Genomic DNA, 115,343 nt, shown 5'->3' on the forward strand with positions numbered 1-115,343 from the left:
GTACATACGGAAGTAGTTTTGGAGCGTGACAGTAGCATAAGTCTGTGTGGCATCTTCTACCTTGACATTTTCTTTGGCTTCGAGTGCTTGGTGAAGACCATCAGAGTACCTTCTGCCCTCCATCACACGACCTGTCTGTTCGTCTACGATCTTGATTTTACCATCTACGATGATATATTCCGTATCTCTCTCAAACATGCAATAGGCCTTTAGTAGCTGATTGACAGAGTGGATACGTTGTGCTTTGGTACCGTATTCTTTGATGATGTTATTTTTCTTCTCTAGCTTCTCCGCATCGCTTAGGTTTGGATCATTTTCATGCTTGACTAGCTCTACAGAGATGTCTGGTAAAATGAAAAAGTTAGGATCTTCTCCTGCTCCAGTGATCAGGTCGATCCCTTTTTCTGTCAAGTCTACCGCGTTTGATTTTTCATCTATGACAAAAAGCAAAGGCTCATCTGCCTCTGGCATTTTCTTTTTGTTGTCTTGCAAAAAGTAGTTTTCAGCCTTTTGAAGGATCGCTTTCATACCAGTTTCAGATAAGAATTTGATCAATGGCTTATACTTCGGCATCCCTCTGAAGACTCTGAATAAGGCCACTCCACCTTCTTCTATATTACCTTCTTTGATGAGCCTTTTGGCATCATTGAGATATTGTTGTACGATTTTCTTTTGTTCCTCTACGAGCTTAGAGATGCGAGGCTTTAGGTCATAAAACTCATGCTCATCTCCTCTAGGCACAGGGCCAGATATGATCAAAGGCGTACGCGCATCATCGATCAATACTGAATCTACCTCATCGACCATAGCGAAGTGGTGTCTGCGCTGTACAAGGTCATGTGAGTCACGAGCCATATTGTCTCTGAGGTAGTCAAAGCCAAACTCATTGTTGGTACCGTAAGTGATATCACAGTTATAAGCAGCTCTACGCTCTTCTGAGTTTGGCTGATACTTATCTATACAGTCGATAGTCAATCCGTGAAATTCAAAGATCGGTGCCATCCACTCAGAGTCTCTACGAGCGAGGTAGTCATTGACAGTGACGATATGCACACCTCTACCTGCTAGGGCATTGAGAAATGCTGGAAGCGTAGCTACGAGTGTTTTACCTTCACCAGTGGCCATCTCTGCGATCTTTCCTTGATGGAGGACGATACCACCGATGAGCTGTACATCATAGTGAAGCATATCCCAAGTGATTTCATTACCAGCAGCCATCCACTTGTTATGCCAGATGGCTTGATCATCATTGATCTCTACGTTTGATTTTCTAGAGGCAATGGCTTTGTCCAAAATCGTAGCAGAAACTTTCAGTTGATGATTTTCTTTGAATCTGCGCGCAGTTTCTTTAACCACAGCAAAACCAAGCGGAAGGACTTTCATAAGAGAGTCTTCCAATGTCTTGTTACGATCAGCTTCTATTTTATCTATTTGATTGAAAAGCGCATCTTTTTCATGAATTTGCTCAGCACTCATGGACTCTATTTGCTCATGCAGAGAGGCTATTTGGTCGTCATAAGTTTTTAAGTCTTGCGCTAATATATCTTTGATCTCTTGTGTCTTAGCTCTTAGGGCGTCATCAGAGATGTCTGATAGTTTGGCATATTCCTCATTGATGAGCGTCACATAGGGCATTACTTCTTTGATATCTCTACCGGATTTTGTGCCAAATACTTTGGCTAGTCCTTTTGCAATAAATTCAAGCATATTGATAATTCTTTAATTCAGGGTTTTAAAATTAATTCCTTTTTGTGTAAATAATAAATAATCAAGGCACTTTGGGAAGCAATATCTTACTAGTATCTACCCCTCCCTCAAAAACCAGCTGAGCAGGCCCTTCTAGATAGATATCATGGTAGCTACCATCCACTTTTTTAGTAAATTTTACTTGAAGACTTCCCCCAAGCGTCTTGATCTTGACAGGACTAGGACTGCCAAGTACACCCATGACTAAGGCACAAGCGGTGACACCTGTACCACAAGAAAGCGTTTCGTTTTCTACACCGCGTTCATAAGTTCTAACGAAGATTTCCTGTGGATTGATTTTTTCTATAAAATTAACGTTCGTACCATGAGGTTTATAAGCATCACTGTATCTGACTACTTTGCCCGATTCATAGACTGGGTAGTGAGTGATATCATTGACTAATCTGATATGATGTGGCGAACCTGTATTGACAAAGTAATCTTCATCGGTCTTTGAAACTTGGCTGACATCCCCCATCTTCAGAGATACCCAACCATCAGCATCGATGCTCGCAGTATGTGGCCCATCTATCGCTAGAAAGTGCGTTTTTTCTTGAATGATCTGTAGCTGCTTAGCAAAACTGACCGCGCAGCGTGCACCATTACCGCACATGCTCTGCGAGCCATCGGCATTGTAGTAGATCATCTCAAAATCATAGTCTGCATGATTTCTGATGAGAATCAGTCCGTCTGCTCCTACGCCAAACTTGCGGTCGCAGAGCTTTTGGACAAGATCTATTGCTTTTATATCAAAGCGCTCCTCTCTGTCATCTATCATGACAAAGTCATTGCCTGTACCTTGATATTTATGAAAATCTAAAAACATTCGTATCTCTAGTGTATTTATAATAAAAGTGCAATGGCAATTTAGTATCAAAAACCAAGCTATTCACCATATCTGTCACTAAAAAAGCAGAGATACTGACAATAGGTCAGGCCTTTTATGGAAATAGATTTTTGATCTCATGATCTTATCCCTAACTTTAATCAAAACAATCAATGACTATGAATACTTCTCGAAGAAAATTTTTAAGCCATAGCGCCAAAGGAGCCGTAGCACTCAGCGTGGGAAGCTCGCTAGTCAGTTCTGGTTTCTTGACAGCATGTGGCCAAAGTACCGAACAAGCAGCAGTACTAATGACGGGCTTTGAGCAGATGCCATTAGGCTATGAGTTTGCGGCACTCGAGCCACACATCGATGCTATGACGATGGAGATACACTATACCAAGCATGCTGCAGGTTATGCAAGTAATCTGAAAGCAGCCATATCAGAGGAAAGTGCATCTGCTGCTAAATCTGTGGAAGAGATACTAGCCAATGTGTCTAAGTATTCTACGAAGATGCGAAACAATGCGGGTGGTCACTATAATCACGAACTATTTTGGAGTATCATGTCACCAAATGGTGGGGGACAACCAAGTGGCGATTTAGCAGAGGCGATTACTAGAGATTTTGGTAGCTATGAGGCTTTTGTAGAGCAATTTGAACAGGCAGCTACTACACGCTTTGGCTCAGGCTGGGCTTGGTTAGTAGCAGGGGCAGATGGCAAGCTTCAGGTGGGTTCTACACCTAATCAGGACAATCCGCTCATGGATATCTCTGAGCTCAAAGGCACACCGATCATCGGTATAGATGTATGGGAACATGCCTACTATCTAGAGTATATGAATGAAAGAGCACGTTATGTATCAGCTTGGTGGAATGTACTCGACTGGAATAAGGCTGCGGCAAGATTTGCGACTATTTAAGCAGTAAGTATATTGCGAAAAGCCTCTTGATGTTATATTCAAGAGGCTTTTTTATGGAGTTAGTTCTGTGAGTTGGAGTTTGCCATCTATTCGCCAAGGAATATATAAGTTGAAAATAGAGTCATTCAGTGCATCAAACCCGCTCTTTTTGACCTCAAGCTTTGCCCAGTCGCCTACCACTTTAGAGATATATACCTCTTTAATCATGTGAGGTAAAATGGTAATGGACTTCTCTCCTTCCCAAGCGGTGTAGTACTTATTCCCGTGAGGCCTTGTACGTACCCCAATCAAAAAAGTAGACCAATCATAGATAAAGGCCTCTTGCGGTATTTTGATTCATCTTCTGATATCGTTTTGCTCATGAAAAACTACTTCCGCCACATCAGCATCTTGTGTAGCGACCATAAAAGCAAGGAAATTTTTCTTGACTGAGAAGCTTAGTGGCATAAATTCTTTTGGGAATATCCTTTGGCTTTTATCCTTACTCATGACCAGTGTATCTGCGGGCACACTGAGTGATGGATCTTCATAAAAGATGATTTCGACTGTTCGTTCGGGCTCTAGGAAAAGAACATGCTCTCCGACTATGGGGGTGCTATTTATTTCTTGTGCAATAGGTTCACATGAGATAAAGCTAGCTAGCATGAGGAGAAAAACTATAAAACGTATTTTCATTAAGTATTTGACTTTCTGATTAATAATCTTTTGAAATATGAAATAAATTCTCTTTTTAATCAAGAGATATCAGGCTTTATAGCTGTAACTTTCTGTCGATCTTACGTCTTCGTTTTTAAAATTAGGATCAAGATGAAGATACTTCAGCACCGCTTTTTTAGATTTTGTCATGTAGCTACGGGCATATTTTTGGGCTTTACTTTCTGGAGCTCTGGTATGGCCAAGCTGTACTTTGAACATTTATTCATTGGTTGGATAGGGCCGCCTTGGCTGATCGAGCGATTGGCTGAGTTTGAACTTGGACTTTATGGACAGTTTATCGCTTTGTCACAAGTTATCATTGGCTTCATGCTCATGACGCAACGCTTTAGGAGTTTAGGGGCGGTGATGCTTCTGCCTATGATTTTGAATATTTTGATGGTCACTATTTCTCAACACTGGGTAGGGACGCCCTATGTTTTAGCGGTACTACTCTCGATGAATATTTTTCTATTGCTAATGGAGTTTCCAAAGTTTTTGCCTTTGATCCTCGAAGGAAGGTCATTTCATTCAACTGCTAAGCCACAGACATGGAAAGGACATGCTGTTTGGTTGACAGGGCTTACAGTTAGTCTTTTGGCTGTAGGATTGAGCTATTATGCTTTGACATGGAGTTATTTTTTGGTGGGTTTGGGCGTTTTGATTGCTGCGATCAGTCATCGTGCGGATGGGACTTAGTGTGATTTAGATCACGGAGCTTTCTTGATGCTTCGATTAATTTTGGTACATTAATTTGAAGATCATGAAAAAGTCCGCAGATGACATCTCTTTACTGGTTAATGGCATACTAGGCTTGGTACTTGGTGTGCTGCTACTCGTTGGTTTGATTGGTGTATTGCTTTATGGTCAAGCTCACTGGTTTTCACCCGCTGATAAATCAATAGCCAAGGTGGCAGAATCTCCCATTCTCAAAACCATTTATAGAGGATTGATACCTAAAGAAGGTGTGTGGCAAGCGCCTGATTGGGAGACTGTTGATCAGCATCCTGATGCCGAAGCGATCAAGTACGGTCGAGAGTTGATCGCCAATACGGCTGCTTTCTTAGGGCCAAACGGTTCGGTAGCTCAAATGTCTAACGGCATGAACTGCCAAAACTGTCACCTTGATGCGGGGACTGCGCCATTAGGAAATAACTTCAGCGCGGTAGCAGCAAACTATCCAAAAAATCGAGCCAGATCAGGTGATATAGAGGATATTCCCCACCGTATCAATGACTGCTTTGAGCGTAGTCTCAACGGTAATCCCCTACCAGTAGGTAGTCCAGAAATGAAAGCGATGGTGGCTTATATCCAATGGGTAGGTAAGGATGTCCCGAAGGGTACCTCTCCTCACGGTTCGGGGCTTTACGAAGTACCTTATATGACTCGTGCTGCAGACCCTGTTTTAGGCAAGCAAGTCTATGATGCTCAGTGCCAAAGCTGTCACATGCAAGATGGACAGGGGATGATGAAGCCTGATAAGACGGGCTATATCTACCCTCCTGCTTGGGGCGAAAATAGCTACAACGATGCTGCAGGACTTTATAGACTTTCTCGATTTGCAGGATTTGTCAAGGCTAATATGCCACTGGGAGCAACGTACGAGCGACCTATACTGACGGATGAGGAAGCTTGGGATGTAGCCGCATATGTCAATTCTCTAGAAAGGCCACAAAAGCTATTTACTCGAGATTGGCCGGATATTACTAAGAAACCTATAGATCATCCTTTTGGTCCTTTTGCGGATGGCTTTTCTGAACAGCAGCACAAGTATGGTCCATTTCTTCCGATTCTTCAAAGTAAGGGAGGTCAGCCATGAGATATCTCCTGTTGACAATTTCGCTGATACTTTTACAGATCAGTGCACAAACTCAATCAGTCAAAGAGGACACTACTAATTCATGGATGAGGAGTTATACCATGTCTACTAGGTCTTACTTTATGACTACTCAATACTACAATGACTTCAAGCCAGATCATGCATGGGGTCAAATGCTCAGCGTACAAGTAAAGCAACAATTAGGTAATAAATTATCTGTCGCTGCAAGCTATGCAGGATTTGTTAGGATACTAAGTTCGGATCTACAGGCTTTGGATGCACGAGTGCCTATCCTCAATCGCTATGAGGTGGGGCTTTTTGATGTGACAGATCTAGATCAGCGTGTATTTGGTAGAGTTGAAAAACTTCATTTAAGCTACACTGGTAAGAACTTTCAAGCAAAGCTCGGAAGAATGGGGATCAACACGCCATTTTTGAATCCACAGGATGGGCGACTAAGTCCTACTTTTGTAGAAGGGTGGCGACTCGACTGGAAGCTAGATCAAAGGGTCAGTTTGTCAAGTGATTTGATTTGGAGGATTTCACCGAGATCTACAGGAGAATGGTTTGGTGTGGGAGAAAGTATCGGGCTATATCCTGTAGGTAGAGATGTGAATGGAGGGCCTTCTGCTTATGCAGGTCAGACGACTTCAGCATACGTTCATGTGACGGATCTTTCTTACAAGCCTTCTAAAAATACTTCTTGGAAAGTCAATCACACTTTGATAGACAATATTACAAGTACCTATTTGCTTCAATACGAAGGGAATAAAAAAATTGAAAGTATTACTTGGCTGTGGGGACTTCAGACTACAGTACAGCATGGAATAGGTAATGGAGGAAATGATGATCCAGCTCTCAGGTATAAATCTCCAGATGATTTTAATACGGTCTTGAGTGGCAGAATAGGGTTTAAAACGAGCCGAGCTGTTTTTAACATCAATTATAGTAAAATGGTAGGAGGAGAGAGATTTTTGAGTCCTAGGGAGTGGGGGCGAGATCCTTTTTATACTTTTATCCCGCGTGAAAGAAATGAAGGACTCACAGCGGTGGATGCTTTTACGCTATATTATCAGCAAACACTAGACGAGCAGTCTACTTGGCAAGCGTATGGGTATGGAGGGATTTATTTATTGCCAGAAGCCACTGATTTTGAGTTGAACAAGTATGCTTTTCCTAGTTATACACAGTTTAATCTAGGGCTTAAGCACCAACCTACTTCTTGGGGAGCAGGTTTGGATTTTCATTTGATCTTGATGACCAAACTTGCATTAGAGGATGAGATTGCTCCAGCTTGGGAGTACAATAAAGTCAATCTCTTCCACCTCAATGCGATCGTGAATTATTCTTTAAACTGGTAAATGAAAAGGATGCCGATGATCAGTCAACTGACTTATCGGCACCCTTTTCTTCTTGTTCCTCAGCAGATTCCTCTTCATGGATAGTAGGTTCAGCTACTGCTGCTTGTACAGTTTCTATTTTTGGTGGGTCAAAGAATCTCTTTTGGTACAAAATGATGAAAGCTACTCCGGTGAAGATAGCTGCATCTGCTATGTTGAAAATCGGCCATAGAGCGGTGTAGCTACCACCCCAAAAAGGAATCCACTCAGGGACGATCCCTTCCCAGATATCAAGGTAAAACATGTCTACCACCTGTCCATGAAACCAAGGCGTACTGGCATCATAAGGGGCATTGCCTAGCCATACACCATAAAACAAGCTATCGATCAAGTTACCGATGGCACCACCGAGGATCATTCCCACACAGATGAGCAAGCCGGCTTTTGCGCCATTTTTAGACAAATAGTAGAGATAATAGCCTATTCCAAACATGGCGACAAGACGAAAAGACGTCAAAGCTAATTTGCCATATTCAGTGCCCAGCTGAAGACCAAATGCCATCCCAGGATTGGTGGTATAATGTAGCTTAAACCAATCTCCGAAGATTTTGATCTGACCGATGGTGCCCATTTCCATATTGTAGTGGACGAGCATTTTGACTACTTGGTCTATGGCGATCACCAGCAGGGCTACACCGAAATATTTGAGATGCTTCATATTCGTTTTATTTGCTGATCACTCAGCCTACTTTTTCTATTTGGATGGAAAGCTCGAAGTCGTCCATTTCTACTACTTGACTAGCATTTACTTGATTTACCAAGACTAGATCAGTCGCCTGAGTCTCTACGCAGATATAAGACTTAAAGTTGGTCAGCGCATCATCTGCTGCTTCGTGGTGCTGTACTTGAATCTTGATTTTGTCTTGTACATCTAAGCCCATGTCTTTGCGAAGATTTTGGATGCGGTTGACCAGATCTCTCGCGATACCTTCTTGCTTGAGTTCGTCAGTGAGCGTAACGTCTAGCGCCACGGTCACACCATAATCAGAGGCTACAGACCAGCCAGGAATATCCTGAGAGCTGATGATCACATCTTCTTTTGTCAATGTTGCTTTTTCACCCTCTAGTTCTATGATCAGCTGACCTGTACGCTCGATCTCGCTGATTTCGGTGGCGGTCCATTGGTTGATTTGAGCCGCTACAAGTTTCATTTTTGGGCCAAATTCTTTTCCTAACTTAGCAAAGTTTGGTTTGACACTTTTCACCAAAATCCCAGAAGTATCATCGATATAGTCGATCGCTTTGATATTGACTTCAGCTTTGATGAGTTCCTCCACATGCTGAATTTGAGTTTTAGTTTGCTCACTCAGAACAGGGATAAGGATCTTTTGAAGTGGTTGACGCACCTTCAGCTTTTCTTTCTTACGAAGTGAATGCACGAGTGAAGAAATGTCTTGCGCTAGCTGCATGCTGTGCTCCAAGCTGTCATTGATCAAAGCAGTATCAGCTGCAAACCAATCTGTCAAGTGGACAGAGGCTGGTTGGTCTTTTCTCTCTTTGGTGAGGTTTTGGAAAAGCCAATCTGCATAAAATGGAGCGAAAGAAGACATCAGCTGTGATAGTGTCATCAAGCACTCATAGAGCGTCTCATAGGCAGCTTGCTTGTCAGCATTCATCTCACCTCTCCAGAACCGTTTTCTAGCCAGACGCACGTACCAATTGGACAACTGATCCACGGTGAAGTTCATGATGGCTCTGGTAGCTCTGGTGGCGTCATACTGATCCATAGCAGTCTCGACTTCTATGATCAGCGATTGTAGTTTAGAGATGATCCAGCGATCTAGTTCAGGCCTTTGTGCTACAGCGATTTTTTGATTTGGGCTGTAGGCAAAGTCGTCTAGATTCGCATAAAGGGCAAAGAAGTTATAAGTGTTTTGAAGCGTTCCAAAGAAACGTCTCTGTACCTCTTGCACACCCTCTATGTTAAATTTAAGGTTATCCCATGGATTGGCATTGGAGAGCATGTACCAGCGAAGCGCGTCCGGTCCATGTTCTTTTAGTGTGACAAATGGATCTACAGCATTGCCTAGACGTTTAGACATTTTGTTACCATTTTTATCTAGCACTAGGCCATTTGCAATGACATTTTTGAAGGCTACTTGGTCAAAGAGCATCACCGCGATCGCATGAAGTGTAAAGAACCAACCTCTAGTCTGATCGACACCTTCAGCGATATAGTCAGCCGGATAATTTGCTTTGAAGATATCCTGATTTTCAAATGGATAGTGCCACTGTGCATAAGGCATGGCTCCTGAGTCAAACCACACGTCTATGAGGTCTGGCTCGCGAAACATTTTCTCACCAGTAGAAGATACCAAGATGACATCATCTACATAAGGTCTGTGGAGGTCGATTTCTTTACCCTGATAAGGAGAGGCTTTCATAAAACCTTTAGCTACTCCTTTGGCTATCTCTGCTTCTAGTTCTGCTACAGAACCTATACACTTGGTCTCAGAGCCATCCTCTGTCCTCCAGATAGGAAGTGGTGTTCCCCAAAATCTAGAGCGGCTGAGGTTCCAGTCCACGAGATTTTCTAGCCAGTTGCCAAATCGCCCCGTTCCTGTGGACTCTGGCTTCCAATTGATGGTCTTATTGAGTGCTACCAGCTTGTCTTTATAAGCAGTGGTTTTGATAAACCAGCTCTCGAGTGGATAGTATAGGATAGGTTTGTCCGTCCTCCAGCAGTGTGGATAGCTGTGTTCGTATTTCTCTACACGGAAAGCCTTGTTTTCATTTTTCAAGATGATAGAGATGATCACGTCTGTACTCTTGTACTCTGGATCATTTTCGTTTTCATCTAGGTAGTTTTTGACATAAAAATCATCTGGTCCAAAGTCCTTATGCGCAGTGATTTGATGTGCCTTCATTTGCTCAGCTAGATAGCTTCCTACTACTGGAAGGAATTTACCTTGCTTGTCCACTACTGGGACATCTTGTCCATTTTCATCTTTGACAAATACGCCTGGGATGTTGTTTTGTACCAATGTCCTAAAGTCATCCGCACCGAAAGCTTTGGCTAAGTGGACGATACCAGTACCATCTTCAGTAGTGACATAATCGCCTGAAATCACCGTAAAAGCCGGAGCAGGCAGTGCCAAATCTGCGATAGGGAAAAGCTGCTCATATTGCATACCGAGTAGGTCTTTGCCTTTATACTCCGCTACAATCTCATAAGGGATGAGCTTGTCTCCAGCTTTGTAGTCAGCTAGAGCCAGATCTGCTGCTTTTGGATTAAAATAGCTATTTACACGAGCCTTTGCCATGATGATCTGCATCGGTTCGTATGTGTATTGGTTGAAAGTCTTGACCTTCACATAGTCTAAGTTTTCACCTACTGCTAGAGCAGAGTTAGAAGGGAGGGTCCAAGGAGTAGTCGTCCAGGCAGCGAAATACTCATTATCAGTGCCTTTGATCTTAAACTGTGCTGTGATGGAAGTATCTTTGACATCACGATAGCAGCCAGGCTGATTGAGTTCGTGTGAGCTCAGACCTGTACCTGCTGCTGGAGAGTAGGGCTGTATCGTGTAGCCTTTGTAAAGGAGATCTTTATCAAAAAGCTGCTTCAGCAAGTGCCACAAGCTCTCGATATACTTCGCATCAAAAGTGATGTAAGGATCCTCTAAATCTACCCAATAGCCGATCTTCTCCGTGAGTTCATCCCACTGATCTTTGAAGCGCATGACGGTCTCTCGGCACTTACGATTGTACTCTTCTACGCTTATTTTCTTGCCGATATCTTCTTTGGTGATACCGAGTTCTTTTTCAACTTGCAGTTCTACAGGAAGTCCATGTGTGTCCCAGCCTCCTTTACGCTTCACTTGGAAGCCTTTGAGCGTCTTATATCTACAAAAGATATCCTTAAGGGTACGCGCCATCACGTGGTGGATACCAGGTGTACCATTAGCAGAAGGAGGACCTTCGAAAAAAGTAAACGTTTCTTGGCCTGCTCTATTTTCTATTGATTTTTTGAAAATATCATGCTGCTTCCAATAGCTCAATATGGACTCACCTATGCCTGGGTAATCTACTTGCTTATATTCTTGATATCTTTTCACGGATCTCTACTTATCAATTTTTAATTTCTAACAACTCTAAGTCAATCTCTTCATCATCTTCTGCTCTATAGAACTCAAAATGTTCGATGAGTCCTTTCACTTCATTTTTATTGATGCCCTTATCAAATCTCAATAGTAATGCAGGCAGTACAGATAGATTGGTGATCATAGCAAAAAACAAAGTGGTGGAGGTCAAAATTCCGAGAGCTACTGTACCGCCAAAATTTGACCCCGAAAATATAACAAATCCAGCAAATAGCACAATCGAAGTGTAAATCATGCTTGCGCCAGTTTCTTTGATGCTTTTGCTGATTGCTAGTGGCACAGAAAAGCCATTGCTTCTGAGCTCCTGTCGGTATTTGGCTAAAAAGTGTATAGAGTCATCTACTGATATCCCAAAGGCAATAGAAAAGATGAGCGCAGTGCTTGGCTTCAAAGGAATGCCAAAGAAACCCATGATGCCAGCGGTCAATATCAGTGGTATCAGATTGGGAACTAAGGATATCAGTATCATCCTAAAATTAGCAAAGAGCATGGCCATAATCACCGCAATGATCCCAAAAGCTAATAAAAGGGACTGCACTAAGTTGGCGATTAGGAAGTCATTTCCTTTGATAAAGAGTAAGGTTGTCCCTGTGAAGTCAGCTGTAAGTTTTGACCCTTCTAAGACTTTATTGACAGCTGGTTTGATCTCTCCATTGATGAGTGAGTCCATTTTGAGAGAACCGATATCTCTGACTCGTGCGGTGAGTCTGATTTTTTGACCATCAGCATCGACAAAACCAGCCATTGCAGTGCTCATATCGCTATTTTTTCCCAGATAAGAAAGCAAGAAAGCTCTGTCTCGGCTATTAGGCAAGTCATAGTAGCGTGGATTTCCATTATAGTAAGCTTGTCTCGCTGACTTCACAAAAGATACAACTGACAGCGGTTTTGTCACATCCTCATGTTGTGCGAGTACTTGCTCTACTTCATCAATGAGTTGGAGGTTTTGCAAGATGGTTACGCCTTTTTTATTTCCCGTATCGATGAGTATTTCAAGCGGCATGACACCACGGAAGTTGGCTTCAAAGAAGCGAAGATCCTGCTTGACAAAGTTGTCCTCAGGGATATCATCTACCATGTAAGATACTGCTTGCAGCTTGGAGGCTCCCCACATACCGATAAGTGAGAAGGCCAAAGCGCCATACATCAACCTATAGCGATGTCTGTGTACCAGCAAGTCCAGTCCATGTAGGACACGTTTGAGTGATTTGAACTCTAGGTGTTTGAGTTCTCGGCCTTTTGGTGCTGGCAGCCAAGTAAATACTATCGGAATCAGGATAATCGATACTACAAATGTGGCTAGGATATTTACTCCTGCTACTACGCCAAATTCTTTGAGGATAGAGATATCAGAGCTCATCAATACCATAAAGCCGATGGCTGTGGTCACATTGGTGATGAGCGTCACTAAGCCTGTTCTTTTGATCACACGTACCATAGCACGCATCTTGTTACCATGCTGCGCGATTTCTTGATGGTATTTATTGAGTAGGTAGATACAGTTAGGGATACCTATGATTATCATGATCGTAGGCAAAAGCCCTGTGAGCAAAGTGATCTTATATTCTAAAATAGCTAGCGTGCCCATCACCCAGATCACCATCACACCTATGAGAGCAAGAGGGAATATGACCGCTTTTTTGGATCTAAAGAAAAGTAATAAAAACAGAGCTGTGATGATAGCAGAGGCAATGAGGAAAAGTTTGAGCTCTGATTTCACGATATTGCTCAGCATGACCCTAAAGAAAGGAAGTCCAGAGTAATGCACCTTGATATTTGTGTTTTCTTCAAAGAGCTTCCCACTCTCATAGACATCATTGATGAGGGTTTCCTTATAATTAGAATTGAGTTGAGCAGGGTCGAGTGTTATTAGAATTAGCGTAGCGCCATTTTCAGGATTGAAAAGCGTACCTTGGTAAAACTGCTGTGAGGCAGCGACTGCCAATAAGCTATCTAGTGTCGTCTGGTCATCAGGAAAGGTTGAAAAGATCGTTTCTGGTACAAAAGCGCGAGCAGATGTATCTTTTGCCAATCTGACTAAAGTGGGCAAGGAAATAACCTCACTGACTCCCTTAATTAACTTGATGTTTTCACTGAGGTAAGCAAATCTACGAAAGTTCTCTGGGGTGTAAAGCGCACTATCCTGCACTCCTAGTACCATCACATTGCCGTCTTCGCCAAAGGTCGCTTTGAAGCGCTCAAAGGTTAGCATCTCAGGATCGTCAGGAGGGACCACTTTCGCGAAATCATTGGAAAACTCAACTTCTTGGGCTTTATAAGCCATAAAAAGCGTGATGCCTAGTAAGATGACTAGGAGAAAAGTCCTGTATTTTAGGATGATATGGGCTAGTTTATTCAGCATTACAGCCCACAAAGGTAAGCAATTTGTTTTTTTAGCGGGGGCTAAACGGTAAAATTAAGCCAAGTTTTGAGAACGATTTTCTTTGTGTTGAAATTGATCAAAATGTCGCGCTAATCGCTCATTGAATTTGGCTCCATTGCTGAAGCGCATCAGGCTCGTCTCTGACTGAAACTCCACCCAAAGCTGAAACCCCACAAATGGGAATTTTAGCAAGAGTTTATTTAAGTCTTTTTGATTGGGAAGGGCTCGCAAAATCAGTAAATCTTCTACAGAACTTTTGGCCTCAGAAAGGGCTATATTGTATTCATGGATTTTCATTTTGATCGGGACTTTCACTCCGAATATTTGAAAAATGAATACAGGTAGGAACAAAAAGACTATCAGCGAGATAGCTAAGTGTGCAAAGCTGATGTCTGTCCAATCATAGAAAGATAAATAGGTAATCAAGGCCAATATACTGTATAGTAGGATCCTATTTTGAATCCTAAACCTGTCTTGTGCAAAGCTATAAATGCCTTGTAGTTTTTCTCTGATCTGCTGTGTCTCCTCCATGATGGCTATCGGCTTATTTAGCTTTTACAAATTTGCTAATTGTAGCAACCTAGCTCAATACCCATCATTTGGTATTTTGCTAGAAACCAATGCCTTTGACTGTTCGAAAGAGAGAAAGCGCGTGTTTGTCCGTCATGCCTGAGATGAAGTCAAGTACGATGCGGATTTGTTCATAGAGTGACCTATCTGTGAAGCCATTGGGCGGGCTCATCAGCTTGAGTACATTTCGGTCTCGGGTATTGAGTCTATCTGATTGCTGGTGCTGATGTAAGATAGCTTGGACAAATGTTTGGAGTAGTCCCTCGATGACTTCAAATCCTGCGGCTTCTTTTTCTAGTACCGACTTAGATTGATAGATCTTCTCGATGGATATTTGCTGGATCTGCTTCATAGCGACAGCTGAAGGAATTAGTGCAGTCAGAGCACGATCAAAATCTCCGGTCAATATATCTTCTTCATGAGATAAAAACACAGTCGTACACTCTTCTATGAGTTGGTTGATAGTCATGGCCCTTAAAATCGCTAATTTCTCTTGGTTGGTGGCGTAGCTATGGAGCTTTTGTATATCTAGCTTATCGCCTAAGATTGGACTTAGCAGAGAAAGCGTCTCATCGAAGCTGACCAGATTGAGCGCACAGCCATCCTCTAAATCTATGATATGGTAGCAGATATCATCTGCCGCCTCTACCAGAAAGGTAAGCGGATGTCTACACCAAGTCTCATCAGAAAGTGGAATCAAGCCAAGCCGACTAGCGATGTGAGCAAAGTAGGGAGCGTCTGATGCATAGAAGCCATATTTCTTTTGGCTTTTTCGACCAGCAATGAGCTGTTGACAAAGTGCAGGTCTTGGATATTTGGTAAATGTAGCGAGAGAAGTCAAAGTGAGTTTGGTGCCATTGGCAGGCTTGAGCAGTACGCGAAACCCTTGGGCGTTGCCTTCAAAGTTGATGAGATCTGCCCACTCGCTGGCATTGACCAGTGGTTTGATGGTTTGCCCAATATCGCTATGCTTAAAGAAGTCGGAGATGGCACTTTCTCCTGAATGTCCAAAAGGTGGATTGCCTATGTCATGTGTAAGAGAGGCAGCGGCTACTACAGCCCCAAAGTCAAAGTGAGAGATACCCGCTTGGCTCAGTTCAGGATACTTTTTTATAAGTACTTCACCTACTTTTTTTCCTAATGACCTACCTACACTCGATACTTCTAAGCTATGGGTGAGTCTATTGTGCACAAATCCCTCCTCAGGCAGAGGAAAGACTTGCGTCTTATCCTGTAAAAAACGAAAAGCTGGAGAAAAAATAATGCGGTCATAATCCTGTTCGAAAGCACTTCGGACGTTGGAAATTACTGATGGTTCGGCAGAGAGATTAGCTGGATCGATGCGTTCTGGACTGAGTAGCTGAAGCCAATTCATTTTTTTCATGAGCAGGGGGATTTGCGGGCAAGATATAGAAAATAGCCATAGACCTCAAAAAAGCCTCGTTTTAACGACCTTTAACTAAGTTTTTAAATAATTTTTGAAGCTATATTTTTCAATATAAAACCTTTGCATTATTATAGTAGTTGGATTATCTCTTTTGAATTTTGGAAAATACACTTAGCCCCTTCAGGATTGTCATTTTTTTCATTGCATTGAGCATCATAGGGATTGCCTTGATCCCGAGGCTTTCGGTAGACTTGACTCCTCCGATCAAAGAAAACTCCATATCGATGACATTCTCTGTGAGTAATGCTTCACCAGAGATCGTAGAAAAACTAGCTACATCCCCTCTTGAGAATGCACTCTCCCAGCTTCCTGATGTCAAAGAGATCAAGTCCAACTCTAGCTACAACAGAGGAAATATCACACTCAACTTTGATAAGAAAGTTGATATGGAGATCAAGAAGTTTGAGGTTGCAGCGCTCATCAGGCAGATTTATCCCAAACTGGATCAGCAAGTGGGCTACCCATCGATGACTTTTTCTAGTGATCCAAATCTCAACAGAAGTCCTATTTTGATTTATTCGATCAATGCGCCCTTTGCGGCATTTGAGATCAAAAAAGTCTCAGAAGACATCATCAAGCAAGGTCTGACTAGGCTGCAAGAGATAGAAGAAATCAATGTCTACGGGGCAGAGGAACTTCAGATCACGATCAATTATGATATCCAGCGACTCTATGCCTATGGGATCAATCGCAATGATATCGTTAGCCAAATCAATGAGAGCTTTGGCTTGTCCTATCCAGGTACTGTCAGTAACTCCTCTGGTCAGACACTTTTTCTCAGATATGACAGACAGCTCAATGATATCTCGCAGTTAGAAGACCTGATCATAGCCCGTAAAAATAATAAAGACATACGCTTGCGAGAGATCGCTACTGTAGCTGTAGAGGAAGCCGAAGCTAGATCATACTATCGTATCAATGGTAAAAACAGTGTCACACTTAGTGTCATGGCTCGTGAAGGAGTCAATAAGGCGGTACTAGGGACACAGATCAAAAATATGGTGGAGGATTTGGGAAAAATCATGCCTCCAGGCTACGATATCAGACTCGAGCAAGATAATACTGAATATCTGGCCAAAGAACTCGATAAAATATATAAGCGCTCAGGTCTATCTATACTCATTTTGATCTTTTTCATCTTTCTGATGAATCGCAACTGGCGCTACTTGCTGACACTTTTCTCTGGGATAGTGGTGAATTTAGCCATTACGAGCATTTTTGTTTACATACTTGGGATAGATATACACCTATATTCTTTAGCAGGACTTACGATATCCTTTGGTCTGATCGTGGACAATGCCATCATCATGATCGATCACCTGCATAAGTATAAAAACAGAAAGGTGTTTGTGGCCTTACTAGCAGCGTCACTGACGACTGTAGCGGCACTTTTGATGGTCTTTTTTCTACCAGAAAAGGATCAACAAAACCTGCTTGACTTTTCTAAAGTAGTAGCCATTACTTTATCAGTTTCATTATTGGTAGCGCTACTTTTCACTCCTGCGATGTATTCGTTGCTTTTTGGCGATCGAGTCAAAGCTAAGCGTCAACTCAGCTTCAAAAATCTTCGACTCCGCGCCAAAGGATTTAGAGCGTATGAACGGAGCTTATCATTTATCGGACGCAAGCGAGGATGGCTAGTTGTTTTGATGATCTTTGGCTTTGGGATTCCAGTATTCATGTTACCAGCTAAGTGGGAAGGTCAGGAGTGGTACAATAAGACGATAGGGAGTACCGTCTATCAAGAGACGATAAGACCTATTTCTGATAAGGTGCTAGGTGGCTCGTTGAGGATGTTTGTGCGTGGAGTATATGAAAAGTATGGCTACAGAGAGCCGGAGAAAACCCAACTTTTTGTTACGGCAAGGTTGCCCTATGGTAATACGCTTGAGCAGATGAACATCATCATGAAGGAGTTTGAGGATTATCTATCCACTATAGACGGTATAGATAAATATGTGACCCGAGTAAGCTCAGGTCAGTCAGCTCAGATCACGATCACCTTTGATGAAGAAAATGAAAAAGGAGCGCTGCCCTATCAGCTAAAGGCTAGACTTCAAAATAAATCCGTAGACTGGTCTGGTGTGAGATGGGGTATCTATGGAGTAGGGCAGGGATTTAGTATCGGAGGGAGTAATGAATCCATACCATCATATCGTGTGACGATGATGGGATACAACTTTGATGAGCTAGAGCGGCAAGCGGAAGTTATGGCTGAGAAGCTATTGGCTCATAAGCGTATCCAAGAGGTGAATACAAATGAGTTTATGTACGGCTCCTCTTCCAAGACTGAGGAATTTGTCCTCTCGCTAGATCCAACCAATATCGTGATGAATAATACCTCTCGCGGGGAGATCGTCAATACACTTTTGGATCTATCTAAACCTTCTGGACCTTCTACCTATCTGGCACTTGGGGACAAAGTTTTTCCAGTAGTCATCAAAGAGGATGAGTCTGATAGCTTCTCTAACTATCAGCTCATGGAGGAAAGTCTAACAGCTGAGACAGGGAGAATATTTAAAATTAAAAATATCGGTGAGCTGAAGTTTCAAACGACTGTCAATACGATCTCTAAGGAAAACAGACAATACATCCGAATCGTCTCCTTTGAATACTATGGTTCTAATAAGTTTGGTCAGGAGTATCTAGATGAGGTGATAGAAGAGATGGAGAATCAAATGCCTGTTGGCTACACCATTGAGAAATCTAGATACCCTGGTTTTGGTCAAGGCGCTAAGAGACAGTACTCACTGCTTGTATTACTCATCATTGTGATTTTCTTTCTCTGCGGGATTTTGTTCGAAAACCTCAAGCAACCATTCTACATCATATTGATTATTCCGATTTCATTTATTGGCTTATTTTTGATCTTCTCAGTATTTGATTTTGCTTTTGATCAAGGAGGTTATGCAGCTTTTGTCATGTTGGGTGGATTGGCTGTGAATGCAGCGATTTTTGTGGTGAATGACCTCAATAACAGATCAGAAGGCGTGTACAATAGACGCATCATCAAGGCCATAGCGGGTAAAGCTCAACCAATTATGCTGACTATCTTATCAACCTGCTTTGGCTTGATACCTTTTATCATGCAAGGCCAAAACGAAGTCTTCTGGTTCTCTCTAGCGATAGGGACTATCGGAGGCTTGATCTTCTCCTTAGTTGGGATTTTCATTTGCTTACCAGCTTTCTTATGGCAAAAAGTGAAGCGATAGCCTATTGCAGAATAATTGTCCTTCATTTAAATTAGATCTTGTTTTCACTATTTGACCAATGAGAAAAGTTGCTTTTGTATTGCTTTGTGCACTACCATTTTGGGCTTGTACTTCCTCAGAAGAGACAGCTGAGTTGATTCCTCAGACTTTGGTGAAGTCCGATAGTGTGATACTTCCTCTTCCTGACAAGGCGATTCCTTGGACGACTAATTTAGTGTATTTAGATGGGGAGAGCTCTTGGCTGTTTTTGATGGATCAGGCCAACAACGACATCCTTCTCTATGACCTTAAAAAGGAGAAACTTCAACACACTATTGATTTGCAATTGGAAGGAGTCAATGGCGTAGGATTTATTTATGGTTTTCAAGTAGAGAGTCTTTCTAGTATCTATCTACTACCGCAGGGAGATCCTTTCATTTACCAAATCGATACTTCAGCTACTCTACTGAAAAAGTATGTATATGAAGAGCCGCCATTGTATTCTGAAGCTTCTCATACTTCCTCTCATTATAGTGCGCCACCTCTATTCAGTAAAGGACAGGTACTAGTTAAGACTAAATTTGGTGGGAGCTTTAGAGAGATGACATCCCAAATGATACAAAATGGGGCAATGAGCTATACGATTGATCTCGAGGATAGGGCAGTGAAGCTGAGCAAGCATTTGTATCCTAAAGATTATCTGGATGAAGGACTTCGTAGCTGGGACTTGAGTATGGCTGCTTCGGCTGATCAGATTGTCTACAGCCTTTTTGCAGATCACCATGTATATTTTGCGGAGGATACCGATGAGGTGCTTCAAAAGAGATTAGCTAAAAGTAAGTATATAGAGACTTTTGATACGATTCCCTTGAAAAAGGGAGGTTTGAAAATAGCCGAATACCTCCTAGCCTCTCCTCACTATGAAAACTTGCTCTATGATCCTTATAGAGAGGTTTATTATCGTTTTGTGATTCACCGAACGACTATTAAAAACAGTGGACACTTGATACAATTGAGACAGTTTGCAGATAAGTTTTCAATCATGGTTCTTGATCGCTCACTTCGTGTACTAGGAGAGACACTCTTCGAAGAGGAGTTTTATGTGCCAAACAATGCCTTTGTGGGCAAAGAAGGACTTTATATCTCTAGAAACCATCCCGAACTACCAACACTCGATCCATCTAAAATGCAGTTTGATGTTTTCGTTCCTCAGCCCAAGAAGTGAAAAATTCAATGGAGCTTCATGCAAAATCATCTTCCGAACGTTTTCATGGCATTTTCGCTTTATATTTAAGGTCGGATTTGGGCAAGGATTTTGTTCTTATCCATTACATTTTTAATACTAAATACTAATAAGATGACAGAGAAAGAGAAAAAAGAGCTAATGGAAGCAGAAGAAGTGAAGATCAGGAAGGCTTTTAAGGAAAGGGATTGGAATGAAATCAAGAGTTCTGACTCTTGGGCTATTTTTAAGATCATGGCGGAATTTGTGCAGGGCTTTGAAAAGCTCGCTAAAATTGGGCCTTGCGTATCGATATTTGGTTCAGCACGTACTCCTGCAGATCATCCTCACTACATCATGGCAGAAGAGATCGCAGCTAAGCTAGTGCGTCATGGATATGGTGTGATCACTGGTGGTGGACCTGGTATCATGGAGGCTGGTAACAAAGGTGCAAGAAGTGAAAATGGTAAATCAGTTGGGATCAATATCGAGCTGCCATTTGAGCAGTCGCACAATATCTATATCGATCCAGATAAGGTGATCACTTTTGACTACTTCTTTGTGCGTAAGGTCATGTTTACCAAATACGCCCAAGGCTTTATCGTATTACCTGGTGGATTTGGTACGATGGATGAGCTTTTTGAGGCGCTTACACTCATACAGACTAAGAAGATCGGCAGATTTCCGCTTGTGCTAGTGGGTAAGGAATACTGGGGAGGGCTTTTTGACTGGATCAGAAATACCATGCTCAAAGACAATAAGTACATCAATGCAGAAGACTTGGATTTGGTCAATCTCGTAGATAACCCTACAGATGCCGTCAAAGTCATTGATGACTTCTACTCTAAGTACCTTTTATCTCCAAACTACTAATGTCGAGAGTTCATATATATGTCATCTATACACTGATAGGCTTGCTAGGGCTATGGGTTCTGGCAAGCAAGTCTCAGTCTGCGCAGCCAAGCATGATCTTGACACAGAGTGGTGATACGACTTTCATCAATTTTCCTGATAATTATAAAGTCTACACCTTTGATGTGCCTAAGGACTTGAAATTTGCAGGTGAGCGTGTGCCGCTAGAGCAGCCTGACGTATTGGAGCGTTTTGAGCGTGAGATATATGTGAACACTTACTGGAACTCTAATACCATCCTGACGATCAAGCGAGCTGGCATTTGGCTTCCTCAGATGGAAAAGATATTGGAGAAAAATGGTGTACCCACAGACTTCAAATACTTGGCAGTGATAGAAAGTGGTTTGCTCAATGTCGTCTCTCCAGCCAGAGCTACTGGGTTTTGGCAGATATTGCCTAAGACTGGTGAAGAGCTAGGACTTGAAATCAATGATGAGATAGATCAGCGCTATGATCCGATCGCTTCTACAGAGGCTGCTTGTAAATATCTCCTGTCTGCTTATGAGCGATTTGGTTCGTGGACAGACGTGGCAGCTTCCTACAACATGGGTCGCACGGGACTGCTGCGTAGGATGGACGAGCAAAAGGTCGACAGCTACTATGACTTATTACTCAATGAGGAGACCTCACGCTATGTTTTTCGCATCTTGGCGATGAAGGAGATTTTTGAAAAACCTAAGACATATGGCTATGAGATCAATGGCATCTATCAGCCAATCGAATTGAGAGAAGTGGAGGTCACACAAAGTATCAAAGATTTAGCGGTATTTGCCCAAGAGCAAGGGATCAACTACAAGATACTTAAGCTCTACAACCCATGGCTAAGGAAGCCACAGCTCACAGTAAGAAAAGGGAAATCTTACACCATACACATTCCCGTGAGCTATGGAGGGAAAAGTCCTGCACTATAAATCCATAGATCGGATAAACTCAATCCCTTTTATCTGGTTACCCTAAGTATGAGGCTAAAGTGATTTTAGCTAATTTGCAATTCTATGAACAGCACTGATTTGAAAGCAGGTAAGGCAGTGGTCTCTAAACAGACGGCAGAAGAGAAAATTGAGATTTTTGGTGCTAGAGAGCACAATCTAAAGAATATCGATGCGAGCATCCCCAGAAATAAACTAGTAGTCATCACTGGAATCAGTGGTAGTGGTAAGTCTTCACTAGCTTTTGATACGATCTATGCAGAGGGACAGCGAAGGTATATGGAGAGTTTCTCTGCCTATGCAAGGTCATTTTTAGGAGGGATGGAAAGGCCCGATGTGGACAAGATCCAAGGTTTGAGTCCCGTCATATCGATCGAGCAAAAGACTACTTCTAGAAACCCACGCTCTACGGTGGGTACAGTCACAGAGATCTATGATTTCATGCGCTTACTCTATGCGAGAGCGGGTGAGGCATATTCTTATTTGACTGGTGAAAAGATGATCCGCCAGAGTGAAGATCAAATCCTAGATCAGATCATTAAGAATTTTGAAGGTCAAAAACTCATCATCTTGGCGCCTATCGTGAAGGGTAGAAAAGGTCACTACAGAGAGCTATTTGAGCAAGTCCGCAAGATGGGCTTTAGCAAAGTACGGGTAGATGGAGTCGTGATGGAGATGGTACCCAAGATGCAGCTCGATAGGTATAAAACACACGATATAGAGATCGTCATAGATCGCATCGTAGTGGAGCAAGAGGATCGTTTTAGGATCAGTCAGTCAGTGAAGACAGCCATGCAGCATGGCAAAGGGATCATCATGCTTAGAGATGAACAAAATGAGATTCATCACTTTTCTAAATACTTGATGGATCCAAAGACAGGTCTTTCGTACGATGAGCCCGCACCAAATACTTTTTCTTTTAACTCACCATATGGTGCTTGTCAGACTTGTAATGGACTAGGAGAGATAGAAGAAATCACTGAAGATAGTATCATCCCAGACCGTAGTTTGAGTATTAGTAGAGGTGGTATCGCCCCGCTGGGAGAGTTTAGAGATATTTGGATTTTCAAAAAGCTGGAAGCTATCCTCAAGCGACACAAACTTAGTTTGAGTACTCCGATCGAGAAAATCCCAAATGAAGTACTCCATATGATACTTCATGGCGATAGCGTGCCAGTCGCTGTAGAATCGGTCAAATATCCTGGGACGCAGTGGAACACTACCTTTGAGGGAATCTTTAATTTTCTCCAAAAACAACAAGAAACAGGGACTGATAAGACCAGAGAGTGGTTGAGTGACTATCTCACAGTGAAGACTTGTCCAGAATGTGAAGGAACTAGACTGAAAAAGGAAGCGCTTCACTTCATGATCGGAGGAAAAAATGTCGCTGAACTAGCCATGATGGATCTTAGTCAGTTAGGCGAATGGTTTGCTGATGTAGAGACACGTATGACTGAGCGACAAAATCTCATCGGTGCAGAAGTGCTCAAGGAAATCAGAAAGCGCATTGGCTTCATGTTGGATATAGGGCTAAATTATCTCACACTCAATCGCCCACTCAGAACGCTCTCAGGTGGAGAAGCTCAGCGGATCAGATTGGCTACTCAGATAGGTACGCAACTCGTGGGTGTATTGTATATCCTAGATGAGCCAAGTATCGGACTGCATCAGCGAGACAATGTCAAACTCATCAAAGCACTACAAGACCTGAGAGACCTAGGGAATACAGTGATTGTTGTAGAGCATGATAAAGACATGATGCTTGACTCAGACTATGTGCTAGATATCGGTCCTGGGGCAGGCAGGCACGGAGGGACGGTAGTCGCAGCGGGTACGCCAGCTGATTTTCTGAAGCAAGGGAGTACAACTGCTAAATACCTCAATGGAGAACTTTCTATAGCCGTACCAGTAGAAAGAAGAAAAGGTAAGGGGAAGTCTATTTTGCTCAAAGGAGCAACAGGTCACAATCTCAAAAATGTAGACTTGGAGATACCCCTAGGCAAGATGGTCTGTGTCACAGGAGTGTCCGGTAGTGGTAAATCTTCGCTTATACATGAGACCCTATATCCGATATTAAATCAACACATATATCACTCGAAAAAAGACCCGCTTCCTTATACCTCTATAGATGGACTTAAGCATATCGACAAAGTCATAGAGGTGGATCAGTCACCCATAGGTCGTACGCCTAGGTCTAATCCCGCCACTTATACTGGAGTCTTCAGTGATATTAGAAGTCTTTTCACAGAGTTGCCAGAGTCTAAGATCAGAGGTTATAAAGTCGGTCGTTTCTCTTTCAATGTCAAAGGAGGCAGATGTGAAGACTGTGAAGGTGCGGGTATGAAGCTCGTAGAGATGGACTTTTTGCCAGATGTGCATATCCCATGTGAAACCTGTAAAGGCAAGCGATATAATAGAGAAACACTAGAAGTCAGGTTTAAAGGAAAGTCTATAGCAGATGTGCTAGACATGACAGTGGAGCAAGCGGTAGAATTCTTTGAAAATCAGCCAAAGATTTTAAGAAAAATACAGACACTCAATGAAGTGGGTCTTGACTATATCACACTGGGTCAGCATGCTACTACACTCTCTGGAGGTGAAGCTCAGCGTGTCAAGCTAGCTACTGAACTGTCCAAAAAGGATACTGGTAAGACCATGTATATCCTTGATGAGCCTACTACAGGACTGCACTTTCAAGACATCCAACACTTGCTAGATGTGCTCAATAAGCTAGCTGACAAAGGCAATACTGTGCTGATCATCGAACACAATCTAGATGTGATCAAAGTAGCTGACCATATCATAGATGTAGGGCTAGAAGGTGGAGAAAAAGGAGGTCAGATCATCGCTGAGGGAACTCCAGAGGAGGTCGCAAGGCATCCTCAAAGTCACACAGCGAAGTTTCTCCGCATAGAACTTGGAATGAAAGAAGTAGTATAAAAAAAATACCCCGAGCCAAGAAGCTTCGGGGTATTTACTTTTCAACCAAACTTTATTAACCTATTAAACTAAACTATGAAAAACTTTATTCTATTTACGAACTGTGATAGAAGAAGGTTTGACTAGTTTGATGATTTCTCACTTTTTAAGTAAAAGTATGTTTGATTTTTTACCATCACTAGTTTGCTTGAGTTGATCATTTGCTTGATCTCTTTACGATCAGCCTCACTCATGCCTTCTTCTAATACTACTTTTCTTTGTATATCTGCCTTTTCATCTATAAAGAAAAGGGTAAGGGAGTTTTCTAAAAGTTGATCTTCCGTTTCACTCAATTCTTGATTTAGGAAGCTGATTACTTTTTGATCTTTTGCAGGTCCCTCATTTGCCCAAGTAGGCTGCAAAGATAAGAAAGCAAGAGAAATTGAAAACAAAATAATTGATAATTTTTTAGTCTTCATTTTTGTATAAATTTTTTATTTGAGTTTACATACATCATTACGCGGAATAATATTCTAAGTTTCAATATTAATGAGAAAATCTTAAGTATTTTTCAGGTAGCTATTTTTGCCCATATATTTGATGCTTATATTCAGCGACTGACGAATATAAATGAAGATTTGGTAGGTGGTTAGACTTTAAAATGACACTATATTCCTTTTGTGTAAGGTATCTGCTAGTTGTCAAATTAAGCGAGTACAAACTCAGTATTCTGCTATATTTGAAAATTGGTCAAAGGATGAACAGCATTGAGAATGAATAGACAAAAGCTTTATTGGATATTACAAGTGTCAGGCTGGGGTATCTATGCACTGACCAATATCCTCTTGTCTATCGCTTTGCCGAATAATCGAGTGGATATCACCTCGATCATAGCATTGGCTGCCTTCTACCTTTTTAGTACCAATCTCTTCCGCTTAGTCATCAAGCGATATGGTTTTTTGAGCTTCTCTCTCAATAGACTCGTACTCGTAGTATTTACGGGAATCATCATTTTGAGTTTCTTCAATATCCTCTTTCAGATAGGTTTAGGGAAAGTTTTTGATACATTGAACAGTAGAGATTTGAGAGTAAGTGTGCTTTCAGTAAATTTCTTGTTTGCCTTTCTTTATTATTCGCTCTGGTCGATGATTTACTTCGTCTACTTCTTTTTCAATAATTATAATAACTCACTCAAATACGAAGCAGCTATCAATGAGATCAAGCTCAATCACTTACGTGCACAACTCAACCCGCACTTTATATTCAATGCACTAAATAGCGTTCGGGCATTAGTAGATGAGGATCCGATCAAAGCCAAGATGGCGATCACTCAGCTATCTAATATTTTAAGGAATTCTTTGATCATGGATAAGAAGCGATTGATCAACTTTGAAGATGAGTTGAATACAGTAAAAGATTATTTGGCTCTAGAGACGATTCGCTTTGAAGAGCGCCTACAAGTTGACATTCAGATAGATCCAGAAGCGTATGACTTCAATGTGCCTCCGATGATGGTACAGACCCTAGTCGAAAATGGTATCAAGCATGGTATCTCTAATCTAATCGCTGGCGGCAAAATCGAACTCAAGGCTCGTGTAAAAGAGAATGGGAATTTATATATTAGCATCGTTAACAGTGGGAAACTGAGCTCTGTGGTATCCAAGCGAAAGCATGGCGGACATGGAATCAACAATACAAAGCAGCGACTCAAGCTGATATACGGGGATAAGGCTTATTTTAAAATATACAATAAAGATGAAAGCCATGTAGCGGTAGACATAGAAATACCGACTAAGGACTAAAACTTACCAATATGCGCGCACTGATCATAGATGATGAAAGACTGGCTAGAAAAGAGCTGAGCAATTTACTGGCAGAATATAAAAATGTAGAGATAGTAGGTGAGGCAGTCAATGTGGATGATGCTATCCAAAAGATAGCAGAACTGCAGCCAGATCTGATATTCCTAGACATACAGATGCCTGGCAAGACGGGCTTCGAACTGCTAGAAGAATTAGAAGTGGCTCCTCATGTGATCTTCACAACTGCTTATGATGAATATGCACTCAAGGCTTTTGAATATAATGCTTTAGACTACCTGCTCAAACCAGTGCAGCCGGAGCGACTCAAAGAAAGTATCCAAAAGATAGAGACCAAGATCTCTCGTGATCAGCAAATCCAAGAACATCAGCAAGGCCAAAAGCTTACCATCAACGATCAAGTATTTGTCAAAGATGGAGACAGGTGTTGGTTTGTAAAGCTTGAAAATGTCAGACTCTTTGAGAGTGATGGGAACTACATCAAGATCTACTTTGAGAACTTCAAGCCGATGATTCATAAGTCACTCAATGCCCTAGATGAAAGATTAGATGAGCGTTCGTTTTTTAGAGCAAGTAGAAAACATATCATCAACCTAAGCTGGGTAGAAGGCATCGAGCCTTGGTTCAATGGTGGGCTAGTGGTGACGCTTAGAGGAGGAGAAAAGGTGGAGGTCAGTCGTAGACAAGCCGCAAGATTTAAAGATATGATGAGTTTATAATCAAAGCCGAGCTAGTCTCGGCTTTTTTATTGTCTTTTAGTTAGTTTTTATACATACACAAAAAAGCAAGTCTATTGAATCAAAAAGCTGTTTATCAAAATCAATGCGATTTAGTTGCATTTTTTGTCAAAAAAGAGTTGTAAATTATTTCGAAATGCTAATTTTAATCTCTGTAAAATTTTATAAGTCATGAGAGACGAGAAAATATTAATTGTAGAGGATGAAGTTTTCATCTCCGAAAACCTGCAAGAGATACTAGAGCTGATAGGCTTTACCAATATAGAAATAGCCAACTCGGCTAATCAAACAGTGAAGGCCATCAAGAAAACTCGGCCTGATGTAGTCTTTATGGATATCAAGCTCAAAGGAGATAAAGATGGGATCGAACTTGGGGAAATCGTCAAGAAAATGGTTGATGTCCCGATCATCTACGTGACTTCTTACTCTGATCCAGAGATCCTGGAGCGTGCCAAGCGTATCAATCCAGCAGGATTTATCGTGAAGCCATTCAATAGCAACGACATCCATGCGATGGTAGAGATCGTCCTCTTCAATGCAAAGAACAGACCTTCGTCTGTCGATGCTCCGATGCCAGGCGCTACAGATCCTGCCTTCTTAGTTAACGAGGCAGTATTTATCAAAAATGATACAAACTTCGAAAAGGTAAGACATAAGGATATACTCTACATAGAGGCTAATGGGAACATGGTGACTGTTAAGTCTAGAAATAAGGATTTTGTACTGAGAAAGTCTATGAAAGAGATGGAAGATAAGCTTCCAAGTCAGCAGTTTCTACGGATACAAAAATCATATATCGTACAATTAGATGCGATAGAACTACTCAATACCAAGGAAGTTACACTAGACAATGGTATGAAAGTGCCTGTAGGAAGACAATATTATAATGCACTCTTGGCTAAGCTAAATACCATCACTGAAAGTTGATTTGATATAATGGTCAAGGCATAAAAAAACCGACTAATGAGTCGGTTTTTTTCGTTTCAGGAAGCGTTTAAGCATCTTTCTTGTAGAATACAGACCTACGATCTGTCATCAGATGTGCACTTGAAGCGATATCCTGATTGATAGATTCATCTTGGATATTTTCGATATCTTCTACTTGATAGGTTCTGATGATTTCATTTTTTTCATCAAGTATGAAGATGGTAGTCATGCTTAGCTTTTTATCAAATAAGTCAGTTACTAATATATCATCTTCAACAGTGTCGTTAGTTACAGATACTTGATCAGCATCAGCATATTCCTTAGCTGTAGGAGAACAGCTAGAGGCAGAAAGCACTACTAAAAGTGCAAGGGCAAGTGCTACTAAAGCACACATGTTTTTTTGAGAGAATACTAGCGTTTTCATGGTAGAAAAAATTTTTGATAAAATCGTATGTCTCACAATTGCCAAATCCTATGCCAAACAGCCAATACGGCTTATTTTCGATGATTTAAGAGATTAACAGAAATTAACTGTCTCAAAAACGGACAATATAAAATTTGCTTTCGAACAGTAGATGGTTGCATGAACCAAATAATTATTCTGTTAATTTTTCTTAAAGCATCTCATTAGCAAGGTTAGCCAACTCAGAGCGTTCCCCTTTTTCCAGTTTGACGTGGGCATAAAGCGGGTGCTCCTTGACCCGATCTATGAGGTATGAGAGTCCATTACTTTGACTATCTAGGTAAGGGGTATCTATCTGATAGATGTCTCCTGTGAAGATAATCTTGGTATTTTCTCCTGCCCTGGTGATGATGGTCTTGACCTCGTGAGGCGTTAAGTTTTGAGCTTCATCTACGATAAAGAAGATATTGCTCAAGCTACGCCCCCTGATATACGCAAGCGGTTGTATCACCAGTTTTTCTAGATTCACCATTTCTGTGATTCGGGTGAATTCTTTGTCATTTTCATTGTATTGGTTCTGGATGAATTTCAAATTGTCCCAGAGTGGTTCCATGTAAGGGTTGAGCTTGGACTTGATATCTCCAGGGAGATAGCCGATGTCTTTATTGCTCAGCGGCACTATAGGACGCGCTAGGAAGATCTGCTTATACTCTCTGCGTTGCTCTAGGGCTCCTGCAAGTGCCAAGAGTGTTTTACCAGTACCTGCGACTCCTTGGATGGTCACTAGTTTGACATTTGGATTCATGATCGCATGCATAGCAAAGGTTTGCTCAGCATTCTTTGGCTTGATACCGTAGATGGTCTGCTTATCCACCTTGGTCATCAACTGCTGATCATGATCATAATAAGTCAAGGCAGAATTTTTATCGCTTTTTAGGATATAAAATCCGTTGATCATCGGTTTTTTACGCCCTAAGACATCTTTGACAGGCACTCTCTCCTGATCATAAAATTTATTGATCACAGCAGGGTCTATGTCTTCAATGATGGTTTTGCCTGTATGGAGTTCTGTTACGTTTTTGATTTTTCCAGTCTCGTAGTCCTCCGCAGGAAGTCCCAGAGATTTCGCTTTGAGTCTAAGATTGATATCCTTACTGACTAGGATGACTTTTCGACCTTTTTCTTCTTGCACGAGTTTCAGTGCAGCATTTAAGATTCGGTGGTCGTTTTTTTCTTCATTAAAAATCACTTGCGCATCCAGCGTACTGTCAGAATGCATCATGATTTTGAAGTTGCCTTTAGACTTGCCATTGAGCGGTGTCCAATCATGGATCATGTTGTCTTTGGAGAGTTTGTCCAGCAGGCGTATAAACTCTCTAGCTTCGAAGTTTTTAGTGTCGTTCCCCTTTTTAAACTGATCCAACTCCTCCAATACGGTGATAGGAATGGCTACATCATGTTCTGCAAAGTTCATGATAGAGATATGCTCATAGAGGATCACTGAGGTGTCGAGCACAAAAATCTTCTTTTGGGATTTTTCTTTTGGCATAATCTACAGCTGGTTAATTGGTTAGTTGTCTTTAATTTAGAGATAATATCTCGGAATAACTTCTCTAAATCTTAAAAGAAATGCAGGTAATGATGAAAAAAATATAACCTGCTGTAAATCAATTTATTTCTAAAAACTGATGGGCTAATCATAACAGTACCTTAATGTCAGGTCACTGATAGCTAGTGTTTAAGTCAAGGAAAACTAACTTTTCAAAAAGTACTTATCCTCTAACTCACGAGGTTCTATGCGGATCACACTGGCGAGTGTCAGCCTGACCAGTGTTTGTGAAGCTATAAATTTTGGGATTTGGGCTATCTCAGCAAAGGTCTTTAGTGTGATGAAGTCATGTTCTCCGAGATACTTCATTAGTGCATTTTCTTTTTCTCCGTAGATAAATGAGATATCCTTTTCTTTTTTACCACGCTTGATGACTTGCCAGACCTCTTTGCTAGCTTGTATGCTGCGATCCGCTACTCTTACATACGCTTTGCCTCTTTTATCAGCTGGACTAGTGATCACGTAGTGAGGCCTTTTGGTACTATGAGGGATTTTAAAGATTGCTACTCCTTTTTTCTCAGATAGTTTGATTACTTTGATTTCATAAGGGATTTCTGGTCTACAGTAGGTTTTAAAAGCCTTTTCTAAAGTATAAACTTCTTCTTCGATATATCTTTGCCCACTGAGTGTGCCATCGTCATCTACACCGAGTAGTAAATATCCTCCAGCGGTATTGGCAAAGGCTACTGCTTCCCTGACTACTTTGTCAGGATGATTTACTTTCTTTTTAAATTCAAGGTGTAGACCCTCTCCACCTTCTACCAGCTTTTTGAGTTCTTGTAGCGTCATCATGTATGTTTTGCTGGGATAAAAAAAGGAGGCTACTCACCTCCTCTGCAAATATATCAAATTAGCTGTTTAGCTAAAATCCTCATCTTCATCACCCAGATCTCCTGTCATGTCAAACATGCTGCTGAAGAGATCCTTGAATTGAAGGCCTGTTTCCAAAGTCTTTTTACTAATCTGACTAAACTCTGCTAGACCATGAAGTGCAAATTCCATGTAGAACTCTTTTTCTATGTCAGCAAGTTTAGGCACATAGTGTTTGACTAGATCCTCTAATCCAGGTACCTGACTCAGAGTTTCCTTGTAAGTCTTATCACTAGATTGCGTCAATATGTCGAGGGTATTTCCCGAACCAAACCATTCCATGATCGGTGCATAGTGGTTTTCTTTCTCCTTTTTACTTTTCTCAGGATCTGGGAAAAAGGATAGGAATAAAGATCTGATGGATTTGCCGATCAGTGACTGTGCTACAATACCCGCGCCTTCTTGCTCACCTTCATAGACAAGCTCTATTTTGCCCGTGATGGCTGGGATGATGCCGATAAAGTCAACCACTCGAAGCACAGTGTTTTCTTCTTTATTGATCAGTACTCTACGCTCTGCAGCACTCATGAGATTTTCATAAGCTGATATAGTCAATCGAGCAGATACGCCACTCTTTTCATCTACGTACTCGCTAGAGCGTGCTTCTACTGCTACTTGCTCTATGAGATCTTTGGCCAGTTCAGGGATGTGGATATTTCCAGCACTTCTCTTTTGAAGTCTTGCCTCTTGGGCTGTGATGCGCTTACCGATTTCGATAGACTTAGGATAGTGGGTGATGATCTGGCTTTCGATACGATCCTTGAGCGGTGTCACGATACTTCCTCTGTTAGTGTAGTCCTCAGGATTGGCAGTAAAGACAAACTGGATATCTAAAGGCAGTCTCAGCTTAAATCCTCTGATTTGAATGTCACCCTCTTGTAATATATTGAAAAGGGAAACTTGAATCCTTGCCTGAAGGTCTGGGAGTTCGTTGATCACAAAAATAGATCTATGGGCTCTTGGGATCATTCCATAGTGTAATACTCGCTCATCAGAGTAGCTGAGTTTTAGAGTAGCAGCCTTGATGGGGTCGATATCACCTATCAAATCTGCCACAGACACATCTGGTGTGGCTAGCTTCTCAGCATATCGATCGTCTCTATGCCACCATTCTATCGGTGTCTGATCTCCATGTGCTTTGATCAAATCCTGCGCAGCATGTGAGATAGGAACCATAGGATCGTCATTGAGTTCGCTACCTTTGACTACTGGGATGTATTCATCTAGCAACTTGGTCATCATACGGGCTAGCCTAGTTTTAGCTTGTCCACGAAGTCCTAGTAGGTTGATATTGTGCATAGAGAGGATAGCTCTCTCTAGGTCTGGGATGACCGTATCTTCATATCCATAGATTCCTTCGAAGACTTGCTCTCCTTTTTGGAGTTTGGAGATTAAGTTTGCCCTCAACTCCTCTTTGATAGACTTTGGTGTATAGCCGGTAGCTTTAAGCTCACCTAAGGTTTTGATTTTAAGGAGGTCTTTAGCGGAGATTTTTTCGTATTGCATGTATTAAAATCTTTTAGTTCTATTTCTTTTAAAATCTTCAAAAATCAAATGGCCTAAGCCTTCTAAGCTACTGTAGTAGGCATTACCATTATTGACTTTGGTGAACTCCTTCACGAACTCTTTTAGATAAGGATCTGAGGCAATCATAAAAGTCGTCACAGGTATACTGAGTTTTCGACATTGAGCAGCAAGCTTGAGTGTTTCATTGAGGATTTTGCTGTCGATACCAAAGCTATTTTTATAGTATTTGATGCCCACTTTAAGACAAGTAGGCTTGCCATCAGTGATCATGAAGATCTGTTTATTGGCATTTTTTCTTTTCCTCAAAAGGTCCATCGCTAGTTCTAAGCCAGCTACTGTATTGGTATGATAGGGCCCTACTTGCAAAAAGGGTAAGTCTTTCAACTGAATCTGCCAAGCATCATTACCGAAGACGATGATGTCAAGGGTGTCTTTAGGGTACTTGGTTTTTATCAATTCAGCAAGTGCCATGGCCACCTTTTTAGCAGGAGTGATCCTGTCCTCCCCATATAGTATCATCGAGTGGGAGATGTCGATCATAAGTACAGTAGAGGTCTGTGATTTATACTCTCTTTCTACTACTTCTAGATCATCTTCTGTAAGTTTAAAGTCTCCAAGGCCATGATTGACGTGGGCGTTACGGATAGATTCCGTGAGCGCGATTTGGTCTAAATTATCCCCAAACTCATAAGCTCTGCGATCAGTGCCTTGCTCATCCCCTAGACCTGTGAATTTGGTTGAGTGGTTTCCTTTGTTACCCTTTTTTAGCTTGCCAAATATTTCATCAAGGGCGCTCTTTCTGATCGCCTGCTCACCTTTTGGTGTGACCTTAAATGATCCTTTGGCATTTTCTTCTGTGAGATATCCCTTGTCCTTAAGGTCTTGTATGAAATCTCCTATTCCATAATTGGAGCTGGTGAGATTGTATCTCTTATCTAAGTTACTCAACCAGCTGAGGGCTTCAGCGGCATCTCCACCAGTCATACTGACTAGTTGTAGAAAGATATTGAGCAGGTTTTCGAATCTAGATTTTTCTGGATCTTGCTCTGGGATGAATTTAGTGAATCTATATCCTCGCATATGTAGCAAACACGAATTGAGTGTCTGGAGTTTATTTAATTAGTCGAAATGTCAGCGCAATCCGATATGTATTGATAAGTGGCTAGTCTTTGTAGGATAAAAATGCTGATAATCAGTCTGTGTGCTGATTAATTTTTGTTTCAATAGTTTTATAAATCAAAGACTAATTCTATCTTTGCAGTCCGAAAAAGATGGACGGGATCCATCGCATGACTAAAACAACAATAAAATGTCAGTAAAAATCAGATTAGCCCGTAGAGGTAAAAAAAGAAAGCCATTCTATGATGTAGTAGTGGCTGATGCTCGTGCGCCACGTGATGGTAAGTTCATCGAGAAAATTGGTTCATACAATCCAAACACTAACCCAGCTACTATCGAGATCAATGACGATAAAGCATTAACATGGGTGCTGAATGGAGCGCAGCCAACTGATACTGTGAAGGCGATGCTTTCATACAGAGGGGTGTTATTGAAAAAACATCTTCAAATTGGTGTATTGAAAGGTGCCATCACTCAAGAGCAAGCAGATGCTAAGTTTGAAGAGTGGAAAGCGTCTAAAGACAGCAAAATCTCTGGTAAGGTAGAAGGACTAGCTAAAGCTAAGCAAGATGCTAAGAAAGCTGCTCTAGATGCTGAGGCTAAGAAGAATGCTGCTAGACTTGAGGCTATCGCTGCTAAGCAGAAGGAAGCTGAAGCAGCCGCTGCAGAGACAGCTGAAGAGCCGACTGCAGAAAGCGCAGAAGGAGAAGCTCCTGCGGCAGAAGATAACACTGAAGAGCAAAACTAAACACTCTGTCCCATGAATAAGGAAGCTTGCTTCCAGTTGGGATATGTGGCTAAAATTCACGGTATTCACGGTGAAGTCAGCATCGTACTAGATGTAGACAATCCAGAGTACTACCAAAATTTGGAATCAGTCTTTGTAGAGTTTAACTCTCGACTGGTTCCTTTTTTTATTGAGTATATGGTGTTGCAGGAAAGGCGCGCACTTGTAAAGTTTGAAGACTTTGACTCTGTGGATCAAGCCGAACAACTGGAGGGTTGTGTATTGTACTTACCAGTGCAAATGCTCCCTGAATTAGGTCCTGATAAGTATTATTATCATGAGCTATCAGGATATGCTATACAAGATGCACACTTGGGTGGATTAGGCACTGTAGCCAATATCTATGAGATGCCAAGCCAAGTGTTGATTGGGATGGAATATTTTGGAAAAGAAGTCTTGATTCCTATCAATGATGCCATCGTGACTAAAGTAGATAAGTCGCTAAAGGTGATTCATACCAATCTACCAGAAGGGCTGTTGGATGTATATCTAGAAGACTAAAATATGAGGATCGATATCATTACTTGTTTGCCGTCACTTCTTGAGAGTCCTTTTAGTGCGTCTATTTTGAAGCGTGCAATTGATAAAGGATTGGTCACTGTAGAGATCCATGATTTGAGAGCTTACAGTACAGACAAGCACAAAAGTATAGATGATTATCCATTTGGTGGAGGCGCAGGGATGGTCATGTCGATCGAACCGATAGATGGATGTATATCGGCACTGAAGTCACAGCGAGACTACGATGAAATCATCTACATGACGCCAGATGGTGAGAGGTTCAGTCAACGTATCGCCAATGAGTTATCCTTGAAGGGAAACATCATTATCCTTTGTGGGCACTATAAGGGAATCGATGAGCGAGCCAGACAAATGTTTGTCACGAGAGAAATCAGTATAGGTGACTATGTGCTTTCTGGTGGAGAACTTGCGGCAGCAGTCGTCTCAGATGCGATCATCAGATTGCTTCCAGGAGTCCTTTCAGATGAAACATCGGCATTGACGGACTCCTTTCAAGATAATCTACTAGCTCCTCCTGTGTATACAAGACCAGCTGAGTATAAAGGGCTCAAAGTACCCGAAGTACTACTCTCTGGGCATGAGCAGAAGATATCTGAGTGGAGATTTGAGCAAGCGATAAAGCGAACTAAAGAGAGAAGACCAGACCTATTAGCAGATTGAGTTAAGTAGCTAATATTTCAGGTTTTAACTAAATATTTTTCTAAGGAAAATATCATACAGAAAAAAAATTCATATATTTGCAATCCATTTCGGATTAGAACTAGACATACTAAAGATATGAGCGACTTAATTAAACTTATTGAAGAGGAATACAAAGACGTAAGAGCTAATTTTCCTACTTTCAATGCTGGAGATACGATCAACGTTCACGTGAAAATCAAAGAAGGTAACAAAGAGAGAATCCAGCAGTTCCAAGGAACAGTAATCCAGAGAAAAAATGCTAACTCTAACGGTGAAACTTTCACAGTAAGAAAAGTTTCTAACGGTGTTGGTGTTGAGAGAATTTTCCCTATCCTTTCTCCAAGCATCGAAAAAATCGAGCTATTGAGACAAGGTAAAGTAAGAAGAGCTAGATTGTTCTACCTAAGAGGTCGTCAAGGTAAGGCAGCTAGAATCAAAGAGAAAATTGGTTAATGGTTATAATAATAGATTAAAAAAGGGCTTTCGGTTTCGAAAGCCCTTTTCTTTTGTCTTATAGTTTGATGTTGTAAACTGTGGGTGATTATTTAGTTACTATTTTTTCTGCATTTTAGCAATGTAGAAGCCATCAAAGCCACTCTGATGAGCCAGGACACGCTCTTCATGGATGAGAGTGAAATCTTTACCAGCTTCTGAGGCTAGAAACTTTTCTACTTGAAGGTTATTTTCCTCTGGCAGTATACTACATGTCGCATAGACCATGATACCCCCAGATTTGAGCATCTTAGAGTAGTTATGCAGGATGTCTTCTTGTAATGTTTTGACATGCTCAATGCTGTCTGGACTGAGCTTCCATTTCGTGTCTGGATTTCTCCTAAGTACGCCTAGTCCTGAGCAAGGCACATCTAGGAGGAGCCTGTCTGCACTTTCGTGTAGACGCTTGATCGTCTTATTGTTTTCTATCAGTCTACTTTCTATGATCTGTACACCAGCTCTTCTCGCTCTAATCTTGAGGTTGAAAAGTTTCCACTCTTCAACATCCATAGAGATGATTCTGCCCTTGTTTTGCATCATGGCTGCGATATGAAGGGATTTACCACCGGCACCTGCACAGGCATCGATCACACGCATGCCTGGTGCTACATCCAGTGCTGCTGCTACGCGCTGAGAACTGCCATCCTGCACTTCGAAGAGACCTTGTTTAAAGGCTGGATTAAGAAATATATTTTGTCTTTTCTCTAAGACCAAGGCATCTGGATAGTCTGGTACTAAGTAAGCTTGGACATCCGTAGATGCCAAAGTGCTTGCCAGCTCTTTAGGAGTTGTCTTTAGTCTATTGACTCTGAGAACTACCTCTGCTTGATCATTGAGCGCAGCGATTTCTTCTGGCCATAAATCGCCAAGTTGCATGCTTGCTTTTTGATCTAGCCAGTCAGGGATAGATTCTAAAATAGCCCTGTTGTCTAACGCTTCATATTGCTTTTTAATCTTGTCAGGTCTGAGCGTAGTAAACTCTTCCCAGTCTGGAAGATCATGTCCTTGAAGGATTGCCCAAGTGCCAAAGGCTCTATAGTAGTGAACTTTTTTAGATTGGTCTATTGGGGTTAAGGTGGTGATTAGTCTCCACCATCTGACTATTTCGTAGATATTTTCAGCGATGAATGCACGGTCTCTTGCACCCCATCTTTTATTGGTTTTGAGTAGCTTCTCTACTACTTTATCAGCATAAAGGTTGTCATGAAAGATTTGATAGAGTCCTTCGGCTACTGCCTCTGTAGTATTTTTGTGAAGTCTTATTGGCATGTTTTAAAATTAAGTCACAAAGGTAAGCATTATTTAGCGTAATGCGCTTCTGACAGGATATTAGTCCTTTAGGTATATGTCTGGTAGTGGGTATCCATCGCTTTCAGCACTCCAGAAGATATTCATGATGTAGTAGCGGTCTTTTCCTTTGAGTAGTTGGATGCTATTGATGCCTCTATTAGTAGTGGGGCCATCTTTAGTGGCTCTCGTGGCATAAGTGGTGAATACATGCACGATGCTACCATAAGTTTCTGTTTTCCTAGCGAGCTCTTCTTCAAAGAAACCAGTGGTTCTTCGGCTACTGGTAAACATCTCTACATAGTCAGCAGGTGTCCAATAGCGGTAAGAGATTTCTCCAGCGGCATTTTTTGTGGTTGGGATGAGTTTGGCATCTTTGGCAAATAGATTAGTGAATCTGTCCCAATCTCGAGCTTCATTGGCTTCTCCAGAGATCACTTCATACAGTGCCTCTATGATGTTGTCTATAGACTCTGTGTCTTGACTATATACAGTCTGTGCATTGGTTGCTAATGAGACGATACATATAAGGGAAATGGATAATAAGATTTTTTTCATGGCTATAAAAAGATGATTTCTTCTACGACATCTTTACCAAATTCTTGGACGATGATCTCCATGACTTTATGCCGAGTCATCATCATTTCTTGCTTCAGAGGCGCAGAGGTGAGTGTAACAAATAGTTTTTTATCCTTAATATAAAGGCTTGATGTGCGCTTGGCGATAGGTGTGCCCATGAGTTTTTCCCAAGAGCTGATCAAGCTTTTTTCTTCAAACTTATCTTTGATCTGATAGGTCTTCAGGAGCTGATCGATGGCTTCTTTTAGCGGACTTATATTAGACTTTCTTTTAAACTGTTCTGGTGTATTTTTCATACCATGTCTTCTACAAATAACTCCATAGCGATCTGGTCTGCTAAAAGCCTGCCCTTTGGAGTGAGCTTGAGTGTATTATGCTCTAGGCTTAGGAATTGATCTTGTATAAAGTTATGAATTTTATTGAGGTCTAAGGTGATTTGCCAAGTATTCGCGATTTTTTCTAATGATGTCCCCCATTTGGTTCTCAGAGAGGTCAGTATGTATTCATTTAGCTGATCAGAAGGGCTAAGGTGATCTATAGTCGCGGGAATCAAATCTGCTTGGAGGGATTTGATGTACTTAGGATTGTGGCTGATATTGTGCTGTCTTTGCTCGCCATCAAAACTGTGTGCTCCTGGCCCTAACCCAAGATAGGGAATGTACTGCCAGTAGGCACTATTGTGTTGCGAGTGATGCCCTTCTTTGGCAAAGTTGGAGATTTCATATTGCTCATAACCATGCTTGTCCATGGTAGCAAGTAGCAGTTCAAATTGATCTGCTGCAAAATCATCGCTACTTGCTTCAAACTTGCCACTAGTCTGCCATCTGCCGAGTGCGGTACCTGGCTCGACTGTAAGACAGTAACTAGAAATATGCCCAGGATCTATAGACATGGCTATAGCAAGGTCTTTTTGCCAGATAGTGTGATCTGCATGAGGAATGGCATAGATCAGGTCTATGCTCAACTTGTCAAACCCTGCGGCTCTTGCATGATCCACTACTTGCAGGGCTTCTTGGGCTGTATGTGCCCTATTCATCATTTGCAGGAAGGGTTCATGAAAGGACTGTATGCCAATGCTCAGCCTATTGATCCCAAGTTGTTTTAGTTCTGTAAGCTTTTCTCTGCTGAGATCATCAGGATTGGCTTCCAATGTTATTTCACCGACTTGGCTTAGGTCAAAGTTTTTAGCTAAGGTGTTCAATATCAACTCTAATTCTTGAGAAGATAAAAGTGAGGGCGTGCCTCCTCCAAAGTAGATGGTTTTGATTTTATGTTCTTTCAAAAAGCCTTTTTGTAACGCAGCTTCAGTCATGATAGCCTGCACCATAGCAGATTTATAGCTGAGATTAGTGCTGAAGTGAAAGTCACAGTAGTGACATGCTTGCTTACAGAAAGGAATATGGATGTAGATTCCAGCCAAAATTTATAATTTTAGACAAAAATAAGCATCATCAATTTGAAATACCTCCTTTTTCTCATATTCAGTTTCTCATCGATCAGCTTGTCAGCTCAGTATCGCTTGGTGTATTTGACCGCTGAGCCAGAGGGGCGCGCACTAGAAGGATTGAATTTGTCTAAAAGTGTTGATGATTCGCTTCAAGTCTATCAAGCAGCTCAAATAGCAGTCAGTCAGTTGCAGTCGAGAGGATACTTGGCGGCCTATTGGTCTGATTTGACTTTTGAGCAAAAAACTGCTTATGTGAAAATCATCACAGGGGAAAAGTATGAGTGGGTGTATCTCAAACCAGGCAATGTAGAAGAATCTTTGCTCTCTAAAAGTGGCTATCGAGATCGTTTTTTCAGGGATAAAGTTTTCAGTTACACAGAAGTGGCTGATCTCTTCGAGTCGGTGATTAGCATTAGTGAAAATGGAGGTTATCCTTTCGCTAATATTAGATTAGATAGTATGGTGATCAAGGATAGCAAAGTAGCCGCTTCGATAGCATATGAACCTGGGCCTTTGATTCGCTTTGATACACTACAGCTCTCGGGAAATACCAAAACCAAAAGGAAGTTTTTGTCTGCTTATCTCTCTATCAAGCAGGGTGAACCCTATGATCAGCGAAAAGTAGATCAAGCAGCGCAGCGATTAGCACGCTTGCCTTATTTACGTATCCAAAAAGTGCCAGAACAGTCCTTTCAGAATAGTGAGTCCACACTCTACCTAGCGGTAGATGATCGCAGGATCAATCAGATAGATGGTATCATCGGTCTCTTGCCTAATGAACTGGAAGAAAACAAGGTATTGATCACAGGGCAATTTAACCTAGCGCTCTACAACTTAGGCGGAGCGGGGCGGAATCTCAATATCGCTTGGCAAAGGCTCAGCCAGCTGTCTCAAAACTTAAATCTATTGGCAGAAGAAAGCAACATATTTGGTTCACCTGTCAGCTTGAAAGCTAATTTTTTTCTACTCAAGGAAGACAGCTCTTTTACTAACAGAAATTTTCGATTTGATATCAGCTATAGACCTAGTGCTCATGCAAGAATTGGATTTTTTACAAGTCTTAGAGCAGCCAATCTACTATCGACTTTTCAGTATCGTGAAGCGACCGAACTACCAGATTTAGTAGATTTTGACCTAAATCAATACGGGATTAATTATCAGTTGAGTTATTTAGATGATGATTTCAACCCTTTCCGAGGCTGGCAAAGTGAGGTAGAGTTTGCTGTCGGGAATAAAAATATCAGAAGAAATACAGGAATAGATGCCGCATTGTATGAAGGGGTAGATTTGCAGACGCTTCAATTAAATGTGCATGCCCGACTAGAGAGATTCACTCCAGTAAGTAGAAGGACAACACTGCTGACGAGGATTACTGGAGGCTTCATGGCAAATGATCGACTTTTTGTCAATGATCTCTACAGGGTAGGCGGACTAAAATCGATCAGGGGTTTCAATGAAAACTTCTTTTTTGCTAGCGAGTACGCTTTGTTAAATGTTGAATCAAGATTTTACTTTGATGAGTTTTCATATTTCTTAGTGTTTTTTGATCAGGCTTACATCAAAAGCGACTTGAAAAACCGTAATTTTAGGGAATATCCATTTGGAACTGGATTGGGGATCAGTCTAAGTACAGCAGGAGGGATATTCAATTTTATTTATGGATTAGGAAAGGCTGAGGCACAGCCTTTTGGACTTAATTATTCGAAAATACATTTTGGCTACATCAGTAGATTTTAAAAAACTAGGCATATTGATCTTTTGGCTTGTCGGGATATGCATATGCACAGAGTCCATAGGCCAAGAGCACTCGACTTTTAATGTGATCAAAAACTATCGCTATGACTGGTCTGTGACGCACGAGAGCAATTGGTATTTTTCGCCTGTATCAGTGACCACTGAGATTGACTTGAGTTATTTCCCAGAAGCCATTCTGAGAGTTTCACTACCAGCAGAAACAGCACTTTTGCTCAATGAGGAGATCGAGCTGATCACTAAAACAGATACTACACTTCAATGGCGTCATCGTGAGCTGAGTGAAAAACTTGGTGTAAATAAAGCAAAATTAGTCTTGCATGGTGAGGACATCTCTCTGGATGAAGTTCAGATAGCCAGTGGTTTTTTTATGTCCAAAAGTAGTTCTGATAGAGAGATCATGTCTAGGGAGCAATCTTACTTTTCAGATTTTCTAATCCTTGCAGCCATCATCATTTTGTTATCATTTGTGATCATCAGAAGTTCATATCCAGCTTCATTTAATGCCTTCTTCAATCCTTTCTCATTTTTCTCAGTGGAGGCACTAGAAGAAGGTACGAGTAGAGGGAGATTCTTTACCTTGGATTTTGTACTCATTTTAGGAATGATCCATTTATTGCTTGGTTTATCAGTGATGGTTGGACTTCAAGTCAACGATTATTTTTACAACACAGTAGACTATACTTCATCAGATGCATTGGTGACTAATTTAGGTGTTTGGTTATTGATCTCACTTGGATTTATAGCAGTAGCATTTGCCAAATATTTATTCTTAAGCTTTTTTGGCTACATCTATCAATTCGGCATTTTGGTAAAGTTTCACTACCTTTTTTTACTTAAGATGATTAATTTTTTTATGCTCTTAGCACTCGTGGTTTTTTGCTATTTATCGGTCAATCATCTCTACCTCATTCCTGATTTTTGGTTCTGGACGATTAGGCTGGGTTTTGTCTGGTATTTTGCTAGTATTTTCATTTTGTTTATTTACCTCAAACAAAATAGTGGTTTTAATAATATTCATATTATTTCTTACCTTTGCACCGCAGAATTAATACCTGTAGTCATACTGATGAAAATTTTCATTGGTTGAAACAATAGATTTAGGATAGGGAAAACAAATTCAATATGACGAAGACTACTACCAAAGACAGCAGATTTAAGCCAGTTAAAAGTATTTTGGTTTCTCAGCCGAAGCCTACTGATGACAAGTCTCCATATATAGTGCTAGCGGAGAAGTATAAGTTGAAGATTGATTTCAGACCATTTATTGAGATTCAGCCAGTTTCTATCAAGGATTTTAGGAAGCAAAAAATAGAAATACTTAGCCATACAGCGGTCATATTTACGAGTAGAAATGCGATCGACCATTTTTTTGAAATTTGCAAAGAGCTCAAAGTCGAAGTTCCAGCAGATATGAAGTACTTTTGTATCTCAGAGCAGACTGCTAACTATCTCCAAAAATATATAGTAATCAGAAAGAGAAAAATCTTTACAGGTACCAAGACTGCGGTAGAGCTTTTGGAGATTATCAAAAAGCATAAAAACGAGAAATACCTTTTCCCTTGCTCAGATATCAGAAAGGATGATATCCCTGAGTTTATGGAGAAAAGTGGTATTCACTGCACTGAGGCTATTATATATAAGACAGTGGCTAGCGATCTTTCGGATTTGGATGATGTCAAGTATGATGTCTTGGCTTTCTTCAGCCCATCAGGTATCAAGTCGCTCTTTGTTAATTTCCCTGATTTTGTTCAAGGAGATACGAGAATAGCCGCCTTTGGTCCTACCACTGCTGCTGCGGCTAGAGAGGCCAACTTGATTTTGGACATAGAAGCCCCTATGCCAAATGCACCATCTATGACGGGAGCCTTAGAGCTTTACATTAAAAAAGCTAACGGGTTATAATCTTGAGAGGTGCTTTTTCGTATTCTTCTAAACCATTAAGACTAAAATTGATTTTATTACGTATATTAAAATTCAATTTATGAAGAAGATGCGCCTCATTTTTCTATCGCTTGTTGCCTTATTAGCATCCTACAGTCTTTATGCACAACAAGACGCGCAATTGACGCAATACATGTACAATGGCCTCTTTTATAATCCGGCACTAGCTGGAGCTGAAGGAGGCACTGCTTTTTCTGTACTTCACCGATCTCAATGGTTGGGCTATTCAAACAATACTTCTACAGCTGCTACAGATCCCACAACTCAAGTTTTCAATGTTTCTCATGCACTGACAGGAATAAAAAGTGGTGTTGGCTTGAGTTTTGTGAATGATAATCAAGGGGCTGCATCTAGCATAGATTTCAAGTTGTCTTTTGCGCATCATATTGATTTATCTCAAGGTAGATTAAGTATTGGTGTTCAAGCAGGCTTTTATTCTGCGGCATTGAATTTTGCAGAGTTTCAAGTGGTGAGACCAGATCCACTGGTGCCAGCTACTGGAAGAGAGACTCAGATGAATCCTGATTTTGGAGTGGGTGTATGGTTTGATACAGATGACTACTTCGTGGGACTAAGTAGCAGACATCTTGTGAGACAAGATTTTGATTTTGGTACAGAAGGTATCACCAATCCACTGGAAAATCATGCATATTTGTCTGCTGGATACAAAATCAACTCATTTTATAACTTGGAGATCGTTCCAAGCTTTCTTTTGAAAACAGTTGCATTGAATAATTTTTCTTATGATGTTAGCGTTATCGCTACACATAAAAATAAAATCAGTGGCGGGGTTGCCTACAGGAGTGTAGAGTCCGCTTCATTATTGATAGGGTATAGCTTGTTGAAAGACAACAGTTTAAAGCTTGGATATGCATTTGACTTAGTGATAGCTGGTCAAGCTGCTAAAGAGCCTACCTCTCATGAGCTGATGTTGACTTACAGGATTCCTTCCAAAAGCGCAAGCTTAGGAGGCAGATCAGTGGTGAGAACTCCTCGCTTCAGATTTTAAATTTCACAATTAATTTATTTGAAATTTGTAAATTTTAAAGAGGATTATATTAAATTTCGATCTCATTTTTAACGAGTTAGAGATAAAATTAATTAAGTAGAGTTAATTTTGAGCTTTATGTATAAAAAACTGTATTCGAGAATTTATTTGCTCGCTTTTTCAATTGCTTTAGTGACCTTTTTACAAGGTTGCAGCCTCTTGGGAAACAAACAAGGCAAACAAATGGCTCGATTAAATTCAAGAGGGGAAGTCACTGGTGTGCCTGACCGTAAAGGGTGGAATATGATTTTGCCCTATGGAATGGTTGCGATACCAGGAGGTACCTTCATGATGGGTCAAGCGGATGAGGACATTACCGCTTCAAACATCAACTCCAACCGCAGAATTACGATAAGCCCATTTTATATGGATGCTTATGAAGTTTCCAACAACAAGTATCGTCAATTCCTAGTAGATGTAGGACTTTTGGATGAAAGTGGAAGACCACTCGATCCAAACGCTGGTGCTGGAGCAGGAGCAGGTCCTGTGGCAGCAGCTAATCCAGCTGATCCTGGTGCAAGACAGCCCTATGAAATACCAGCAGGGTTTGACTTGATGCCAAATCCAGAAGTTTGGACTAAGAGTTTTACGAACCACTATGGAGATCCATTGATGAACTACTACTTTGAGCATCCAGCATTTGACGATTATCCTGTAGTAGGCGTTAGCTGGGATCAAGCACAGGAATTTGCTAAGTGGAGAACTATTCACTTGAATAACAATAAGGATGCTGGTAAAAGGGGCAAAACTGTAGAGTTTGACATGCCTGACTTCAGATTACCGTCTGAAGCTGAGTGGGAGTACGCTGCTAAAGGTGGGAAAGACATCGCTAAATATCCTTGGGGTGGACCATATATGACCAATCAAAATGGTTGTATGTTAGCTAACTTCAAATCAAACAGAGGTAACTATATCGATGATGGATACGCATACACAGCGCCTGTAGATGCATACTTGCCTAATGACTACGGACTTTTCAACATGGCTGGAAACGTAGCAGAGTGGTGTGAAGATGCTTTTAATCCAAAAGCGGAAGCCACTAATTGGGATCTAGATCCAGTTTACAAAGACGTCAATGAGCCTAAGAAAATGGTACGAGGTGGATCCTGGAAAGATATGTCTCATTTCTTACAAACAAGTACTAGAACCTACGAATATCAAGATGAACAAACAGCTTATATTGGATTTAGATGCGCGATGACGTATCTTGGTAGATCAGGAGCTGATTTTGGACAATAAGAAACACTTAACTAATAAATAATAATAACCACTAACTTTAAAAAATTATGTCTAGCAAAGGAAAAGCGGGTTTTAAGGAGTACTTCTATGGAGACTTAATGCCTAAAATTTACGGTATCGGTGCATCAGTCGTTATTCTTGGTGCTATGTTTAAAATTTTGGATTTACCAGGTGCATCTATCATGATTGGTACAGGTCTCGGTACGGAAGCAGTTATCTTCTTCCTTTCTGCCTTTGAGCCTAAGCATGCTGAAGCTGATTGGGAATTGTTCAACAAGTCACTTCAAGAAGGTGGAGGAATGGGAGGTAACAAACCTGCTGTCTCTGGCACACAACAATTAGATAAAATGCTTGCAGATGCTAAGATTGGTCCTGAATTGATCAATAGTCTTGGTCAAGGAATGAAAAATCTAGCAGATAATGCTTCTAAGATGAATTCATTTGCGGATGCTTCTGTAGCAACAGCGGATTATACTAAAAACATCAAAACTGCTTCTACTGCCCTTCTTGAAATCAATAAGTCTTATGCTACTACAGCTGAGGCACTGACGGGAATGTCTGCAGCTACTGTTGATGCTAAGCAGTATCAAGAGCAAGTAGTGAAAATTACTAAAAATTTAGGAGCACTTAATGCAGTTTATGAGCTTGAACTTCAGGATGCTAATAGCCACTTGAAGGCGATGAATAAATTCTATGCAAACATCAATACAGCGATGGAAAGCATGAATCAAGCAAGTAAAGAAACAGAAAGCTTCAAAGCAGAATTGGGTAAACTAAATCAAAACATTGGTTCTCTCAATAAAGTCTATGGCGGTATGCTTTCAGCTATGAAGGCTTAATTTAAATCATTGCTAACGAGTTAAATTAGGAAATTATGGCAGGAGGAAAAGAAACCCCAAGACAAAAGCTTGTGGGCATGATGTATCTGGTGCTCACAGCCATGCTTGCCCTTCAGGTGAGTAGTAAGATACTAGAAAAATTTATCTTCATTGAAGATGCTTTGAATAGAACAGCTTCTAATACAACAACCAAAAATGAAACTGCGGTTTTAAGTATTGAGAAAGCAGTAGAGCAGTTAGGAAATAGTTCTAAAGAACTTCCTAAGGTTGAATTAGCAAAACAGGTTAGAGAGAAAACTTCCGAGGTAATTGCCTATATCGAAGAAACGAGAATGGAGCTCATCAATCAATCTAATGCCATTGATGAAAGCTCACAGACTTATAGAACAGGAGCATTAAAGAACACTAGTGTTACTGGAGAACTTTTCATTGTTAAGAAGAAGGGTGAGGAAATGAAAGCGCGCCTAAATTCATACGGTGAAGAAGTTTCAGCTTTGCTTAAGCAAAAAGCAGGAATTGATTTAGCTTTCCAGCCTGTTGCACTTGATGCGAAGGACATCCCTGTTTTCGCTAAATCTACTGAGCCTGATGTGAGAAATGCTTCTTATGAGAAGATCACATTTGAAAAAGCTCCAGTAGGTGGTGTGTTGGCAGTGTTTGCTCAGTACAAAAATGATATCTTGAATATTGAGTCAGAAGCTTTAGCGGCTATTTCAAGCACTGTAGGTAGTATCTATATCAAGTCAGACGTCATCAATGCGATGGTCAATGCGGAATCAAGAGTAGTAGCGGAAGGGACTAAGTTTACTGGACAAATGTTCATCGCAGCATCTTCTTCTAGCATCACGCCTCGTATGACTGTAAATGGCTCTTCTATTCCAGTAGAGAATGGCTTTGGTAAAGTAGAGTTTACTGCAACTGGTGGCAATTATGGCCCTGATGGTTTGGCTAAGAAATCATTTGAAGGTCAGATCACTATCAACAATGCTGGTAAGGATACTACGTTTACTGTTAAGTATGACTATTTAGTAGCTAAGCCAGTGATCGAAGTTGAAGCAGCTGTAGTAAAGCAACTTTATGCTAACTGCGCGAATGAATTGACGATTAAAGTGCCAGCACTTGGTGTAAACTATAATCCTGATTTTAGAATATCAGGAGGAACAGCGATTAAAGGTGGACAGCCTGGACAAGTAACTATCGTTCCAACTGCTAATCCTGGATCTAGTTTAGGAATAGAAGTATTCAATGGTGGCTCGAAAATTGGTCAAACACTTCAGTACCAAGTGAGAGATGTACCAGCGCCAAAGGTTCAAATCAAAATTGGGGGTAACCCAGTAGATTTGACTAATCCAGTTCAGTTTCCAAATGCAGTTGATTTAAGCTTATTAGTTGATGAATCTTTTGCCTCTACGATGGCTAAAGACAATAATTTTGCGATCACTGATGGCAATATTTATGTCAATAACCTTGCTGGTCAACGTCAATCACTAGGAAAAATCACAGGATCTAATATTAACCTTGCTAGGTTTAGAGGTAATATTCGACCAGGGGAGACGTTAGTGTTTGAGATCTTGTCTATCGAAAGAACGAACTTCCAAGGAAAGAAGATCAAAGTCAAGATAGCTGGTGAAAGAGAAGTTATTCAGCTTAGAATAAAACAATAATAGATAATGAACAAACTAAGGCTTCAAGTTTTCATGTTTGTCTCTGTGTTGTCAGCTATGATGCTGACAACACATGAGTCATCCGCTCAGGTCGGTGATACTCCGAGATATGAATACAAGTCCTATTCGATAGATACTATCAGAATGGATGATGTGATGTATTCTATCACACTATGGAGAGACATGTATTTTGATGAAAAGATCAATCAGCCTTATGTTTCTAAAGGCTTTGATATCAGAAAAGAAATTCTAAACGGATTGCTTTCTGGTCAATTGCCTCTATACGCGGTTCCACAACTTGGTGAAGAGCCTTTTGAAGTGCAAGATCAGTTCAATACTAAGTATAGGACTTATTACATGCCAAAGGATCTCGATTTCAAAGAATTTGTTTCTACGATTTTAAGATATAGCGGTACAACACAAAGTTTAGCTAATCAAGAGTTAGTATCAAGTATTTTAGGCCCTGACTCAACGATAGTATTATCTGAGGCAGATGTAAAGGATATATTGACATTAACTTTTACTGAGTTTTTCAAAATAGAAATTCAAGAAGACTTCATAGTAGATGCTAAGCATAGTAGAGCTAAATTTGATATGAACTTCATCACGGTATATTTCACAGATATCGCTGATGGTAGTAGCAATGCTATCTGCAGAATTCCTTATCAAGATTTCTATGAGTACTTCCAAGACAATAAAAATGCTAAGTGGATCAATCCTCAAAACAGGGCAAAAAACCTTTCGGTAACCGATGCTTTTGCTTTACGTTTGTTTGGTTCCTTCATCACTAAATACTCGAACCCTGATGATCAGGGAATAGTAGAATTGGTACAAGGTGATGTTCAGTTTGAGATTGATAACATCACTCAGAGACTTGGTAGAGACGATATCAAAGCGGAAGAAAGAGAAAAACTTGAAAAGCAGCTTGAAAATCTTAGAAGTGCAGGCTTACAGAGAGCTAGAATTGCATCAAGACAGTTTGAGCAAAAATTGCTAGAGCTCGAGGCGACTCTTTGGGAATACTAAGTTTACTGTTAAATAAAAAATATTAAAAGGGAGAGTTATCTCCCTTTTTTATTTGTCTTGAAGTATCTGATATACTTTTTCAGCTTTTGCTTTTCCTAGTACTTCAGTTAATTGATCAAGTGTAGCAGATTGTACTTTTTTGACTGACTTGAACTGTTTGAGAAGTTTCTCTGCTGTGGCTTTTCCTATCCCTTCTATATCTGTGAGACTAGTCCCAAAAGCATTTTTGCTGCGCTGGTTTCTATGGAAAGTGATCGCAAAGCGGTGTGCTTCATCTCGTACTTTTTGAAGAAGTCTAAGTGACTCAGATTTCTTATCGATGTGTAGTGGAAATTGATCTCCAGGAAAGTAGATTTCTTCCAGCCGTTTGGCGATTCCAATGATAGGGATTTTGCCATATAGGTCTAGTGACCTTAAAGCTTCACAAGCAGAGCTAAGTTGACCTTTACCTCCATCGATGACGATGAGCTTTGGAAGAGGAAGACCTTCTTCTAAGACTTTTTTATACCGTCTTCCTACAACTTCCTTCATGGAAGCAAAGTCATCTGGTCCCACTACTGATTTGATATTGTAGTGTCTATATTCTTTATTGGCAGGCTTCCCGTTCTTGAAGTATACCATGGAGGCTACAGGATTTGTACCTTGGATATTTGAGTTATCAAAGCACTCGATATGATCTGGAAGTTCTTTGAGCTGCAAGTCAGCTTGTAACTGTTTGAGTACTCTATTCCCTTTGTCTTTGGTAGCTCCTAATGCAAGTGCTTTTTCTTTTTTATAGTAAAGTGCATTTTTGAGAGATAGCTCTATCAGTTTTCTCTTATCTCCGATTTTAGGCACTTGAATATCTGCCTCTATGAAGCTATCCGAAAGCTCTATATTGGTGATGATTTCCTTGGCTTCACTATTGAAATTATCCCTCAGTCTGACGATAGCGGTTTCTAGGAGTTCTTCATCTAGTTCATCTAGCTTTTTCTTTACTTCCACCGTTTTGGTGAGGATGATCGTGCCATTTTTGATTTTCAGATAATTGACATAACCGACTTTTTCATCAGATACTATACTAAAGACATCAATGTCTGCGATTGATTGATTGACTACTAGGGATTTGGCTTGGTATTTTTCTAGAAGCTCCAGTTTATTTTTATAGTGTTGTGCTTTTTCAAATAGATACTCTTCAGCGGCATCTTGCATTTGCTTTTTAAAGTAAGTTTTAGCAATCCCCAAGTTGCCTTTTAAAATGTGTTTAGCTTGCTCGATTTGTTGGTCGTAGTCTGATTCTTTTTGTTTTCCTTCACAAGGGCCTAGGCAATTTCCTATGTGATATTCTAGGCAAACTTTGTATTTACCACTCTGTACTTGATAGGGGGATAGGTCTAGCTTACAAGTGCGGATAGTAAACAGTGAATGAATCAAATCCAAGACGTTCTTCATCCCTCCTACACTCGCAAATGGTCCAAAATAAGTGCCTCTGCTCGGGATGACTCTCCTTGTTGGGATGATTCTAGGATAGTTTTCTTTGGTCAGACAGATGTAAGGATAAGTTTTATCATCCTTGAGCAATATGTTGTATTTAGGTTGGCTTTTCTTGATGAGCGCATTTTCAAGTAGTAGTGCATCAAATTCAGAGTCAACGATAGTGATTTCAATTTTTTTGATCTCAGACACCATTTTACGCGTCTTTCTATTGATCCCTGCTGTTTTTACAAAATAGCTGCCTACACGCTTTTTTAGACTTTTGGCTTTTCCCACATAGATCAAATCCTCATTGGCATTGAAGTATTTATAAACACCAGGTTGATCTGGTAGCTTGCTAATGTCTGAAGGGGTATAGTGTGGTACTTCCATAAATATGTTAACAAAAATAATCAAAAAAGGTCTCCCAAATACTGAGAGACCTTTTGAGGAATTGGTTATAGACTAAAATTCATCTACACTTGTGCCATATTCATACTCATTAAACTCATCAACAGTTTTTGTGACTTCATCACAGTTGAGGGTGACAGATAGTGGCCTCGCTGGTTTCTTAAATTCACCTTTTGTGACACCCAGTGTAGAGTCTTGATAAACTTTGGTCATGAATTCTGACCAGATAGGCCTAGCTGTTCTTGCACCTTGTCCATCGTACCAGTTGCGGAAGTGGATAGCTCTATCATCTCCACCTACCCAAGCACCAGCTACAAGGTCTTTGGTAACACCCATAAACCATCCATCAGAAGCATTTTGAGTAGTACCTGTTTTACCACCGATTTCATTGTTTTCACGTAGCTCTTTGCTTAATCCCATACCTGTTCCGCCTTCTTCTTCTGTAGCGCCTCTCAGCATGTATAGCATGAGATAGGCATCCTCCTCAGACATGGCTTGCTTCTTCTGCGGGCTTCTGATTTCTATAGGATTACCGTATTTATCTTCTATCCTCGTGATATAAAAAGGCACGATATGCTCACCTTCATTGACGAAAGTACCATAAGCACCCACCATCTCAAATAATGAGACATCGTTTACACCTAAGGATAGTGCGGGTACTGGTTCTAGCTCACTGGTGATACCTATTCTTTTCGCTGTTTCTGCTACATTTCTAGGCCCTACTTTCTTCATCATATGAGCTGTGATCGAGTTGACTGAGTTGGCCATAGCTTTTCTGATAGTCATTTTTTCATAGCTATATACGCCATTGGAATTTGGCGGAGTCCAAGTAGGTGGATCTTGACCAGGCAGCTGGAAAGTCTCAGGCTGATCGATGACTTGGTAGCAAGGAGAGTATCCACTCTCTATAGACGCAGCATATACGAAGGCTTTGAAAGTAGATCCAGGCTGCCTCTTACTTTGACGTACGTGATCAAATTTGAAGTATTTAAAATTAATTCCTCCTACCCAAGCTTTGATATGGCCTGTGTGTGGATCCATTGCCATAAATCCAGTTTGTAAGAAATGCTTATAGTATCTCAAAGAGTCCATACTGCTCATGAGTGTGTCTATTTCACCATTCCATGAGAACACTTTCATTTTCTTTTTACGATTGAGCTCATAATTGATTGAGTCAGTATCGTTACCATAGTGTTTCTTTAAGTTTTTGTATACTTCAGTTCGTTGAATGGAATTTTCCAAAAATCCAGGAAGTACTCGACCTCTCTCATCTATCCAAGGTTCCCTGCCATCAAGTGAGGCGATGAACTTTTCCTGAAGGGCCTTCATATTATTAGCGACAGCTTCTTCAGCATATTGCTGCATGCGACTATCAATGGTCGTGTAGATACGTAATCCATCTTCATAGATATCGTAGCCGTTGGAGATCGCCCATAGCCTCAATTCTTCTGCGACTACTCCTCTAAAGTAAGTGGCAAGCCCTTCATTCTGATTTTGAACTTTGTAGTCCAAAATCAACTCTGTCTGCTTCAAAGAATCAAATTGTGCCGTAGTGAGAAAGTCATACTTGTGCATTTGTGCTAGCACGGTATTTCTTCTTCTTAGAGAGTTCTCAGGGTTACTTACAGGGCTATAATAATTTGGATTTTTACATAATCCAATAAGAACAGCTGCCTCTTGAATAGCTAGTTCATTGGGTTCTTTATTGAAAAAAGTTTTAGCAGCTGTTTTGATACCGAATGAATTGCCACCAAACTCAAACGTATTGAGATACATGGCGATGATCTCTTCTTTAGTATATGAGCGCTCTAGCTTAGCTGCTACGATCCACTCCTTAGCTTTGATGATCACCATGTCTAAGATCGGGACATTGCTTAGTAGTCCTTGTGATTCTGCTCCTCTCGTTCTAAAGAGGTTTTTCGCTAGCTGCTGCGTCACAGTACTACCACCGCCATCTAGACTAGCTGTACCGAAGGTCAGTACATACTTGACTACTCCGAAGCCAGCTCTAGCCAGACCAATATAGTCAACACCTGAATGGTCATAGAAGCGAATATCCTCTGTAGCAATTAATGCATTGACTACATTTTTAGATAGCTCGTTGAACTGTACGGGAGTTCTGTTATTTCTAAAGTATTTACCCATCGACTTTCCATCAGCTGTAAAGAGTTCAGAGGCTATAGAGGTCTCTGGATTTTCCAACTGTCTGAAGTCCGGCAATGAGCCAAAAAGCCCAAGGAAATTGATGCTAACAGCGCCCATAAATAAAGGGAGTCCTACTATGAATCCTATAAATAGGATCCAAAGTCCTTTGATCACTTTTTTACGAAGCGGTTTTTTCACTTTTTCTGACATGGTATTTATTTGTAGTTCAGCCTAAAGAATGTTTTGTATTGACTTAGATTTTTATCAGTACTCAACTTTTGATAATTCTCATTGGTAATTACAAAAGTATCAATTTTAGCTTTTAAAAGCGGGTCTTCTGTTGCGATATATATCGTCAACTGCTCAAGATACTCAAGTGCTCGCTGCTTATTGGCCAATGGGCTAACGAGTACGAGACTTACTTTAGTATCAAAGGCAACCTGACCACTTTTTAGCATACTATCACTGTAGTATTGCTCATTAAAGGCATTGACGAGTGCGGATACGCGCTCAGCGTCTGCTTTGCTATCGGTAACTTCTACTGCAAGTACGTGGACTTGTGAGAGATTAGTAGAAAAACCACTTTGAATGATCTGTTGGCTACTGATCAGTTGCTGGCTGACATCTAGCATCTTTTGTGCCATACTCTTGAGCTTTGGATCCTTTACATTTTCTATATAGGATTTGAGTTGCTCATCGTATAGCGCTTTATTGAGTTCCATTTTTTGACCTACGATGATCTCAAGCAGTAGAAGTCTTTCTGTATGAGTTGTATTTGGGTAAGCCTCCAAGGTTTCATTGATGAGCTTTAATGCGGATAGATAAGCTTCCTGCTCATAGAGCGAATATGCTTCTGCATACTTTTGACCAACTATGCTATTGTTTGCAGACTCTTCTTCTCGGAAGTTGGGATTTTGTAGCAGCTGAGCAAAAGTCGAACTAGGATATTGGTCGATAAGCTGCTGTTTTGCACTAGCTGCTTGCTCCGCTTTGTCCAGCTCAAGGCTAATGAGGTGTAGAAGATAGAGAGCTTCTGCATGATACTCACTGTCAGGAAACTCATCTATGAGGCGTAAGAGGGATTTTTCTGCATCTAAGTTTTGAGATAAATTATTGAAGTAAATCTCTCCTAATCTGAAAAGTGCTTCGGATAAGCTCACCTTGAGGGTGGCTATCTGCGTACTATCTCTATAAATCTGCTCCATCAGTGTACTAGCAGAGATCAACTCAGTCTCTTCTACTTCTTCTTCCTTTACCTCTTCCTCTTCTGGTGAGATTTCTTCCTCGTTTGTACCACTCACTTCTTTGATGGATCTTCGCCAGTTGTCTTCCAGTGGTCTGCTACTCCACTTTTGTTTGAATTCTAGTCGCCCTTGGTTGACGGCATCTATATTATAAAAATACCAAGTATTGCCATCTGCTGTACTGACTTGACTACTACCACTTGGATCACTGCTGAGCAAACCAAAAAGTCGTCTTTTCTTATTAGCTTTCTCTGCTGCGATTCTCTCGGCTTCTTTTTCAGCTAGGTATTTTTCAAAATACACTCTTTGTGCAGTAGTACCTAGTGCATTGAGCCGAATGAGGCTGTCAGCTTCGTTTCTTTGCTGGTAAAATCCATTGAAAGTGTCTAGAATTTCCTTTTTCTTACTGAGACTATCCAGTGCTATCTCACTATCTGGCAAGGTGATAAAGGCACTGTCTAAATAATTTTGAGCAAGACTAAAATTTTTAAAATCATAGTAATTCAGCGCATATAGCTTGAGATAAGCGTAGGCTTTTTGTGAAGGATTGTTTCTGCTACTTTGTGCACTTTGTTGGTACATTTTAGCGGCCTCTGTTAGATTGTTTTGGCGCGTCTCAAAGATCCCCATCTCATAGTAGATCACATCCCTCAAGTCTCTGTTCTTTTTGTTTTTTAGAAGAGACTCATAGTATTTTCTGACACGTTTGAGGTCATTAGTCTTTTTCAGTTCAAATACTTGCTGCATGTAGAGCTGTGCATAGAAGCTTTGCTCATAGGATGGATTTCCATTTAGACTTTTATCATAATAGTCAAAGGCCGCAGCTTCAAAATCTAGCGATTGATAGATCTGTGCTAGGATAAAGTAGTAGCGAGATTTTTCTTTACCCTTTTTGGTATAAAGCAGCGCTTCTTCTAAGTATTTGACAATACCATTGAGGTCACCTTTTAGCTCGTAGTAGTGAGCCATCATCAGCGCAAACCTACGCTGATTGTCTTTATTGAGTGATTCTTTGGACAAAAACTCAGATACTGCATAGGCATTGTCCATCTCGCCATAGTACATGAAGGCTCTCATGAGGCTGATAAGTGCCTCATGTCGGAGGTCAGGCTTATCACTCTTGGTATTGACATACTTAAATGCTGTGATGGCGTCCGCAAATCTCCCTTTATAAAAATTAGCTAAGCCAATCATGTAATAGCAGTCATAGACCCAATCACTATTTTTGTGCCACTCGATGCCGATGGAAGCTTTTTTGATAGCATCATTCAACAATTCTACTTTAGATTCGATCGTTGTACTGTCTATTGCGTAGAAGATGGGTATGGTTTTTAAAAAATCATCTCTATGATCCTCCTTGATAGCTTGCTCTACTTCGCGGATATCTTCTCTCGCAATGAAGTAGGCATTGTAGTAAGCAGTGGTATTATGATAGAGCTTGCTAGTGAGGGTGTCTTTTTCTGCTGAGCATGCGAAGAGAAATGACATGAGCAGGACAAAAAAATACTTGAAATACTTGCTCGGCATGCGATCTGACATAGATGATATAGTTGTGAAAGTAATTTTCACATTTCGTGTAATATAGTAAACGTTACAAAATATTAATATATATTTTTGTACCCCATCAAAAGTAAAGATTTTGAACCTAAAGCAGAAAATATCTCATTGGTTATCTACAAAGTATCTCTTTGTAGTGAGGCGAGAGGAAAACTTCTCCGTCAAGACTTCTTTTAGTGTGACCTATGCTAGGATCTTCATGCTCTTTTTTCTGGGTTTTGTTTTCTCAGTGGTCATAGGCTTAGTCATGGCCAAGACCGTCATGGCTCCTTGGTTTGACCCTGAGTATTTGGAGATGGAAAACAACAGAAAAATCATGGGACTATCCATCACAGTAGATTCCTTACTCGAGGTTTCTGAAAGCAGAGAGGTATATCTCGCAAATCTAAAATCTATCATAGGAGAAGACACTGTCAACTTGAGCTTGACACCTGAACAGCCAGGAGATGTCCTAACTAACACTGACCAAATCAACTTGATGAGTAAAAGCGCCATCGACTTGGAGTTTAGGAAGGAATTTGAAGGCATGGGGATCGAGGATTTGAGCAATCAGTCCACCGCACAGTCGCAGATTACAGAACTTTTTTTCTTTAGCCCTATACAAGGAGTTGTTTCTTCATCGTTTAATCCAAAGCTAGATCATTTTGGTCTGGATATTGTGTCACAAAAAAACGAACCGGTAAAAGTAGTGGCGGACGGTACCGTACTGATGGCATCTTGGACTCAAGATGCAGGGTATGTGATCGCTGTTCAGCATGCCAATGATCTGATTTCTGTCTACAAGCATAATGCATCATTGTTGAAAAAAGTCGGAAATTTCGTGCGTGGTGGTGAAATAATTTCTATTATTGGTAATACGGGGGAATTGACCTCTGGACAGCATTTGCATTTTGAACTCTGGTACAAGGGAAACCCTTTAAATCCAGAAGAATTTATATCCTTTTAAAGACATGTTTAAAGATAACGAAAAGAGAGCAGCAGTGGACGTGATAAACTCAAGCAACATCATCGTCAAAGAGACCAAAATAGTAGGTGATGTGGAAACACAAGGTAATATCCGAATAGAAGGTCATGTGAAAGGAAACATCACTACTAAAGCTAAAATAGTAGTAGGAGACTCAGCTTTAATAGAGGGTAATATCTTTGCAGCTGAGGCAGAAATCTCAGGTGAGATCAAAGGCGAGATCAAATGTTCTCAGATTTTGATGCTTAAGAATTCTTGTAAAATCTATGGAAATATCTTGACTACTAAGCTCGTCATTGAGCAAGGCGCTTCTTTCAATGGACAGTGCAAAATGGGCACATTAGAAGAGATCAAAGGAGCTTCAAAAAATACTGAAAATGGACAACTCAAAAAGCCAGAAAAAGAAGCCGTCCAATATTAATACTTATTTAAAATACACTGGGCTTGGCTTTCAGATGTTTGCCATCATGGGAGCGGGAGCTTGGATAGGTCTGAAGCTAGACCGATACTATCAAAATGACTTTCCTGCGTGGCTTGTAGGATTGTCATTTTTTTGTTTTTTTGGGGCTTTGTACGGTGTTTTTAAAAGTTTAAAACACGATGCAGACAAGGAAGGCCGCTCAAACTAAAAAATGTCTCTATCTTTGCGCTCTACAAAAAGCCTGAGTTAATGAAAGAGATCCTCATCAGTATAGTTAAACTACTAGTTTTCAGTGCCTTTATAGTGGGATTGATCTATGTAGTGCCTTCTTTTACAGAAGATAAGGTGCTTCACGACAGCGTATATTCTATATTTATATTTCTTTTTGTTTTAAACCTTTTGACCCATACAGTTTCACTTTGGGCAGCGGGAAATAGCAAAGAAAAGTTCGCGGGTTTTTACTTTACCGCTATGGTTGTTCGTTTCTTTTTCAGTTTAATGTTTGCTTTTGTCTATTTATATCGCGGTACAGAGGATAAGATTCTGTTTGTAGCCAATTTTTTTGTAATTTATTTGTTGTATATCTGCTTTGATATATATGGTTTAGTAAGTAACTTGCGCCCGCATTCAAAATAGGGTTAACTAATAAGCCAAAATAATGCGTAAACTATTAGCAGCAAGTCTCTTATTATTATCATTTATCTCTCTCAATGTCAGCCCAGTAATGGCTGCTGAAGAAGAGGAAGGCAAGACAGCATTTATCATGCACCATATCAAAGATGCCCATGATTGGCACATAGTTGATATCGGAGATCATGCTATTTCTATTCCATTGCCGATTATCCTTATTACGGATGGTAAATTAGACGTGTTTTCTTCAGGAGAGTTTCACCATACTGATGATGGTTCAGTACCTGTGGTGAGAGGTGAAAACACTTACCTTAAATACCATGAGAAAATCTACCTTGCTGATGAAAATGGTGGTTTGACGATGGATGCAGATGGGCATCCGACCAATGCTAAGCCTTTCAATATTTCGATCACTAAAAATGTAGCTTCGATGCTCATCTCTGTAGCGATCATATTTGCAGTCTTCTTCACAGTAGCTAATCGATACAAGAAAAATGGTGTAAGTGCTCCTAAAGGTGTACAGTCATTGATCGAGCCTTTGGTGCTATTTGTTAGAGACGAGATAGCTATCCCAAATATTGGTAAGCATCACTATAAGAAGTTTATGCCATTCCTTTTGACAGTATTCTTCTTCATATTTATCAATAACCTTTTGGGTTTGCTTCCAGGTGCTGCAAACTTGACGGGTAATATTGCTATCACTGCGACTCTTGCAGTATTTACATTTATCATCACGACATTTTCAGCTAACAAGAACTATTGGAAACACATATTTGCCATGCCAGGTGTTCCGAAGCCATTGTTGTTGATCATGATTCCTGTGGAGATTCTCGGGATGTTTACTAAGCCTGTATCATTGACGATACGTTTGTTTGCAAACATCACTGCGGGTCACATTATCATTTTGAGCATTATTGGTTTGATATTTATCTTCCAGTCAGTGGCTGTTGGTCCAGTCAGTGTTGCTCTAGGGTCTGCTATGACATTCTTAGAATTACTTGTAGCATTTATTCAGGCTTATGTGTTTACACTTCTTTCTTCGATCTACTTTGGTGGAGCGGTAGAAGAGGCACATGACCACTAAGAGAGAACCAGTTTAATTAATAATCATAAATAAAAACAACTATGTTAGGTTCATTATTACTTGATGCAGCTCTAGGACTTATGGGTGCTGGTATCGGTGCAGGTATTGTAGCATTAGGCGCAGGCCTTGGTATCGGTAAAATCGGTGGTTCTGCTATGGAATCAATCGCAAGACAGCCAGAAGCTGGTGGAAAAATCCAGACTGCAATGATTATCGCAGCAGCCTTGATCGAAGGTGTAGCTCTTTTCGGAGTGCTAGTTTGTCTTTTGATCGCTACTGCTTAATTAAAACTTTAAGAAGGAGGGCGTTAGGCTCTTCTTCTTTTATCTTGTTTATTCACATTTAGCATATAAATCCATGGATTTAATTATTCCAGATTCGGGTCTGATTATTTGGCAAGCGATTATCTTCTTGATCGTATTGTTGATCTTGAGAAAATTTGCTTGGAAACCAATTTTAGGAGCGCTTTCTGAAAGAGAAGCTTCGATTGAAAATGCCCTTTTGGCAGCTGAAAATGCTAAAAAGGAAATGGCAAATCTGAAAGCAGAAAATGAGAAGTTGCTCGAGCAAGCGAGGCTTGAGAGAGACAATATCCTCAAAGGCGCTAATGAAGCAGCAAAACAAATCACTGAAGATGCTAAGACTGAAGCTTCTAAAATCAGCTCAAAAATGATCGAAGATGCCAAACTTGTTATCGATACTGAGAAGAAGGCAGCTTTATCAGAAGTGAAAAATCAGGTAGCCCTATTGACTATCGAAGTGACTGAGAAAATCCTCAGAAAGAACCTTTCTGAAGATAAAGCTCAGCAAGAGTTAGTAGAGGGTTATGTGAAAGATCTTAAGTTAAATTAATTAAACTGAGTAATGACGTCAACACAAGTAGCTTCAAGATACGCTAAGTCGCTTTTGGGTCTAGCCTTAGAAAGAGGTGTCCTAGAAGAGGTGAATCGTGATATGCAGTTTTTTAGCAGTACCTGCAAGCTCAATCCTGACTTTGTATTGATGCTAAAAAACCCTATCATCAATCACTCTAAGAAGTTATCTATCCTCAAAGCGATTTTTGCTGATAAAGTGGATCAGTTGACTTTTTCTTTCTTCGAGATCATTACTAGAAAAAATAGAGAGAGTGATTTGCCAGCGATTGCTACTGAGTTTCATCATCAGTATAATGTGCAGTCAAATGTACAAGAGGCTACGATCACTACTACGTTTGTTTTGACACAGGAATTAAGAGAGAAGTTTAGAAGCATCGTCAAAGAAATCAGTGGAAAGGAAGTTGAGTTGCTAGAAAAGGTCAATCCAGACCTGATCGGTGGCTACATCCTTAAAGTAGGCGACAGACAGATAGATGAGTCTATCAGCTCACATCTCAAAGCATTGAGAGTGGAGTTTGGTACTAATCTATATGAAAAGAAATATTAAGAAATAATCGAACAACTAAATAAATCTTCAGATACATGGCAGATGTAAGACCAGATGAGGTTTCAGCGATATTGAGAGAGCAGCTTTCAAATCACAAAACTGAGGCTGAACTAGAAGAAGTGGGTACCGTACTTCAAGTAGGTGATGGTGTAGCCCGTATATATGGACTGACTAAAGCACAAGCGGGTGAATTGCTCGTGTTTGAAAGTGGTCTAAGAGCCCTAGTGCTTAACCTTGAAGAAGATAACGTAGGAGCCGTGCTTCTTGGAGACTCTAAAGAGATCAAAGAAGGTGATATCGTCAAAAGAACTAAAACTATCGCCTCAGTAAAAGTAGGAGATGGTATGCTTGGTCGTGTTGTAGACACACTAGGTAATCCTATCGATGGCAAAGGCCCTATCGCTGGTGATCTTTATGAAATGCCATTAGAGAGAAAAGCTCCTGGTGTAATCTACAGACAGCCAGTAAATGAGCCTCTTCAAACCGGTATCAAGTCGATTGACTCAATGATTCCAATTGGTAGAGGACAAAGAGAGTTGATCATCGGTGACCGTCAGACAGGTAAAACTGCTGTAGCTATTGATACGATTCTTAATCAAAAAGAATATTACGAAAAAGGTGAACCTGTATTCTGCATCTATGTAGCCATCGGTCAGAAAGCTTCTACAGTAGCAGGTATCGTAGCAGCTCTCGAAAAAGGTGGTGCTTTGCCATATACGGTAGTAGTGTCGGCCTCTGCTGCTGATCCAGCTCCTCTTCAATTCTACGCGCCATTTACAGGTGCTGCGATTGGTGAGTTTTTCAGAGATACAGGACGTCCTGCGCTAGTCGTCTATGATGATTTGTCTAAGCAAGCCGTAGCTTACCGTGAGGTTTCTCTTCTACTTAGAAGACCTCCAGGACGTGAAGCATACCCAGGTGACGTATTCTACCTTCACTCAAGATTGCTAGAAAGAGCGGCTAAGATCAATGCCAATGACAGCATCGCACAATCAATGAACGATCTTCCTGAGTCTATCAAGCATTTGGTAAAAGGTGGTGGATCTTTGACTGCACTTCCAATCATCGAGACACAAGCGGGTGACGTATCTGCATATATCCCTACCAACGTGATTTCGATCACAGATGGTCAGATCTTCTTGGAGACTAACCTCTTCAACTCAGGTATCAGACCTGCGATCAACGTAGGTATCTCTGTATCTCGTGTAGGTGGATCTGCTCAGATCAAATCGATGAAGAAAGTAGCGGGTACTTTGAAGCTTGATCAAGCACAGTTCCGTGAACTTGAGGCTTTCTCTAAGTTCGGTTCTGATCTAGATGCTTCTACTAAGCTCGTGATCGAAAGAGGTCGTAGAAACCAAGAGATCTTGAAGCAAGGCCAGTACTCTCCAGTAAAGGTGGAGCAACAAGTAGCGATCATCATCGCTTCAACTAAAGGCATGCTAGACCAAGTCCCTGTTGAGCAAGTAAGAGCTTTTGAAAAAGAGTTTGCCATGATCATGGATGCTCAACACAAAGATGCGCTTCAAGCACTTCTAAAAGGTGATATCGATACAGCGACTGCTGCTATCAAGCAAGTGACTTCAGAACTTGCTCCAAAGTATAAGAAGTAATCAATCAATGATTCCCTGCGAGCTTAGTTCGTAGGGAATTTATATACAAGCGAATATGGCTAACTTAAAGGAAGTAAAGCAAAGAATCACTTCTGTAGTATCTACACAACAAATCACTAAAGCCATGAAAATGGTAGCAGCTGCAAAGTTGAGAAGAGCTCAAGACAGGATTGTTCAAATGCGCCCATATGCTGAGAAGCTCAATGGAATACTTACTAATGTGTCTTCGGGTGCTGAAGGTAGCATCGAATTAGTTTACGCAGATAAGCGTGAAGTCAATAAGGTTTTGATCGTAGCGATCACTTCTGATAGAGGTCTTTGCGGTGCATTCAACAGTAATATCATCAAAGCTACTAACGTACTTTTGAACGGTAAGTACGCTGAACAACATGCTGCTGGTAATGTGACTATCCTTCCTCTAGGTAAGAAGGTGTATGATTATTACAGAAAGCGCAATATCAATGTCGTATCAGACTTTTACTCTATTTTCACAGATTTAAGTTTTGACGGAGTTCGTGCAGCAGCAGAGTTTGCTATGGATGGATACGCTCAAGGAGATTATGATCAGGTAGAGATTATCTTCAACGAGTTTAAAAACGTAGCAACTCAAATAGTAAGAACGGAGCAGTTTCTGCCGATAGGTATAGAAGAGCAAGTAAGTGAAGAGAAAGCTTCATCTACTGACTATATCTTCGAGCCATCAAAAGAGTATATTATAGAAGAACTAGTGCCTAAGTCTCTTAAGATCACATTCTACAAAGCAGTGCTAGAAAGTAATGCTTCTGAACATGGCGCTCGTATGACTGCGATGGATAAAGCCACTGAAAATGCGGGTGAATTGCTCAAAGAACTTAGATTGACTTACAATAGAACGCGTCAGGCAGCTATTACTAATGAGATCCTTGAGATCGTAGCAGGTGCCAATGCACTCTCTGCTTAATCTTAGAAAATATATTTGATTGATAAAGCCCGCCTTTTGGTGGGCTTTGTTATTTTATAAGATATTTGATGCATGAAGTACTATAAATACATACAGTGGTTGTCATTGGACGTAGTCTTGGGAGCTTGTGCTGGGATGTATTTTTTTGCTGAGTTGTTAGAAGTATACTTACCTATCAGACTTTATTTTTTATTAGGGATGGCCGTATGGGTGATCTATACATTTGATCATCTTTGGGATGTCAGGAAGCTCACCTTTATTGCGCACACTGATAGACACGCTTTTCATCAGCGGTATCAAAGATATCTTTGGGTGATTTTATTAGCAGTCACATTTTTAGGACTATTGCTAGGGTGGAATTTTATCTTCAAAAAGGAGCTCTTCTTCATTGGTAGTGTCGGAGGTATTTTAGTCTTATCATATTTACTAGTGATATCTTTTTTACCTCCTACCAAGGTCATCTTTAAAGAAGTCTTAACAGCTATTTTATATGTATTTGGCCTAATTGCGGGACCTTTGATGTGGTACGAAGGACTGTTGCCAGAGACTTTCTACTTTGCTACAGTGATATATATCCTACTAGCTTTTAAAAACCTCTTCTTTTATGCCTATATGGATCAAGAAAGTGATCGTATCCATCAGTATGGTAGTTTGAGTTTGATCGTAGGAGAAAGTAATTCTAGGTTATTTTTAAAGTTATATGGGATCATATTACTCTGTTTGATCGCTATAGGAGCGTTCTTTTTTCAGTTGTCTATGCCATATACTTTCTGTTTGATCACGATTGCTTTGGTTCATACGCTTTTGATTCTTTTCTATAAAAACCTAAGCTATAATGGCATCTATAGAGCATTAGCTGATGGAGTTTTTATGGTAGGTTTTTTGAATATTTAAACAAAAGCACTCTGTCCCGTAATGGCTCTACCCACGATCAGTGAGTTGATTTCCTTCGTGCCCTCATAGCTGTATATAGCCTCTGCATCTGCTACAAATCGCGCAATGCTGTGTTCGAGAAGAATCCCATTACCCCCAAAGAGTTCGCGGGCATTGTCCACTATATCTCGCGTTCTGAGTGTGCAGAAGACTTTGGCCAAGCTAGCTTGCTCATCAGTTAGCTTACCAGCGTCTTGTAGCTGAGAAAGTCTGAATACCATCGTCTGCATAGCGGTGAGGTTGCCTAGCATAGTGACTAATAGATCTTGAACCATTTGGAAGCCAGCGATCGGTCTGCCAAACTGCTTACGCTCCATCGTATAAGCTAGAGCGAGTTCATAGGCCCCTCTTGCGCAGCCTACTGCTTGCCATGCTACACCTGCTCGAGTCATGCGGAGTACTTGAGCCGTATCTTTAAAGGAATTAGCGTTTTGTAAGCGGTTGACTTCAGACACACGGCAATCTTTCATAGTAATCAGTGCATTTTGTACGGTGCGGAGCGCCATCTTATCTTCCATTTTTTCAGTAGAAAAGCCTGGGGTGCCTTTTTCTACAATGAAGCCCTTGACTTGCTGATCTGCAAGGTCTCTTGCCCATATGACCGTGATGTCAGAAAATGTAGCATTGCCGATCCATTTCTTTTGACCATTGAGTATCCAAGTATCTCCATCACGCTGACAGGTAGTCGTGAGACCTCCAGCTACTCCAGAACCTACTTCTGGCTCGGTCAAGCCAAAAGCACCGATAACTTCCATTTTTTGCATTTTGGGAAGCCACTTTTGCTTCTGGTCTTCTGAGCCGCAGTAGTAGATAGAGCCCATCGCTAAGCCACTTTGTACTCCAAAAAAGGTAGAAATAGAGCTATCCACTCTAGCCATTTCCATAGCTAAAATGCCTTCCAACAAGGCTGAGTGATTAGGACAGCCGTAGCCTTCATAAGTGACCCCGCAGATGTTGAGCTCAGCCATTTTAGGAATGAGTTGGTGAGGAAATTCGGCTCTATTCCAATAGTCATTGGCTATGGGCTTCACTTCTTCCTCCATGAATTTGCGTACTTTCAGCTGAATGGCACGCTCTTCAGGGCTTAGTAAATCGCTCAAGTGGTAGAAGTCTCCTTCTATTTCAGGTTTAGGAGCTTTTTTTCCTCCACCAGCAGACATCATTTTCATCATTTTGGCGAGATCCTCTTCGCTCATTTTAGAAACTATGTTGACCATTTTGCCAAGATCTACCTTTTCGGATAGTGCTGCGATTTGCTTTATATCTATATTAGAGAGTAGTTTGCGAATGCCAGATAGGCTGCTGAGGAAATTTTTCATAGGTCGCTCTTTTAATTAAAAATTAACTGTTTTGGAAGACTTTAACAATGATCGATCAGACCATTACAAGTGGCTGACTCCTTTTTATACGAAATTGAGCCGAATTGTTTTTGCTGATCGTTTAAAGATAGCCAAACTACATGATATGAATCTAATCGATACACAGGCAGATGTATTGATTATTGGAGGAGGTGATGGGATAGACTATGTTGATTGGATTTGTTCACATAGTGGCCAAGTAGTCTATTTGGAAGCATCTCTTTCAATGCTTCAAAGAGCCAAACATCATTTAAGAAAAGATAATCTATATTTTATAAATAGTGATAGATTAGACAGTGTTCAAGGAAAGTTTGATGCTGTCATTTTACATTTTGTTTTGGATACGATGAATGATGAGTCGATTGCTTATTTGTTAGCATCTTTAAAAAATAAGCTTCATTTGAAAGCTAAGTTATTCATAACTGATTTTTACCCCAGTCGAAAAATTAATCATCAATTGCTGACTTGGGGTATGATTAATTTATTTAGAGTACTTGTGAAACACCCAAGGAGGAATTTACCCAACTATCATCAACATCTGATAGATGCAGGATATCAGTTGGATAAATCCACTAATTTTTCCAATGGATGGATAAAGTCGAGGGTTTATAAATTGAATTAATTTTCAAACCAACTCAGTCTTGGCTTTGAGTTGGTGAAGCTTGTTGATGATGTGTTCGAGGTCGATACGATCCCAATTTTCCATGATCAAGGGGTCTTTCATCACTTCTTGCATGATGCGGTCTTGGAGCTGTCCGAGTGCGTAAGCTTCCGAATACCTGAGGTCGCTAAAAGTCACCATGGTATAAAGAGGGATCCACTCTTGCGGATAGAAATGGTATAGTTTGGCTTCTAGTTTCTTGCGGATCACCCATTTTTCGTTTGCTACGAGATCTCGCATTTCTACAAAATTGTCCATGGCCAACTGACAGATAGCGTCTGCATCTGGTTTTCTCCTTTTTTGAAAGGCCTCAAATGCTACATCCCAGTTATGGTTATGCTCTTCTAGCAGCTTATCCAATACATAGCAATCTTCAAAACCACAATTCATCCCCTGACCGTAAAAAGGCACCATGGCGTGTGAGCTATCCCCGATGAGTAAGCACCTGTTTTTCACCCATGGATAGCAAGCAATATTGATCAAGGAAGAAGTAGGGTTTTCATAAAACTCTCTATCGAAATCGGTGATCAAGCTGATCGCATCAGGAAAATGAACTTCAAAGAAATGTCTTGCGATCTTTTTTTCATGGATAGTTTTGAAAGAGATATCTCCCTCAAAAGGCATAAAAAGTGTGCATGTGAAGCTTTTGTCTAAATTAGGAAGTGCGATGAGCATATAGCTTCCTCTCGGCCAAATGTGCAATGCATGCGGATCTAAGGCATAGTCTCCACTCGCAGTAGCGGGTATGGTGAGTTCTTTATATCCTGAGTTGATAAACTCCTGCTTATAGTCAAATCGATCTGTGAGTTGCATTGCTCTACGTAGAGCTGAGTAGGCTCCATCAGAACCAATGATAACGTCTGAATGTAGCTTTCGTCCATCAGCAAAGTGCATGATACGCTGGTCGATATCGATCTCTTCACATTTAGACTCAAAATGAAACTGTACTCCTTCGGCTTCTGCTTTAGAAACTAGCAATTGATTAAACTTCCCTCTTGGAATAGAATAAATGGCTTGATCGTCTTTGCCATAAGGTTGAAAATTAGTCTGACCTGCTTCAGGGTGAATCATCCTTCCCTTCATCGGGATACAGTACTGCTTGACTTCATCTGCTATGCCAAGTTCATAAAGGGCTCTCCAACCACGATCACTAAGTGCCATATTGATGGATCTACCACTGTCTAAATCTACTAGTCGACCATCGGAACGTTTTTCAAAAACCTCCACAGCGTATCCTTTCCTCTTGAGGTAAATCGAGAGTAGTGAGCCGATAAGCCCTGCGCCTAATATGCTGATGTGGTTTTGTCTCATGGTGCTATTTAAAACTCTGCCAAAGTTTCTTCTAAGATTTTGGCAAATTGATATACGTCTTCAAAACTATTATAGAGTGGAATAGGTGCCACTCGGATGACATTTGGATTTCTCCAGTCACCTACCACACCTTTTTCATAGAGTCTATCAAAGAGCGCTCTACCACCTTTGTGGATGAAAAGAGACAGCTGACAGCCTCTTTCGTGTGGATTGCTTGGCGTGATGATCTCTAGTGTGCCTTTGTCTTGACTGATTTCTTTGATCAAAAACTCCAAGTAGCCTGTCAAGAATAAACTCTTAGTACGAAGTCTCTCTATGCCTGCTCTGTGAAATATCTCTAGAGAGGCTTCATGTGCAGCTAGAGCAAGGATGTTAGTATTGCTCAACTGCCAGCCATCGGCTCCATACATAGGTTTAAAGCCTTTAGTCATCTGAAAGCGCTGTGCTTCATCGTATCCCCACCAGCCTGCTAGTCTTGGTAGCTCAGGATTCATAGCATGACGCTCATGTACGAAAATTCCTGAGATATTGCCAGGCCCTGAGTTGAGGTATTTATAGGTACACCAAGTAGCGAAGTCCACGTCCCAATCATGCAGCTGAAGGGGTACATTGCCCACAGCATGAGCAAGATCAAATCCAACTTGAGCACCAACAGCATGCCCAGCAGCTGTGATGGCTTGCATGTCAAACACCTGACCAGTATAGTACTGCAAGCCACCCATCATGATCAGCGCTAACTCATCTCCGTGTTGATTGATTGCCTCTAATATATCTTCTGTACGCAGAGTGTATTCACCTGTACGAGGACTTAGTTCGATGATAGTTTTTTCAGGATCTAATCCATGAAGCTTGACTTGACTCTCGAGCGCATAAAGATCTGACGGAAAAGCTCCTGCTTCTGAGATGATTTTAAATCGCTGAGCAGTGGGCCTATAGAAGGAAACCATCAAAAAATGCAAGTTGGAAGATAAGTTGTTCATGGCAACTACCTCCTCAGGCTTAGCTCCTACGATCTCGGCTAGGTGAGGCTTAGACTTGTGTCTTGCATGATACCATGGGGCATCTCCGTGGAAGTGACCATCCACCGCCATCTCTTCCCAGCGCTTGAGTTGCGTTTCTAAGTAGGCTCGAGTTTGTTTAGGCTGAGGGCCTAGAGAGTTACCACAAAAGTAAATAGCTGTTTTACCATTCACTTTAGGTAGGTGAAATTCCTCTCTAAACGCTTTCAATGGATCATTTTCATCTTGAGCCCGCGCAAAGTCTAAGCTATATTCGTATTTCATCTTGTTCTTATTTTTCCATGACTGTCCCGCAGTTTTTGCAGGTTCTCTTATCGACATCTCCCCAGAAGGCATCCATGATAGGCGGTAGCTGCGCGACTATATCATTGATCTCTGCAAAGCTAGAATGAAGATGTTCTCCACAGTTTTCGCAATGCCAAATGAACCCATCCTTTTCTCCAGGTCTGCGATAGCGTTCTATAACCAAGCCAACAGTATTGGCTGGTCTGCGAGGGCTGTGTGGAACCTTAGGTGGCAAAAGAAAAATCTCTCCTTCTTTGATCTCTATGTCTTTGGGCTTGCCATCTTCTATGATTTTGAGCACGATATCACCCTCTAGCTGGTAGAAAAACTCCTCTCCTTCATCATAATGATAATCCTTGCGACTATTAGGGCCACCTACGACCATCACGATAAAATCTTCATTGTCTAAAAATACCTGCTTGTTTCCTACAGGTGGTTTGAGCAGGTGCCTATTTTCGGCTATCCAAGCTTTGAAGTTGAAAGGTTTACTGACGCTCATCTTCTCTTTTCTTTTGGTGATGTAAGCATAACAAAATAAAGCCCCAAAAGTATTAAAAATTATCCTTTTTTAGCTTGTATCTTCGCTTACACTAATTGCAAACTGATGAAATTACCTATTGTAGATACCCATTGTGACTTATTATCTTATCTCGCCAGTGTGCCCAGTGCTGATGCATTTAATAGCTCTGATATAGCCTGCTCTATCCCACTCATGGCAGCAGGTAATGTCAAGCTACAGGTCATGGCGATCTATAATGATGTGGTGGCAGGTTCAGTCGCACATGCTAAAAAGCAAGCGGATATCTTTGCCTCACTAGCAAAAAATGAACAAGCTTTAACAGCAATCACTTCTGCCTCAGATGTCATCCACTTGACAAGTCAAAAGGAGATCGGCATGGTAGCTGCCATAGAAAGTGCTGCAGGTCTCTGTGAGGAGAATATGCCGCTGGAAGAGACTTTTAAGACCTTGGATTATATCATCCAAAAAACTGGAAGAGTCGCATACATCAGCCTAACACATCATGGTGAGAATCGATTTGGTGGAGGAAATTATACGCAGATAGGCTTAAAAGATGATGGTAGAAAACTTTTAGATCATCTTACAGGAAAGCAAATAGCAGTGGATCTTTCTCATACAAGTGATTTATTGGCTGAGGGAATATTAGAGCATTTAAGCAAAGAAAATTTAGATATCCCTATCATAGCAAGTCATTCTAATTTCAGGGCATTGTGGAATCATCCACGCAATTTACCCGCTGAGTTTGTTCAGGAAATCATACAGCGTAAGGGTCTCATCGGGATCAATTTTCTTCGCGCTTTTTTAGATAATGATGTTCCTGAGAGAGTTTTTGACCATATACTATATGGGTTTGAACATGGTGCAGCCGACTGTTTATGTTTTGGCGCTGACTATTTTTACACGAAAAATCACCCAGATAAGAGTCGCATACCTTTTTACTTTCCAGTGGTGGAAGATGCTTCTTGTTATCCCGATATACTGGATATACTCGCGGAGAGAGGCTTGTCTCAGAGGCAGCTTGAGGCTTTGGCTTATGGCAATGCTCAGCAGTTTTTCGAGAGGATTTGGGATTAAGTGCCCATTGCTACCATTTTCTCCACGATCTCTTTTGCGCTGAGCGGCTTGTAGTTAAACTTAGTCTCAAATTTTGAGCTATTGAAAAAGTAGTCACGGTCATATTGATAAGCCATCTCTTTGAGCTCTCTGAGTGTAGGAATGAAAATCCCAAGTAGGGCCAATGCCCATTTGGGTAACACTGCGACTTGGTTGTTTTTTCCCATAGCGCTAGCAAATAGGCTTACCCATTGTCTACCAGTGATCATCGCCCGATCTGTAGGGAGATGCCAGACTTGACCGTAAGCTTCTGGAGTATTACCCAGTAGAGCAGTAGCCCAAGCAGCCTCTGGCACATACGTGAAGTTGTGCGCTACATCGGCATTGATCAGCCATTGGGCTTTTTTACCTTTCTTCAGATTAGTATACACGATATCTCCTAAGGCACTATTTTTAAATCCCGCAAAATCAGCTGAGCGCGCTATCAAAGCTTCCAAATGACCTGCCTTTATCTCATTGAGGAGCATCTGTGCGATCTGAGCACGGACTTTCCCCTTTTGACTAGGAGGGTTAATACGACTCTCTTCTGTCATGTTTTTGATTTCATTTTTATCATACATGTAGACATTGTCAAAGAATACCAATTTGGCTTGATGCGCGATGCAAGCATCTAAGACATTTCGCATGATTTTGGGCCACTGCATCTCCCAAACAGCCAGTTTGTAAGGAAGACCTACCGTCAAATAGACGATCTCACTACCAGCTACAGCTGCCATGACTTGATCGATTTCAGTGAGGTCTGCATGTAAGATTTGGTCAGTTTCATTGATCCTTTGTGGATTTCTACTGACGAGGCGAATTTGGTCAGTATATTCTTTGAGTGATTTGGCTAGTTCAATGCCGATGGCACCATTAGCTCCTAAAATAGTTTGCATAGGTTTGGCGTAAAAATGAAATGAAATATAGGTATAAACCTAAAAATGCATATAAAAATTGTGTGATATTATCATTAAGTATTTGGCAACACTCAATATACAACAAAACTGAAGAGGATCACTTCATTACTTTTCTCAAGAGTTAATTTCGCTAAAAACTAGCCTCAGTTATTTGAATTCCACTTTTTCGATATTGCTCATGTTTCGCATGATCCAGTTTTGCCTTCCATAGATGTAGTCAGTGGGTCTAGCTGGCGTCCACCTGCGAGGATTTGGTAGTGTGGCTGCGATCATGGCTGCTTCCGCTCGAGATAGCTTACTAGCAGGCTTGAGGTAGTAGGTTTGTGCGGCTGCTTCTGCACCATACACTCCGTTACCCATTTCGATCTGATTGAGGTACATTTCCATGATGCGTTTTTTGCCCCATAGAGACTCTATCAGGACGGTAAAGTATGCCTCAAGGCCTTTGCGGAGATAGCTTCGCCCTGGCCACAAAAAGATATTTTTAGCTGTTTGCTGACTGATGGTACTGCCACCTTTTAGCCTACGACCTTTCTTATTATTTTCATAGGCTTTTTGCATGGCTTCTATATCTAGACCAAAGTGTGTCATGAACTTTTGATCTTCTGCAGCTACTACGGCTTGTACCAGATTGGGACTGATCTCATCGAGTGACTTCCAATCTTTGTATAGCCTGAGCTCTTTGTCTTCAGACCACTGCTCCACTACCCTGATAAGCATGAGTGGGGTAGCAGGTGGTGGGACAAATCGCAAGATGACCACATAAGTGATCGTGATGTAAAAGAAAGCAAAAGTCAGTTTTTTGACCCAGCGAAATAAGAGACTTATATAGCTCATGTTCAGATTGAAATCGCGCAAATGTAGCTGATTTTCAAGATCAAAAAATTTTTAAGGACTACAAATTTTTAGGAGTTGCTTTTTTTCGTTTTTTCTTCAAAAAGTGGCTTGAAATCAGGGCTTTCTGTCTTCATCCATTTGTCCCAAAAGGTGAAATAAAGGCCATAGTTGTAACGAAACTGTGAGTGATGAAGGCTATGATGGGTAGCTCCTATCCAGAGTTGGCCAAAGAAATTTTGAAGAGTCTTTCTGGGGTAAATCTCAATGTTGAGGTGATTGATCGCGCTGGTCAGAGTCATCAATGTCAGCAAAGTGATGATCGCGTAGTAGTGCATAGGCAGTACAAATAAGATCACTGGGATGATCAGTGACTGCAGTACTCCCTCGATAGGGTGAAATGAAAAACTAGTCCAAGGAGAGGTGACGGTACTGTGATGGTGAACCTTGTGTATCAGTCCATAGACTGCTGGTCTGTGCATCCATCTGTGAAGCCAATAATAGTACGTTTCATGGATAAACATGGCAACGACCAGACTGAATATCAAATATGCCCAGCTGTATTCATTGATGTCTGTGTAGATTTTGGTATAGCCCATTTGCCATAGTAGTGCCATCGTAGCGCCAGCTAGAGCAAAAATTACAGATGTGACGCTTGACCAGAAAAACTCTTTTCTAAACTGCTCACTGTCTGGACTAAAGCGAAGGTTTACCTTTCTTTGATCAAAAGCCTTAGGCTTGACCACATAGAAAATCAAATGAAAAATCCCTGCTATGGCGACATAGCGAAACATGACGATGACTAAGAAGATCAGGCATATGCTAGCAAAGGTAGCAGGCTGACTAAAGTCGAATGGCTCCATGGCTTAAAAATAAGAAGGATCGAAATGGGAAATGTAGCTTATAGATTATTTTTCTTTAATAGCTGTAGCGAAGTTTTGAACACACTGATAGCCCCACTTCGGATGTGGACCAGTGGCAGTGCCTATGTAGTGAAAGTCGGCATTGAGTATCGTGTGCCTGTGTCCTCTATCTGGAACACCATCATCGATCAGCAAGCTGATGACGATATCACGTGCAGTAGCTGGACCAAAGCTGAGATTTTCGCCAATATTACCATCCCATTCACCAAACTTCTCGATTCGGATTTGAGGATCATCTTTTTTGCCATAGTGTGAAGCACTTCCACTTTTCATCTGATAGGCTACATGACTGGCGGCCGCGCGATAGAGGGCTTTACTAGGTTTTAGAGCTGAGCTGGCTGGTGTCTTTTTTAGCACTTCTATGGTTTCGTAAAGTGCTGAGACACCTTCTTGGGTGACTAGAGGAGTTTCTTGAGGTCGTTTGAGGAGTTTGCCTTCATAGTAAGCAGTCATAGGAGTGAGGTACTCTTCTGCATATCGGGTCGGATCAGTACGTACTTTATTGAGTTCGTAGATGACTTCTTTTTCGATCTGAGAGAGGTATGTTTCGTTTTTTGCAGTATGGAGCTTAGCCTCATCCCAGCTTACTGTCTGCGGGGCATTGAAAAGGGCGAAAAATATAATGGGAGATAATAAATGAATCATTTTAAATTGTGCTTATGGTTTTAAGTTTTGGTGATCTCAAAAACTAAAACGAATTATTTGTTTTTCAGATGAATGTAATGAGCATTTATTTTGATAAATTTATTGAATCAACAAAACAAACTTTTAAAACACTATGGGAATGATCAAAGAATTTAAGGCATTTGCTATGAAAGGCAATGTCGTAGACTTGGCAGTGGGTATCATCATTGGTGCTGCCTTTGGCAAGATCGTATCGTCATTTGTCAATGACATTATCATGCCACCGATTGGTATTTTGGTAGGCGGAGTAGATTTTAAAGACCTTTCTGTAGTCTTGAGAGAGGCCTATGTATCTGAGGGTGGTCAGGAGATGGCTGCGGTGACCTTGAGTTATGGCAATTTCATTCAGACAGTCGTAGACTTTACGATCATCGCTTTCGCTGTATTCATGATCGTCAAAGCCATGAATGCTACCAAAAAGAAGGAGGAAGCCAAACCTGCAGCTCCTGCGGCACCACCTAGGCAAGAGGTATTACTCGAAGAGATTAGAGATCTATTAAAGAAATGATACAAGCAAAAAGCCCGCTTCAAGCGGGCTTTTCGTTAGTTGAAATTTAGATTATATTGCCTAGGGTACTTCACAGTATAGCCTAGTTTTTTACTGAGACTTTGTTTGGCTGGGATACTAAGGAGCCACTTGACTTCTCCACTTTCAGGGATGATTGTAGCGCCTGATGTTTCAGTCGTTTCCACAGTGATCTCTTTCAGTGTAGAGACTGGGATCTGATCGATGAGTTGTAGCTCAATGGCTGAATTTTTATCATTTCTGATGCTGAACTCCCACGAACGATCTGAGATCTTATTACTACCTATTGTTTGGTTTTTGGTGGTATTGATAAGCGCTTTTCGAGTGACTTTGATTGCTTTGTCTCTTCCCAAACCTATTGTCACCGTATCTAGAGAACCTGTCGAGAGATAGGTTTTGCCCTGATAGGTGCCTTCAAAGAAGATGTTTGCCTCGCCATCTTCTATATATAGTCTGCTCAGATCTGTGAGCTTGGCATTGAGGAAAACACCCTCATCTAGCTTTGGCACTGCATAGTACTGATAGCTAGCAGGGATGCTTTCGCTGATCATCTCTACCATGACTGCGCGCTCTCCAGATCGGATTACATAAGGATCTGTAATTTCAAAAAGGGTATTGGTCTGTGTCTCGTTGATCGTGATATCGATAGAGTTGGCAGCTGGAGTTTCTCTTTTCTGATTGATATTCACTCCCGCTGCTTTTCCTTGAAGGGCTCTTTTGTTTTGACTAGCATATCCAGTTACTACAACTTCTTGAAGATAATTCACTTCAGGTTCAAGGGTGACATTAAGTGTGGCACTATTGGCTGCTATTGTTTTAGGTAAATATCCAAGAGCTTGAAATTCGATAGGGCCTGAATTTGGCGGGATATTTAATTGATATCTACCGTCTAAATCAGTCATTACATTTACACTTGTTCCTTCAATCTGTACTCTTGCCCCAGGTACGGGTGTTCCATCTTGACCATCGATCACTTGACCACGGAGTATACCAAAGAATGAGGAATTACCAGCTCTATTGTTATTTGTAGAGTAGTTATAAGGTAGTCTGATAGGTTCTAGGATTGGAGCTTGGCTAGATTCTCTGGGATTGCCAGTGGAAATATTAAGTTGGATTTTGTCCCAGTCTTCTCCAGTACTTTGATAGACAGAGGCTTTATAGACTAGTTGTAGTGGATTTTTGATATCATCTACTCTAAGGTCATAGGAAGGATCCCAGCCTGCATTGCTCACGAGATAGCTCAGGCTAAAGTTAGCTCGAGTAGCTACATCCGACTTGACAGTGACGATGATCTCACCTGTCATTTCTCTTCCTTTTGTACCCAGTTCTTTGATCTGATTTTCGATGTCAGTGATTTGATTTTTGAGTTCATCACTTTTGCCAAAGTTTTGCAACATACTTTTTCTAATAGCAGTCAGTCGCTCCTTGTGAAAGTCCATCGCAGCCTTGAGCTCTGTGGCATTGTTGCTAGAGATCAGCTGCTGATTTTTATCCAGCATACGCTCTTCTGCTCTCAGGATGTCCATTTCATAGTTGTACTCTACGAGCTTTGCTTTTGCTTTGGCCAAATCCGCCTCTAGTCCTATCTGATGTGCTGGCTTTTGTCCTGACTGGAGGAAGTTATTTTGAAATCTCACGCCCATGATCGTGAAGCTACCTTCACCTTTGACCTGTATGCTTTCTTGATTGATGTCTCGACTGAGTCCTGTGAAGGTGATATCTTGAGTGCCAGCACTGATATTGACAGTGGAGGTACGTTCTATTTGCGCACCAGTTCTAAACACGGTGACTTTATTAAGTTTACTGGGAGTATCCGCAGCATAAGCCGCTTGAAAGCACAAAAACAGCCCCAAAAGCAAAGAGGGAAAAGATAGTCTCATTTCAACAATTTTTAGATTTATTTTTGAATATAAGGATTTGAACAAGAAGTCTCCTTATGCTTCAGTCAATTATTTCAAATAAAGCCTTCCACTCATCCTCTTTGCAGTCCATTTACATATTGACTAGGGGCTTGGTGCTGATTCCATATTTTTCTTACAGGATATTTTGTAAACTGCTTCTTGAATAGAAACAAACATAAGCTTATGAAGAAAATTTATCTTACCTGTTGGCTGGCACTTTTTGCACTAGTATGCTTGCCAGCCGTGCTGATGGGACAGGACTATCCCACCAATGCACAGATCACTCAGCGGCTCAAAGCCCTAAAGAGTAAATACCCCAACCTGACAGATCTCAAGTCACTCACTAAGACGACTGGAGGCAAAGACATCTGGGTGCTTCGATTAGGAAAAGGCGATGCGGATAATAAATCAGCCATTGCTGTAGTCGGAGGTGTAGAAGGATTTCATTTACTCGGTGTGGAGATGAGCTTACGCTTCGCTGAAAGTGTCCTAGCCAATAATGCGGACGTATTGGATGAAGCTACTTTTTATATTTTCCCAAACATGAGTCCAGATGCCTATGAGCAATACTTCGCTGCACTCAAGTATGAGCGTAGAGGCAATGCTACTCCAACTGATGATGATAGAGACGGCAGTGTCAACGAAGATGGCTTTGATGATTTGAATAAGGACGGTGTGATCACACTCATGAGAGTGAAAGATGCTACAGGTCCGTACATCATGCATGAGGCAGATGAGCGCATCATGATCATGGCCAATAAAGACAAAGGAGAAGCTGGTCAATACCTCGTGACTAGTGAAGGAGTCGATCAAGACAAAGACGGACACTTCAATGAAGATGGTGAAGGTGGCGTGGCTTTTAATAAGAGTTTTTCTTATCAGTTTCCATACTTTACGCCCGGCTCTGGGGAGTTTCCAGTGTCTCAGGTAGAGCAGCGTGCGATGCTAGATTTCATGTATGAGCGATTTAATATCCATACAATTTTCACATTTGGTCCAGGCAACAACCTGTCCAGCCCATGGAAATACAATGCTCAAGGAGCTCGAGTGAGAGTAGTTACCTCTGTTTTGTCAGATGATGCGAAGCTCAACGCGCTACTATCAGAGCAGTATAATAAGACTATTTCTCAGAAAAATGCACCAAGTAATCCTGGTACAGATGGAGACTTCTTGCAGTGGGCATATTTCCACTTTGGTAAGCTAAGTCTCGGCACTCCAGGCTGGTGGGTCCCAACAGTGAAAGAGGCTGAAGGTGAAAAAGCTAATGCAGATAAAAACGAAGAAGTAAATTTCCTTCGCTGGGCAACTCAGGAAGGCATCAATGATGTCTTTGTTCCTTGGACTGCAGTGCAGCATCCTGATTTCCCGGGCAAGACTGTAGAAGTAGGTGGTATAAAGCCATTTGTGAAATACAACCCACCTTTTGCGATGATCGATGGAGCAGCCGCTGAGCACAATGCCTACTTGGTGTCTTTGGCTAAAATGCTCCCTTCTCTTGAGTGGATAGACATCAAGCAAGAAAGCCTGGGCAACGGTTTGACGAGAGTAACTGCTAAGCTGCGAAATAAAGGTCAACTACCAACGCACACAGAGATGGGTAAGCGCTCTAGATGGCTGAGAAAAGTCAGAGTAGACATGATGCTAAACGATAAGCAGAGCTTCATCGCTGGTCAAGGCATGACACTCATCGATGCTATCGAGGGCAATGGCTTTGTAGAAATGAGCTGGGTCGTCAGAGGAGCTGGTAAGGTCAACCTTAAAGGAGGAGCTGCTCATACAGGATTCGCAACAGCTGAGTTAACTATTAAATAATTGATGCTATGAAGATCAAATCAACCATATATAAATCAATGCTCTGTGGCGCCCTGGCTTTTGTAGGACTCCAAGGAGCAAATGCTCAAGAAAAGATATTCAGAGCAGCTGGCACACCTCATCAGCCCAAAGTAGAGGTAAGTTGGAACCGCTACTATACCTATGAAGGTGTAGTAGACATCATGCAGAAGATAGCAAAGGCTTATCCAAACCTTGCCAAAGTAGAGTCTATCGGAAAGTCTTATGAGGGCAGAGATATCATGCTCATCACAGTATCTGACTTCGCTACAGGCAATCCTGACCGCAAACCTGCGATGTACATAGATGGTAATATCCACTCTAATGAGATCCAAGGTACTGAAATGGCACTTTATACTGCTTGGTATTTGACTGAGTCGTTTAAGGATGTAGAGTTTATCAAAGAGCTTTTGAAAGAAAAGACTTTTTATATCGTGCCGACTATCAATCCTGATGCGAGGAATAACTACATGAATGAGCCAAATACGGCAAGTTCACCGCGTTCTGGTATGATCGTTCTAGACAATGACGGAGATGGTGAAGCAGGTGAAGACAGATTTGATGACCTAGATGGAGATAATCACATCACGATGATGATTCGTAAAGATCCAAATGGTAGATTCATCAAAGATCCGAATGATCCGCGCAGACTAGTCCCTGTAGCTCCTGGTCAAAAAGGCGAATATGAAATGCTCGGCCAAGAAGGTATAGACAATGACGGTGACGGCTATGTCAATGAAGACGGTATCGGCTACTATGATCCTAACCGTGACTGGGGTTGGAAGTGGCAGCCTGACTATATCCAAAGAGGGGCTTATAAATATCCTTTCTCACTTCCTGAAAATAGAGCTGTAATGGAATTCGTCATGAAGCATCCAAACATCGCTGGTGGTCAAAGCTATCATAATAGTGGTGGGATGCTCCTCAGAGGTCCAGGTGCTGAGGAAGACTTAGCTACTTACAACAGAGATGATGTGAGAATCTATGATGCGCTTGGTAGAAAAGGAGAAGAACTCATCCCAGGATATAGATATCTCGTAGTGTACAAGGATCTTTACTCTGTATTTGGTGGTGAACTAGACTGGTTCTATGGAGGCAGAGGTATTTACACTTTCTCTAATGAGCTTTGGACTAGTTACCTCATGTACAATGAGAATAAAGGAAGAGATGCACAGTATGACTTTGACAAGGACCTCTTATTTGGAGATGCTTTTGTACCATTCAAGTCATATAATCACCCGCAGTTTGGTGAGATTGAGATTGGTGGCTTCAAGAAAAACTTCGGAAGAGCCCATCCTGGCTTTTTACTAGAGTCTGATGCGCACCGCAACATGGCCTTTACGATCTACCATGCGTATCATACACCGAGACTAAGTGTACAAAGCGTGGAGGAAAAAGACCTTGGTGGAGGACTCAAGGAGATCACTGCAATCATCGAAAACGACCGCTTAATGCCTACACATTCTAGCCAAGATCTGAAGTATAAGATTGAGCGACCTGACTATGTGAGCATCAGTGGTGTCAAAGTAGTCACAGGAATGATCGTAGAAAATGAGGACTTCAACAGAGTATCTGAGCAAAAAAATAACCCTGAGAAAATGCAAGTAGCCAATATCCCAGGCAATAGCATCGTGAAGGTGCGCTGGATTGTCTCTGGCAATGCTAAATACAGCATCACTGTGGATAGTGCCAAAGGTGGCTTAGCTACTTGGAGCAAATAATAATTAGTAACAATAAACCCACATACCAAGCCCCGCCTAGTGCGGGGCTTTTTTGTTACTTATTTACAGATCTAAGTGAGAAAAAAAGGATTCATACTTTTCATCTGAGTAATAATAGAGTGCGAAAATAAGCTTGGTTTCCTCCTTTATTTTATCATCCCTTTTAGGAGTGTATACCTTTAAATTTTGACCTATAATATTTATTATTTTTTCATCAATATCCTTAGTATGAAATCCTTTAACCTGTTTTATAGATTCTACGCTTAAGTCTTTATTGATTTTAAGTTCGTATAAGGCAAATTCTTTATTAGGTAATTGAATTCCTCTAAATTCATCAAAGGGTTTGTTCAATACAGAAACTTCTAAATTAAAGGGATTATTGACTTGAATATTTTTTGATTTGATATAGTCAAGTAATTCAATTTTTCTTTCTAACGATTCTTTGCTGTTTTCACTTACAGGATCTATTTGTCGTGAATTTGAACAAAAGTTAAAACTTAAATGGCCGTTCTTATCTTTTTTAGCCAAAATTAGCCATGTTGAATTTTCTTTTATAATTAATGAACAGCTTGTATTTGATAAGCTTTGAACTTTTAATGAAGATAAATGATCTCCCTTATAGAGAGAAATAATGTTTATCTCAAGATCTGAATATACTTTTGGATTTTCCTTATTGGGAGTTACTTTGGTGACGTGAGCAGTGGCTACAAAATCTGATATAGATACTTGATTTACCAGCTCTGTCACTCCACAGTGACAAGCAAAAGCGCTGTTAAAGCTTAAAACAAGAATGATTAAAAAAAGATATTTTTTCATATTTCACAGGTTTTACTGCTCTAATAAACAAAAAATATTTAATAAATAATTGTTTTATTTTAATTTCTCAAAAAGCAAACTCAGAGAGAATCGCCAAAAGTGCAGCCACGATGCTAATCAAGAGCTTATTGGCTTGGAAGCGGTGATGTGGGCTGCTTTCAAAAAAGATAGTCGTAGAAATGTGCAAAAAGCCGCCACTGACGATCGCAAAGAGGATTTCCATGCCTTTGCCCTCTAGGAGTCCCATTCTCGCAAATAGATCACTTCCCAGCATACCGATCGGTGATGCGAGTGCAAAAAGTAAAATCATCAAAAGGACTGTTGCTTTCTTTTTTAGCTCGATGCGAAGTACTGTGGCCAAGGCAAAGGCTGCTGGCATCTTGTGTATGATAATGCCGAGTAGCAGCGTGCTAGAGCCATGATCGTGATTTTCTAGACTAGTAGGCTGAGTCAGTAGCGCACCCTCTAGGACAGAGTGTAGGCAAAGACCAACCATCAGGAAGACGACAGAACTCTTGTGAGAATGCTGCTCATCATGGATGTGTGAATGGTGAATGTGCCCATGCTCTACACCAGAAGTAAGAAACTCTAGAGACTGTTGCATTAGGAATCCAACCAATATAAATAGACCGGTATAATATGGACTAGAGCTAGTCGCGAATAGCTCTGGTAGGATGTGCAGGATCGTGATCGAGAAGAGATAAGACCCCGCAAAGACCAATAGTAGCTTGAAAGTTTGCTGATTAAACTTAGGGAAAAGATATACAGAAAGCCCAGCTGCGAGCGTAGTGATGAGGAGTACGATGAAGTTAATCAGCATCTTTTATTTCTTTTCTGTTAGGATGATCAAACGCTCCGATTGCTTCGCATCAAAAGCTTCCAACTGGTAATTCCCCATCAAAGCACATATCTCTAGTCCAGCCTGCTCAAAATAACGCTCGAAGTCACTCATTTGCAAAGCTTTTACAAATTCTTTGAAATGATAAGAACCTCCGTCTGCCTCAAAACGAATTTCTTTAGTGATGGCTGTTCCTGTAAACTTTCTCCTGATATCAAACTCAATGCCTGCAATGGTTCGTGTTTCCTCAGGGACTAGGTGTGTTTTGACATAGTCTACATTCATGAAGTCTATCAGAAATCTCCCTCCTTTTGGTAGTGCATCTGCCACATGACTAATGACCTTTTGGTTGGTCTGATCCTCTTCAAAATAGCCAAAGCTGGTAAAAAGGTTCAAAATCAAATTATATTGCTTAGGAAAGATAGGATCACGCATGTCATGCACAGCAAAATGCAGCCGATCATTAGCAGACTTTTGCGCAAATGCGATATTTTTTGGAGCGATGTCCAAGCCAGTTACTTGGTAGCCAAGCTGATGTAGATAGACTGCATGCCTTCCCCTCCCACAGCCCAGATCGAGCACATGATCGGAAGCTTGCGGCTTTAAATAAGCCACTAATGCATCGATGAACTGACGCGCTTCCTCACTTCCACGTTTTTGATAAAGTGTGTGGTAGTAGAGAGAATTAAACCAATCATCAAACCAAGCCTTAGACATTACTGGGCTTTAGAAATGTAAGACTTCATACCTTCTGTGGTGAAGCTTTGGAGCTGGCCTTGTTCATCACTATAGATGAGATAAGCATCAAGCTCTGGATGCGCAGCTAGGATCTCCTGACTTTTTTCAAGTCCTAAAACCATAAATGCTGTAGCATAAGCATCTGCTCGCATACAATCTGGTGCAAATACAGAAGCACTTAAAAGTGAGTGCTCCACAGGATAGCCAGTAAATGGACTGATCGTATGGGCATATTTCACGCTGTCTTTGATATAAAAATTACGATAATTGCCAGACGTGGCGATTGCTCGATCTTTTAGCATGGCGATGGCTTCCAATCGCTCACCTGCATCTGCTCCCTCAGGATCGAAGATGCCTACTTTCCAGATTTCTCCACGCTCATTTAAGCCACTAGCGACTAGTTCTCCTCCTATCTCAATTAGAAAATTTTGGATGCCACGCTTTTCCAACAAGGTAGCCATTACATCAACACCATAGCCTTTGGCGATAGCACTAAAGTCTAAATAGATGCCTTCCATCAACTTGCAAACTGAAGTATTGTCAAAAAACACAGAATCAAAATTGACTCTTTTGACCAACTCAGCGACATCGATACTGTCTTTTAAATTAGGACCATCAGGACCAAAGCCCCAAGCATTGACTAGAGGGCCGACTGTAGGATTGAAAGCGCCACCTGTAGCGTCATAGACTTCTCGGCTAGTCTTTAATACTTCAGGAAAAAAGGGTAGTTCAAATTTGAACATTGTGCCCTTGTTGAACTGGGAAATTTCAGAATCTGGGATGTAAGTGGACAAGCTTTGGTTGAAAACTACCAAAACACTGTCGATTTGAGGCTTAAAGTTGCGTCCTTCTTTGTCCAAGTAGATGACACGATAGGTGGTGCCCATCGTTTTACCTTCGATCACCTGTCTGTTTTCTACTGCTTCTGCAGCGGGTTGATTATTTTGACGATAGAGATAGACTGCAACTACTAGGATCAATAGAACGACCGAATAGATCGCGTTTTTTCTTGCGTTTGGAGACATTTCTTTTGGATTTGTTCACAAAAATAACTCAAATGACGGTAAGAAAGATGTCAAAGTGTAGATTTTACAAGAACTTAATGTCTTTACATTAAAAGAAGTGTCCATGCCGAGCTATTCTTTATTTTTGTATTTTTGGACAAAGCGTTTAATACCATGAGAGAGGATTATCTGAAGGGAGATGAAGGACATCTCAGTTCGCAAGACAAGGAAATAGAGAAAGCCCTGCGGCCGCTAAGTTTTGAGGACTTTACGGGACAGCATAAGGTGGTGGAAAACATCAAAATCTTCGTCTTGGCTGCTAAGAAAAGAGAAGAAACGCTAGATCATGTCCTGCTTCATGGCCCTCCAGGACTTGGTAAAACGACACTAAGTAATATCATAGCCAACGAATTAGGAGCTAATATCAAGATCACTTCAGGTCCTGTGCTTGATAAGCCAAGTGATCTTGCAGGTTTGTTGACCAATCTAGAGACAGGAGATGTCCTCTTCATAGATGAAATCCACCGACTCAACCCCATCGTGGAGGAATACCTTTACTCTGCCATGGAAGACTTTAGGATAGATATCATGCTAGACTCTGGTCCCAATGCACGCTCCGTGCAGATCGGCCTCAATCCATTTACTTTAGTGGGAGCGACCACTCGTTCAGGTCTCTTGACATCACCTTTGAGAGCCAGATTTGGGATCAATGCTCGACTTGAATATTATGATGCCAAGTTGCTCACGACCATCGTGCAGCGATCAGCTAGTATTTTACAAACACCTATAGACGAAGCGGCAGCTTATGAAATCGCTCGCAGGAGTAGAGGGACGCCTCGTATTGCCAATATGCTCCTTAGAAGAACTAGGGACTTTGCAGAAGTCAAGGGCAGTGGCCGAATAGATGTAGCCATCGCACAGATCGCACTCAATGCACTAGATGTGGATGATCATGGTCTAGATGAAATGGATAATCGCATCTTGATGACCATCATAGAAAAATTTAAAGGAGGACCTGTAGGACTCTCAACCATCGCTACTGCCTGTGGTGAGGAAGCTGAGACCATCGAGGAGGTATATGAGCCATTTCTGATCATGGAAGGTTTCATCAAACGCACTGCCAGAGGTCGTGAGGCGACTGATCTTGCGTATAAGCACTTGGGATTAAAACCTTTCAATAAAGGAGCGCAACCAGGGCTCTTTGAATCTTAAGTGATGTCTTATCAAGCCAAAAACAGTCAAATAGTCAAGGAAAAAGCCAGAGCTTTAGGTTTTGATTTTTGTGGAATTTCTAAAGCTGAATTTTTAGAAGAAGAAGCACCTAAGCTAGAGGCTTGGCTGAAGAGAGGCTATCAAGGTCAGATGCAGTATCTCGAAAATCACTTTGACAAAAGGCTAGATCCTAGGCTGCTCGTGGATGGAGCACAGTCTGTCATCTCATTGATCTACAATTACTATCCTGAAGAGAGGCAATCAAAGGATACTTTTCAAGTAGCAAAATACGCTTATGGAGAGGATTATCATTTTGTCATTAAAGACAAACTCAAAGAACTTCTCAGTCAGCTGCGAGGAGCGATAGGAGATATCCAAGGGAGAGTATTTGTAGACTCTGCTCCAGTGATGGAGCGTGCCTGGGCAGCCAAGAGTGGTCTCGGATGGATCGGTAAAAACAGTCTGCTGCTCAATAAACAAATGGGTAGTTTTTTCTTTTTGGCAGAACTCATCATAGACTTACCTTTAGAGCCAGATGGCCCTGTAAAAGATTATTGTGGCACTTGTACGCGCTGCGTAGATGCTTGCCCGACAGAGGCTATTCCGCTAGCTGGAGTAGTGGATGGTTCTCGCTGCATTTCATATTTTACCATAGAACTCAAAGAGGAGATTCCTCAGGAGGTCAAAGGGCAGTTTGGCGATTGGGTATTTGGATGTGATATCTGTCAGGATGTGTGTCCGTGGAATCGCTTCAGCAAGCCACACCAAGAATCGCGCTTCGAACCAGGTGAAATGATCTCTTGGACCAAAAATGACTGGAAGGAACTCACAGAAGAGACTTTCAACCAAGTTTTTAAAAACTCCCCACTCAAACGTAGCAAGTGGAAAGGACTCCAGCGAAATATAGATTTTCTTCAAGAATAACAGACTTTTGACATAAAAAAGCCCGAAACAAATGTCTCGGGTTTTTTGCTTCATTTAATCTATGGTTGTTGTTTACTCAAATTCATTTTTGTCATACAAGTCCATGTCTACTCCTCTGCGATAGTCACCCAATAGGTGCTCTGCAAAGTAGTACCACATCATCGTATCAAAGTACTGCTGGTACTGTGCAAATCCATGCCTTCTTCCAGGCATGATGAACATGTCAAAACGTTTACCAGCCTTCACTAAAGCATCTGCTACACGCATGCTATTAGCAGGGTGTACATTATTATCCATGTCTCCATGTACAAGAAGCAAGTGACCTTTGAGGTTCTTGACTAGCTCAGCATTGGTTTTGATTTCAGATTTGAAAGTGATTTCTTCCACTTCTTCTTCTACACCTTCTTCGTTTTTCTTTTTCACTTTCTTTTTGACCTCTTTCACTCCGTGGTGTACTTCACCCCACCAGATGTTGTAGATATTGTTGTCATGGTTACCAGCTGATGATACTGCTACTTTGTAGAAATCAGGATAAGTCAAAAGTGCAGCAGTAGACATGAATCCACCTCCAGAGTGACCGAAGATACCTACTTTGTCTATATCGATGAAGTCATGCTTCATAGAGAGTTGCTCGAGTGCATATTTGTTATCCTCTAGCGGATAGTCTCTCATGTTGTCATAGCCATAAGTATGGTAATACTTAGATCTCTGTGGACTACCACCTCTCTGGCCTACAGCCACTACGATGAATCCAAGCTGAGAAAGCGGCACATTTCTACCTCTAGCACCCACGAAATTGAGCGGCACTGGCTCAGTTTGAGGCCCTGGATATACGTAGGTGATCACGGGATACTTCTTAGTAGAGTCGAAGTCAAATGGCTTCCACATCACACCATAGAGATCCGTAGCGCCATCAGCAGCCTTCACGGTAAACTTCTCTGGCATCTGGTAGCCAGCCTCCATGAGTCTACTAACATCAGCAGTCTCTAGTTTCATGACCACGCGACCTTCGCTGTCTCTAAGCACAGCTTCTGGGATCATATCTACTCTAGAGTAGTTGTCTACGAAGAAGTTGCTCTTGTCAGAAAAGTTAGCACTGTGGGTAGCGTCCTCAGGAGTGAGTAGTTTCTGGCCAGAGCCATCAAATCCTACTTTGTAGTGGATGCTGTAGTATGGGTCGATTCCTTTTTCTTTGCCAAAAGCATCGTAATAAATCACCCTCTTGAGGGTATCTATCTTCTGAATATCACCTACTACAAAATAGCCATCAGTGATTTTATTTTTTAGCTTTCCATTAGCATCATAAAGGTAAAGTTGTCCCCAACCAGTGCGCTCAGACCACCAGATGATCTCTTTGCCCTCATTGATCAAGCCGACTTGCGCATAGCGTGTATTGAAGTAAGGCTTGCTTTCTTCCTCGATGAGTACTTGGACCTCACCTGTTTTGGTGTCAGCCTTGCAGAGCTCAATCTTAGACCAAGTACGATCTCTACGGATGAAATAAAGATAGTCTGAAGTTTTCATCGGCATGAAGAATCCTCCTCCTGAGCCAAAGTATGCACCGCCTAGAGACTGATCTTTCCACTTTTCTACATTGACTTTTACTTTGCTCTTATCTGCTACGTCAAAGATAAAGAGCTCCTCTTGTTGGATGTCTTTTTCCCCAGGCATAGGGTACTTATAAGTCTCTAGTGTAGGTCTGTCTTTGCCATAGCTATTGATGACCCATAGATCGCCTACCTTGCGCGAGTCAGTGCGTTTTACATACAGTTTCTTAGAGTCTTTAAACCACGTGGCTCTAGCTCTTACACGCTTGGTAGTAGTTGTATCACTATCACTTGCGCCATAGCTGTAGTATTTTTCACCATCATCTGTCAGCTGATACTCTACACTGTCACTATCTCCAGCCTTCATCAGATAGAGATTGTGATTTTTAGCAAAGGCTATCCATGTACTGTCTGGAGAGTAGCTCGCCCAAAATTCTCTTTTTGGGCCTCTCTCTAGGCTGTCACCTTTGATGAGGGTACGATTATTTAGGTTATAAGTAAAACCGATAGAATCCACATGAAAAGTGAAAAGCTTCTTATCCGTATCATACTTGAAGCCTTTTAGGTCTAGATTTTTAGAATTAAAAGGTCTGTTGAATGCTTCTGAAAGCTTAGCGGCCATGAATTCCTTATCGAAAAGTTCACGCTTAGTTTTAGCTACAGCATCTACGAAGTACCAGTTTTTACCATCACCCGTCTCAAACTCATACCAAAACTGATCAGTATCTTTGATCCAGTTGGCATTGACACTAGTACTACCGCTCATTTTTCGCATGTTCTCAGGGGAGAATTTATGAGCGAGTTTAAAGTTGGCTTGTCCCTGCGCCCATCCACTTGCTACAAATAGCAGCAGGATGATAGCGGTCAAGCTTTTGTGAGTAAAGATTTGCTTCATATTTTTTTGATTTGATTTATTTCAATAAGTCAGGAATATACTCAAGGAAAAGATCGGCTAGCCTAAATATTCTTTTAGTGGTTAGCTACTTATATATTTGGAGGATTGACTTTTCAACACTCAGAGAGTGAGTCTCATTTACCTCTCACGGAAATAAACTTTTGCACTTGCGGGGATTTGACTAATTTGGATTCTATAAATAACACTTAACAGACATGAAAACCAACCCTCACATGAAGATAAGTCTAGGTATCTGCCTACTAGCAGGAGCACTTTGGGGCTGTGAAGCGCCTAAGGAAGACCTTGACACTGTCTTGACCAAAATCAATAAAGACGTATTGGCCAACTCCAAGGCTTATCAGACTCTAGAAGATGCTACAAGTACCATTGGACACAGGCTTACAGGTACAGCCAATGGCGCGGCAGCAGAAGAATATGCTTATAACCTATTCGCTTCATATGGTCTTGATGTCAAATATCAGCCATTTGAAGTGGTAAGCTGGACAAGAGGCACTATAGAGACGCAGATAGGTGCCGAAGGTAAGCTAGAATATCTACCATCGGTGAGTTTGGCACATTCGCCAGTAGAGGCAGACGTGACGGGAGAGATCGTAGATATGGGTAATGGTATCCAAGCTGACTATGAAGCTAAGCCTGGGGCCGTCAAGGATAAAATCGCTTTGGTTTATATAGGCATACTGCCTGATAGCCCTGAAGGTACAAGCAATCTACATCGCTCTGAAAAAGCTAAGCTAGCGATAGACAATGGCGCTAAAGCGATCATCATTTACAATCAAGTAAAGGATAAAGTACTCCTCACGGGTACTGCTTCTGTGGATGGGGATCTTATTCCTATCCCTGCAGTATGTATTGGCTATGAGGATGGCATAGCACTACGTGAAAAAATGAAAGCTCAAAAGCAATTTGCTCGAGTACAGATGACAAATACTTCTGCTCCGATAAAAGCTAGAAATGTCATCGCTACGATCAAAGGATCGGAACTTCCAGAGGAGAAAATCATCATCGGAGGTCACCTAGACAGCTGGGATTTGGCCACTGGTGCTACTGATAATGGATTGGGAACTTTCGCGATCATGGATATGGCGAGATCATTTAAGCAGTTAGGTCTGAAGCCAAAGAGAACGATTGAGTTTATCATGTTTATGGGTGAAGAGCAAGGACTGCTCGGCTCAAGAGCATATGTCGAAGAGGCTAAGGCTAATGGCACACTTGATCAGGTGAAATACATGTTCAACCAAGATATGTCCGGAAACCCTATCGGGATGAATCTAGGTGGCAGAACGGAGGCGGAAGCTTTTTTCAAAGAGGTAGGTCAAAAAATCAATGGGATCGATTCGCTATACAGCAATTTAACCAGAACTGGCGCAGGGCTACATAGTGATCATCAGCCATTCATGCTAGAAGGTGTGCCTACCATGTCACCTATTAGTAATTTGAATGCAGATATTTTTCTTTGCTATCATGCAGATTGTGATGACTTTGACTTGATCGTAGAGGAGCATATTCTTAATAATGTTCGATTTAGTGGGATGGTACTCTATGCGCTAGCTGATGCGGATCAGTTGCCTGCTGCTAAGCTTTCGGATGAAGAAACAAAAACATTCATGCAAGAAAAGGGCTTGGAGCTCAAGCTTAGGCTTGGAGGAGATTGGAGATGGGGGATGTGATGATTCTCTAGCGGTCTGTAAACCTGAGTGTTAATCACTCAGGTTTTATTTTTTTATTCACACTTTACACAAAAGGTTTTATACTTTAATTTTTATTTAATATCATTATAAATCTAACGAGACAGTCCCAACCTAAAAATGAAGATAATACTTGCGACTTCTGTCGCATTACTTTTTTGCTTATCAGCAAAAGGTCAAATCAGAGTTTATACTGAAAGGGCTTCAGATGAGTCGATTAATATTTTTTGTGAAAACACTACCGATTGTGTTTATACAATTGTTTTTGATTTTGATACCCTCCAAAATTTATCTTCAGATTCAGTAGGGGTCCAAGTGATCAAGCCAGGAATTGTTAAGCTTGCACAATTGACCAAGCTGCAGGCTGGTGAACCAGACAAATTGAGTTTTCGCCATCAGTTTTGGTTAGGCGATTACAGCCAATCTCCAGATAGCGAGTTTGTTTATTTGCTGCCCTATCCTGAAGGGGTCAAAGCAAAGGCACAAGACATTCGAAATATTGATCTCGATGACCTTTACCAAGAAAAGACCATTCGTTTTGTTTTCGAAGAAGAAGTAGCAGTCTGTGCTCCTCGAGCTGGAAAAGTTGTGGGAATCACCTCAGCTACCCCATGTGAACATGGCTTATGTCTTCAAGAGGTAAACAGCATAGACATTCTTCATGGTGATGGTGCTATCACTACGCTCAAGATGATCAAAGATGGTTCTGTTAAAGTAAATTTAGGTCAGGAAGTCTTAGCTGGTCAAGTAGTAGCACTAAGTGAGCCAATAGTCAATGGCTCAGGCTATCAAGTATGCATGCATGTCAAGCACCTCATACAATCTCCATATCCTCATAGTAGATTAACTTATGCTTATTTATGGCCAGTATTTTTATCAGCTACAGCTGTTATGCCTATAGAAGAAGAGGGGCCTCATGAATCTGTGCACCCAGAAAGTGTTATACTTTCCAATAAGTAATCTTTATCGTTTTCTATTACCAAGCCACACCCCAAAAACGATAGCAGCCATTCCTACATAATGTCCAAATAGGATACGTTCACCATCAAATATTCCCCACATGATCGCTACTATGGGGATCAAGTAAGTCACGCTGCTTGCAAATACAGGAGTAGTGACTTTTACGATCTTATTGAATAAAATCAGGGCTATGGCTGTCCCCATTACACCTAAAAGCACGATAAATCCTGCTGCTCTCAGTCCACCTTCGGCATGGATCAGTTTGAAAGAAAAGTCTGTACCCATAAGCAAATATCCCGCTGCAAATGGTAAAACGAGTGCTAAAGAAATGGACGTGATATCAAGTGGTTTGATATTGACTAAGAAGTATTTGATCAGGTTCAAGTTGAGACCATAGCAAATGGTGGCTAATAGTACATAGAAAGCATAGCTATTGATATCACCTAAGTCCATCAGGTTGCTCCCTGGCTTGACTAATATAAGTAAAGTCACCCCTATAAATGCAATCATAAGTCCTATCGCGTTGCGCTGTGTGATGCGTGCTTTGAAAAATATAGCTCCCATGATGATCACAAACATCGGAGTGAGGGCATTGAGCACCCCTGTCAAAGAGCTGTTGAGTTGGGTCTGCGCTTTAGCAAAAAGAAATGCAGGAAAGAAACTACCTACAAGCCCTATGACAAAAAGGTTTTTCCAATCCTTAAGACTTAGATTTTTTAGTTTGGGCAGTGAAAAAGGCAGTAGAACTACAGCTGCAGCGAGTATCCTCAACCCACCTACTTCTCCTGGAGAGTAGACGAGCAAGCCTCTTTTGATCAAAATAAACGAACTACCCCAGATCAGAGCTAGTAAAATCAAAAGTCCCCAACCTTGGAGACTTTCCTTTGAGGAGCTAGTATCCTGCATTTTTCTTAATTATTCTGCTGTGTATACTCCTGAAAAAACCTCCTCTATCTCGGCCAAAGTCTGGTAAACATCTTCGATAGTCAGCGCTTCTACTAGGCGCATTCTATAAGGTTTGAAATTAGGAATTCCTCTAAAGTAATTGGTATAGTGTCTTCTCATTTCTAAGATCCCTAGTTTTTCACCCTTCCATTCTACTGAGAAGTCAAAGTGCTTTTTGGCTACTTTGATACGCTCTTTTAGGTCTGGGCCAGGGAGAAGTTCTCCAGTAGCGAAGTGATGCTTGATCTCATTAAATATCCATGGGTAACCTATCGCAGCACGACCGATCATCATACCATCTACGCCATATTTGTCTCTATATTCTTTAGCTTTTTGGGGGCTGTCGATATCTCCATTGCCAAACACGGGGATGTGGATATCTTGACAGTTTTTGACTTCGGCTAGATAGGACCAGTCAGCTTCACCTTTGTACATTTGCTTGCGTGTACGGGCGTGAATGCTGATAGCTTGGATACCTACATCTTGGAGCCTGCGAACCACTTCTACGATGCGGATAGTATTTTCGTCCCAGCCTAAGCGTGTTTTTACTGTCACTGGTATATTGACACGCTTGACGATTTCAGCAGTCATTCTCACCATCTTATCGATATCTAGAAGGATGCCTGCGCCTGCACCTTTACAGGCTACTTTGTTTACAGGACAGCCATAGTTGATGTCAAGTATCTCTGGTCCTGCTGCTTCAGCTATAGCAGCTGCTTCTCGCATAGACTCTATTTCATTGCCAAAGATCTGGATGCCGATAGGACGCTCATAGTCATAGATATCGAGTTTTTGCACACTTTTATCAGCATGGCGGATCAGTCCGTCTGCTGCGATAAACTCTGTGTACATCAAATCTGCCCCATTTTCCTTACATACTGCTCTAAATGGCGGATCACTGACGTCCTCCATCGGAGCGAGTAATAGGGGAAATTCACCCAATTCTAAGTTTCCTATCTTTACCACCTGTATTTTGAAATTTTGCTGTAAATTTACTGTCAATTATGGACAAACACGTAATCGCCAACAAAATATCTGAAAACAGAAATCCCTGGTTTTCATTTTTTTTACTCATCCTTGTCTCCTTTGGCTGTCTAGTTATCTTCCAATCTATCGCTTTTGTCTTAGCTCCACTGATCTTTGGAGTGCCTATGGATGAGATGATCGGTATGATGCAGGGGGCGTCTAGTGGTGAGAAAATGCTAGAAGTGATGTACCTCTTGCAAGCTATTTCAGCGATTGGAGGATTTATCGTAGGGCCTTTGATCTACTTATGGGTATTGGATAAAGCAAAGGTCAAAGAACTGCTTCCCTTCAAGGTGACTTCAACCAAACAGCTAGTGATGACGATACCGATCATGTTTGTTTTTATCATCGGGATCTCTTCGATCATTGAATTCAATATGAACTTGACTTTCCCTGAGCCATTTGAGTCTTGGGCCAGAGCGCAAGAAGATCAGCTAGCAGAGTTGACCAAAATGCTCACGACTTTCGATGGCTTTGGGATGTTTTTGGTAGGGATCTTTGTGGTGGCGGTGATTCCTGGTATTGGAGAGGAGTTGCTATTCAGAGGAGTGATGCAGCCCCTACTGATCAAGGCTACTAAAAGTCATCATGTGGGTATTTGGCTAGCAGCAATTATATTTGGCTTAATACACATGCAGTTTTATGGAGTGATTCCGAGGATTCTACTTGGTGCAGCATTCGGATATTTATACCATTATAGTGGATCTTTGGTCATACCCATGTTGGCTCACTTCTTCAACAATGCTTTTTCACTATCAATGGCTTATTTAGCACAATTGGAAATAATAGATCCTGAATTGGCAGAAGGTACTGATGTAGTCAATGTTTACTTCTCGCTATTTGCCCTTGGCTTGTCGATTTATTTTATCTATTTATTCAAAAAAACTCATCCATCTAACCAAGCGGTATCATGAGCAATTGGCAATCCGTCTTCACTTCTCCCTCTTCTGTACATGCAGAGATCGTGAAGGGCGTGCTAGAATCTCATGGGATAGCGGCAGTTTTGGTTAATAAGCAGGATTCTTTTTATAAGTTAGGTTACTTAGAAGTACATGTCAGTCAAGAGCAGGTCATGCTTGCTTTGAAAATTGTAGAAAATGAGATCACGTTTTAATATCAATAATTATAGTAACCTAGCACAGCGCGTCATAGCCGCCATCATCGGAGGGTCTATCTTGATAGCAGGGACTATCTATGATCAGTGGCTTTACTTTGCGATATTTTTTGTGATCTGTATGTTGGCTCAGTTGGAATTTTACAAGCTTGTAGGTCTTGATGGGATGCTTCCGCTCAAGACTGTAGGTACGATACTAGGCTGTGTGATCTTCACCATGTCTTATTTAGTGGAGCTCAAGCACCTACCAGATAGCTACTACTTTCTGATTTTTCCATTGGTATCTATTATTTTCTTTATCAAGCTGTATAAAAAGTCAGACAAGAAACCTTTTACGAGTATTGCATTTACCTTTCTAGGAATATTTTATGTAGGGATTCCGTTTGCTTTGCTCAATGTAGCGGCATTTTCTGTCAATGGAATATTTCAATATGAGATCATATTAGGAACGCTCTTTATCCTTTGGGCAAGTGACTCTGGAGCATATTTTGCAGGCACGAGATTTGGTAAGACTAAGCTGTTTGAACGAATCTCTCCTAAAAAGTCTTGGGAAGGAAGTGTAGGTGGTGCGATCACCTCATTTGGTGTGGCACTTGTGTTGGCGAGTAAGTTTACCATACTAGACGTCACTCAGTGGATGATCATCACTACGATCATCATCATCGCGGGTACGTATGGAGACTTGGTAGAGTCACTGTTCAAAAGAAGCATAGAAATCAAAGATTCAGGCCAAAGTATACCAGGGCATGGGGGCTTTTTAGACCGTTTTGATGGTCTTTTATTAGCTTCACCCTTTATTACTGCCTTTCTTAAAATCTTTTAAAAGGGAACTCCGTAATAGAATAAAAAGAACTAATATTGCATTAAATTTAGTACTACAACATAACCCAATATGGCTTATATAGAACCTGCTCCGATCAAGGATAGAGAAAATCCACTGGAGTCAATGATGTCGAGGTTTAACATTGCTGCTGAAAAGCTAGGGCTTGAAGAGCAAGTGTATAACGTACTCAAAAATCCAGCAAAACAAGTTATCGTATCACTTCCTATCACCATGGACAATGGTAAGATAGAAGTGTTTGAAGGCATTAGAGTGATCCACTCTAATATCTTAGGTCCTGCCAAAGGTGGGATCAGATTTGCGCCTGATGTACACCTCGATGAGGTGAGGGCTCTCGCTGCATGGATGACATGGAAATGTGCTGTAGTAGATATCCCTTATGGTGGTGGTAAAGGGGGCGTAAGATGTAATCCTCGTGAAATGTCAGCGGGTGAAATCGAGCGACTCATGAGAGCTTATACCCTAGCCATGATTGATGTGTTTGGCCCGGATAAGGATATCCCAGCGCCTGATATGGGTACAGGACCTCGTGAGATGGCTTGGCTCATGGACGAATACTCTAAGTCACATGGGATGACTGTCAATGCAGTAGTGACGGGTAAGCCACTTGTATTGGGAGGATCTCTCGGTCGTACAGAAGCTACAGGTAGAGGGGTGATGGTTTCTGCACTTGCGGCTATGGAAAAATTAAAAATCAACCCTTATCAAGCTACATGTGCGGTACAAGGCTTCGGAAACGTAGGTTCTTGGGCAGCGATCTTGCTTGAAGAGAGAGGACTTAAAGTCGTAGCGATATCAGATATCTCTGGTGCTTATCATAATAGCAATGGTATCAATATCCAAGAAGCGATCGCTTATAGAGATAATAATAAAGGAACACTTGAAGGGTACAAAGGTGCTGAAAAACTCAGCACGCCAGGCGAGCTACTCGAACTAGATGTAGATGTACTCGTACCTGCAGCAGTAGAAGATGTGATCACTACCGCCAATGCGGATAAGATCAAAGCTAAGCTGATCGTAGAAGGTGCCAATGGACCTACTTCAGCTAAGGCAGATCAAATCCTTGTAGACAAAGGTGTGATGTCAGTACCTGATATCTTGGCCAATGCTGGAGGAGTGACAGTGTCTTACTTTGAGTGGGTACAAAACAGACTGGGCTACAAGTGGACTGCAGAAAGGGTCAACAGAAGATCTGATAGGATCATGAAGGATGCTTTCCAGAATGTCTACAAAGCTGCACAGCAATATGATGTTCCATTGAGAATTGCTGCTTACATAGTAGCTATCGATAAGGTAGCCAAGACGTATAAGTTCAGAGGAGGATTCTAATACTCGAACATATTTGTTAAATTTGAAGGTGTGTTCGTGAGAGCACACCTTTTTTACTTTTGGTTCAGTGGCAAAGCTGCTGATTTGAAACAAAACATAAAAACATGAAAATACACAGAGAAGGTCACACATTGCTTTTTGTCTTACTCATCGTCTTGACAGTCATTAATGGTCTGGTCAATTACTTTTTTCCTGGAGAAGACACTTTATCTAAAGTAGTGCTATTGGTCAGTATATTATTTTATCTGATCATTTTGCAGTTCTTTAGAGTGCCTTATGTCAATACACCTCAAGATCCTAACTTAGTGTATGCACCCGCAGATGGCAAGGTAGTAGTCATAGAAGAGACAGAAGAAACAGAATATTTTCAAGGCAAGCGTAAGCAAGTGTCAATCTTCATGTCTCCAATCAACGTCCATGTCAATAAAAGCCCTGTGACAGGTCAAGTAAAATACTTCAAATACCATCCGGGTAAATACCTAGTGGCATGGCACCCAAAGTCAAGTACTGAAAATGAGCGTACTACGATGGTGATCGAAACTGCTCAAAAGACTGAGTTGCTTTTAAGACAAGTAGCAGGTGCTTTGGCTAAGCGGATCAAGTGGTATGTCAAAGAGGGAGACTTGCTTCCTCAAGGTGGTGAGTTTGGCTTTATCAAGTTTGGCTCAAGAGTAGATATCTACCTCCCACTGGATGCAGAGATCACTGTTGATTTGCAGCAAAAAACGAAAGGTGGGCGCACTGTCATCGCTAAGCTAAATCAGTAATTTATCCAAATTTATACATCGAAAAAGGCAATCTATCAACTGATGGATTGCCTTTTTCTTTTATGATCGACTAGCATTTAATAATCTAGGAGTTGCTGTAGCTTCATTTTAAAACGTGCCTTTGGAAGGAAGTTTTGTTCTAAGCTAGGCGCAAAAGGAACGGGTGTATCGAGTGAGGCTTCTCTCATCACAGGTGCATCTAGTAGCTCGAAACAATGTTCACTTATCCAAGCGGCTATTTCTGCACCGATCCCTCCCGTGAGACAGTCTTCATGAAGGATGAGTACTTTTCCAGTTTTGGCCACTGTAGCTTTTACGGCTTCTTTGTCCCATGGAAGAAGCGTTCGTAAATCTAGGATGTCTGCCGATATTTGGAGTTCTTCCACTGCTTGTTTTGCCCAGTGAACGCCCATACCATAAGTGATGATACTCACATCGGAGCCAGCGACTGCAAGGTTAGCTTTACCGATTTCTACAGTGTAGTAGTCATCAGGGATATCCTCACTGATCGCTCTGTAGAGTGCTTTGTGTTCAAAGTAGAGATATGGGTTAGGATCTTCAAGAGCTGCATTGAGTAGTCCTTTGGCATCATATGGGTTAGACGGATAGACGATCTTGAGTCCAGGTGTATGAAAAAACCAAGCCTCATTGGACTGAGAGTGAAATGGCCCAGCAGCTACACCTGCTCCTGTGGGCATTCTGACGACTACATCTGCATTTTGTCCCCAGCGATAGTGGATTTTTGCTAGGTTATTGATGATTTGATTAAAGCCACAAGTGACAAAGTCCGCAAATTGCATTTCGACCATTGACTTGTATCCTTTGATAGAAAGCCCTAGAGCTGCGCCGATGATCGCAGATTCGCATAGAGGCGTATTACGCACGCGATCTCTCCCATATTTCCCAACAAATCCTTCTGTGATTTTAAATGCCCCACCATACTCTGCGATGTCTTGTCCCATGAGGATCAGCTTATCATGCCGCTCCATATTTTGGTGAAGACTATCAGATATCGCGTCTATGAATCTTTTGTTAGATTTTTTATCTGTAGCAGGAGTGATTACCTTTTGATCAAAAGGGTAAAAAAGGTCTGCGACTTCTTCTGCTGTATAAGGCGTGATTGGCTCTTCTTCAAAGGCGATTTTGAGTCCAGCCTCTATTTCTTTTTTGATTCCTTGCCTAATCTTATCCTTAGTAGCTGAAGTGATTACCTGCTCTTTTAGTAGGTAATTCTCGAAGTTTTCTACTGGATCTTTTTTTGCCCACTCTTCAAAGAGGTGTGGAGGAACGTACTTGGTACCAGAGGCCTCTTCATGTCCACGCATCCTGAAGGTGATCGCTTCCACTAAGATAGGTCTTGGATTTTGGCGTAAGTCTTCTGCCAGCGTTTTGATACAGTCATACATGGCCAAGACATTATTGCCATCGACTTGTATGGTTTCGATCCCGTAGCCAGGTCCTTTGTCTATAAACTGCTTGAATCTATACTGCTCTTGATGTGGAGTAGAGAGTCCGTAGCCATTATTTTCTACTACGAAGATTACGGGTAGTTGCCATACAGCAGCGACATTCACACCTTCATGAAAATCTCCCTCAGAACTTGCTCCATCACCCGTGAAGACGAGTGATATTTTTTGCTCTTTAGCCAGCTTATGTGCTAAAGCTATTCCGTCTGCAATGGCTAGTTGAGGACCTAGGTGTGAGATCATCCCTACGACATGATAATCGGCCGCACCAAAGTGAAACGAGCGATCACGCCCTTTAGTGAAACCTGATTTTTTACCCTGAAACTGTGCAAAAAGCCGCGCTAGTGGAAGCCCTCTACCTGTGAATACTCCGAGGTTTCGATGCATGGGTAAGATGTACTCATCAGGTGCTAGCGCTAGTACAGAGCCTATGGATATAGCTTCTTGTCCCCAGCCACTAAACCATTTGCTGATTTTGCCTTGCCTGAGCAAAATGAGCATCTTCTCCTCTATCAAGCGAGGCATCAGAAGTGCTTCATAAAGTTTCAGGAGTGTCTGATCATCGTACTGCTTGCGATCAAAAGTCATCATAGGTGCTTGGGTTAGATTCCGATTTGAATTTACCAATCTATCCACAAGCCACAAGTCTGACCGCTGAAATAATTTTTTTCATTTCTTTCTTACTGTTTAGTATCTTTATCTATGGCTACAGAAAATGTGACATCCAATCCTTTTTTATTCAAATTCCAAGATTATCTCTGGGAGATAGTCTCTTGGTTTTGCTTGCTCATTTTTCTATACTATGCATGGCAGTACCAAGTGATGGCAGATGGTGAGACAGTGCCAGTACACTTCAATCTTAAGGGTGAACCAGATCGGTTTGGGGATGCCTCTGAGATGAATGTTCTCACTATTGTCTCTATATTTATCTTTTTGCTATTTAGCGCATTGATCTATTTCGCTCCTAAGATGCGCGTCAATATGCCTGGAGAAATCACAGGTGAAAACTTGATCAAAGCCCGACTAATCTTAAGAAGTTTTATGCGGCTGATGCGCTTAGTTTTATTGATACTTTTTAGCGCCTTGCTTTATAATCAGTTTGCTTTTTTGATAGAAGGAATGACAGAGATTTCTACCATGTTTTTAATCTTCGGGTTTATTGTACTTGACATGATCTTACTTGTTACTTTGTTAGTTCGGATCAGTTCATTGACTAGCAAGTAAGGGTTTATATTGATTGTGATTATTGTTGTAGAATTTTTATCGGATACTTTTTGAGTAAAGAGTCTATTGACTCAGGATTTTTTCTGCTTGTTCGGATGTTAATATCCGAGCTAAAGCCTTAATTTTAAGTTTTAAATAAAAGTCTTTTCATGATAAAATTTGAGCATTTTGAATTGGCCAATGGCCTTAAAGTCTATGTCCATGAGGATCATAGTACTCCGATGGCTGTTCTCAATTTATTATACAATGTAGGGGCGAGAGATGAGTTGGCAGATAAGACTGGATTTGCACATTTGTTTGAACACCTGATGTTTGGAGGCTCGGTCAATGTACCTAGCTTTGACGAACCACTACAGTTGGTAGGAGGAGAAAATAATGCTTTTACCAATAATGATATCACTAACTATTATATCACTTTACCAGCTGCAAATTTAGAGACTGCATTCTGGTTGGAGTCTGACCGCATGCTAAGTCTCTCCTTTGACCCAGAGGTACTAGAAGTACAGCGCAAGGTGGTCATAGAGGAGTTTAAGCAGCGCTATCTCAACCAACCCTATGGTGATGTATGGCTTAAATTGAGACCTTTGGCTTATCAAGAGCATCCTTATCGATGGGCTACTATCGGCAAAGAGATCAGTCATATAGAAGAGGCTACGATGGAAGATGTCAAGTCCTTTTTCAAAACGCACTATATACCTAACAATGCCTACTTAGTGATCGCTGGAGATGTCACACTAGAGGAGGCAAAACGACTCACAGAAAAATGGTTTGGTGGCATACCTGCTGGTAAATTATCATCTAAAAACTGGCCGAAAGAACCAAAGCAAAATAAAAAGAGAATCCTAGAAGTATCGGCAGAGGTACCTTCGGATGCACTTTACATGACTTTTCATATGTGTGGTAGACTAGATGCAGACTATTATGCTACGGATCTGATGAGTGAGGTACTCGGCAGAGGGAAGTCTTCTAGGCTTTTTAAAGAGCTTGTCAAAGAAAAGCGCGTATTCAACTCGATCAGTGCCTATATCACAGGAAGTGTAGATCCAGGGTTATTGGTGATTTCTGGTAAGCTCAATGATGGCTTTGATACGGTAGCCGCTGAGAAGGCTGTATGGGAAGTCATTCAAAAAATGCGAGAAGAAGGCATCCAAAAAGAAGAGCTTGAAAAAACTCAAAATCAAGCGGAAGCAGCCTTGCAGTTTGGAGAAGTGGAGTTACTCAATCGAGCCATGAACTTGGCCATAGCAGCCGCCATGGGTAGGCCTAACTTGGTCAATGAAGAGCCGCAGCTCATCAATGCTGTCACGGTAGCGGATGTCAATAGACTGGCCAAAGAAATACTTATAGAAGAAAACTGCTCAGTGCTCTACTACAATGCACAGAAGACAGTAGAGGTAATCTAATCAACTTGAACGATATGAATTTTAGAATAGGATTTGGCTATGATGTGCACCAGTTGGTGGAGGGAAAGGACTTTTGGCTCGGGGGCATCAAAGTGCCTCATACCAAAGGTGCCGTAGGTCACTCAGATGCAGATGTGCTTATTCATGTCATCTGTGACGCACTATTAGGAGCGGCTAATCTTCGAGATATTGGCTATCACTTTTCTGATAAAGATCCTAAATATAAAGGCATTGACAGCAAAATACTCCTCAAAGAGGTGATGGCACTACTCAGAAAGCACCACTATGAAGTGGGCAATATCGATACGACTATTTGTCTACAGCTCCCTAAGGTAAATCCACATATCGAAGAGATGAAGCAAGTCTTATCGGATGTCATGGCAGTAGCTGTTCAGGACATTTCTATCAAAGCGACTACTACGGAGCAGTTGGGATTTGTAGGAAGACAAGAGGGAGTATCTGCTTACTGCGTGGCCTTGATATACAAAGTCGAGCCAAATCATGAGCGCAATTGATCCTCAATCGATAAAAATAATCACTACGGAAGATGGATCGCATTCACTCTATCTTCCGCATCTCAATGAAACCTACCACTCATTTCATGGAGCATGGAGAGAGTCTATACATGTCTACATCAAATGTGGATTGGCTGCCTATCATGAGCAACATCCTGAGCAGAAGGAGATAGTAGTATTTGAGGTAGGCTTTGGTACAGGGCTCAATGCACTGCTAGCGCTTGAGTATGCAGATACGCATCAAGTCAAAGTTCATTTTCATAGCATAGAAGCTTTTCTCTTGGAGGAAAAATTTTACAAGGAACTGAATTACACGGCTATGGATCCTAGCTTCGAAAAATACAGCGCGAATTTTTTAACCATGCATGAAGCGCCTTGGGAAGCAGATGCCGAGATTAGTCCCTACTTTACCTTGCATAAGACCAAAGGTGATCTGCTTACTTATCCTTTCGAGTCGGATGTTTATGATGTGGTATTTTATGATGCCTTCGCTCCACGAAAGCAGCCCGAACTCTGGTCAGTGGAGATTCTTGAAAAGGTAGCAACAGCAATGAAGTCAGGAGGTATTTTCACTACATATAGTGCACAAGGCCAGCTAAAGAGAAATCTAGAAGCGGCTCATCTCCAAGTAAGTAAAGTGCAAGGCCCCCCAGGTAAAAAGGAAATGCTAACAGCTGTGAAGACCATATAAAAAAATAGCGTCCTGAGGGTCAATCAGAACGCTGTAACGGGTCAAAGGGTCTTTGAAAAAATGGTTTACTACTCTCTCAAAGATATCCCTCCAACATCAATGTATTGTGTCCTATTTGTTATGATTAGATGAATAAAATAAGCCTTTGTTAGTCACAAAGTATTTTATCATAATCCTCTTGTGTATATGTTTTATAGGCCATTCGTTCTCCTAAGTAGTTGAGATAGAGCACGACATACAGTCCTTCGATTCTCTTTTCTGCAAAGAAAACGGGTTCTTCTTCAGAGCCTATGTTAAATATATCATTGTAGGTAGGCTCGATCAGCTCACCTCTGACATTGCTCAGTACGCCATAAAATCGATTTTTATAGAAGATGATCAGCTTTTCTTTTTTATCCTTGACAAATGAAATGTTTTCAATGCCTTCATAGCGCTTTTGGCCAGTCTTTAGATCAAAGATCAGCCATGAATCACTGGTCTTTGCGAGCACTGTGCTATCATTCCAAGTTTTGATTTCGCTGAATTCAAAGTCGGCTATTTTTTTGCCATCAGGATCGATCAATCCTATTTTTCCACCTTTATTGACAGCAATGACCTGTTCACTGATGGCTTCTGGGTTACCATCATAGGCTGGTTCTATGATCTTTCCACTGGCAAGGTGATAGGCGCCAAACTTTCCTTTTAGGAAAATCGGGATGATTCCTTTCTCTAACTTACCAATGCCATCATATTTTAGAGGAAGCAGGGTCTTACCAGTAGAATCTATCAAGGCTTTTTTATTTTGCTTGTCCAATACGAGTAGATTGCCTCCGATAGCAGTGACTTGGCTATATTCACCAGCGATGATTTGTCTGCCAAACTGATTGAAGACTCTTTTGAATCCTTTCACATTAGTAGCGACTAGGATATCTCCGCCTGAGACACCCTGTGTATTGGCGATTTGATAATTGATATTGCCTGTTAGAGATGCTTTGACTCCTTTTTCAAAAAAACCGAAAGTGCTATCTGCTTTGTGTAAAATTACCAGCTGTTCACCAAGCATCTGCAAAGAGTCATAGTCAAACTGTGGAAACATGCTTCCTTGCTGATCTAAGAGCGTCCACTTCCCTTCTGATTTTAGTCCGAGCCAGTTTTTATTCCTCACCAACTGCTCGTAGGGCTTACTTCTGAGGTTGATCATATCCTCATGATCTACGAAGTATCGGTCTCCTTCTCGAATGATCCAACCTTTAGCAATAGGATAGATCAGATGGTCTGCTATGGGTATTTCTTCTTGTAAGTTGGCATCTAGTACTCCTTCTCTATCTTGGTCAAATACTTGTAAGAATTGTGGGCTCAAAAGCTCGAAATCTTCAAAGCTAAAAGTTAGTTTGATAGTCGCTTGGTTGACGATAGAGAGTAATTGTGACACATTGGTGACAGCTATGCGTCCTGCACGCTCGAAAATGACGAAATCAGAACGTACTAAGATATCATCGAACTGAGGAGGATAGATCTCTCTGCCTGAGAAAGCATGCAAGCCTACTTGACCATTTTTGACTACTCTAAATAAGCTAGGGTGTATCAATTCAATCTCTGAATAGCTACTTTCTAAGATGCGGTAACCTGATTTATGGATGACTCCCCAAGCGTTTTTTTCACGTATCTTGATCAAGCCATAGCCTAGATCTTCCGCATCTATGACAGGCCCAGCATATATCACGCGGCCATCTCTATCTCTGATTTCATAGGCATCTCTGCGATCTCCTGTGAGTAGGAAGTCATCTACTATTTTGTCACACTTATAGTCTTCGAAGATCTCCTTGAATTGGTTTTCTAGTACAGTTCTGCCTGACTGATCCATGAAGCCATAAGCTCCCTTTTCATAATTGATCAGTAAGAAGCCTTGGGTCAGATCGAGACTGTTTTGCAAAGAGTCACGTACACTGGCAAAAGCTGGCATAGAGAGGAACTTAGCTTCTGGATCTTTGGCCAATAAGCTGTGATAAGCGATATCTTGGGCTTTTCGCTTCCATACACTCTGAGGATACTGCTGGATGAAATCAAGCATGGCTTGAGGATCATTGGCAGATAGCTTGATTTCTAAAATATTTTTTTCAGCCTCCTTTCTATAAGGAGTATTAGGATACTGTTTCAAAAAAGCCTCATAACTTTCTAATCTCCTATCAGCGATTTGATTGTCAAAAAGGAGTTTTTCATAGCGAGACTCGGCTTCTTGGTATTCATCAGCATCAGGGTACCGATCCATGAAGGCTTTGTAACTCTGATAAGTATCTGCCTGAGCGGCTGCTGAAAAAGCCAAGGCATTGCGAGCTGAGATCGCTTCTTCTAGTTGCTGCGGAGCTCGGTGACGATCTATGAAGTCTTGATAACTATCCACAGTGTGGATGTCTTGCGCCACTTCGAAATTCAAGCTATCAATGACGGCCTTTAGATCTTCCAATACAGGTAGTGTTAGTCTTTGTTTAGCAAGCTTATTGATATCTTTTTCGCTGATCGAATCCATCAGATCGATTGCGTATAAGATGCTTTCATTGCTTTGGACTAAATCAAAACCGTAGTAACTCGTATCGGTTTGTACGAGTGCCTTTAGATAATAAGCCGAAGGATTATATGGATTTTTTGAGATAGACTTATCCAAGTATTTGTCTAGTTTTTCATAGTCCTGTTTTACGATTTGTTTGAGCCCTTTTTTAGGATTGGCCATTTGGGCCATCGCCAAACTGCTCATCAGGAGTAGATAAAAAATGATCAAGTAAACTTTGCGCTGCACGATGATATTGTTTTTAGAAAAAAGAATAGGCAATTACTATTCCCAAAAATAATCGAAAGGACTTAGAAAACAGGAATAAATTGTCTTGATGTTTCAGTCCACCGCCCATCAAAATCCTTTGTAGGTCAAATCGTTCTTTTAGTTTTTTGAGAAAAAATATCCTAGATTCATCACTTCAACGCATAATAAAACCGATATGAAGAAGATAACGCTGATTTTAGCATTTTTTGGAGCCATGCTCTGGAGCTACTCAGGGATGAGTCAAAGCTATTTTGATGATGGATTGGGCAAGGATTTTCACAAAGGCAGAAGAGATGCCCTCAGACAGCAAATGCCAGCTAATTCTGCTGCGATATTTTTTAGCAATCCTGTTCGCAATAGATCCAATGATGTAGACTACATCTATCATCAAGATCCAGATTTCTTTTACCTGACAGGACTTAGAGAGCCTAATTCTGTACTTTTGATCTTTTCAGAGCCTCAGATGATCGATGGCAAGTCAGTAGATGAGGTTATTTTCGTCCAGCCGCGAGATCCAAATGCTGAGATGTGGAATGGTATCAGACTAGGAGTCGATGGGGCTAAAGACATTTTAGGATTTGAGCATGCATATCTGAATGCTGAATTTGCAGGTTTTCCTTTTGATTATACCAAGTTGGATAAACTGATGACTTTGGGATTTGCTACAGATGCCAGAGATAGCAATAGCAAGGCAGATCTCGTAGACCTCATCAAGCAGTTCAAGGAAAACGCACAATTCCCAGAGGGTTTTACAGATCAGTCGCTTAAGCTCTATGAACTTATCCGCACTACCGATCAAGAGAGTAGTGCTAATGTAGCCACTGTGGTAGGTCGATATATCAGGATGTATCCAGAGTTGGCTGAAGATCAACTATTACTAGAATATCAAAAGACTAGCACTCCATCAGAAAGAGAAGCTATCAAAAGTAAAGTACCTAAAATAAATTTTGATTTGAGTTCTCTGGCACTCGTCATGAATAGCTTGAGAGAAGTCAAAACAACTGAAGAACTCAAAATGCTCCGCAAGGCAATCTCGATCTCTGCTGTGGGACAAGTGGAAGTGATGAAGGCTATGAAGCCAGGGATGAATGAGCGAGAGATTCAAGGCATTCACGAGTTTGTCTATAAGCGATATGATGCAGAAGATATCGGGTATCCATCGATCGTAGGTGCTGGACACAATGGCTGTATCTTACACTATATCGATAACAACAAGCGTAGCTTTGGTTCAGAACTGGTCTTGATGGATCTAGGTGCGCAGTACAGAGGATATACAGCAGATGTGACGCGCACGATTCCTTCCAAAGGGAAGTTTAGTGCAGAGCAAAAGGCTATCTATGAGATCGTCCTCAAAGCACAAGATGAAGCCATGGCAGCGATCAAAGCCGGGTTGCCTTTTGGTGAGATCAATAAAATCTCTCAGCGTGTGATCAATGAAGGGCTCGTAGAGCTAGGCATCATCAAAAGAGGACAGCGTCATAGATATTTCCCACATGGCACCTCGCACTATTTGGGGCTGGATGTGCACGACAGAGGTAATTATGGTCCTTTGAAAGAAAACATGGTGATCACTGTAGAGCCTGGCATCTACATCCCTGAAGGTAGCGACTGTGATCCAAAGTGGTGGGGCATAGCAGTTAGGATAGAGGATGACGTCTTGATCACAAAAGATGGTTGTGAAAACCTCTCTGGTCTAGCGCCTAGAACAGTAAAAGACATTGAAGCCATGATGGCCAAGAAGAGCATTTTGGAAGACTGGGTATTGCCTAAGTTGGACTGATTATCAAGATTGATATATAAATAAAAAGGTCAGTAGATAGATTTCTACTGACCTTTTTATTTGATATATGCGTATTATTTTTTCTTAAAATCTCCCCGTTTGATTGACTGGATGAATTGACTCCAAGCAAATGGATTGAGCAGTTGTAGTGGTCTTGGACCGAAGCGGTCATTGTAGTACATCATTTGCTGATTGGTGAAGTAGCGTTGACTTTCTCCACCTGTCATAGGCAGTTCCTCCATCATCCTGATGAGGAGTTGAGGATTGAGATTATCCCTCGTCATCATATTATCTTCTGTGATGTTGAGTGCTAGCACTGCCTGCTTGAAAGCCTCTTCTGTAGGAAATGGCGTGATATCTACTTGCGCGAGTTGTGTCGTGTCTGATTTGAGAGACAAGACCAAGGAATAACTGTCTCCTTCATCTGCAGGGATCACCACTGACTGTCTTTCAAAACCCACAAAGCTAAAAACCACTGTGTCACCAGCGAGTGTGGGCATAGAGAAATATCCATAAGGGTCAGATGTCGTACCGCGACCTGTTTTGGGAACAAAAATATTCACAAAAGGCAAACCTCTCGTACTATCTTGGTCTAGTATGACACCTGAAAATTGTACAACTTCTCTTTTTTTGGTTTGATCTTGTGCTATAGATTGTACACTCATCAGACAGATGAATACCATCACAGCTGCAAAGAGTCGATATTTGAGGGTAAATAGTTTCAAATCTTTCGGGTTTTATTAGGTCTTACGATTAACTTAGCCATAAAGTTAGCTAATTCAATCCTTTGTAAATTTAGGATAATGTATCCTATTATAAGACAAATCCAGTTAAAAAAGGTTAAATGAGACTCAAAAATTTCAGTTTGTCCTATGGCATGAGGATCTTCAAAGCTCTCTCTGAAGAACCTAGAGTGAGGGTTTTATATTTATTACTACAAAATAAAGAACTTTCTATTTCCGATTTAGAGCATATTCTGGATTTTACACAGACCAAGACTTCGAGGCACCTGACATATCTCAAAAACTCTGGATTAGTAGGCACCAGAAAGGTAGATCAGTGGACTTTTTATTACATACTAGATGAGGTCTATGATATCTTGCAACAAATATTCACTTATTTGGCTAAAGATGCCCAGCTGATCAAAGATCAAGAAATCTATCGTATCCTCTACTCTAACCGTGAGCTGGCTATCAACAAAATCGAACATCAACGCTATCGCAATTCTACATTTTGAAAAAGTACAAACACCTCCTCTTTGACCTAGATCATACGCTCTGGGACTATGACCGCAATGCCTTCGAATCCCTTTCAGATCTTTATCACCAGTTTGACTTGAAGTCTCTCGGCATCCCTTCAGCAGATGATTTTTTCAGTACTTTCAAGCGAGAAAATGGTGCGCTGTGGAAACTACACAACGTAAATCTAATAGATAAAGCTGGTATCCGAGCAAACCGATTTCCCAATATATTTAAAGCTTATGAGATAGATGTAAGGGCTGTACCTTGCGATCTCGAACAGGCCTTTAATCAACTCACGCCAGCTAAGCAGCACCTTCTGCCAGGAGCCGTAGAGATACTAGATTATCTGAAGAGCTCATATGCGCTACATATCATCACCAATGGCTTCGAAGATACGCAATACACCAAGTTGACAGCTTCTGGGATTTCGAACTACTTTGATGTAGTAGTGACTTCTGAGTCAAGTGGTTTTACCAAGCCTGACAGGCGGATATTTGACTTTACGCTGAAACAGCTAAAAGCAAAACCCACTGAATGTTTGATGATCGGGGACAATGCCGATACAGATATCCTCGGAGCGATCAATGCAGCTATAGATCAAGTGTGGTTTAATCCACATCATGGAGTCACTCAGACAAAGCCAACTTATATGATCAATATGCTAAAAGATTTAAAAGATATTCTATGATATAATTTATTATAGTATTACTTTTATATTATTAAGGATATGTTCATGAAAAAGTATTTACTAATTACCTTATTTTTTATTTCCTCTTATTCTGTTTTTGGTCAGCATTATGATATTGGTGTTCATGGAGGGATGTTTACTCCTATTGATTTTTGGTTTTATGAACGAGGTGAGGTAGGTCTTAGTGGGGGTATTAAGTTCAACTATCATTTCAATGATAAGCTTTCTATATCATCAAACTATTTTTATGGAGATTTCCACTATGTCCCTCAGTCGACCAATTTGAGGTCTAAGGTCACTTTTAATGTGGTCTCTTTTCTAGTTTTCAGAAAGTTTAATTTGAAAAATGATTGGAAGATTCATTTTGGGACAGGTTTTGGCTACTATTTAGAGCATCAAGTAGGTGAAAGGAATAGCCTGTCAGGATTAAAAGAGTACGATAGAGATTTGACTATGCCGATTGAGATTAATCTTAATAAAGAATTGTATCAAAATGTTGTCTTAGGTATTAAGACTGGAGTTTTTCTTTCGCCTTTCTATTGGTTTGGTGGTTTTCACATTGGTCCAGAAATAAGTTATCGATTTTAATTTTACGAATGATGAAAAAGCTCCTTTTGTTGCTCTGTTTCTTACTTTTTGGACTAGCCAATCTACAAGCGCAAAAACTTGATATGACTATAGGTTTTGGAAGTTATAGAGTTCCAAATCAGGTGAAATACGAACTTCCAAGAGAAGGTTTTAATACAAATTTTGGATTGATGTATCAATATAATGAATACTGGGCATTTGGCACAGGGGTAAACCATTCGGCCTTCAATTACTACAGGGTGTCGCTGATGTCTACACCCATGGCGATTGGAGATTTTGACATTACTGGCAGAGTCAATTCAGGTCACTTGTATTTTTTAGGACAAAGGAAATTCAATCTGCCTTTAAAAATTAATGGAGCCATTGGTATCGGACTTGGAGGTTATATAGAGGCCAATGAATACTATGTAGCAGTAAATTTCGATGAAGAAAGAGCACTGTATACTGGAATGACTTGGAATCGCGATATTGAGACGGGCCTTCATTTTCCAGTCATTTATAATTTGAAAAAAGTGATAGCCAACAAAATCCACGTTGGGATAGAAGGAGGACTATTTTTTGACAGAAGTCTGAATATTAGAGGGATTTTCTTTGGACCAAAAGCAGGAGTTTATCTTTGAAAAGCATATCCAACCGACACTTGTGGCGTAAAGAGATCAACGCGATCTGAAGTAAAAAAGGGTGTAAATCCAGCTCTCCAAAGAAAACCTGAATCTGACACTCTTCTATAACCAAGAATTCCACTGAATTGAATTCCTCTATCAATTCTTCTAGGAAATGAATATGTGTTTGTCGATAGGTTTTGTGATATGACTATCACTGTAGCACCTAGACCAAGTTCTAAAAACCCTTTCCTTTTACCAATCAATAAGTTTGCTGCTATGGGTATTGTTGCTATTCTAGCTCCATCTAGTGCACTGTAGCTTAAGCCCACTTTTCCTCCAAGACCATTTATTTGATCTTTTAGCCTCAAATCATAATTGAACGAATAAAATATTCCTGCTCCCAACCCCTCTAAATACACAGCTTCGCGTTTACTTGTATTTTGACAAATTGCTGAGGATAAGCATAAAGCACTGAATATAAGAGCAATCAAAATAATTTTAGTATAATCCATATCTGTAAAATTTAATAAATATATACTTTATTAATAAATATTATTAAAATTTTTAAATAAAATATTGTTAAATCGTTTTTAGTTGATTGTGAATTGAGAATCAATAAAACCTAAGTATGAAAAGGCATTACAAGTCATATTCCTTATATTTGCCACATTTAGAAATCAAATAAACTCAAATACAATATGCTAAAGGGTTTTTTCAATGTACCGACTCCTGTGAATGAACCGGTACTCAACTATGCCGCTGGATCAAAAGAACGAGCCAATCTTCAAAAAGCAATCAAAGAAGCTCGAAGCAAGCAAATAGATGTGCCGATGTATATCGGAAGTGATGAGATCCGCACAGATAAAAAACGTGCGATGACACCTCCTCACGATCATCAGCATGTACTTGGATATTTCCACGAAGGAGATAAAAGTCATGTAGAGCAAGCGATCAATGCTGCTTTAGGTGCTAAGCATGCTTGGGAAAATATAGCTTGGGAACAGCGTGCGGCTATCTTTCTAAAGGCAGCAGATTTGATCGCAGGACCATACAGAGCTAAGCTCAATGCCGCTACCATGCTCGGGCAGTCTAAAAATGCGTATCAAGCTGAAATCGACTCAGCCTGTGAGTTTATAGATTTTCTAAGATTCAATGTCAAGTATATGACGGAGATCTACGAACAGCAGCCTCCAGTCTCTGGCAATGGCGTGTGGAATAGAGTAGAGCAGCGACCATTGGAAGGCTTTATCTTCGCTTTGACACCTTTTAACTTCACAGCGATCGCAGGTAACTTACCTACAGCTCCAGCCATGATGGGAAATACGATCGTGTGGAAGCCTGCTTACACGCAGATCTACTCAGCGAGTGTACTGATGGAAGTGTTCAAGGAAGCTGGAGTGCCAGATGGCGTGATCAATATCGTCTATGTAGATGGCCCTACGGTAGGTGAAGTGGTATTCAACCATCCAGATTTTGCAGGGATTCACTTCACAGGTTCTACAGGAGTCTTCCAAAACATCTGGAAAACCATCGGAAATAATATCCATAAGTATAAGTCATACCCACGTATCGTAGGAGAGACTGGTGGTAAGGACTTTGTAATCGCGCACAAGTCTGCCCACGCTAAGGCACTTGCTACAGCACTCTCTCGCGGTGCTTTCGAATACCAAGGTCAAAAATGCTCAGCGGCATCTCGAGCGTACATCCCATCAAATCTTTGGGAAGAAGTCAAAGGGTATCTTTTGGCTGATCTCAAGTCTATGAAAATGGGTGGCACGGAAGACTTCACCAACTTCATCAATGCAGTGATCGATGAGAAATCTTTTGATAAAATCACTAACTATATCAAAGAAGCACAAGCAAGCGACATGGTAGAAATCATCGCAGGCGGTAAGTTTGACAAATCTAAGGGCTACTTCATAGAACCTACGGTGATCGTCACTAAAGATCCGATGTACAAGACGATGCAAGAGGAGATCTTCGGGCCAGTACTTACTATCTACGTCTATCATGAAGATCACTTCGAAGAGGCGCTAGAGTTAGTGGATAGCACATCACCTTATGCTTTGACTGGGGCGGTGTTCTCTCAGGATCGCTACGCACTAGAGCTAGCTTCTCAAAAGCTAAAAAATGCAGCGGGTAACTTCTACATCAATGATAAACCTACAGGTGCTGTAGTAGGTCAGCAGCCATTTGGTGGAGCGAGAGCTTCTGGAACCAATGACAAGGCTGGCTCTATGATCAACTTGCTCAGATGGGTTTCTCCACGTACGATTAAGGAGACATTTGTACCTCCTGTAGATTATAGATATCCATTTTTAGAGGCTGATAAGTAAGCATTTGACTTTAGTATAAGAGGCTGTTTCAGAGATGAGGCAGCCTTTCCTTTTTATAGACATATCATTTTTAGCCAAAGTCTTGATTTTTTAATCATATCTTATGCTGATCCAATCAATTATTTTACTTTTATACCAAACAAGTTTTACATAATATATCAAAAAATGAGACGAACAATTTTTTATGCTGTAACAAGTGTAGTTCTTTCACCCATATTATTTTCTTGTGGAGGTGATGGTGAGCAAGGAAATAAAGGTTTGACGACTATTGAAGTGACAGATGAGTTGTACGCTGCGGATGAGTTGTATGATGAGGTGGAGTTTATCCCACTTCAAAACACTATAGAAGCTCAGATGAAAGTATTTGGATTAGATCCATTTATGGTATCTATAAAAGACGCTGTCTTCATAGTGACAGATGGTTATAAAGATCCAAAAGTGCACAAGTACTCTCTTAAAGGAGAGTTTATCTCAAATTTTGGTAAAAGAGGAGGAGGTCCTGGTGAGTATGAGTCTATCGATTATTTGGAATCAGATGGTAAACATTTAATTATTATATCTCAAGGAAACCTGCTTTACTATGACGCATCGACTCTTGATTATGTTAAAACAGAAAAATTGTCCGCAGATATGGCTTGGAACTTCACAAAGCTTGAAGATGAGAAATGGTTCACAGCTTCTTTTTCAGATATTGAGGTGACTGATGGAAGATATTTTAGACCTTATACGATTGAAGACATAGCTAGTGGTAAAATAGACACATTACCAATCAAAGTGCCATTATTGGTAGAAGAAATGGAGAGTAGTGGGTTTGTCTTTAGTCAAGATAAATTGTGGATAAACATACCACTTTCTGACACAATTTATACCTATGAAGAGGGCTCAATGAGACCAATTATTTATCTCAATTTGGCTGATCGAAATCTTCCTAATTCGGAGAAATTTATTTCTGGAGAAAATGACGTGATGTCTTTGTTGAGGGAGCAAAAGTATGCATTTAACATAGGCCCAATGACTAAGGCAGACGATGTCTTGAAGCTTAAAGTATTTGGTGTGAAAAGAAATCCAGAAGGAGTGAATATGCAAGATGAAACTACGATTCCTATCAATGATCTTTTTATAAATATCAAATCTGGTCAAGCCAAACTTGCCAAATCAGCAGCCTCTTTTTCAGATAGTGGATTTACCAAGGATGGATATTTCTATCAGTTATTGTTTGTAGAGCGTTGGCTTAGTCACTTGGAGTCTGGCTTCTTTGGCAAGCATACTGAAAAGCTACAAGAGGCGGTCGATAATTTGACGGATGGAGAAGACCCGATCTTGGTCAAATATAAGATCAAGTTTTAGTAATAGTAGCACAGGATAATACCTGTGCTATTTTCATTTTTAAGCATATTTTTCAGTGATTGACAAGTTTGTCGTAAACTTGTCACAGACTTGACGCAAGTATATGCCGTATCTGACAGGCATCTTTGTGCGAAACAAATCAACGAAAGTCTATGAAAAATAATACCCTGGCTAAAAATGTAAAGGCACTGCGAACTAAGGCGGCACTTTCACAAGAACAACTCGCTGAAGATGCCAAGCTGAGCCTGCGTACTATCCAAAGAATCGAAAATGGTGAGTCAGAAGCCAGAGGAGAGACACTCCGACAGCTTGCCATAGCATTAGGCGTCAGTCCAGATGAGCTCATCGAGTGGACGGCTCAGGAAGACAATGGCTATCTAGCCGTGCTGAACCTTTCCGCTTTGAGTTTTATTGCGTTTCCGCTACTGGGGATTTTGTTACCGCTCATCTTGTGGCTACTCAAAAAGGATAAAGTATCAGGAGCTCACGAGGTGGGTAAGTCAGTACTCAACTTTCAGATTACTTGGACGATCATATTTTTCACAAGCTATATAGGTTTAGTAGTATCTAAGATTTTGAATGCGTTTGATAGCGGAGAAGTGAGTGCGAGTTATGCGGGAAGTACAAATGGGGATATCAGCCCTAGCATGTTAGGAAATGCTTTGACTCTAGGCTTTGTCTTAGTTTTGAGTTTTTATGCACTCAATATCATACTGACAGTCGTCAATGCTATCCGTGCTTACAAAGGTAAAAGTGTGAAATACTTCCCTGTATTCAGGTTTATCAGGTAGCAGCGGGCTTTTACTTTATCAAGCCAAGGCTTTTGATTACCTTTGTGAAAAATCAGCATACATTGAAGACGAAAACACTCAAAAAAGATAAAGTAAACATCGTTACGCTAGGTTGTTCTAAAAACCTAGTGGACTCAGAAGTGATGCTTACCCAGCTCCGTGGCAATGCCATCGATACTACACATGAAGCTAAAAAAAGTGATGCCAATATCGTCATCATCAATACTTGTGGCTTCATCGACAATGCCAAGCAAGAATCTATCGATACCATCCTCCAGTATGCAGATGCAAAGGATAGAGGACTGATTGATAAAGTTTATGTGACGGGATGTCTGTCCGAACGATATAAGACAGATTTAGAGCAGGAAATCCCACAGGTAGATGCTTTCTTTGGTACGCGTGAGCTGCCAGCATTGCTGAAGAAATTCAAAGCTGATTATAAACATGAGCTAGTAGGTGAGCGGATATTGACTACATCGAGTCATTATGCCTATATGAAAATCTCAGAAGGCTGTGATAGACCTTGCTCGTTTTGCGCGATCCCGCTGATGCGTGGAGGTCACGTGTCAAAACCAATAGAGCAACTGGTCTTAGAAGCAAAAAATCTAGCCGCAAAAGGTACAAAAGAATTGCTCTTGATCGCTCAAGACTCTACATACTACGGTTTGGATCTTTATAAAAAACGTAATCTGGCAGAACTGATGAAAAATCTTGCTGGTGTGGAGGGAATCGACTGGATCAGGTTGCATTATGCTTTTCCGACAGGCTTTCCGATGGACGTCCTTGATGTGATGGCTGATTACCCTAATGTATGTAAGTATCTAGACATACCGCTACAGCATGGATCTACAGATGTCCTCAAGGCGATGCGGAGGGGAACTACTCGTGAAAAACAAGAAGAACTCATCCACACCATCCGTGAAAAAGTCCCAGGCATTGCTATCAGGACGACATTGATCGCGGGTCATCCAGGAGAGGGGGAAAAGGAGTTTCAAGAAATGGCGGACTTCGTAGAACGCATGAAGTTTGAGAGGCTAGGTATCTTTACTTATTCTCATGAGGAAAATACCCACGCCTTTGGTATGGCAGATGATGTCCCTCAGGAAGTCAAGCAAGAGCGTGCTAATGTCATCATGGAGATCCAAGAGCAGATCTCTTATGACTTGAATCAAGAGAAGATTGGCCAAACTTTTAAAGTGTTGATTGATAAAAAAGAAGGTGGCAACTACGTAGGTCGTACAGAGTTTGACTCTCCAGATGTAGACAATGAGGTGCTGATAGATGCCAAAGAAAACTACCTCAGAGTAGGAGACTTTGTCAACGTTCAGATCACCGATGCCACAGAATTTGACTTGATCGGTAAGCCAACTACCTGATATTAGAAAGCAGCTTCGGCTGCTTTTTCTTTTGTTTTA

Annotated in this window: 104 protein-coding genes (1 of these 104 cut by a window edge); 62 read left to right on the forward strand and 42 right to left on the reverse strand. The window is 41.1% G+C overall.

Going from position 1 to position 115,343, the window contains the following annotated elements; translation table 11 throughout:
* Both secA and dapF read right to left on the reverse strand, forming a co-directional pair.
* Positions 1-1,707, reverse strand: the 5' portion of a protein-coding gene (secA, locus tag I5349_RS06535; RefSeq protein WP_226389942.1) for a preprotein translocase subunit SecA. 1,665 nt of this gene lie to the left of the window's left edge; 1,707 of the gene's 3,372 nt are visible here — the first part of the coding sequence; it begins with the start codon at positions 1,705-1,707; its stop codon lies off the left edge, out of view.
* Between the two features lie 61 nt (positions 1,708-1,768).
* Positions 1,769-2,572, reverse strand: a complete 804-nt coding sequence (dapF, locus tag I5349_RS06540) for a diaminopimelate epimerase (RefSeq protein ID WP_226389943.1) — start codon at positions 2,570-2,572, stop codon at positions 1,769-1,771.
* A gap of 173 nt (positions 2,573-2,745) precedes the next feature.
* On the opposite strand from dapF, the gene I5349_RS06545 reads away from it, so the two are divergent.
* Positions 2,746-3,495 carry a superoxide dismutase gene (locus tag I5349_RS06545; protein ID WP_317194232.1) on the forward strand — a complete coding sequence of 250 codons (750 nt, stop codon included), beginning with the start codon at positions 2,746-2,748 and terminating at the stop codon, positions 3,493-3,495.
* Between the two features lie 51 nt (positions 3,496-3,546).
* Here the strand turns inward: I5349_RS06545 and I5349_RS06550 are convergent, their stop codons facing one another.
* Both I5349_RS06550 and I5349_RS06555 read right to left on the reverse strand, forming a co-directional pair.
* Positions 3,547-3,702 (reverse strand): hypothetical protein, encoded by a 156-nt coding sequence (locus I5349_RS06550; RefSeq protein ID WP_226389944.1) that lies wholly within the window; start codon positions 3,700-3,702, stop codon positions 3,547-3,549.
* Between the two features lie 129 nt (positions 3,703-3,831).
* Positions 3,832-4,170 carry a hypothetical protein gene (locus I5349_RS06555; RefSeq protein ID WP_226389945.1) on the reverse strand — a complete coding sequence of 113 codons (339 nt, stop codon included), beginning with the start codon at positions 4,168-4,170 and terminating at the stop codon, positions 3,832-3,834.
* Between the two features lie 132 nt (positions 4,171-4,302).
* On the opposite strand from I5349_RS06555, the gene I5349_RS06560 reads away from it, so the two are divergent.
* From I5349_RS06560 to I5349_RS06570, 3 genes are all read left to right on the forward strand, one after another.
* Positions 4,303-4,887 (forward strand): hypothetical protein, encoded by a 585-nt coding sequence (locus I5349_RS06560; RefSeq protein ID WP_226389946.1) that lies wholly within the window; start codon positions 4,303-4,305, stop codon positions 4,885-4,887.
* Positions 4,888-4,951: 64 nt separating this feature from the next.
* Positions 4,952-6,007, forward strand: coding sequence for a c-type cytochrome (locus I5349_RS06565; RefSeq protein ID WP_226389947.1), 1,056 nt, complete (start codon positions 4,952-4,954; stop codon positions 6,005-6,007).
* Positions 6,004-7,368: a hypothetical protein gene (locus I5349_RS06570; protein WP_226389948.1), complete on the forward strand. Its 1,365-nt coding sequence runs from the start codon at positions 6,004-6,006 to the stop codon at positions 7,366-7,368. The genes I5349_RS06565 and I5349_RS06570 overlap by 4 nt, the downstream gene beginning before the upstream one ends.
* A gap of 19 nt (positions 7,369-7,387) precedes the next feature.
* On the opposite strand, the gene I5349_RS06575 is transcribed toward I5349_RS06570, so the two are convergent.
* The 5 genes from I5349_RS06575 to I5349_RS06595 form a co-directional block, all read right to left on the reverse strand.
* Positions 7,388-8,065, reverse strand: coding sequence for a lipoprotein signal peptidase (locus tag I5349_RS06575; protein ID WP_226389949.1), 678 nt, complete (start codon positions 8,063-8,065; stop codon positions 7,388-7,390).
* A 22-nt stretch (positions 8,066-8,087) separates the two neighbouring features.
* A complete protein-coding gene (ileS, locus tag I5349_RS06580) occupies positions 8,088-11,462 on the reverse strand; it encodes an isoleucine--tRNA ligase (protein WP_226389950.1) in 3,375 nt (1,124 codons plus the stop codon).
* A gap of 13 nt (positions 11,463-11,475) precedes the next feature.
* Entirely contained in the window at positions 11,476-13,869 is a 2,394-nt protein-coding gene (locus tag I5349_RS06585) for an efflux RND transporter permease subunit (protein ID WP_226389951.1), read from the reverse strand.
* A 54-nt stretch (positions 13,870-13,923) separates the two neighbouring features.
* Positions 13,924-14,421, reverse strand: a complete 498-nt coding sequence (locus I5349_RS06590; protein ID WP_226389952.1) for a hypothetical protein — start codon at positions 14,419-14,421, stop codon at positions 13,924-13,926.
* A gap of 79 nt (positions 14,422-14,500) precedes the next feature.
* The gene (locus I5349_RS06595; protein WP_226389953.1) at positions 14,501-15,844 is read right to left on the reverse strand and encodes a deoxyguanosinetriphosphate triphosphohydrolase; all 1,344 of its coding nucleotides are present in this window, start codon (positions 15,842-15,844) and stop codon (positions 14,501-14,503) included.
* A 161-nt stretch (positions 15,845-16,005) separates the two neighbouring features.
* Here I5349_RS06595 and I5349_RS06600 point away from each other — a divergent pair, with 161 nt between their 5' ends.
* From I5349_RS06600 to uvrA, 5 genes are all read left to right on the forward strand, one after another.
* Positions 16,006-19,119 (forward strand): efflux RND transporter permease subunit, encoded by a 3,114-nt coding sequence (locus I5349_RS06600; RefSeq protein ID WP_226389954.1) that lies wholly within the window; start codon positions 16,006-16,008, stop codon positions 19,117-19,119.
* Positions 19,120-19,177: 58 nt separating this feature from the next.
* Entirely contained in the window at positions 19,178-20,323 is a 1,146-nt protein-coding gene (locus tag I5349_RS06605) for a DUF4221 family protein (protein WP_226389955.1), read from the forward strand.
* A 132-nt stretch (positions 20,324-20,455) separates the two neighbouring features.
* Positions 20,456-21,193, forward strand: a complete 738-nt coding sequence (locus I5349_RS06610; protein WP_226389956.1) for an LOG family protein — start codon at positions 20,456-20,458, stop codon at positions 21,191-21,193.
* Positions 21,193-22,143 carry a lytic transglycosylase domain-containing protein gene (locus I5349_RS06615; protein ID WP_226389957.1) on the forward strand — a complete coding sequence of 317 codons (951 nt, stop codon included), beginning with the start codon at positions 21,193-21,195 and terminating at the stop codon, positions 22,141-22,143. The genes I5349_RS06610 and I5349_RS06615 overlap by 1 nt, the downstream gene beginning before the upstream one ends.
* Before the next feature lie 84 nt (positions 22,144-22,227).
* Entirely contained in the window at positions 22,228-25,101 is a 2,874-nt protein-coding gene (gene uvrA, locus I5349_RS06620; protein ID WP_226389958.1) for an excinuclease ABC subunit UvrA, read from the forward strand.
* 122 nt (positions 25,102-25,223) lie between these two features.
* Here uvrA and I5349_RS06625 read toward each other — a convergent pair whose 3' ends face one another.
* A complete protein-coding gene (locus I5349_RS06625) occupies positions 25,224-25,559 on the reverse strand; it encodes a hypothetical protein (RefSeq protein ID WP_226389959.1) in 336 nt (111 codons plus the stop codon).
* 294 nt (positions 25,560-25,853) lie between these two features.
* On the opposite strand from I5349_RS06625, the gene I5349_RS06630 reads away from it, so the two are divergent.
* The 3 genes from I5349_RS06630 to I5349_RS06640 all read left to right on the forward strand — a co-directional run bounded on the left by I5349_RS06630 (position 25,854) and on the right by I5349_RS06640 (position 28,564).
* The gene (locus I5349_RS06630; protein WP_226389960.1) at positions 25,854-26,882 is read left to right on the forward strand and encodes a sensor histidine kinase; all 1,029 of its coding nucleotides are present in this window, start codon (positions 25,854-25,856) and stop codon (positions 26,880-26,882) included.
* Between the two features lie 11 nt (positions 26,883-26,893).
* Complete coding sequence (locus I5349_RS06635) at positions 26,894-27,619, forward strand: LytR/AlgR family response regulator transcription factor (protein WP_226389961.1); 726 nt, start codon at positions 26,894-26,896, stop codon at positions 27,617-27,619.
* A gap of 189 nt (positions 27,620-27,808) precedes the next feature.
* A complete protein-coding gene (locus I5349_RS06640) occupies positions 27,809-28,564 on the forward strand; it encodes a LytR/AlgR family response regulator transcription factor (protein WP_226389962.1) in 756 nt (251 codons plus the stop codon).
* Between the two features lie 67 nt (positions 28,565-28,631).
* Here the strand turns inward: I5349_RS06640 and I5349_RS06645 are convergent, their stop codons facing one another.
* The 5 genes from I5349_RS06645 to I5349_RS06665 form a co-directional block, all read right to left on the reverse strand.
* The gene (locus I5349_RS06645; protein WP_226389963.1) at positions 28,632-28,988 is read right to left on the reverse strand and encodes a hypothetical protein; all 357 of its coding nucleotides are present in this window, start codon (positions 28,986-28,988) and stop codon (positions 28,632-28,634) included.
* A gap of 190 nt (positions 28,989-29,178) precedes the next feature.
* Positions 29,179-30,516: a PhoH family protein gene (locus I5349_RS06650; protein ID WP_226389964.1), complete on the reverse strand. Its 1,338-nt coding sequence runs from the start codon at positions 30,514-30,516 to the stop codon at positions 29,179-29,181.
* Between the two features lie 204 nt (positions 30,517-30,720).
* On the reverse strand, positions 30,721-31,368 hold the full coding sequence (locus tag I5349_RS06655) for an AlbA family DNA-binding domain-containing protein (protein ID WP_317194233.1): 648 nt from the start codon (positions 31,366-31,368) through the stop codon (positions 30,721-30,723).
* Positions 31,369-31,434: 66 nt separating this feature from the next.
* On the reverse strand, positions 31,435-32,952 hold the full coding sequence (locus I5349_RS06660) for a sigma 54-interacting transcriptional regulator (RefSeq protein WP_226389965.1): 1,518 nt from the start codon (positions 32,950-32,952) through the stop codon (positions 31,435-31,437).
* A 3-nt stretch (positions 32,953-32,955) separates the two neighbouring features.
* A complete protein-coding gene (locus I5349_RS06665; RefSeq protein ID WP_226389966.1) occupies positions 32,956-34,053 on the reverse strand; it encodes a vWA domain-containing protein in 1,098 nt (365 codons plus the stop codon).
* A gap of 229 nt (positions 34,054-34,282) precedes the next feature.
* Here I5349_RS06665 and I5349_RS06670 point away from each other — a divergent pair, with 229 nt between their 5' ends.
* The 4 genes from I5349_RS06670 to rplS all read left to right on the forward strand — a co-directional run bounded on the left by I5349_RS06670 (position 34,283) and on the right by rplS (position 36,535).
* Entirely contained in the window at positions 34,283-34,840 is a 558-nt protein-coding gene (locus I5349_RS06670) for a 30S ribosomal protein S16 (protein ID WP_226389967.1), read from the forward strand.
* A gap of 12 nt (positions 34,841-34,852) precedes the next feature.
* Positions 34,853-35,380 carry a ribosome maturation factor RimM gene (gene rimM, locus I5349_RS06675; RefSeq protein ID WP_226389968.1) on the forward strand — a complete coding sequence of 176 codons (528 nt, stop codon included), beginning with the start codon at positions 34,853-34,855 and terminating at the stop codon, positions 35,378-35,380.
* 3 nt (positions 35,381-35,383) lie between these two features.
* Positions 35,384-36,061: a tRNA (guanosine(37)-N1)-methyltransferase TrmD gene (gene trmD / locus I5349_RS06680; protein WP_226389969.1), complete on the forward strand. Its 678-nt coding sequence runs from the start codon at positions 35,384-35,386 to the stop codon at positions 36,059-36,061.
* A gap of 117 nt (positions 36,062-36,178) precedes the next feature.
* Complete coding sequence (gene rplS, locus I5349_RS06685) at positions 36,179-36,535, forward strand: 50S ribosomal protein L19 (RefSeq protein WP_226389970.1); 357 nt, start codon at positions 36,179-36,181, stop codon at positions 36,533-36,535.
* Between the two features lie 99 nt (positions 36,536-36,634).
* Here rplS and I5349_RS06690 read toward each other — a convergent pair whose 3' ends face one another.
* The 4 genes from I5349_RS06690 to hemW all read right to left on the reverse strand — a co-directional run bounded on the left by I5349_RS06690 (position 36,635) and on the right by hemW (position 39,860).
* Positions 36,635-37,837 carry an RsmB/NOP family class I SAM-dependent RNA methyltransferase gene (locus I5349_RS06690; protein ID WP_438865895.1) on the reverse strand — a complete coding sequence of 401 codons (1,203 nt, stop codon included), beginning with the start codon at positions 37,835-37,837 and terminating at the stop codon, positions 36,635-36,637.
* 66 nt (positions 37,838-37,903) lie between these two features.
* A complete protein-coding gene (locus I5349_RS06695; protein ID WP_226389972.1) occupies positions 37,904-38,419 on the reverse strand; it encodes a hypothetical protein in 516 nt (171 codons plus the stop codon).
* A gap of 2 nt (positions 38,420-38,421) precedes the next feature.
* Positions 38,422-38,736 (reverse strand): DciA family protein, encoded by a 315-nt coding sequence (locus tag I5349_RS06700; RefSeq protein WP_226389973.1) that lies wholly within the window; start codon positions 38,734-38,736, stop codon positions 38,422-38,424.
* Positions 38,733-39,860: a radical SAM family heme chaperone HemW gene (gene hemW / locus I5349_RS06705; RefSeq protein ID WP_226389974.1), complete on the reverse strand. Its 1,128-nt coding sequence runs from the start codon at positions 39,858-39,860 to the stop codon at positions 38,733-38,735. The genes I5349_RS06700 and hemW overlap by 4 nt, the downstream gene beginning before the upstream one ends.
* Positions 39,861-39,896: 36 nt before the next feature.
* Between hemW and I5349_RS06710 the strand changes: the two genes are divergently transcribed.
* The 8 genes from I5349_RS06710 (at position 39,897) to I5349_RS06745 (ending at position 49,399) form a co-directional block, all read left to right on the forward strand.
* Positions 39,897-41,624, forward strand: a complete 1,728-nt coding sequence (locus I5349_RS06710) for a POTRA domain-containing protein (RefSeq protein WP_226389975.1) — start codon at positions 39,897-39,899, stop codon at positions 41,622-41,624.
* On the forward strand, positions 41,602-42,729 hold the full coding sequence (locus tag I5349_RS06715; protein ID WP_226389976.1) for a DUF4271 domain-containing protein: 1,128 nt from the start codon (positions 41,602-41,604) through the stop codon (positions 42,727-42,729). The genes I5349_RS06710 and I5349_RS06715 overlap by 23 nt, the downstream gene beginning before the upstream one ends.
* A 35-nt stretch (positions 42,730-42,764) precedes the next feature.
* Positions 42,765-43,544, forward strand: a complete 780-nt coding sequence (locus tag I5349_RS06720; RefSeq protein ID WP_226389977.1) for a uroporphyrinogen-III synthase — start codon at positions 42,765-42,767, stop codon at positions 43,542-43,544.
* Positions 43,545-43,623: 79 nt separating this feature from the next.
* Positions 43,624-44,592, forward strand: coding sequence for a PorP/SprF family type IX secretion system membrane protein (locus tag I5349_RS06725; protein ID WP_226389978.1), 969 nt, complete (start codon positions 43,624-43,626; stop codon positions 44,590-44,592).
* Between the two features lie 117 nt (positions 44,593-44,709).
* The gene (gene porK, locus I5349_RS06730) at positions 44,710-45,870 is read left to right on the forward strand and encodes a T9SS ring complex lipoprotein PorK/GldK (protein ID WP_226389979.1); all 1,161 of its coding nucleotides are present in this window, start codon (positions 44,710-44,712) and stop codon (positions 45,868-45,870) included.
* A gap of 47 nt (positions 45,871-45,917) precedes the next feature.
* A complete protein-coding gene (gene porL, locus I5349_RS06735; RefSeq protein ID WP_226389980.1) occupies positions 45,918-46,709 on the forward strand; it encodes a type IX secretion system motor protein PorL/GldL in 792 nt (263 codons plus the stop codon).
* Positions 46,710-46,744: 35 nt separating this feature from the next.
* The gene (gene porM / locus I5349_RS06740) at positions 46,745-48,373 is read left to right on the forward strand and encodes a type IX secretion system motor protein PorM/GldM (protein WP_226389981.1); all 1,629 of its coding nucleotides are present in this window, start codon (positions 46,745-46,747) and stop codon (positions 48,371-48,373) included.
* A gap of 6 nt (positions 48,374-48,379) precedes the next feature.
* Positions 48,380-49,399 (forward strand): hypothetical protein, encoded by a 1,020-nt coding sequence (locus I5349_RS06745; RefSeq protein ID WP_226389982.1) that lies wholly within the window; start codon positions 48,380-48,382, stop codon positions 49,397-49,399.
* 48 nt (positions 49,400-49,447) lie between these two features.
* Here the strand turns inward: I5349_RS06745 and uvrC are convergent, their stop codons facing one another.
* The 3 genes from uvrC to porW form a co-directional block, all read right to left on the reverse strand.
* A complete protein-coding gene (gene uvrC, locus I5349_RS06750; protein ID WP_226389983.1) occupies positions 49,448-51,244 on the reverse strand; it encodes an excinuclease ABC subunit UvrC in 1,797 nt (598 codons plus the stop codon).
* 72 nt (positions 51,245-51,316) lie between these two features.
* The gene (locus I5349_RS06755; protein WP_226389984.1) at positions 51,317-53,617 is read right to left on the reverse strand and encodes a penicillin-binding protein 1A; all 2,301 of its coding nucleotides are present in this window, start codon (positions 53,615-53,617) and stop codon (positions 51,317-51,319) included.
* 5 nt (positions 53,618-53,622) lie between these two features.
* On the reverse strand, positions 53,623-56,190 hold the full coding sequence (porW, locus tag I5349_RS06760) for a type IX secretion system periplasmic lipoprotein PorW/SprE (protein ID WP_226389985.1): 2,568 nt from the start codon (positions 56,188-56,190) through the stop codon (positions 53,623-53,625).
* Positions 56,191-56,290: 100 nt separating this feature from the next.
* Between porW and I5349_RS06765 the strand changes: the two genes are divergently transcribed.
* The 11 genes from I5349_RS06765 to I5349_RS06815 all read left to right on the forward strand — a co-directional run bounded on the left by I5349_RS06765 (position 56,291) and on the right by I5349_RS06815 (position 64,176).
* Complete coding sequence (locus I5349_RS06765) at positions 56,291-57,154, forward strand: M23 family metallopeptidase (RefSeq protein WP_226389986.1); 864 nt, start codon at positions 56,291-56,293, stop codon at positions 57,152-57,154.
* 4 nt (positions 57,155-57,158) lie between these two features.
* On the forward strand, positions 57,159-57,593 hold the full coding sequence (locus I5349_RS06770) for a bactofilin family protein (RefSeq protein WP_226389987.1): 435 nt from the start codon (positions 57,159-57,161) through the stop codon (positions 57,591-57,593).
* The gene (locus tag I5349_RS14300; RefSeq protein ID WP_226389988.1) at positions 57,550-57,801 is read left to right on the forward strand and encodes an AtpZ/AtpI family protein; all 252 of its coding nucleotides are present in this window, start codon (positions 57,550-57,552) and stop codon (positions 57,799-57,801) included. The genes I5349_RS06770 and I5349_RS14300 overlap by 44 nt, the downstream gene beginning before the upstream one ends.
* 41 nt (positions 57,802-57,842) lie before the next feature.
* Positions 57,843-58,229, forward strand: coding sequence for a hypothetical protein (locus I5349_RS06780; RefSeq protein WP_226389989.1), 387 nt, complete (start codon positions 57,843-57,845; stop codon positions 58,227-58,229).
* Positions 58,230-58,251: 22 nt separating this feature from the next.
* A complete protein-coding gene (gene atpB, locus I5349_RS06785; protein ID WP_262895367.1) occupies positions 58,252-59,307 on the forward strand; it encodes a F0F1 ATP synthase subunit A in 1,056 nt (351 codons plus the stop codon).
* A 41-nt stretch (positions 59,308-59,348) separates the two neighbouring features.
* Positions 59,349-59,591: an ATP synthase F0 subunit C gene (gene atpE / locus I5349_RS06790; RefSeq protein ID WP_226389990.1), complete on the forward strand. Its 243-nt coding sequence runs from the start codon at positions 59,349-59,351 to the stop codon at positions 59,589-59,591.
* 73 nt (positions 59,592-59,664) lie between these two features.
* On the forward strand, positions 59,665-60,159 hold the full coding sequence (locus I5349_RS06795) for a F0F1 ATP synthase subunit B (protein ID WP_226389991.1): 495 nt from the start codon (positions 59,665-59,667) through the stop codon (positions 60,157-60,159).
* Between the two features lie 12 nt (positions 60,160-60,171).
* Positions 60,172-60,729, forward strand: a complete 558-nt coding sequence (atpH, locus tag I5349_RS06800) for an ATP synthase F1 subunit delta (RefSeq protein ID WP_226389992.1) — start codon at positions 60,172-60,174, stop codon at positions 60,727-60,729.
* Between the two features lie 35 nt (positions 60,730-60,764).
* Positions 60,765-62,342, forward strand: coding sequence for a F0F1 ATP synthase subunit alpha (gene atpA / locus I5349_RS06805; RefSeq protein ID WP_226389993.1), 1,578 nt, complete (start codon positions 60,765-60,767; stop codon positions 62,340-62,342).
* Positions 62,343-62,397: 55 nt separating this feature from the next.
* Positions 62,398-63,282 (forward strand): ATP synthase F1 subunit gamma, encoded by an 885-nt coding sequence (atpG, locus tag I5349_RS06810; RefSeq protein ID WP_226389994.1) that lies wholly within the window; start codon positions 62,398-62,400, stop codon positions 63,280-63,282.
* Between the two features lie 72 nt (positions 63,283-63,354).
* Positions 63,355-64,176, forward strand: coding sequence for a UbiA prenyltransferase family protein (locus tag I5349_RS06815; protein WP_226389995.1), 822 nt, complete (start codon positions 63,355-63,357; stop codon positions 64,174-64,176).
* On the opposite strand, the gene I5349_RS06820 is transcribed toward I5349_RS06815, so the two are convergent.
* Positions 64,173-65,534 (reverse strand): acyl-CoA dehydrogenase family protein, encoded by a 1,362-nt coding sequence (locus I5349_RS06820; protein WP_226389996.1) that lies wholly within the window; start codon positions 65,532-65,534, stop codon positions 64,173-64,175. The genes I5349_RS06815 and I5349_RS06820 overlap by 4 nt on opposite strands.
* Positions 65,535-65,679: 145 nt before the next feature.
* Between I5349_RS06820 and I5349_RS06825 the strand changes: the two genes are divergently transcribed.
* Complete coding sequence (locus tag I5349_RS06825) at positions 65,680-66,195, forward strand: class I SAM-dependent methyltransferase (protein WP_226389997.1); 516 nt, start codon at positions 65,680-65,682, stop codon at positions 66,193-66,195.
* Positions 66,196-66,198: 3 nt separating this feature from the next.
* Here the strand turns inward: I5349_RS06825 and I5349_RS06830 are convergent, their stop codons facing one another.
* The 3 genes from I5349_RS06830 to I5349_RS06840 are packed head-to-tail and all read right to left on the reverse strand — an operon-like array spanning position 66,199 to position 69,348.
* A complete protein-coding gene (locus I5349_RS06830) occupies positions 66,199-67,545 on the reverse strand; it encodes an FAD-dependent oxidoreductase (protein ID WP_226389998.1) in 1,347 nt (448 codons plus the stop codon).
* A gap of 8 nt (positions 67,546-67,553) precedes the next feature.
* Positions 67,554-68,828, reverse strand: a complete 1,275-nt coding sequence (gene kynU / locus I5349_RS06835; protein WP_226389999.1) for a kynureninase — start codon at positions 68,826-68,828, stop codon at positions 67,554-67,556.
* Positions 68,829-68,835: 7 nt separating this feature from the next.
* Complete coding sequence (locus I5349_RS06840; RefSeq protein WP_226390000.1) at positions 68,836-69,348, reverse strand: 3-hydroxyanthranilate 3,4-dioxygenase; 513 nt, start codon at positions 69,346-69,348, stop codon at positions 68,836-68,838.
* 105 nt (positions 69,349-69,453) lie between these two features.
* Between I5349_RS06840 and I5349_RS06845 the strand changes: the two genes are divergently transcribed.
* Positions 69,454-70,443 carry a dipeptidase gene (locus I5349_RS06845; protein ID WP_226390001.1) on the forward strand — a complete coding sequence of 330 codons (990 nt, stop codon included), beginning with the start codon at positions 69,454-69,456 and terminating at the stop codon, positions 70,441-70,443.
* Here the strand turns inward: I5349_RS06845 and I5349_RS06850 are convergent.
* The 4 genes from I5349_RS06850 to I5349_RS06865 form a co-directional block, all read right to left on the reverse strand.
* Complete coding sequence (locus tag I5349_RS06850) at positions 70,440-71,357, reverse strand: NAD(P)H-binding protein (protein WP_226390002.1); 918 nt, start codon at positions 71,355-71,357, stop codon at positions 70,440-70,442. The genes I5349_RS06845 and I5349_RS06850 overlap by 4 nt on opposite strands.
* Before the next feature lie 168 nt (positions 71,358-71,525).
* A complete protein-coding gene (mtgA, locus tag I5349_RS06855; protein WP_226390003.1) occupies positions 71,526-72,215 on the reverse strand; it encodes a monofunctional biosynthetic peptidoglycan transglycosylase in 690 nt (229 codons plus the stop codon).
* 68 nt (positions 72,216-72,283) lie between these two features.
* A complete protein-coding gene (locus tag I5349_RS06860; protein ID WP_226390004.1) occupies positions 72,284-73,075 on the reverse strand; it encodes a sterol desaturase family protein in 792 nt (263 codons plus the stop codon).
* 45 nt (positions 73,076-73,120) lie between these two features.
* The gene (locus I5349_RS06865) at positions 73,121-73,780 is read right to left on the reverse strand and encodes a CAP domain-containing protein (protein WP_226390005.1); all 660 of its coding nucleotides are present in this window, start codon (positions 73,778-73,780) and stop codon (positions 73,121-73,123) included.
* A gap of 133 nt (positions 73,781-73,913) precedes the next feature.
* Here I5349_RS06865 and mscL point away from each other — a divergent pair, with 133 nt between their 5' ends.
* Positions 73,914-74,327 (forward strand): large-conductance mechanosensitive channel protein MscL, encoded by a 414-nt coding sequence (gene mscL / locus I5349_RS06870; protein WP_226390006.1) that lies wholly within the window; start codon positions 73,914-73,916, stop codon positions 74,325-74,327.
* A 35-nt stretch (positions 74,328-74,362) separates the two neighbouring features.
* Here the strand turns inward: mscL and I5349_RS06875 are convergent, their stop codons facing one another.
* Positions 74,363-76,225: a DUF4139 domain-containing protein gene (locus I5349_RS06875; RefSeq protein ID WP_226390007.1), complete on the reverse strand. Its 1,863-nt coding sequence runs from the start codon at positions 76,223-76,225 to the stop codon at positions 74,363-74,365.
* Positions 76,226-76,429: 204 nt separating this feature from the next.
* On the opposite strand from I5349_RS06875, the gene I5349_RS06880 reads away from it, so the two are divergent.
* Both I5349_RS06880 and I5349_RS06885 read left to right on the forward strand, forming a co-directional pair.
* A complete protein-coding gene (locus I5349_RS06880; RefSeq protein WP_226390008.1) occupies positions 76,430-78,058 on the forward strand; it encodes a M14 family metallopeptidase in 1,629 nt (542 codons plus the stop codon).
* Positions 78,059-78,066: 8 nt separating this feature from the next.
* Entirely contained in the window at positions 78,067-79,797 is a 1,731-nt protein-coding gene (locus I5349_RS06885) for a M14 family metallopeptidase (RefSeq protein ID WP_226390009.1), read from the forward strand.
* 63 nt (positions 79,798-79,860) lie between these two features.
* Here I5349_RS06885 and I5349_RS06890 read toward each other — a convergent pair whose 3' ends face one another.
* The 4 genes from I5349_RS06890 to I5349_RS06905 all read right to left on the reverse strand — a co-directional run bounded on the left by I5349_RS06890 (position 79,861) and on the right by I5349_RS06905 (position 83,214).
* Complete coding sequence (locus I5349_RS06890; RefSeq protein ID WP_226390010.1) at positions 79,861-80,613, reverse strand: hypothetical protein; 753 nt, start codon at positions 80,611-80,613, stop codon at positions 79,861-79,863.
* A 67-nt stretch (positions 80,614-80,680) separates the two neighbouring features.
* Positions 80,681-81,433 carry a ZIP family metal transporter gene (locus I5349_RS06895; protein ID WP_226390011.1) on the reverse strand — a complete coding sequence of 251 codons (753 nt, stop codon included), beginning with the start codon at positions 81,431-81,433 and terminating at the stop codon, positions 80,681-80,683.
* 3 nt (positions 81,434-81,436) lie between these two features.
* The gene (locus tag I5349_RS06900; protein WP_226390012.1) at positions 81,437-82,168 is read right to left on the reverse strand and encodes a class I SAM-dependent DNA methyltransferase; all 732 of its coding nucleotides are present in this window, start codon (positions 82,166-82,168) and stop codon (positions 81,437-81,439) included.
* A complete protein-coding gene (locus I5349_RS06905) occupies positions 82,168-83,214 on the reverse strand; it encodes an FAD:protein FMN transferase (protein WP_226390013.1) in 1,047 nt (348 codons plus the stop codon). The genes I5349_RS06900 and I5349_RS06905 overlap by 1 nt, the downstream gene beginning before the upstream one ends.
* 153 nt (positions 83,215-83,367) lie before the next feature.
* Here I5349_RS06905 and ruvB point away from each other — a divergent pair, with 153 nt between their 5' ends.
* Entirely contained in the window at positions 83,368-84,405 is a 1,038-nt protein-coding gene (gene ruvB, locus I5349_RS06910) for a Holliday junction branch migration DNA helicase RuvB (RefSeq protein ID WP_226390014.1), read from the forward strand.
* A gap of 3 nt (positions 84,406-84,408) precedes the next feature.
* Entirely contained in the window at positions 84,409-85,329 is a 921-nt protein-coding gene (queG, locus tag I5349_RS06915; RefSeq protein ID WP_226390015.1) for a tRNA epoxyqueuosine(34) reductase QueG, read from the forward strand.
* Positions 85,330-85,401: 72 nt separating this feature from the next.
* On the opposite strand, the gene I5349_RS06920 is transcribed toward queG, so the two are convergent.
* A complete protein-coding gene (locus tag I5349_RS06920; RefSeq protein ID WP_226390016.1) occupies positions 85,402-87,771 on the reverse strand; it encodes a S9 family peptidase in 2,370 nt (789 codons plus the stop codon).
* A 233-nt stretch (positions 87,772-88,004) separates the two neighbouring features.
* Here I5349_RS06920 and I5349_RS06925 point away from each other — a divergent pair, with 233 nt between their 5' ends.
* Both I5349_RS06925 and I5349_RS06930 read left to right on the forward strand, forming a co-directional pair.
* A complete protein-coding gene (locus I5349_RS06925) occupies positions 88,005-89,459 on the forward strand; it encodes a M20/M25/M40 family metallo-hydrolase (protein WP_226390017.1) in 1,455 nt (484 codons plus the stop codon).
* Positions 89,460-89,597: 138 nt separating this feature from the next.
* Positions 89,598-90,437: a hypothetical protein gene (locus I5349_RS06930; RefSeq protein ID WP_226390018.1), complete on the forward strand. Its 840-nt coding sequence runs from the start codon at positions 89,598-89,600 to the stop codon at positions 90,435-90,437.
* Positions 90,438-90,440: 3 nt separating this feature from the next.
* Here the strand turns inward: I5349_RS06930 and I5349_RS06935 are convergent, their stop codons facing one another.
* Together I5349_RS06935 and dusB are read right to left on the reverse strand one after the other, a co-directional pair.
* On the reverse strand, positions 90,441-91,343 hold the full coding sequence (locus tag I5349_RS06935) for a DMT family transporter (RefSeq protein ID WP_226390019.1): 903 nt from the start codon (positions 91,341-91,343) through the stop codon (positions 90,441-90,443).
* A gap of 9 nt (positions 91,344-91,352) precedes the next feature.
* Complete coding sequence (gene dusB / locus I5349_RS06940) at positions 91,353-92,348, reverse strand: tRNA dihydrouridine synthase DusB (RefSeq protein ID WP_226390020.1); 996 nt, start codon at positions 92,346-92,348, stop codon at positions 91,353-91,355.
* A gap of 38 nt (positions 92,349-92,386) precedes the next feature.
* Between dusB and I5349_RS06945 the strand changes: the two genes are divergently transcribed.
* From I5349_RS06945 to I5349_RS06965, 5 genes are all read left to right on the forward strand, one after another.
* Positions 92,387-93,322: a CPBP family intramembrane glutamic endopeptidase gene (locus tag I5349_RS06945; RefSeq protein ID WP_226390021.1), complete on the forward strand. Its 936-nt coding sequence runs from the start codon at positions 92,387-92,389 to the stop codon at positions 93,320-93,322.
* Positions 93,319-93,522 (forward strand): putative signal transducing protein, encoded by a 204-nt coding sequence (locus I5349_RS06950; protein ID WP_226390022.1) that lies wholly within the window; start codon positions 93,319-93,321, stop codon positions 93,520-93,522. Before I5349_RS06945 ends, I5349_RS06950 begins: the two co-directional genes overlap by 4 nt.
* Positions 93,506-94,345 carry a phosphatidate cytidylyltransferase gene (locus I5349_RS06955; RefSeq protein ID WP_226390023.1) on the forward strand — a complete coding sequence of 280 codons (840 nt, stop codon included), beginning with the start codon at positions 93,506-93,508 and terminating at the stop codon, positions 94,343-94,345. Before I5349_RS06950 ends, I5349_RS06955 begins: the two co-directional genes overlap by 17 nt.
* Before the next feature lie 69 nt (positions 94,346-94,414).
* The gene (locus tag I5349_RS06960; protein ID WP_226390024.1) at positions 94,415-95,692 is read left to right on the forward strand and encodes a Glu/Leu/Phe/Val family dehydrogenase; all 1,278 of its coding nucleotides are present in this window, start codon (positions 94,415-94,417) and stop codon (positions 95,690-95,692) included.
* Positions 95,693-95,796: 104 nt separating this feature from the next.
* Complete coding sequence (locus I5349_RS06965) at positions 95,797-96,459, forward strand: phosphatidylserine decarboxylase family protein (RefSeq protein ID WP_226390025.1); 663 nt, start codon at positions 95,797-95,799, stop codon at positions 96,457-96,459.
* A gap of 77 nt (positions 96,460-96,536) precedes the next feature.
* Here the strand turns inward: I5349_RS06965 and I5349_RS06970 are convergent, their stop codons facing one another.
* Complete coding sequence (locus tag I5349_RS06970) at positions 96,537-98,513, reverse strand: alpha-ketoacid dehydrogenase subunit alpha/beta (RefSeq protein WP_226390156.1); 1,977 nt, start codon at positions 98,511-98,513, stop codon at positions 96,537-96,539.
* A 114-nt stretch (positions 98,514-98,627) separates the two neighbouring features.
* On the opposite strand from I5349_RS06970, the gene I5349_RS06975 reads away from it, so the two are divergent.
* From I5349_RS06975 to mnmC2, 4 genes are all read left to right on the forward strand, one after another.
* The gene (locus I5349_RS06975; protein ID WP_226390026.1) at positions 98,628-99,149 is read left to right on the forward strand and encodes a DUF1648 domain-containing protein; all 522 of its coding nucleotides are present in this window, start codon (positions 98,628-98,630) and stop codon (positions 99,147-99,149) included.
* A gap of 149 nt (positions 99,150-99,298) precedes the next feature.
* On the forward strand, positions 99,299-100,552 hold the full coding sequence (locus I5349_RS06980; protein WP_226390027.1) for a M16 family metallopeptidase: 1,254 nt from the start codon (positions 99,299-99,301) through the stop codon (positions 100,550-100,552).
* A 14-nt stretch (positions 100,553-100,566) separates the two neighbouring features.
* Positions 100,567-101,067, forward strand: a complete 501-nt coding sequence (ispF, locus tag I5349_RS06985; RefSeq protein WP_226390028.1) for a 2-C-methyl-D-erythritol 2,4-cyclodiphosphate synthase — start codon at positions 100,567-100,569, stop codon at positions 101,065-101,067.
* The gene (gene mnmC2, locus I5349_RS06990) at positions 101,054-101,758 is read left to right on the forward strand and encodes a tRNA (5-methylaminomethyl-2-thiouridine)(34)-methyltransferase MnmC2 (protein WP_226390029.1); all 705 of its coding nucleotides are present in this window, start codon (positions 101,054-101,056) and stop codon (positions 101,756-101,758) included. The genes ispF and mnmC2 overlap by 14 nt, the downstream gene beginning before the upstream one ends.
* Positions 101,759-101,906: 148 nt before the next feature.
* Here mnmC2 and I5349_RS14280 read toward each other — a convergent pair whose 3' ends face one another.
* Positions 101,907-104,531: a WG repeat-containing protein gene (locus I5349_RS14280; protein ID WP_226390030.1), complete on the reverse strand. Its 2,625-nt coding sequence runs from the start codon at positions 104,529-104,531 to the stop codon at positions 101,907-101,909.
* A 196-nt stretch (positions 104,532-104,727) separates the two neighbouring features.
* On the opposite strand from I5349_RS14280, the gene I5349_RS07000 reads away from it, so the two are divergent.
* Positions 104,728-106,332, forward strand: a complete 1,605-nt coding sequence (locus tag I5349_RS07000; protein ID WP_226390031.1) for an aminopeptidase P family protein — start codon at positions 104,728-104,730, stop codon at positions 106,330-106,332.
* A 74-nt stretch (positions 106,333-106,406) separates the two neighbouring features.
* On the opposite strand, the gene I5349_RS07005 is transcribed toward I5349_RS07000, so the two are convergent.
* Positions 106,407-107,057: a carboxypeptidase-like regulatory domain-containing protein gene (locus I5349_RS07005; RefSeq protein WP_226390032.1), complete on the reverse strand. Its 651-nt coding sequence runs from the start codon at positions 107,055-107,057 to the stop codon at positions 106,407-106,409.
* Positions 107,058-107,176: 119 nt separating this feature from the next.
* Between I5349_RS07005 and I5349_RS07010 the strand changes: the two genes are divergently transcribed.
* Genes I5349_RS07010 through I5349_RS07025 form a run of 4 tightly spaced genes read left to right on the forward strand, consistent with a single transcriptional unit; the run spans position 107,177 to position 109,469 of the window.
* Entirely contained in the window at positions 107,177-107,569 is a 393-nt protein-coding gene (locus I5349_RS07010) for an ArsR/SmtB family transcription factor (RefSeq protein ID WP_226390033.1), read from the forward strand.
* Entirely contained in the window at positions 107,566-108,261 is a 696-nt protein-coding gene (locus I5349_RS07015) for a YjjG family noncanonical pyrimidine nucleotidase (RefSeq protein ID WP_226390034.1), read from the forward strand. Before I5349_RS07010 ends, I5349_RS07015 begins: the two co-directional genes overlap by 4 nt.
* Before the next feature lie 45 nt (positions 108,262-108,306).
* Positions 108,307-108,849, forward strand: a complete 543-nt coding sequence (locus I5349_RS07020) for a hypothetical protein (RefSeq protein WP_226390035.1) — start codon at positions 108,307-108,309, stop codon at positions 108,847-108,849.
* An 11-nt stretch (positions 108,850-108,860) separates the two neighbouring features.
* Positions 108,861-109,469 (forward strand): hypothetical protein, encoded by a 609-nt coding sequence (locus tag I5349_RS07025; protein ID WP_226390036.1) that lies wholly within the window; start codon positions 108,861-108,863, stop codon positions 109,467-109,469.
* On the opposite strand, the gene I5349_RS07030 is transcribed toward I5349_RS07025, so the two are convergent.
* The gene (locus tag I5349_RS07030) at positions 109,460-109,966 is read right to left on the reverse strand and encodes a hypothetical protein (protein WP_226390037.1); all 507 of its coding nucleotides are present in this window, start codon (positions 109,964-109,966) and stop codon (positions 109,460-109,462) included. The two genes, I5349_RS07025 and I5349_RS07030, sit on opposite strands and share 10 nt — an antisense overlap.
* Before the next feature lie 186 nt (positions 109,967-110,152).
* Here I5349_RS07030 and pruA point away from each other — a divergent pair, with 186 nt between their 5' ends.
* From pruA to rimO, 4 genes are all read left to right on the forward strand, one after another.
* Entirely contained in the window at positions 110,153-111,790 is a 1,638-nt protein-coding gene (pruA, locus tag I5349_RS07035) for an L-glutamate gamma-semialdehyde dehydrogenase (RefSeq protein WP_226390038.1), read from the forward strand.
* Between the two features lie 165 nt (positions 111,791-111,955).
* Entirely contained in the window at positions 111,956-113,137 is a 1,182-nt protein-coding gene (locus I5349_RS07040) for a DUF4934 domain-containing protein (RefSeq protein WP_226390039.1), read from the forward strand.
* A 152-nt stretch (positions 113,138-113,289) separates the two neighbouring features.
* Positions 113,290-113,928 (forward strand): helix-turn-helix domain-containing protein, encoded by a 639-nt coding sequence (locus tag I5349_RS07045; protein ID WP_226390040.1) that lies wholly within the window; start codon positions 113,290-113,292, stop codon positions 113,926-113,928.
* A 62-nt stretch (positions 113,929-113,990) separates the two neighbouring features.
* Positions 113,991-115,304: a 30S ribosomal protein S12 methylthiotransferase RimO gene (rimO, locus tag I5349_RS07050; RefSeq protein ID WP_226390041.1), complete on the forward strand. Its 1,314-nt coding sequence runs from the start codon at positions 113,991-113,993 to the stop codon at positions 115,302-115,304.
* Positions 115,305-115,343: the final 39 nt, after the last annotated feature.

It is taken from the genome of Penaeicola halotolerans (assembly GCF_016464625.1).
Classification (GTDB): domain Bacteria; phylum Bacteroidota; class Bacteroidia; order Cytophagales; family Cyclobacteriaceae; genus Penaeicola; species Penaeicola halotolerans.

What these genes read in the sequence shown, in the direction of transcription:
- atpB (WP_262895367.1), top strand. Translation starts at nt 58,252, where the DNA reads ATGCGTAAACTATTAGCAGCAAGTCTCTTATTATTATCATTTATCTCT.
- I5349_RS06590 (WP_226389952.1), bottom strand. Translation starts at nt 14,421, where the DNA reads ATGGAGGAGACACAGCAGATCAGAGAAAAACTACAAGGCATTTATAGC.
- I5349_RS06820 (WP_226389996.1), bottom strand. Translation starts at nt 65,534, where the DNA reads ATGAAAAATTTCCTCAGCAGCCTATCTGGCATTCGCAAACTACTCTCT.
- porL (WP_226389980.1), top strand. Translation starts at nt 45,918, where the DNA reads ATGTCTAGCAAAGGAAAAGCGGGTTTTAAGGAGTACTTCTATGGAGAC.
- I5349_RS06695 (WP_226389972.1), bottom strand. Translation starts at nt 38,419, where the DNA reads ATGAAAAAAATCTTATTATCCATTTCCCTTATATGTATCGTCTCATTA.
- atpH (WP_226389992.1), top strand. Translation starts at nt 60,172, where the DNA reads ATGACGTCAACACAAGTAGCTTCAAGATACGCTAAGTCGCTTTTGGGT.
- ispF (WP_226390028.1), top strand. Translation starts at nt 100,567, where the DNA reads ATGAATTTTAGAATAGGATTTGGCTATGATGTGCACCAGTTGGTGGAG.
- I5349_RS06665 (WP_226389966.1), bottom strand. Translation starts at nt 34,053, where the DNA reads ATGCGAGGATATAGATTCACTAAATTCATCCCAGAGCAAGATCCAGAA.
- I5349_RS06565 (WP_226389947.1), top strand. Translation starts at nt 4,952, where the DNA reads ATGAAAAAGTCCGCAGATGACATCTCTTTACTGGTTAATGGCATACTA.
- porM (WP_226389981.1), top strand. Translation starts at nt 46,745, where the DNA reads ATGGCAGGAGGAAAAGAAACCCCAAGACAAAAGCTTGTGGGCATGATG.
- I5349_RS06575 (WP_226389949.1), bottom strand. Translation starts at nt 8,065, where the DNA reads ATGAAGCATCTCAAATATTTCGGTGTAGCCCTGCTGGTGATCGCCATA.
- I5349_RS06780 (WP_226389989.1), top strand. Translation starts at nt 57,843, where the DNA reads ATGAAAGAGATCCTCATCAGTATAGTTAAACTACTAGTTTTCAGTGCC.
- I5349_RS06945 (WP_226390021.1), top strand. Translation starts at nt 92,387, where the DNA reads ATGGACAAACACGTAATCGCCAACAAAATATCTGAAAACAGAAATCCC.
- I5349_RS06860 (WP_226390004.1), bottom strand. Translation starts at nt 73,075, where the DNA reads ATGGAGCCATTCGACTTTAGTCAGCCTGCTACCTTTGCTAGCATATGC.
- mnmC2 (WP_226390029.1), top strand. Translation starts at nt 101,054, where the DNA reads ATGAGCGCAATTGATCCTCAATCGATAAAAATAATCACTACGGAAGAT.
- I5349_RS07025 (WP_226390036.1), top strand. Translation starts at nt 108,861, where the DNA reads ATGAAAAAGCTCCTTTTGTTGCTCTGTTTCTTACTTTTTGGACTAGCC.
- queG (WP_226390015.1), top strand. Translation starts at nt 84,409, where the DNA reads ATGTCTTATCAAGCCAAAAACAGTCAAATAGTCAAGGAAAAAGCCAGA.
- I5349_RS14300 (WP_226389988.1), top strand. Translation starts at nt 57,550, where the DNA reads ATGGACAACTCAAAAAGCCAGAAAAAGAAGCCGTCCAATATTAATACT.
- I5349_RS06630 (WP_226389960.1), top strand. Translation starts at nt 25,854, where the DNA reads ATGAATAGACAAAAGCTTTATTGGATATTACAAGTGTCAGGCTGGGGT.
- I5349_RS06700 (WP_226389973.1), bottom strand. Translation starts at nt 38,736, where the DNA reads ATGAAAAATACACCAGAACAGTTTAAAAGAAAGTCTAATATAAGTCCG.
- mtgA (WP_226390003.1), bottom strand. Translation starts at nt 72,215, where the DNA reads ATGAGCTATATAAGTCTCTTATTTCGCTGGGTCAAAAAACTGACTTTT.
- I5349_RS06975 (WP_226390026.1), top strand. Translation starts at nt 98,628, where the DNA reads ATGGCTACAGAAAATGTGACATCCAATCCTTTTTTATTCAAATTCCAA.
- rplS (WP_226389970.1), top strand. Translation starts at nt 36,179, where the DNA reads ATGAGCGACTTAATTAAACTTATTGAAGAGGAATACAAAGACGTAAGA.
- I5349_RS07030 (WP_226390037.1), bottom strand. Translation starts at nt 109,966, where the DNA reads ATGGATTATACTAAAATTATTTTGATTGCTCTTATATTCAGTGCTTTA.
- dapF (WP_226389943.1), bottom strand. Translation starts at nt 2,572, where the DNA reads ATGTTTTTAGATTTTCATAAATATCAAGGTACAGGCAATGACTTTGTC.
- I5349_RS06650 (WP_226389964.1), bottom strand. Translation starts at nt 30,516, where the DNA reads ATGCCAAAAGAAAAATCCCAAAAGAAGATTTTTGTGCTCGACACCTCA.
- I5349_RS06865 (WP_226390005.1), bottom strand. Translation starts at nt 73,780, where the DNA reads ATGATTCATTTATTATCTCCCATTATATTTTTCGCCCTTTTCAATGCC.
- I5349_RS06725 (WP_226389978.1), top strand. Translation starts at nt 43,624, where the DNA reads ATGAAGAAGATGCGCCTCATTTTTCTATCGCTTGTTGCCTTATTAGCA.
- porW (WP_226389985.1), bottom strand. Translation starts at nt 56,190, where the DNA reads ATGTCAGATCGCATGCCGAGCAAGTATTTCAAGTATTTTTTTGTCCTG.
- porK (WP_226389979.1), top strand. Translation starts at nt 44,710, where the DNA reads ATGTATAAAAAACTGTATTCGAGAATTTATTTGCTCGCTTTTTCAATT.
- I5349_RS06640 (WP_226389962.1), top strand. Translation starts at nt 27,809, where the DNA reads ATGAGAGACGAGAAAATATTAATTGTAGAGGATGAAGTTTTCATCTCC.
- I5349_RS06930 (WP_226390018.1), top strand. Translation starts at nt 89,598, where the DNA reads ATGAAGATAATACTTGCGACTTCTGTCGCATTACTTTTTTGCTTATCA.
- kynU (WP_226389999.1), bottom strand. Translation starts at nt 68,828, where the DNA reads ATGAAATACGAATATAGCTTAGACTTTGCGCGGGCTCAAGATGAAAAT.
- atpA (WP_226389993.1), top strand. Translation starts at nt 60,765, where the DNA reads ATGGCAGATGTAAGACCAGATGAGGTTTCAGCGATATTGAGAGAGCAG.
- pruA (WP_226390038.1), top strand. Translation starts at nt 110,153, where the DNA reads ATGCTAAAGGGTTTTTTCAATGTACCGACTCCTGTGAATGAACCGGTA.
- atpG (WP_226389994.1), top strand. Translation starts at nt 62,398, where the DNA reads ATGGCTAACTTAAAGGAAGTAAAGCAAAGAATCACTTCTGTAGTATCT.
- I5349_RS07040 (WP_226390039.1), top strand. Translation starts at nt 111,956, where the DNA reads ATGAGACGAACAATTTTTTATGCTGTAACAAGTGTAGTTCTTTCACCC.
- I5349_RS06840 (WP_226390000.1), bottom strand. Translation starts at nt 69,348, where the DNA reads ATGAGCGTCAGTAAACCTTTCAACTTCAAAGCTTGGATAGCCGAAAAT.
- mscL (WP_226390006.1), top strand. Translation starts at nt 73,914, where the DNA reads ATGGGAATGATCAAAGAATTTAAGGCATTTGCTATGAAAGGCAATGTC.
- I5349_RS06960 (WP_226390024.1), top strand. Translation starts at nt 94,415, where the DNA reads ATGGCTTATATAGAACCTGCTCCGATCAAGGATAGAGAAAATCCACTG.
- I5349_RS06815 (WP_226389995.1), top strand. Translation starts at nt 63,355, where the DNA reads ATGAAGTACTATAAATACATACAGTGGTTGTCATTGGACGTAGTCTTG.
- I5349_RS06545 (WP_317194232.1), top strand. Translation starts at nt 2,746, where the DNA reads ATGACTATGAATACTTCTCGAAGAAAATTTTTAAGCCATAGCGCCAAA.
- I5349_RS06625 (WP_226389959.1), bottom strand. Translation starts at nt 25,559, where the DNA reads ATGAAGACTAAAAAATTATCAATTATTTTGTTTTCAATTTCTCTTGCT.
- I5349_RS06970 (WP_226390156.1), bottom strand. Translation starts at nt 98,513, where the DNA reads ATGACTTTTGATCGCAAGCAGTACGATGATCAGACACTCCTGAAACTT.
- I5349_RS06610 (WP_226389956.1), top strand. Translation starts at nt 20,456, where the DNA reads ATGACAGAGAAAGAGAAAAAAGAGCTAATGGAAGCAGAAGAAGTGAAG.
- I5349_RS06770 (WP_226389987.1), top strand. Translation starts at nt 57,159, where the DNA reads ATGTTTAAAGATAACGAAAAGAGAGCAGCAGTGGACGTGATAAACTCA.
- I5349_RS06645 (WP_226389963.1), bottom strand. Translation starts at nt 28,988, where the DNA reads ATGAAAACGCTAGTATTCTCTCAAAAAAACATGTGTGCTTTAGTAGCA.
- I5349_RS07010 (WP_226390033.1), top strand. Translation starts at nt 107,177, where the DNA reads ATGAGACTCAAAAATTTCAGTTTGTCCTATGGCATGAGGATCTTCAAA.
- I5349_RS07020 (WP_226390035.1), top strand. Translation starts at nt 108,307, where the DNA reads ATGAAAAAGTATTTACTAATTACCTTATTTTTTATTTCCTCTTATTCT.
- ruvB (WP_226390014.1), top strand. Translation starts at nt 83,368, where the DNA reads ATGAGAGAGGATTATCTGAAGGGAGATGAAGGACATCTCAGTTCGCAA.
- I5349_RS07045 (WP_226390040.1), top strand. Translation starts at nt 113,290, where the DNA reads ATGAAAAATAATACCCTGGCTAAAAATGTAAAGGCACTGCGAACTAAG.
- I5349_RS06615 (WP_226389957.1), top strand. Translation starts at nt 21,193, where the DNA reads ATGTCGAGAGTTCATATATATGTCATCTATACACTGATAGGCTTGCTA.
- I5349_RS06845 (WP_226390001.1), top strand. Translation starts at nt 69,454, where the DNA reads ATGAAATTACCTATTGTAGATACCCATTGTGACTTATTATCTTATCTC.
- I5349_RS06825 (WP_226389997.1), top strand. Translation starts at nt 65,680, where the DNA reads ATGAATCTAATCGATACACAGGCAGATGTATTGATTATTGGAGGAGGT.
- I5349_RS06890 (WP_226390010.1), bottom strand. Translation starts at nt 80,613, where the DNA reads ATGAAAAAATATCTTTTTTTAATCATTCTTGTTTTAAGCTTTAACAGC.
- I5349_RS06925 (WP_226390017.1), top strand. Translation starts at nt 88,005, where the DNA reads ATGAAGATAAGTCTAGGTATCTGCCTACTAGCAGGAGCACTTTGGGGC.
- I5349_RS06570 (WP_226389948.1), top strand. Translation starts at nt 6,004, where the DNA reads ATGAGATATCTCCTGTTGACAATTTCGCTGATACTTTTACAGATCAGT.
- I5349_RS06955 (WP_226390023.1), top strand. Translation starts at nt 93,506, where the DNA reads ATGAGATCACGTTTTAATATCAATAATTATAGTAACCTAGCACAGCGC.
- uvrA (WP_226389958.1), top strand. Translation starts at nt 22,228, where the DNA reads ATGAACAGCACTGATTTGAAAGCAGGTAAGGCAGTGGTCTCTAAACAG.
- I5349_RS06635 (WP_226389961.1), top strand. Translation starts at nt 26,894, where the DNA reads ATGCGCGCACTGATCATAGATGATGAAAGACTGGCTAGAAAAGAGCTG.
- I5349_RS06720 (WP_226389977.1), top strand. Translation starts at nt 42,765, where the DNA reads ATGACGAAGACTACTACCAAAGACAGCAGATTTAAGCCAGTTAAAAGT.
- I5349_RS06905 (WP_226390013.1), bottom strand. Translation starts at nt 83,214, where the DNA reads ATGTCTCCAAACGCAAGAAAAAACGCGATCTATTCGGTCGTTCTATTG.
- I5349_RS06920 (WP_226390016.1), bottom strand. Translation starts at nt 87,771, where the DNA reads ATGAAGCAAATCTTTACTCACAAAAGCTTGACCGCTATCATCCTGCTG.
- atpE (WP_226389990.1), top strand. Translation starts at nt 59,349, where the DNA reads ATGTTAGGTTCATTATTACTTGATGCAGCTCTAGGACTTATGGGTGCT.
- I5349_RS07000 (WP_226390031.1), top strand. Translation starts at nt 104,728, where the DNA reads ATGAAGAAGATAACGCTGATTTTAGCATTTTTTGGAGCCATGCTCTGG.
- uvrC (WP_226389983.1), bottom strand. Translation starts at nt 51,244, where the DNA reads ATGGAAGTACCACACTATACCCCTTCAGACATTAGCAAGCTACCAGAT.
- I5349_RS06560 (WP_226389946.1), top strand. Translation starts at nt 4,303, where the DNA reads ATGAAGATACTTCAGCACCGCTTTTTTAGATTTTGTCATGTAGCTACG.
- I5349_RS06550 (WP_226389944.1), bottom strand. Translation starts at nt 3,702, where the DNA reads ATGATTAAAGAGGTATATATCTCTAAAGTGGTAGGCGACTGGGCAAAG.
- I5349_RS06555 (WP_226389945.1), bottom strand. Translation starts at nt 4,170, where the DNA reads ATGAAAATACGTTTTATAGTTTTTCTCCTCATGCTAGCTAGCTTTATC.
- I5349_RS06745 (WP_226389982.1), top strand. Translation starts at nt 48,380, where the DNA reads ATGAACAAACTAAGGCTTCAAGTTTTCATGTTTGTCTCTGTGTTGTCA.
- I5349_RS06900 (WP_226390012.1), bottom strand. Translation starts at nt 82,168, where the DNA reads ATGTCTAAGGCTTGGTTTGATGATTGGTTTAATTCTCTCTACTACCAC.
- I5349_RS06980 (WP_226390027.1), top strand. Translation starts at nt 99,299, where the DNA reads ATGATAAAATTTGAGCATTTTGAATTGGCCAATGGCCTTAAAGTCTAT.
- I5349_RS06660 (WP_226389965.1), bottom strand. Translation starts at nt 32,952, where the DNA reads ATGCAATACGAAAAAATCTCCGCTAAAGACCTCCTTAAAATCAAAACC.
- I5349_RS06885 (WP_226390009.1), top strand. Translation starts at nt 78,067, where the DNA reads ATGAAGATCAAATCAACCATATATAAATCAATGCTCTGTGGCGCCCTG.
- I5349_RS06935 (WP_226390019.1), bottom strand. Translation starts at nt 91,343, where the DNA reads ATGCAGGATACTAGCTCCTCAAAGGAAAGTCTCCAAGGTTGGGGACTT.
- trmD (WP_226389969.1), top strand. Translation starts at nt 35,384, where the DNA reads ATGAGGATCGATATCATTACTTGTTTGCCGTCACTTCTTGAGAGTCCT.
- rimM (WP_226389968.1), top strand. Translation starts at nt 34,853, where the DNA reads ATGAATAAGGAAGCTTGCTTCCAGTTGGGATATGTGGCTAAAATTCAC.
- I5349_RS06670 (WP_226389967.1), top strand. Translation starts at nt 34,283, where the DNA reads ATGTCAGTAAAAATCAGATTAGCCCGTAGAGGTAAAAAAAGAAAGCCA.
- I5349_RS06755 (WP_226389984.1), bottom strand. Translation starts at nt 53,617, where the DNA reads ATGTCAGAAAAAGTGAAAAAACCGCTTCGTAAAAAAGTGATCAAAGGA.
- I5349_RS06880 (WP_226390008.1), top strand. Translation starts at nt 76,430, where the DNA reads ATGAAGAAAATTTATCTTACCTGTTGGCTGGCACTTTTTGCACTAGTA.
- I5349_RS06795 (WP_226389991.1), top strand. Translation starts at nt 59,665, where the DNA reads ATGGATTTAATTATTCCAGATTCGGGTCTGATTATTTGGCAAGCGATT.
- I5349_RS06850 (WP_226390002.1), bottom strand. Translation starts at nt 71,357, where the DNA reads ATGCAAACTATTTTAGGAGCTAATGGTGCCATCGGCATTGAACTAGCC.
- I5349_RS06875 (WP_226390007.1), bottom strand. Translation starts at nt 76,225, where the DNA reads ATGAGACTATCTTTTCCCTCTTTGCTTTTGGGGCTGTTTTTGTGCTTT.
- I5349_RS06585 (WP_226389951.1), bottom strand. Translation starts at nt 13,869, where the DNA reads ATGCTGAATAAACTAGCCCATATCATCCTAAAATACAGGACTTTTCTC.
- I5349_RS06895 (WP_226390011.1), bottom strand. Translation starts at nt 81,433, where the DNA reads ATGCTGATTAACTTCATCGTACTCCTCATCACTACGCTCGCAGCTGGG.
- I5349_RS06595 (WP_226389953.1), bottom strand. Translation starts at nt 15,844, where the DNA reads ATGAAAAAAATGAATTGGCTTCAGCTACTCAGTCCAGAACGCATCGAT.
- I5349_RS06605 (WP_226389955.1), top strand. Translation starts at nt 19,178, where the DNA reads ATGAGAAAAGTTGCTTTTGTATTGCTTTGTGCACTACCATTTTGGGCT.
- I5349_RS06965 (WP_226390025.1), top strand. Translation starts at nt 95,797, where the DNA reads ATGAAAATACACAGAGAAGGTCACACATTGCTTTTTGTCTTACTCATC.
- I5349_RS06830 (WP_226389998.1), bottom strand. Translation starts at nt 67,545, where the DNA reads ATGAGACAAAACCACATCAGCATATTAGGCGCAGGGCTTATCGGCTCA.
- I5349_RS06950 (WP_226390022.1), top strand. Translation starts at nt 93,319, where the DNA reads ATGAGCAATTGGCAATCCGTCTTCACTTCTCCCTCTTCTGTACATGCA.
- I5349_RS06655 (WP_317194233.1), bottom strand. Translation starts at nt 31,368, where the DNA reads ATGATGACGCTACAAGAACTCAAAAAGCTGGTAGAAGGTGGAGAGGGT.